At 66.1% G+C, this 114586-nt stretch carries 109 protein-coding genes (2 of these 109 only partly in view); 62 read left to right on the forward strand and 47 right to left on the reverse strand.

Annotation, left to right across the window (positions count from 1 at the left end; genetic code table 11):
* Positions 1-1056, forward strand: partial view of a hypothetical protein gene (locus DX912_RS09385; RefSeq protein WP_115842240.1) — the 3' portion only. The gene continues 240 nt to the left of window position 1, outside the view; only the last 1056 of its 1296 coding nucleotides appear in the window; its start codon lies off the left edge, out of view; its stop codon occupies positions 1054-1056.
* A 25-nt stretch (positions 1057-1081) separates the two neighbouring features.
* Positions 1082-2002 (forward strand): hypothetical protein, encoded by a 921-nt coding sequence (locus DX912_RS09390; RefSeq protein WP_115842241.1) that lies wholly within the window; start codon positions 1082-1084, stop codon positions 2000-2002.
* Between the two features lie 12 nt (positions 2003-2014).
* Here DX912_RS09390 and DX912_RS09395 read toward each other — a convergent pair whose 3' ends face one another.
* From DX912_RS09395 to DX912_RS09405, 3 genes are all read right to left on the reverse strand, one after another.
* Complete coding sequence (locus DX912_RS09395) at positions 2015-4456, reverse strand: protein kinase domain-containing protein (protein WP_147298611.1); 2442 nt, start codon at positions 4454-4456, stop codon at positions 2015-2017.
* Between the two features lie 1656 nt (positions 4457-6112).
* Positions 6113-7357, reverse strand: a complete 1245-nt coding sequence (locus DX912_RS09400) for an alginate export family protein (protein WP_115842243.1) — start codon at positions 7355-7357, stop codon at positions 6113-6115.
* 79 nt (positions 7358-7436) lie between these two features.
* A complete protein-coding gene (locus DX912_RS09405; protein ID WP_115842357.1) occupies positions 7437-7877 on the reverse strand; it encodes a CopD family copper resistance protein in 441 nt (146 codons plus the stop codon).
* A 237-nt stretch (positions 7878-8114) separates the two neighbouring features.
* Between DX912_RS09405 and hemN the strand changes: the two genes are divergently transcribed.
* The 11 genes from hemN (at position 8115) to DX912_RS09455 (ending at position 19741) form a co-directional block, all read left to right on the forward strand.
* A complete protein-coding gene (gene hemN / locus DX912_RS09410; protein ID WP_115842244.1) occupies positions 8115-9512 on the forward strand; it encodes an oxygen-independent coproporphyrinogen III oxidase in 1398 nt (465 codons plus the stop codon).
* A gap of 19 nt (positions 9513-9531) precedes the next feature.
* A complete protein-coding gene (locus DX912_RS09415; protein ID WP_115842245.1) occupies positions 9532-10287 on the forward strand; it encodes a helix-turn-helix domain-containing protein in 756 nt (251 codons plus the stop codon).
* A 233-nt stretch (positions 10288-10520) separates the two neighbouring features.
* Complete coding sequence (locus DX912_RS09420) at positions 10521-12794, forward strand: nitric-oxide reductase large subunit (RefSeq protein ID WP_115842246.1); 2274 nt, start codon at positions 10521-10523, stop codon at positions 12792-12794.
* A 315-nt stretch (positions 12795-13109) separates the two neighbouring features.
* Positions 13110-14339, forward strand: coding sequence for an NnrS family protein (locus tag DX912_RS09425; RefSeq protein WP_115842247.1), 1230 nt, complete (start codon positions 13110-13112; stop codon positions 14337-14339).
* 10 nt (positions 14340-14349) lie between these two features.
* Entirely contained in the window at positions 14350-14745 is a 396-nt protein-coding gene (locus tag DX912_RS09430) for a SirB2 family protein (RefSeq protein ID WP_115842248.1), read from the forward strand.
* 9 nt (positions 14746-14754) lie between these two features.
* On the forward strand, positions 14755-14886 hold the full coding sequence (locus tag DX912_RS18700) for a hypothetical protein (RefSeq protein ID WP_267896511.1): 132 nt from the start codon (positions 14755-14757) through the stop codon (positions 14884-14886).
* A 3-nt stretch (positions 14887-14889) separates the two neighbouring features.
* Positions 14890-15147, forward strand: a complete 258-nt coding sequence (locus DX912_RS09435) for a DUF2249 domain-containing protein (RefSeq protein ID WP_115842249.1) — start codon at positions 14890-14892, stop codon at positions 15145-15147.
* On the forward strand, positions 15144-16403 hold the full coding sequence (locus tag DX912_RS09440) for a hypothetical protein (RefSeq protein WP_147298612.1): 1260 nt from the start codon (positions 15144-15146) through the stop codon (positions 16401-16403). The genes DX912_RS09435 and DX912_RS09440 overlap by 4 nt, the downstream gene beginning before the upstream one ends.
* A 67-nt stretch (positions 16404-16470) precedes the next feature.
* Positions 16471-17292 (forward strand): ubiquinone anaerobic biosynthesis accessory factor UbiT, encoded by an 822-nt coding sequence (gene ubiT / locus DX912_RS09445; RefSeq protein ID WP_115842251.1) that lies wholly within the window; start codon positions 16471-16473, stop codon positions 17290-17292.
* On the forward strand, positions 17289-18311 hold the full coding sequence (gene nadA, locus DX912_RS09450; protein WP_484502524.1) for a quinolinate synthase NadA: 1023 nt from the start codon (positions 17289-17291) through the stop codon (positions 18309-18311). The genes ubiT and nadA overlap by 4 nt, the downstream gene beginning before the upstream one ends.
* The gene (locus DX912_RS09455; protein ID WP_115842253.1) at positions 18308-19741 is read left to right on the forward strand and encodes an L-aspartate oxidase; all 1434 of its coding nucleotides are present in this window, start codon (positions 18308-18310) and stop codon (positions 19739-19741) included. Before nadA ends, DX912_RS09455 begins: the two co-directional genes overlap by 4 nt.
* 6 nt (positions 19742-19747) lie before the next feature.
* Here the strand turns inward: DX912_RS09455 and DX912_RS09460 are convergent, their stop codons facing one another.
* The 5 genes from DX912_RS09460 to DX912_RS09480 all read right to left on the reverse strand — a co-directional run bounded on the left by DX912_RS09460 (position 19748) and on the right by DX912_RS09480 (position 25644).
* Positions 19748-20629, reverse strand: coding sequence for a U32 family peptidase (locus DX912_RS09460; protein ID WP_115842254.1), 882 nt, complete (start codon positions 20627-20629; stop codon positions 19748-19750).
* A 12-nt stretch (positions 20630-20641) separates the two neighbouring features.
* The gene (gene ubiU, locus DX912_RS09465; RefSeq protein ID WP_115842255.1) at positions 20642-21640 is read right to left on the reverse strand and encodes a ubiquinone anaerobic biosynthesis protein UbiU; all 999 of its coding nucleotides are present in this window, start codon (positions 21638-21640) and stop codon (positions 20642-20644) included.
* A gap of 35 nt (positions 21641-21675) precedes the next feature.
* Positions 21676-23187 carry a UbiD family decarboxylase gene (locus DX912_RS09470; RefSeq protein ID WP_115842256.1) on the reverse strand — a complete coding sequence of 504 codons (1512 nt, stop codon included), beginning with the start codon at positions 23185-23187 and terminating at the stop codon, positions 21676-21678.
* 16 nt (positions 23188-23203) lie between these two features.
* Positions 23204-23467, reverse strand: a complete 264-nt coding sequence (locus DX912_RS09475; protein WP_115842257.1) for a hypothetical protein — start codon at positions 23465-23467, stop codon at positions 23204-23206.
* 92 nt (positions 23468-23559) lie between these two features.
* Positions 23560-25644 (reverse strand): TonB-dependent copper receptor, encoded by a 2085-nt coding sequence (locus tag DX912_RS09480; protein WP_115842258.1) that lies wholly within the window; start codon positions 25642-25644, stop codon positions 23560-23562.
* 227 nt (positions 25645-25871) lie between these two features.
* Here DX912_RS09480 and nirK point away from each other — a divergent pair, with 227 nt between their 5' ends.
* The 5 genes from nirK to DX912_RS09505 all read left to right on the forward strand — a co-directional run bounded on the left by nirK (position 25872) and on the right by DX912_RS09505 (position 29160).
* Positions 25872-26939: a copper-containing nitrite reductase gene (gene nirK, locus DX912_RS09485; RefSeq protein ID WP_115842259.1), complete on the forward strand. Its 1068-nt coding sequence runs from the start codon at positions 25872-25874 to the stop codon at positions 26937-26939.
* Positions 26940-26976: 37 nt separating this feature from the next.
* Positions 26977-27765, forward strand: a complete 789-nt coding sequence (locus tag DX912_RS09490) for a formylglycine-generating enzyme family protein (protein ID WP_115842260.1) — start codon at positions 26977-26979, stop codon at positions 27763-27765.
* Entirely contained in the window at positions 27762-28361 is a 600-nt protein-coding gene (locus DX912_RS09495) for an SCO family protein (protein WP_115842261.1), read from the forward strand. Before DX912_RS09490 ends, DX912_RS09495 begins: the two co-directional genes overlap by 4 nt.
* Before the next feature lie 43 nt (positions 28362-28404).
* Complete coding sequence (gene azu, locus DX912_RS09500) at positions 28405-28863, forward strand: azurin (protein ID WP_115842262.1); 459 nt, start codon at positions 28405-28407, stop codon at positions 28861-28863.
* A gap of 63 nt (positions 28864-28926) precedes the next feature.
* Positions 28927-29160, forward strand: a complete 234-nt coding sequence (locus DX912_RS09505; protein ID WP_115842263.1) for a hypothetical protein — start codon at positions 28927-28929, stop codon at positions 29158-29160.
* A gap of 499 nt (positions 29161-29659) precedes the next feature.
* Here the strand turns inward: DX912_RS09505 and DX912_RS09515 are convergent, their stop codons facing one another.
* Positions 29660-30031 (reverse strand): response regulator, encoded by a 372-nt coding sequence (locus tag DX912_RS09515; protein WP_181902779.1) that lies wholly within the window; start codon positions 30029-30031, stop codon positions 29660-29662.
* Positions 30032-31769: 1738 nt separating this feature from the next.
* Entirely contained in the window at positions 31770-32444 is a 675-nt protein-coding gene (locus DX912_RS09520) for an alternative oxidase (protein ID WP_115842358.1), read from the reverse strand.
* Between the two features lie 948 nt (positions 32445-33392).
* Between DX912_RS09520 and DX912_RS09525 the strand changes: the two genes are divergently transcribed.
* The 5 genes from DX912_RS09525 (at position 33393) to DX912_RS09545 (ending at position 38017) form a co-directional block, all read left to right on the forward strand.
* Positions 33393-35711, forward strand: coding sequence for a nitric-oxide reductase large subunit (locus DX912_RS09525; protein ID WP_115842359.1), 2319 nt, complete (start codon positions 33393-33395; stop codon positions 35709-35711).
* Positions 35712-35865: 154 nt separating this feature from the next.
* Positions 35866-36636 (forward strand): helix-turn-helix domain-containing protein, encoded by a 771-nt coding sequence (locus DX912_RS09530; RefSeq protein ID WP_115842266.1) that lies wholly within the window; start codon positions 35866-35868, stop codon positions 36634-36636.
* 267 nt (positions 36637-36903) lie between these two features.
* Positions 36904-36978 (forward strand): PAS domain S-box protein, encoded by a 75-nt coding sequence (locus DX912_RS18790; RefSeq protein ID WP_220340789.1) that lies wholly within the window; start codon positions 36904-36906, stop codon positions 36976-36978.
* Positions 36963-37244 (forward strand): diguanylate cyclase family protein, encoded by a 282-nt coding sequence (locus DX912_RS09540; RefSeq protein WP_115842267.1) that lies wholly within the window; start codon positions 36963-36965, stop codon positions 37242-37244. The genes DX912_RS18790 and DX912_RS09540 overlap by 16 nt, the downstream gene beginning before the upstream one ends.
* A 296-nt stretch (positions 37245-37540) precedes the next feature.
* Positions 37541-38017, forward strand: coding sequence for a hypothetical protein (locus tag DX912_RS09545; protein WP_147298613.1), 477 nt, complete (start codon positions 37541-37543; stop codon positions 38015-38017).
* 76 nt (positions 38018-38093) lie between these two features.
* Here DX912_RS09545 and DX912_RS09550 read toward each other — a convergent pair whose 3' ends face one another.
* The gene (locus DX912_RS09550) at positions 38094-38777 is read right to left on the reverse strand and encodes a hypothetical protein (RefSeq protein WP_147298614.1); all 684 of its coding nucleotides are present in this window, start codon (positions 38775-38777) and stop codon (positions 38094-38096) included.
* A gap of 418 nt (positions 38778-39195) precedes the next feature.
* Between DX912_RS09550 and DX912_RS09555 the strand changes: the two genes are divergently transcribed.
* Complete coding sequence (locus tag DX912_RS09555; RefSeq protein ID WP_147298615.1) at positions 39196-39678, forward strand: hypothetical protein; 483 nt, start codon at positions 39196-39198, stop codon at positions 39676-39678.
* Positions 39679-39913: 235 nt separating this feature from the next.
* Here DX912_RS09555 and DX912_RS09560 read toward each other — a convergent pair whose 3' ends face one another.
* The 3 genes from DX912_RS09560 to DX912_RS09570 form a co-directional block, all read right to left on the reverse strand.
* Positions 39914-40369, reverse strand: a complete 456-nt coding sequence (locus tag DX912_RS09560; protein WP_115842271.1) for a carboxymuconolactone decarboxylase family protein — start codon at positions 40367-40369, stop codon at positions 39914-39916.
* 203 nt (positions 40370-40572) lie between these two features.
* Positions 40573-41133, reverse strand: coding sequence for a dihydrofolate reductase family protein (locus DX912_RS09565; RefSeq protein ID WP_115842272.1), 561 nt, complete (start codon positions 41131-41133; stop codon positions 40573-40575).
* A 116-nt stretch (positions 41134-41249) separates the two neighbouring features.
* Positions 41250-41927: a class I SAM-dependent methyltransferase gene (locus tag DX912_RS09570; protein ID WP_115842273.1), complete on the reverse strand. Its 678-nt coding sequence runs from the start codon at positions 41925-41927 to the stop codon at positions 41250-41252.
* A gap of 52 nt (positions 41928-41979) precedes the next feature.
* On the opposite strand from DX912_RS09570, the gene DX912_RS09575 reads away from it, so the two are divergent.
* The 6 genes from DX912_RS09575 to DX912_RS09600 all read left to right on the forward strand — a co-directional run bounded on the left by DX912_RS09575 (position 41980) and on the right by DX912_RS09600 (position 56200).
* Positions 41980-42405 (forward strand): Rrf2 family transcriptional regulator, encoded by a 426-nt coding sequence (locus DX912_RS09575; RefSeq protein ID WP_115842274.1) that lies wholly within the window; start codon positions 41980-41982, stop codon positions 42403-42405.
* A gap of 10 nt (positions 42406-42415) precedes the next feature.
* A complete protein-coding gene (locus DX912_RS09580) occupies positions 42416-43306 on the forward strand; it encodes an NAD(P)/FAD-dependent oxidoreductase (protein WP_115842275.1) in 891 nt (296 codons plus the stop codon).
* A gap of 585 nt (positions 43307-43891) precedes the next feature.
* The gene (locus DX912_RS09585; RefSeq protein ID WP_115842276.1) at positions 43892-46054 is read left to right on the forward strand and encodes a type I secretion system permease/ATPase; all 2163 of its coding nucleotides are present in this window, start codon (positions 43892-43894) and stop codon (positions 46052-46054) included.
* Positions 46051-47472, forward strand: coding sequence for an HlyD family type I secretion periplasmic adaptor subunit (locus DX912_RS09590; RefSeq protein ID WP_115842277.1), 1422 nt, complete (start codon positions 46051-46053; stop codon positions 47470-47472). The genes DX912_RS09585 and DX912_RS09590 overlap by 4 nt, the downstream gene beginning before the upstream one ends.
* A gap of 16 nt (positions 47473-47488) precedes the next feature.
* Positions 47489-47953, forward strand: coding sequence for a hypothetical protein (locus tag DX912_RS09595; protein ID WP_147298616.1), 465 nt, complete (start codon positions 47489-47491; stop codon positions 47951-47953).
* Between the two features lie 81 nt (positions 47954-48034).
* Positions 48035-56200 carry a calcium-binding protein gene (locus DX912_RS09600; RefSeq protein ID WP_181902780.1) on the forward strand — a complete coding sequence of 2722 codons (8166 nt, stop codon included), beginning with the start codon at positions 48035-48037 and terminating at the stop codon, positions 56198-56200.
* Between the two features lie 338 nt (positions 56201-56538).
* Here the strand turns inward: DX912_RS09600 and DX912_RS09605 are convergent, their stop codons facing one another.
* Positions 56539-57312: a hypothetical protein gene (locus DX912_RS09605; protein ID WP_115842280.1), complete on the reverse strand. Its 774-nt coding sequence runs from the start codon at positions 57310-57312 to the stop codon at positions 56539-56541.
* A gap of 1092 nt (positions 57313-58404) precedes the next feature.
* Between DX912_RS09605 and DX912_RS09610 the strand changes: the two genes are divergently transcribed.
* Complete coding sequence (locus DX912_RS09610) at positions 58405-58662, forward strand: DUF3653 domain-containing protein (protein WP_115842281.1); 258 nt, start codon at positions 58405-58407, stop codon at positions 58660-58662.
* 30 nt (positions 58663-58692) lie between these two features.
* Here the strand turns inward: DX912_RS09610 and DX912_RS09615 are convergent, their stop codons facing one another.
* From DX912_RS09615 to DX912_RS09660, 10 genes are all read right to left on the reverse strand, one after another.
* A complete protein-coding gene (locus tag DX912_RS09615; RefSeq protein WP_181902781.1) occupies positions 58693-60339 on the reverse strand; it encodes an ATP-dependent nuclease in 1647 nt (548 codons plus the stop codon).
* Positions 60340-60857: 518 nt separating this feature from the next.
* Positions 60858-62033, reverse strand: a complete 1176-nt coding sequence (locus DX912_RS09620) for a zonular occludens toxin domain-containing protein (RefSeq protein WP_115842283.1) — start codon at positions 62031-62033, stop codon at positions 60858-60860.
* Positions 62030-62362, reverse strand: a complete 333-nt coding sequence (locus tag DX912_RS09625; protein WP_115842284.1) for a DUF2523 family protein — start codon at positions 62360-62362, stop codon at positions 62030-62032. The genes DX912_RS09620 and DX912_RS09625 overlap by 4 nt, the downstream gene beginning before the upstream one ends.
* 3 nt (positions 62363-62365) lie before the next feature.
* The gene (locus DX912_RS18165) at positions 62366-63868 is read right to left on the reverse strand and encodes a hypothetical protein (RefSeq protein ID WP_147298617.1); all 1503 of its coding nucleotides are present in this window, start codon (positions 63866-63868) and stop codon (positions 62366-62368) included.
* Positions 63869-63997: 129 nt separating this feature from the next.
* Positions 63998-64258 (reverse strand): hypothetical protein, encoded by a 261-nt coding sequence (locus tag DX912_RS09640; protein WP_115842287.1) that lies wholly within the window; start codon positions 64256-64258, stop codon positions 63998-64000.
* Between the two features lie 31 nt (positions 64259-64289).
* Positions 64290-64493 carry a hypothetical protein gene (locus DX912_RS09645; protein WP_115842288.1) on the reverse strand — a complete coding sequence of 68 codons (204 nt, stop codon included), beginning with the start codon at positions 64491-64493 and terminating at the stop codon, positions 64290-64292.
* Between the two features lie 5 nt (positions 64494-64498).
* Positions 64499-64777 carry a hypothetical protein gene (locus DX912_RS09650; RefSeq protein WP_115842289.1) on the reverse strand — a complete coding sequence of 93 codons (279 nt, stop codon included), beginning with the start codon at positions 64775-64777 and terminating at the stop codon, positions 64499-64501.
* Positions 64778-64779: 2 nt separating this feature from the next.
* A complete protein-coding gene (locus DX912_RS18605) occupies positions 64780-65376 on the reverse strand; it encodes a replication initiation factor domain-containing protein (RefSeq protein WP_233433545.1) in 597 nt (198 codons plus the stop codon).
* A complete protein-coding gene (locus DX912_RS18610) occupies positions 65289-65813 on the reverse strand; it encodes a hypothetical protein (protein WP_233433546.1) in 525 nt (174 codons plus the stop codon). Before DX912_RS18610 ends, DX912_RS18605 begins: the two co-directional genes overlap by 88 nt.
* Entirely contained in the window at positions 65810-65992 is a 183-nt protein-coding gene (locus DX912_RS09660; protein WP_115842290.1) for a hypothetical protein, read from the reverse strand. Before DX912_RS09660 ends, DX912_RS18610 begins: the two co-directional genes overlap by 4 nt.
* Positions 65993-66028: 36 nt before the next feature.
* Between DX912_RS09660 and DX912_RS18170 the strand changes: the two genes are divergently transcribed.
* Positions 66029-66301: a hypothetical protein gene (locus tag DX912_RS18170; RefSeq protein WP_147298618.1), complete on the forward strand. Its 273-nt coding sequence runs from the start codon at positions 66029-66031 to the stop codon at positions 66299-66301.
* A gap of 3 nt (positions 66302-66304) precedes the next feature.
* Here DX912_RS18170 and DX912_RS09665 read toward each other — a convergent pair whose 3' ends face one another.
* Complete coding sequence (locus tag DX912_RS09665) at positions 66305-66841, reverse strand: hypothetical protein (protein WP_115842291.1); 537 nt, start codon at positions 66839-66841, stop codon at positions 66305-66307.
* 144 nt (positions 66842-66985) lie between these two features.
* Here DX912_RS09665 and DX912_RS09670 point away from each other — a divergent pair, with 144 nt between their 5' ends.
* Complete coding sequence (locus DX912_RS09670; RefSeq protein WP_115842292.1) at positions 66986-67330, forward strand: DUF3693 domain-containing protein; 345 nt, start codon at positions 66986-66988, stop codon at positions 67328-67330.
* Positions 67331-67520: 190 nt separating this feature from the next.
* Positions 67521-67739: a helix-turn-helix domain-containing protein gene (locus DX912_RS09675; protein ID WP_115842293.1), complete on the forward strand. Its 219-nt coding sequence runs from the start codon at positions 67521-67523 to the stop codon at positions 67737-67739.
* Positions 67740-67764: 25 nt separating this feature from the next.
* Here DX912_RS09675 and DX912_RS09680 read toward each other — a convergent pair whose 3' ends face one another.
* The 4 genes from DX912_RS09680 to DX912_RS09695 form a co-directional block, all read right to left on the reverse strand.
* The gene (locus DX912_RS09680) at positions 67765-70917 is read right to left on the reverse strand and encodes a sensor histidine kinase (protein WP_115842294.1); all 3153 of its coding nucleotides are present in this window, start codon (positions 70915-70917) and stop codon (positions 67765-67767) included.
* Between the two features lie 204 nt (positions 70918-71121).
* Complete coding sequence (locus DX912_RS09685) at positions 71122-72927, reverse strand: DUF885 domain-containing protein (RefSeq protein ID WP_115842295.1); 1806 nt, start codon at positions 72925-72927, stop codon at positions 71122-71124.
* 97 nt (positions 72928-73024) lie between these two features.
* Positions 73025-74743 carry an esterase/lipase family protein gene (locus tag DX912_RS09690; RefSeq protein ID WP_181902782.1) on the reverse strand — a complete coding sequence of 573 codons (1719 nt, stop codon included), beginning with the start codon at positions 74741-74743 and terminating at the stop codon, positions 73025-73027.
* Between the two features lie 129 nt (positions 74744-74872).
* A complete protein-coding gene (locus DX912_RS09695) occupies positions 74873-75265 on the reverse strand; it encodes a RidA family protein (RefSeq protein WP_115842297.1) in 393 nt (130 codons plus the stop codon).
* Between the two features lie 170 nt (positions 75266-75435).
* On the opposite strand from DX912_RS09695, the gene DX912_RS09700 reads away from it, so the two are divergent.
* On the forward strand, positions 75436-76350 hold the full coding sequence (locus tag DX912_RS09700) for a LysR family transcriptional regulator (protein ID WP_220340790.1): 915 nt from the start codon (positions 75436-75438) through the stop codon (positions 76348-76350).
* Between the two features lie 189 nt (positions 76351-76539).
* Complete coding sequence (locus DX912_RS09705) at positions 76540-77112, forward strand: zinc-binding dehydrogenase (protein WP_233433547.1); 573 nt, start codon at positions 76540-76542, stop codon at positions 77110-77112.
* On the opposite strand, the gene DX912_RS09710 is transcribed toward DX912_RS09705, so the two are convergent.
* Positions 77109-78380 carry an amidohydrolase family protein gene (locus DX912_RS09710; protein ID WP_233433548.1) on the reverse strand — a complete coding sequence of 424 codons (1272 nt, stop codon included), beginning with the start codon at positions 78378-78380 and terminating at the stop codon, positions 77109-77111. The genes DX912_RS09705 and DX912_RS09710 overlap by 4 nt on opposite strands.
* 268 nt (positions 78381-78648) lie before the next feature.
* Between DX912_RS09710 and paoA the strand changes: the two genes are divergently transcribed.
* From paoA to paoC, 3 genes are read left to right on the forward strand one after another with little or no spacing between them, the layout of a single operon-like run.
* A complete protein-coding gene (gene paoA / locus DX912_RS09715; protein WP_425477926.1) occupies positions 78649-79275 on the forward strand; it encodes an aldehyde dehydrogenase iron-sulfur subunit PaoA in 627 nt (208 codons plus the stop codon).
* Positions 79272-80228, forward strand: a complete 957-nt coding sequence (locus tag DX912_RS09720) for an FAD binding domain-containing protein (RefSeq protein WP_115842301.1) — start codon at positions 79272-79274, stop codon at positions 80226-80228. Before paoA ends, DX912_RS09720 begins: the two co-directional genes overlap by 4 nt.
* Entirely contained in the window at positions 80225-82423 is a 2199-nt protein-coding gene (gene paoC, locus DX912_RS09725; RefSeq protein ID WP_115842302.1) for an aldehyde oxidoreductase molybdenum-binding subunit PaoC, read from the forward strand. Before DX912_RS09720 ends, paoC begins: the two co-directional genes overlap by 4 nt.
* A gap of 31 nt (positions 82424-82454) precedes the next feature.
* Here paoC and DX912_RS09730 read toward each other — a convergent pair whose 3' ends face one another.
* The 4 genes from DX912_RS09730 to dmeF form a co-directional block, all read right to left on the reverse strand.
* Entirely contained in the window at positions 82455-82766 is a 312-nt protein-coding gene (locus DX912_RS09730) for a hypothetical protein (RefSeq protein WP_115842303.1), read from the reverse strand.
* A gap of 59 nt (positions 82767-82825) precedes the next feature.
* Positions 82826-83431 (reverse strand): TetR/AcrR family transcriptional regulator, encoded by a 606-nt coding sequence (locus DX912_RS09735; RefSeq protein WP_233433549.1) that lies wholly within the window; start codon positions 83429-83431, stop codon positions 82826-82828.
* Complete coding sequence (locus tag DX912_RS09740) at positions 83431-83925, reverse strand: hypothetical protein (RefSeq protein ID WP_115842304.1); 495 nt, start codon at positions 83923-83925, stop codon at positions 83431-83433. The genes DX912_RS09735 and DX912_RS09740 overlap by 1 nt, the downstream gene beginning before the upstream one ends.
* An 83-nt stretch (positions 83926-84008) precedes the next feature.
* Positions 84009-84977: a CDF family Co(II)/Ni(II) efflux transporter DmeF gene (dmeF, locus tag DX912_RS09745; protein ID WP_115842305.1), complete on the reverse strand. Its 969-nt coding sequence runs from the start codon at positions 84975-84977 to the stop codon at positions 84009-84011.
* Positions 84978-85028: 51 nt separating this feature from the next.
* Between dmeF and DX912_RS09750 the strand changes: the two genes are divergently transcribed.
* Positions 85029-85301 carry a metal/formaldehyde-sensitive transcriptional repressor gene (locus DX912_RS09750; RefSeq protein ID WP_115842306.1) on the forward strand — a complete coding sequence of 91 codons (273 nt, stop codon included), beginning with the start codon at positions 85029-85031 and terminating at the stop codon, positions 85299-85301.
* Positions 85302-85634: 333 nt separating this feature from the next.
* Positions 85635-86846 carry a S1 family peptidase gene (locus DX912_RS09755; RefSeq protein ID WP_181902783.1) on the forward strand — a complete coding sequence of 404 codons (1212 nt, stop codon included), beginning with the start codon at positions 85635-85637 and terminating at the stop codon, positions 86844-86846.
* Between the two features lie 76 nt (positions 86847-86922).
* On the opposite strand, the gene DX912_RS09760 is transcribed toward DX912_RS09755, so the two are convergent.
* From DX912_RS09760 to DX912_RS09775, 4 genes are all read right to left on the reverse strand, one after another.
* The gene (locus tag DX912_RS09760) at positions 86923-87930 is read right to left on the reverse strand and encodes a bestrophin family protein (RefSeq protein ID WP_115842308.1); all 1008 of its coding nucleotides are present in this window, start codon (positions 87928-87930) and stop codon (positions 86923-86925) included.
* A 36-nt stretch (positions 87931-87966) separates the two neighbouring features.
* Positions 87967-88737, reverse strand: a complete 771-nt coding sequence (locus DX912_RS09765; RefSeq protein ID WP_115842309.1) for an SDR family oxidoreductase — start codon at positions 88735-88737, stop codon at positions 87967-87969.
* A 142-nt stretch (positions 88738-88879) separates the two neighbouring features.
* Positions 88880-89923, reverse strand: a complete 1044-nt coding sequence (locus DX912_RS09770) for a LysR family transcriptional regulator (protein ID WP_115842310.1) — start codon at positions 89921-89923, stop codon at positions 88880-88882.
* Positions 89920-90261 carry a sigma factor-like helix-turn-helix DNA-binding protein gene (locus DX912_RS09775; RefSeq protein WP_147298620.1) on the reverse strand — a complete coding sequence of 114 codons (342 nt, stop codon included), beginning with the start codon at positions 90259-90261 and terminating at the stop codon, positions 89920-89922. Before DX912_RS09775 ends, DX912_RS09770 begins: the two co-directional genes overlap by 4 nt.
* A gap of 79 nt (positions 90262-90340) precedes the next feature.
* Here DX912_RS09775 and DX912_RS09780 point away from each other — a divergent pair, with 79 nt between their 5' ends.
* From DX912_RS09780 to DX912_RS09810, 7 genes are all read left to right on the forward strand, one after another.
* A complete protein-coding gene (locus DX912_RS09780; RefSeq protein WP_115842312.1) occupies positions 90341-90751 on the forward strand; it encodes a cupin domain-containing protein in 411 nt (136 codons plus the stop codon).
* Positions 90752-90822: 71 nt separating this feature from the next.
* Positions 90823-91719: an RNA polymerase sigma-70 factor gene (locus tag DX912_RS09785; protein ID WP_115842313.1), complete on the forward strand. Its 897-nt coding sequence runs from the start codon at positions 90823-90825 to the stop codon at positions 91717-91719.
* Positions 91720-91827: 108 nt separating this feature from the next.
* Positions 91828-92649: an alpha/beta fold hydrolase gene (locus DX912_RS09790; RefSeq protein ID WP_115842314.1), complete on the forward strand. Its 822-nt coding sequence runs from the start codon at positions 91828-91830 to the stop codon at positions 92647-92649.
* Between the two features lie 154 nt (positions 92650-92803).
* Entirely contained in the window at positions 92804-93010 is a 207-nt protein-coding gene (locus tag DX912_RS09795; RefSeq protein ID WP_115842315.1) for a hypothetical protein, read from the forward strand.
* 94 nt (positions 93011-93104) lie between these two features.
* Positions 93105-93872, forward strand: coding sequence for a molybdate ABC transporter substrate-binding protein (gene modA / locus DX912_RS09800; protein WP_115842316.1), 768 nt, complete (start codon positions 93105-93107; stop codon positions 93870-93872).
* Between the two features lie 2 nt (positions 93873-93874).
* Positions 93875-94591: a molybdate ABC transporter permease subunit gene (modB, locus tag DX912_RS09805; protein ID WP_115842317.1), complete on the forward strand. Its 717-nt coding sequence runs from the start codon at positions 93875-93877 to the stop codon at positions 94589-94591.
* Positions 94578-95228, forward strand: coding sequence for an ATP-binding cassette domain-containing protein (locus DX912_RS09810; protein ID WP_115842362.1), 651 nt, complete (start codon positions 94578-94580; stop codon positions 95226-95228). The genes modB and DX912_RS09810 overlap by 14 nt, the downstream gene beginning before the upstream one ends.
* Here DX912_RS09810 and DX912_RS09815 read toward each other — a convergent pair.
* On the reverse strand, positions 95218-96009 hold the full coding sequence (locus DX912_RS09815) for a TOBE domain-containing protein (RefSeq protein ID WP_115842318.1): 792 nt from the start codon (positions 96007-96009) through the stop codon (positions 95218-95220). The two genes, DX912_RS09810 and DX912_RS09815, sit on opposite strands and share 11 nt — an antisense overlap.
* Positions 96010-96091: 82 nt before the next feature.
* Between DX912_RS09815 and DX912_RS09820 the strand changes: the two genes are divergently transcribed.
* The 6 genes from DX912_RS09820 (at position 96092) to DX912_RS09845 (ending at position 100894) form a co-directional block, all read left to right on the forward strand.
* Entirely contained in the window at positions 96092-96721 is a 630-nt protein-coding gene (locus DX912_RS09820) for a Rossmann-fold NAD(P)-binding domain-containing protein (protein ID WP_115842319.1), read from the forward strand.
* Between the two features lie 65 nt (positions 96722-96786).
* Positions 96787-97461, forward strand: coding sequence for a type 1 glutamine amidotransferase domain-containing protein (locus DX912_RS09825; protein WP_115842320.1), 675 nt, complete (start codon positions 96787-96789; stop codon positions 97459-97461).
* Positions 97462-97729: 268 nt separating this feature from the next.
* Positions 97730-98149, forward strand: coding sequence for an organic hydroperoxide resistance protein (locus DX912_RS09830; RefSeq protein ID WP_115842321.1), 420 nt, complete (start codon positions 97730-97732; stop codon positions 98147-98149).
* 80 nt (positions 98150-98229) lie between these two features.
* Complete coding sequence (locus DX912_RS09835) at positions 98230-98766, forward strand: thioredoxin family protein (protein WP_115842322.1); 537 nt, start codon at positions 98230-98232, stop codon at positions 98764-98766.
* A gap of 56 nt (positions 98767-98822) precedes the next feature.
* Positions 98823-99563, forward strand: a complete 741-nt coding sequence (locus DX912_RS09840; protein WP_115842323.1) for a response regulator — start codon at positions 98823-98825, stop codon at positions 99561-99563.
* A gap of 23 nt (positions 99564-99586) precedes the next feature.
* The gene (locus DX912_RS09845) at positions 99587-100894 is read left to right on the forward strand and encodes a sensor histidine kinase (RefSeq protein ID WP_233433550.1); all 1308 of its coding nucleotides are present in this window, start codon (positions 99587-99589) and stop codon (positions 100892-100894) included.
* 12 nt (positions 100895-100906) lie between these two features.
* On the opposite strand, the gene DX912_RS09850 is transcribed toward DX912_RS09845, so the two are convergent.
* Complete coding sequence (locus DX912_RS09850) at positions 100907-102151, reverse strand: MFS transporter (RefSeq protein ID WP_115842325.1); 1245 nt, start codon at positions 102149-102151, stop codon at positions 100907-100909.
* A 380-nt stretch (positions 102152-102531) separates the two neighbouring features.
* On the opposite strand from DX912_RS09850, the gene DX912_RS09855 reads away from it, so the two are divergent.
* Complete coding sequence (locus DX912_RS09855) at positions 102532-104802, forward strand: methyl-accepting chemotaxis protein (RefSeq protein WP_115842326.1); 2271 nt, start codon at positions 102532-102534, stop codon at positions 104800-104802.
* Positions 104803-104916: 114 nt separating this feature from the next.
* A complete protein-coding gene (locus DX912_RS09860; RefSeq protein WP_115842327.1) occupies positions 104917-105999 on the forward strand; it encodes an OprO/OprP family phosphate-selective porin in 1083 nt (360 codons plus the stop codon).
* A 2-nt stretch (positions 106000-106001) separates the two neighbouring features.
* Here DX912_RS09860 and DX912_RS09865 read toward each other — a convergent pair whose 3' ends face one another.
* From DX912_RS09865 to DX912_RS09875, 3 genes are all read right to left on the reverse strand, one after another.
* Complete coding sequence (locus tag DX912_RS09865; RefSeq protein ID WP_115842328.1) at positions 106002-106391, reverse strand: DUF4124 domain-containing protein; 390 nt, start codon at positions 106389-106391, stop codon at positions 106002-106004.
* A 124-nt stretch (positions 106392-106515) separates the two neighbouring features.
* A complete protein-coding gene (locus DX912_RS09870; RefSeq protein ID WP_115842329.1) occupies positions 106516-106836 on the reverse strand; it encodes a hypothetical protein in 321 nt (106 codons plus the stop codon).
* Position 106837: 1 nt separating this feature from the next.
* The gene (locus DX912_RS09875; protein ID WP_115842330.1) at positions 106838-107365 is read right to left on the reverse strand and encodes a phage baseplate assembly protein V; all 528 of its coding nucleotides are present in this window, start codon (positions 107363-107365) and stop codon (positions 106838-106840) included.
* A 137-nt stretch (positions 107366-107502) separates the two neighbouring features.
* On the opposite strand from DX912_RS09875, the gene DX912_RS09880 reads away from it, so the two are divergent.
* The 4 genes from DX912_RS09880 (at position 107503) to DX912_RS09895 (ending at position 109544) form a co-directional block, all read left to right on the forward strand.
* Positions 107503-107904 carry an ArsR/SmtB family transcription factor gene (locus DX912_RS09880; RefSeq protein WP_115842331.1) on the forward strand — a complete coding sequence of 134 codons (402 nt, stop codon included), beginning with the start codon at positions 107503-107505 and terminating at the stop codon, positions 107902-107904.
* Positions 107901-108362 (forward strand): SRPBCC family protein, encoded by a 462-nt coding sequence (locus DX912_RS09885; protein WP_115842332.1) that lies wholly within the window; start codon positions 107901-107903, stop codon positions 108360-108362. Before DX912_RS09880 ends, DX912_RS09885 begins: the two co-directional genes overlap by 4 nt.
* Complete coding sequence (locus DX912_RS09890) at positions 108359-108895, forward strand: SRPBCC family protein (RefSeq protein ID WP_115842333.1); 537 nt, start codon at positions 108359-108361, stop codon at positions 108893-108895. The genes DX912_RS09885 and DX912_RS09890 overlap by 4 nt, the downstream gene beginning before the upstream one ends.
* A 196-nt stretch (positions 108896-109091) precedes the next feature.
* Positions 109092-109544 (forward strand): FKBP-type peptidyl-prolyl cis-trans isomerase, encoded by a 453-nt coding sequence (locus DX912_RS09895; protein WP_115842334.1) that lies wholly within the window; start codon positions 109092-109094, stop codon positions 109542-109544.
* 10 nt (positions 109545-109554) lie between these two features.
* Here the strand turns inward: DX912_RS09895 and DX912_RS09900 are convergent, their stop codons facing one another.
* Both DX912_RS09900 and DX912_RS18390 read right to left on the reverse strand, forming a co-directional pair.
* On the reverse strand, positions 109555-110544 hold the full coding sequence (locus DX912_RS09900; protein WP_115842335.1) for an LLM class flavin-dependent oxidoreductase: 990 nt from the start codon (positions 110542-110544) through the stop codon (positions 109555-109557).
* 120 nt (positions 110545-110664) lie between these two features.
* Positions 110665-111153, reverse strand: a complete 489-nt coding sequence (locus tag DX912_RS18390) for a hypothetical protein (RefSeq protein ID WP_181902786.1) — start codon at positions 111151-111153, stop codon at positions 110665-110667.
* A 137-nt stretch (positions 111154-111290) separates the two neighbouring features.
* Here DX912_RS18390 and chrA point away from each other — a divergent pair, with 137 nt between their 5' ends.
* Positions 111291-112451, forward strand: a complete 1161-nt coding sequence (gene chrA, locus DX912_RS09910; RefSeq protein ID WP_233433552.1) for a chromate efflux transporter — start codon at positions 111291-111293, stop codon at positions 112449-112451.
* Between the two features lie 55 nt (positions 112452-112506).
* On the opposite strand, the gene DX912_RS09915 is transcribed toward chrA, so the two are convergent.
* A complete protein-coding gene (locus tag DX912_RS09915; protein ID WP_115842337.1) occupies positions 112507-114111 on the reverse strand; it encodes a serine hydrolase in 1605 nt (534 codons plus the stop codon).
* A gap of 146 nt (positions 114112-114257) precedes the next feature.
* Between DX912_RS09915 and DX912_RS09920 the strand changes: the two genes are divergently transcribed.
* Positions 114258-114586, forward strand: partial view of a TIGR03862 family flavoprotein gene (locus DX912_RS09920; protein ID WP_115842338.1) — the 5' end (the start) only. The gene runs 919 nt beyond the window's last position; 329 of the gene's 1248 nt are visible here — the first part of the coding sequence; it begins with the start codon at positions 114258-114260; the stop codon falls past the right edge of the window.

The following is a 114586-nucleotide window of genomic DNA, read 5'->3' on the forward strand; positions in this document are numbered from 1 at the left end:
CTGGAACGCATCGAGCTTATCTACGCCAACTCCGATTCGGCGAAGAAGGCGCGTTCGCTCTGGTCCGCCGAAGGTAGCAAGGATTTCAAGGGCGAGCCGTACGAGCGCGCGATGACGTACTACTACCGCGGCCTGTTGTTCATGGCGGGCGGCGATTACGAAAACGCGCGTGCGAGTTTCCGTTCGGCCGAATACCAGGACACGATCTCCGGCCACGAAACCTACGCCGGCGACTTCGGCATGATGTCGCTGCTGTCGGGCTGGTCGTCGACCTGCGCTGGCGATGCGGGCCTGGCCGCCGATTTCTACCAGCGTGCGGCCACGCAGAAGCCCGAGGGCCTCAAGGCGCCGGAAAAGGGCCTCACGACGCTGGTGCTGGTGGAGTCGGGCACCTCGCCGGTGAAGACCGCCACGGGTTCCTACGGCGAGGCGATGCAGCTGAAGGCCGGCGACAACCCCTTCGTGTCCGCACACGCCGGCACGCAGGAACTGCCGTTGCTCGGCGACCTCGGCTGGCAGGCGTCCACGCTCGGTGGCCGTCAGGTGGACGCGATCCTCGACGGCAAGGCGAGTTTCCGCAAAGGCACCGAAGCCGTGGCCGGCATCGGCATCCAGGGCGCGACGATGGCCGTCAGCCTCAACGACGGCGGCGGCGCGGCCGGCGCGCTGGCGGTGGTCGGCATCGCCGCGGTGCTGGTCAGTTCGGCGAGCAAGCCCAAGGCCGATATCCGCTACTGGGACAACCTTCCCGACCGCATCTACGGCACGTTCGTGAAGGGCGGCGCGAAGACGGCGTTGTCCATCGCCGAGCAGACCGCCGACGGCGAGCGTTATCCCATCGCCGCGCCGGTGATCGACCGCACCGCCGGCGCGTGCCGCCTGGTGTTGTACCGCGCCCGCGAACCGGGCGCACTTCGCGTGCAGGCGGTGAGCAACCTGTCGGCGGGCGAACGCAAGTCGCTGCAGAAGCGCAACGAAACGCGCGACGTGGCATTCCGCAACGAAATGGAACGTCGCTTCGTGTCGAACGACGAAGCCCTGGCTGGAGGTGAGTGACGTGGTGCGAATCCTGAAAACCTGCATGGCGCTTGCGCTGTCGAGCGCGCTGTATACGAACCTCGCCCACGCGCAGGACGCCGCGTCCGCCGATCCGGCGGTGTGGGGGCCGTACGCGACGCTGGTCGGCCGCACATTCGCCGGGCAGGACGTGAGCGGATGGCCGAACTACGCCTCCAAGTCGCGCAGCATCCAGTGGGAAGAACCCGGCAAGGTGATGGTCGAGACGGGCACCGACCCGCGCGGTAGCGAGATCCCGAAGATGCGCATCCTGCCGGGCAAGCGCCCCGGCGAACTGCTGTTCGACGTCGCGCGTGCGCCGAACGCGACGGCCCGCGTCGTCGATGCGAAGACGCTCGTGTTCGACCAGATGATGGGCTACGAGACCACCGTCAGCCTGTCCGACAATGGTTACGACATGAAGGTCACCAAGCGCGGCGAACTGCAGGCGTCGGCGACCTATCGCGACACGGCGTCGGAGGCCTACGCGGCGCACGCGGCGCAGCAGGTGGAAAAGGAAGCCGCCGACAAGGTCGCCGCCCGCAACGCGCTGCGTGCGGCCGGCGTGCCGGCGACGCCGGCGGCCGATGCACCGGCCGATCGCGTGTTCGCCTACCAGGAGCCGGTGCGCGGTCCGTGGGGCACGTTGCAGGTCACGCGCGGCAAGGCATGGGAAGCCGGCGCGTGCTTCGCCGCCGTCTACATCAACGGGCGCTGGGCCGCCCGCCTGGAAGACGCGGAAACCGCGCGCTTCAAGGTGCCGGCCGGCAAGGTGGAAGTGGCCGTGGCCGCCGACCCGCAGGGGCGGGGCACGTGCCGCTTCGGCCAATCCACGCAGGAAGTGCACGAGACGGTGCTCGCCAAGGGCGAAACCGTGCACGTGTATTTCGCCTACAACGGCGGCGCGAAGTTCAGCGAAGCGGTGCAGGCGCCCGTCGCGCCCTGAGGCGCCGCGGGTTCACGCCTCGGGGCGAGGGTCGCGTGCGGCGTTGGCGTCGCACGCGGCGGCTTCATCCGGCGTGCCGCGTGCCGCCGCGCACATCGCGTCGTCGAGCACGTCGCGCGCTTCCATCGTGAAGTGGCTGTCCTTGCCCAGCTGGCGCAGATAGGCCGCATGCGCGAATTGCAGCAGCGGTATCGCGTAGGCGGGCTTCGAACGGGCCAGGTGCAACTTCGCCAGGCCCATCTGCACTTCCAGCGTGTGCGGGTTGTCTGCACCCAGCGCCGCCACCGAGCCACGATGCGCCGCACCGAGCGTCCGCGCCGCCTCGTCCAGCCGGCCGAGGGCGAGCAGGTTCATGCCGTGCAGATAATCCACGCGCAGCCGGGTAGGGCTGCCGTGGTCGTTCGATTCGGCGAAGCTGGCGTCCACCATCGCGAACTGCTCCTCGGCCTGCCGGATACGCCCGGCACGGCTGTGCAGCACCGCGAGGTTGGTGCGTGCCTGGATCAGCGCGGTGTGGTCGCTCGCATCGAACGCCAGCTGCGATTCGACCACGCCCTCGCACGCCGGCAACCCCGCGTCGTACTGCGCACGCCGGATGTACCAGTAGCAGCCGGCGCGTCGCGACATCAGCGTGGTTTCGACATCGTCCAGTTCGAGCTTGCGGCGCAATGCGTCGGTGTCGTCGATCAGCGCCCTGGCTTCCGTGAAGCGCGAGTCGTCGGTGAGATCGGTCGCCAGGCGGTAGCGCGCCTGCTGGGTGCGCGCATCCTCGGACCCGAGATGGCGTTCGAACAAGGCAAGCGCGCGACGCTCCTGCTCGATCGCCTGCGGGATCTGCATGGCTTCGCCGTACACCTCGCCGATGGTCATGCGCACCGTCGCTTCGACGATGGGCTGGTCACGCAGCCGCTCGTCGATGTGCACGACGGCGCGGTCGAGCGCCTCGCGGATCGTCGGCTCGCTTTTGCCGTTGGCCGCATAGGGCGACGCGGCACCGAGCACGTCCTGGTTGAAGAAGCGGTTCACCGCATCGGCGACGGCTGCGTTCTCGCGCGCGACGCGTCCGGCTTCGAGCGCCTTCATGTAGAAGATCGATCCGGCGCCCAGGCCCACGACCAGCGCGGCCGCGGTCGCGACCAGCCAGGGACGTCGTGCGCGCTGGCGATCCATCGCGCGTTGCAGCCGCGCGTGCTGGACGCGTGCGTCGCGCTCGGCGACGAACTGCAGACGACGCTCTTCAAGATGACGCAGGCTGCGCGCCAGGCCACGTGCGGGCAGCAATCGCCGCAACGGATTGGCGGCCGCGGCGAGGGCGATGTCCTCGCACAGCAGTTCGTCGTCGATGTCGGCTTCCCAACCGGGCGCGGGCGACCGGCGCATGTCGCCGACGATCAGCTGGTACACCAGTACGCCGAGCGCGAACACGTCGCTGCGCTGGGTCGGCATCTCGCCGGCGATCACTTCCGGCGCGAGATAGAGCAGGCTTCCCGCGCGCTCGGACATCTGGTCCGCGGCGATGCTCATCGTGATGCCCAGTTCGATGAGGCGCGGCGCATGCATGGCCTCGCCGACGCCGAGGTCGGCGAGCACGATCCGCCACTGGCCGGCGGCGTCGCGAACGGGATAGAGGTTTTCCGGCTTCAGGTCCTTGTGGATCACGCCGATCTCGTGCAGCCCCGCCACGGCATCGCACAGCTGCGCGCAGAGCGCGACACGTTGCGCGCGCGACAGCGATGGCAGGCCATCGGGCCGCGTGGCCCATTCGCCCAGATGGCTGTTGGCGAAGTAGGGCAGTTCGAGGAAAAACGGCGGCTGGCTGAGGTTCCATCCGAGCACGCGCGCCACGTCGGCAAGGTCCGCGTGCACCGCGCCGATGTAGCGCGCCAGCGCGATCTCGCGCTTGAGCCCGCGCAGGCCGCCTTCGTTCGTGGCGATCTTGACGACGCGTTCCTCGCCCTCGTCCGAGCGAGCGAGGAACGTCGCGCCGGCGCTGCCTTCGCCCAGTCGGCGTACCAGTCGCCAGCCGGGACGCTCCGGCATCGCATCGCCTTCCTGCAGCTCCGGGCCGGCATGCGATCGAACGACGGTGCGATCGTCCGCCACGGGCTGGAAACTCACCGGCGAGGCGAGCCGGTAACCGTAACCGTGCACGGCGCGAATGGCCGAGCCCTGCGGACCGAGCGCCTGGCGCAGGCGGCCGATGGCCTTGGCGAGCGAGTTCTCGGACACGACCCGTCCGGGCCAGCCGGCTTCGAGCAGTTCCTCCTTCGTCACCACTTCGCCGGCGTGGCGAAGCAGCGCGAGCAGCACGTCGTAGCCGCTGCGGTCGAGTTCGACCTCGGCGCCGGCGAGCTTCAACGCAGCCAGCTGTTCGTCCAGCACGGCATCGCCGAACCGCCACACGCCCGGCAACGCCCCCGCAGGCGGCGTCGCCGAAGATTCCTGATGTCCCACGTGTTTCCCCCTGATGCGCGGGAAGGATCGCGCAGCGGGTGCGGGCAGCACAAGCAAGATGCGACGCTATCGGCTGAACACGGCAGGGCACGGATTCCCCGTGCGCGGGCGTCGGCCGGAAAATCACGCCAAGCGTTCAATGCGTACGGCGGGTCTCGACCCGACATTATTCAATGGACTGGCCAACTTCTATCGTAGGGGTAGATAGTTAGCTCGGTCTTCTAAGCATGTACTTGAAGCTCGTTGGAGGTCTCGTCGGGAATCTCGGCGTGTCCAGTGGACTCGCTCCTTGGTGAGATTGCATCGGCATACGATGTTGGAACGGTGCGGCCCCGACAGAGGCATCTAAATGTCGAGCGCGACAGGTCCAGTTCCCGTGGCGTCGTATGCGATTGGTACGAAGGTCCTGCACAGAGGGAGGTCGCTTCGTATCTCGGCGATCCTCGGTTTCGACTATGTCGAGTTGGCAGACGAAAACACCGACGAGCGGACCTGCGCCCCTCTTTCTGAGGTCACATCTGCGTCCACGGTTGCATTCGAGAACCTCGCCTCTGCTAGCGACCAGCAGATTGGCGTGGCGCTCTTGCGGTTCCCCGATTTGGAGCCGTTCATCTGGTCACCGTGTAGAGCGGCCGATGTAGAAAAACTCCGCCTCGAACAGCCGGTTCGAAACGCAATCTTTCACGCGGAAAGTTGTGCGTGGTTGTCTCCCAGTGGGCCGAGCCCGTATCGCGACGCGCTCAAGTACGATCGTTTTGAGGACAGGTATGTTTGGGAGGATCTTCTCTCATTTCTTTGTCGGTCTTGGGAGCGCGGCCCGGCACCGTCGCTAGCCTGCTTGGGTTTGCCCATAACCCGCCTGACCGAATTCTTTGGCGCTGCTGATAAGCCATTGTTGGAGGCGCCGCCCACCTTTGCGTACTTTCGCAGCATAGCGTCTGCGAAGGAGCGACGTGCATGTGCGTTAGTCGCGTTGGACGCAATATGCCCGGAATACGCCCAAGCGCACTTGGGCGCATTTTGTTGTTACGGTTGGTCACGGGTTATTCGACGCATGCCAGAGGCTGCATACGAATGGATTAGCCGTCGCTCGCGGACTTGGCCAGGAAAGTGGGAGAAGACGGTGGCGAAGTGGAATAGGATTCGACAATCCGGCTAAGAAGCGCTCACCTGGCAATTAATCGCCCGCTAAGGCGATTTGCGGTCGTTACGTGGCCCGACAGCTTGGTTAGTTTCGTGCCTCTATAAAGTATAGGTTCCGGCAGCGATGATCAGCGGGAAGGTTAGGTCACGATTAGGGCGGGTTATCGGGGGTGGGTCGGGCATCCGCCACGGCCCGGCTAACTCCGCGGGTGACTTGTAGACGGCGGCCGATGTCAGGCCCGGTTAAGCGGTGCGCAGTGGTGTCCGCCTTCGACCCGAAGCGGACGGACTGCCCATGGAGGGGGAGGAACGGAAGGCTTGCGTGGAGCCTGCTAGTCCTCAAGCGTCTGCTCCATCCGTACAGGCGACAGCGAAGTCATCGCGCAAGCTCATCCTGATGCGGATGGTGGTCTGCGCGTCCGAGCTCGATGTCACCAATTGAAAAGAACGCCTCCATGGTGGTTGCCGCAGAGCATTCGACGTGCAGGCAGGAAGGCGCGGGCGCCGCCCATATCAATAGGTGTACTGAAGCTGCAGCCAGGCCTTGTAGGTGTCGACCGTGCGGGTGGCATCGTCCGAGCGGTAGCGCGCGAGCTTGGCCAGCGCGGTCAGTCGCGGCGACCGCGGCAGCCGATACTGGTACGACAGATCGAATTCGCGTCCGAAGTCCACACCGCCCCGGTCGGCGGTGAACTCGTGGTACCAGGCCTGCAGCTGGCCGCCCCAGAGCGGCGTGGTCGCGCCGGTGTAGCGATCCTGGATGCCGTCCGCCGCGGTCGTCAGGAACTGGTCCGCCCAACCCTGGAAGGCATGCTTCGTCCCGAGCGGCGTCTGGAACGCGCGGTTTCCATCGCCTGTGCCGCGTCCCGCGCCGAGCTTTTCGTACCCGGCACGCAGCTGCACCTTGTCGATCGCGTAGCCAAGTTCGGCGAGCACGTAGCGGCTGTCGAGGGCCCACGGGTTGCCGGCCGCATCCGTCTGCCGCGCGAGTTCCAGTGCGTAGCTCCACGCATCCATCGCGCCGCTTGCGCGCACGCCGGTGGTGATGTTCGACAGCGTGCCCAGCGGCGCGTCGGCGGTCACCGCCATGTTGTCCAGTTCAAGCCGGTACTGGTAGGCGGTGAGGACGAGTGCGGTCGAGAGCTTTGCCTGCAGGTTGAGGAGGTGGCTGCGCCCTTCGTATTCGGCAGGATTGGTCGCGTTCGCGCGATCGTTGTCGGGACCGAATACGCTTTGGACCTGGTCGACGTAGCTGTACCAGAGCGCGATCCTCTCCGTCGGCTTGAACTGCACCGACGCGGCGTCGAAGGTCTGCTCGTTCTGGCGCCAGCCGACGCCGCCGATGAAACGCTGGTTGTCGAGGTTGATGCGCTGGCGGCCGAGGATCACCGCGACGTTGTCGTGGTCGTAGCGGATCAGCGCCTGGTTGAACGCGGTGCCGTCTGGATCGGCGACTGCCGCGTAGGCGGTCTGCCCGTTGCGGGTGCTGTTGAAGCGTTCGGCGCCGAGGCGGCTGACGTTGTCGAGCTCGACCAGTCCCGACCAGCCCGCAACGCGCGCCGTCCGATAGCCAATGCGCGTGCGCAGCGTCTGCGCCTCGGCATTTTCCAGCGCGTTGTCCGGATCGACGTGCTCGAAGCGGTAGCGCGCGTCGAAGATGAACCTGTCGCCGGTGTCGGGTTCGGCGGCGTGTGCCGATGCGACCAGCAGCCCGAATACGAGCGGAGTCAGGACGAAGCGGTGAACGTGTTGCGACATGACGATGGCTCATTGGAAGAATGCGTGGCACGCGCGGACAGGCGCCGCATCGGCGCGCTGCGCGGGAGGGAAGGACGGATCACCAGGCGACGTGGAAGAGCGCCTTCGCCATCAGGACGATCGCGACGACGTGCACGAACACGCTCAGGTGCAGGCGGCGCGACGTGCGTCCGCGCAGGCGCCCGTGGCGCCGCAGCCGCATCGCGAACCCGAAGTGCGCGAACACGCTGATCGCCAGCACGATCTTGAGGCAGAGCAGGACGCCGAACGCGGATTGCAGCGGATGCACGAGCAAAGCGCGGTATTGCCACGCCAGCGCGACGCCGGCGGCGTACAGCAGCGCGAGCACCCACGGCATCAGCCGACGCGCGCGGTCGCCGATGGCGAGTTCGACTTCGCCCATTGCGGTCGGCGACACGTTCCGCCGTACCGAGGGCAGCATCAGGACTTCGAAGAACACCGTGCCGACGAAGACGAAGGCGCACAGCAGGTGGACGACCAGGATCACGTAGTACGGCATGGCAGCGCGCTTCCCCGTTGCGATCGCGATGCGCCCGGCGGGCCCGTCCGCGATGGCCGCCAGCATCCGCGCGCCCTGTTCAGCCGGACATGATCCAGGTCAAGCCGGATGCGAACTCCGGGTTTTGACCGCGCGGTGGCGCGCGTTTCACGGCCCCACGGACGGCCGGCCGCAATGCGACGCGTTCCCCTTGACCGAAATCAAGGCGCGGTGTTCCGGCGTGGATACGCTGCATCCATGGCCACTTCGTCCGTCCTCTTCGATCCGCAGCTGCTGGCCCGCTACGACCGCCCGGGGCCGCGCTACACCTCGTACCCGACCGCGCCACAGTTCCGCGCGGACTTCGGCCCGACGCTGTTGCGCGAGGCGGCCGCGCTCACCAACGGCGATCCCATCCCGCGCCCGCTGTCGCTGTACGTGCACGTGCCGTTCTGCACCAGCCCGTGCTTCTACTGCGGCTGTAACCGCATCATCACGCGCGACAAGGCGCGCGGCGGTGCGTACCTGACGCGCCTGTATCGCGAGATCGGCATGATGTCCGGCCTGTTCGACCGCGATCGCCAGGTGGTGCAGCTGCATTTCGGCGGCGGCACGCCCAATTTCCTCAGTGCCGAGCAGATCGCCGAGGTCGTCGACGTCATCGGCAACCATTTCGCGTACGCCGACTCGAAGACGCGCGAGTTGTCGATCGAACTCGATCCGCGCTTCGTCAGCCCCGACGACATCCGCACGCTGGCGCAGGCGGGATTCAACCGCGCGAGCTTGGGCGTGCAGGATTTCGACCCCGTCGTGCAGAAGGCGGTGAACCGGATCCAGAGCGTCGAGGAGACAATCGCCATCATCGATTCGTGCCGCACGCATGGCTTCGCCTCGGTGAACGTCGACCTGATCTACGGGTTGCCGCTGCAGACGCTGGACGGCTTCGATCGCACGCTGGAGATCGCGCTGCAGGCGCGGCCGGACCGCTTCGCCATCTACTCCTACGCGCACCTGCCCAAACTCTTCCGGCCGCAACAGCAGATCCGCGCCGAGGACCTGCCGTCGCCAGAGGTAAAACTGCAATTGCTGCAACGGGCGATCGAGCGCCTGGGTGCCGCCGGCTACGTCTACATCGGCATGGATCACTTCGCGCTGCCGGAAGACGACCTGGCGCGCGCCCAATCGCGCGGCGACCTGCATCGCAATTTCATGGGCTACACGACGTGCGCCGACAGCGATCTGATCGGCCTGGGCGTGAGCGCGATCAGCCACATCGGCCCGACGTTCAGCCAGAACCCGCGCGATCTGCCGAGCTGGGAACGCGCCATCGACGAAGGCCGGCTGCCGGTGTGGCGCGGCATGAACATGGACGACGACGACCTGGTGCGGGCCGACGTGATCCAGCAGTTGATGTGCCTTGGCGAGATCGACGTAGCACAGACCGAGCGTCGGCACATGATGGACTTCCGCGACTATTTCGCACACTCTTGGCCGCAGTTGGAATCGCTGGAACGGGATGGGCTGGTGGAACTGTCTTCACGCGCCATACGGGCCACGCCCCGGGGACGCCTGCTGTTGCGGGTGCTGGCGGCGTGCTTCGACCGTTATCTGGTTCCGCAGGACGGAACCGTGACGCAGTTTTCCAGGACCGTGTGACGTCGCGATCGGGCAGGGCATGAGTTCCGGGATCGTTTTTCCACGCACCGATTCATCGATCATCGCCGACGACGGCGACTCGCTGACCTTCTGTTCCACCTGTGCGTTCTCGCAGGCCTGCCTGTCCGAAGGCATGGACAAGAGCGCGCTGATGGACCTGCACGTGCTGGTCGAGCACGTCGGCCCGCTGCACGCGGGCGAACACGTGTTCCGCGAAGGCGACGCGTTCGGCGCGATCGCCGCGGTGCGCGCGGGCACGGTGAAGACCTACATGCTCGATTCCGACGGGCGCGAGCAGGTGCTCGGGTTCCATCTGCCGGGCGAGGTGATCGGGTTGAACGCCGTGCACGACGACCGCTATCCGTGCAACGCGGTGGCGCTCGACACGGTGATGCTGTGCCGGTTCTCGTTCCCGCGCATTGCGATGCTCGCCACGCGGCTGCCGAACCTGCAGCGTCACCTGTTCCGGCTGATGAGCCGCGACATCGGCGTGGCGTCTTTGTTCGCCGGCGATCATTCCGCCGACGAGCGCATGGCGGCATTCCTGATTGGCTTCTCGCGCCGCCTCGCGCAGCGCGGGTTCTCGCCCAGGCGCTTCCAACTCACGATGTCGCGCACCGACATCGCCAACTACCTGCGCCAGGCCCCGGAAACCGTGAGCCGCGTGCTGCGCCGGTTCGAGCGCGACGGCCTCGTGTCGATCAAGCAGCGCGACGTCGAGATCCTCGACATGGCGCGGCTCGAGGCGATCGCGCTGACCGTGCTGCGGCACTGACGGCTCCCTGCCGTTGTAGCTTGGGTAAGTGAATCGCACCGGGGGGCCGTCAAGGTTTCCAGTCGATGCGGCGTGGCCCCGGGGTACGGCCTCCGGCTCGCCCGGGCTACAAGAGCGCCCGTCCCGCTCCGATCTCCGCCGACTGCAAAACATTCGCATTGCACTTGACCTGCGTCATGTCGTGCGCAGGCATCGCGGGCCGAACATGCCTTCGTTTTCAACGGAGTGCTGACATGAATTCGACCCGAAAGTTGTGGGTGGGGCTGGCGACCCTGCTCATCGCTTCGTTCGCCGTCCTGCTATGGGTCGGCAGCGAAATCCACCGACAGTCGCCACCGATGCCCGAGCGGGTGCTCGGGCCGCGTGACGAGTTGATCTTCACCCGCGGCGACATCGAAACCGGCCGCCAGGTGTGGCAGTCGATCGGTGGCCAGCAGCTGGGCTCCATCTGGGGCCATGGGGGCTACGTCGCGCCGGACTGGAGCGCCGACTGGCTGCATCGCGAAGCCGAGGCCGTCATGGACGTCTGGGCGAAGCGCGAGGCGGGCGTCGACAGCTACAAGAAGCTGCCGGCCGACGTGCGCGCTTCGTACCAGGCGCGCGTGCAGGCGTTGATGCGGCCCAATACGTACGAGGAAGGCAGCGGTACGATCCGCCTGGATGCCGACCGCGTCGCCGCGATCGCGAACGTGGCGCAGCACTACACCAGCCTGTTCGGCAACGATCCGGCGACCGCGGAACTGCGTGAAGCCTATGCGATGCGCAACGACACGGTTCCCCAAGCCGAGCATCGCCGCAAGCTGACCGCGTTCTACTGGTGGACCTCGTGGGCGGCGGTGACGCAGCGCCCGGGTTCGGACATCACCTACACGGCGAACTGGCCGGCGGACGAGCTGGTCGGCAACAAGCCCACCACCGGCGCGTTCGTGTGGACGGTGTTCAGCGTACTGTTCCTGATCGCAGGCATTGCGCTGCTGGGCTGGCACTACGCGGTGAACCACGGCGAGGAGATCGCGCCGAGCCTGCCCAAGACCGACCCGCTTGCGTCGATCAAGGTCACGCCGTCGATGAAGGCCACCGCCAAGTACTTTTGGGTAGTGATCGCGCTGTTCCTCACGCAGATCCTGCTGGGCGCGATCACCGCGCACTACCAGGTCGAAGGCCAGCAGGCCTACGGCTTTGCGCTCGCCGACGTGCTGCCGTACGCACTCACGCGCACCTGGCACACGCAGCTGGCGGTGTTGTGGATCGCCACCGCGTGGCTCGGCATGGGCCTGTACATCGGGCCGGCGATTTCGGGCCATGAGCCGAAATTCCAGCGCCTGGGCGTCAACCTGCTGTGGGTGTGCCTGCTGGTCATCGTGGTCGGCGCATTCGCCGGACAGTGGCTCGCCGTGATGCAGAAGCTCGGCCTGGAACGCAATTTCTGGTTCGGCCACCAGGGCTGGGAATACGTCGACCTGGGCCGTTTCTGGCAGTGGTTCCTCTTCATCGGCCTCGGCCTGTGGCTGACGCTGGTAGGCCGCTCGCTGTGGCCGGCGATCCGCAATGGCGGCGAGTCGCGTTCGATCGTGGTGCTGCTGTTCCTGTCCACCGTCGCCATCGGCCTGTTCTACGCGGCCGGCCTGATGTGGGGCGAGCACACCTCGCTGTCAATGGTCGAGTACTGGCGCTGGTGGGTCGTGCACCTGTGGGTGGAAGGCTTCTTCGAGGTCTTCGCGGTCGCGGTGATGTCCTTCCTGTTCACGCGCCTGGGCCTGCTGCAGGTGAAGACGGCGACCATCGCGGTGCTGTTCGCGACCATCGTCTTCATGGCCGGTGGCGTGCTCGGCACGCTGCACCATCTGTACTTCACCGGCACGCCGACGGCGGTCATCGCGCTGGGTGCGAGCTTCTCCGCGCTGGAAGTGGTGCCGCTGGCGTACGTCGGCTTCGAGGCCTACCACAGCTACAAGATGGGCAAGGCGACGCCGTGGATGCAGCGTTACCGCTGGCCGATCATGTTCTTCATCGCGGTGGCGTTCTGGAACCTGGTGGGCGCCGGCCTGTTCGGTTTCCTGATCAACCCGCCGCTGTCGCTGTACTACATGCAGGGCCTGAACCTCACCGCGACGCACGGCCACACCGCGCTGTTCGGCGTGTACGGCATGCTCGGCATCGGCCTGATGCTGTTCTGCCTGCGCGGCTTGAAACCCGAGGTCGAGTGGAACGAAAAGGTGCTGCGCACCAGCTTCTGGGCCCTGAACATCGGCCTGAGCGGCATGGCCGCCTTCACGCTGCTCCCGCTGGGCATCCTGCAGCTCAACGCCGCGCTGAAGCACGGCTACTGGTACGCGCGCTCCGCGGAGTTCATGCAGCAGCCGATTGTCGACCTGCTGGTGTGGATGCGCGTTCCGGCGGACACGATCTTCAGCGTCGGCGCCCTCGCGCTGGCCTGGTTCGTCTTCCGCCTCTGGGTGGCGCCGCGGCGAGTGGCGGCTACTGCGGCGGAGCCGGTCCGGGCCTGACCCGCGAAGGGTTTCATCGCTTCCGCCCGGCCGGGTTCGGCCGGGCTTTTTTTTATGGGACCTCTCCCGCCGGGGGAGTTGGGGTGAGGGGCAACGGAGGGATAGCGCCGACCTGCCGTTGCATCGCCAAACCGCGCTGTTGCTTTTCGCGCGCCCAGGAGCAGGTGGCTTTCCAGCTTTCGCTGGAATGGCAACGAGGCTCGGAACACGTGACAGCCCGGATCCCGGCCTTCGCCGGGACGACGGTTCCTCCGATGATGCATCCGCCTGATCTGCGTCAAGGCGGAGACGGATCGCCACGCCGACACTCCCCCCATGCTCCAGAAAACCGCCGACATCTCGCTGTCTCCCCGCCGGCTCGCGCATGCGCCGCACCGGCTGATGTTTTTCATTGGCGCGGGCAACGTACTGCTGGCGATGCTCTGGTGGGCGCTGTGGCTGGTGTCCGCGCGATGGCCCGGTGCCTTCGCCATGACGCCGCCGCCGGTTCCGGCCGGCTGGCTGCACGCGTTCGTGATGCAGTACCTGGTGCTGCCGAGTTTCATCTTCGGCTTCCTGCTCACCACGTTTCCGCGCTGGATGGGGCTGCCGGACCTGTCGCGATGGCATTACCTGCCCGTTGGGGCGGGGTTGATGGGCGGGCAACTGGCGATCCTCGTCGGCGCGTGCGGGTGGGAGGTCGGCTTCTTCGTCGGGCTGTTGATGGCCGCGGCGGGCTGGACCGCCGGCGTGGCGATCCTGGGTACGCAACTCACGAGGGAAAAGGGCACGACGTGGCATGCGCGGTCGTGCTTCGCCGCGCTGCTGCTGGGCTGCATCGGGCTGCTGTCGTTCGTCGCGTTCGTGCTCGGCGCCTCGCCAATGTGGGCGATGGCGAGCATCAAGCTTGGCACCGTCGGCCTGTTGCTGCCGGTGTACGTGACCGTCGCGCACCGGATGTTCCCGTTCTTCGCCGGCAACGCGGTGCCGGGCTACAAGCCGTGGCGCCCGATGGGGTGGTTGGCGATCGTATGGGCGCTGCTGCTGGCGCACCTCGCGCTGGAACTCACGCACGCGTACGCGTGGCTGTGGCTCGCTGACGTCCCGCTGCTGGGCGCGAGCGCCTTCGCGCTGTGGCGCTGGTGGCCGCGCGGCCGCATGCCGGGGCTGCTGGCGGTGCTGTTCATCGGCACCGCATGGCTGCCGATCACCTTCGCGCTGTACTCGGCGCAGAGCGTGCTGTACGCAACGACGGGCGTGTTCCAGCTCGGGCGCGCGCCGGCGCATGCGCTGTTCATCGGCTTCTTCGGCAGCCTGCTGGTGGCGATGGTCACGCGCGTGACGCAGGGACACTCGGGCCGGCCGCTGGTGATGCCGCCGGTGGCGTGGTTCGCCTTCGTCGCGGTACAGGGGGTGGCGACGATGCGCGTCGTCGCCGAACTCGCGCCCGACGCCTACGCCTGGCACGTCGCGGCGGCGATCGGCTGGCTCGTGGCCTTCGTGCCGTGGGTTGCGCGGCTGGGCCGCATCTACCTAGCGCCGCGCGCCGACGGCAAGCCGGGTTGAGGACGTTCCGATGATCGAGTTCTATCCGCAGATCAAGCTGGTGCACATCGCGGCGATCGCGTGCAGCGGCGCGCTGTTCTTCCTGCGCGGCTCCTCCGCGCTGGCGGGCATGCGCTGGCCGATGGCCGCGCCAGTGCGCTACCTCAGCTACACCATCGACACCGTGCTGCTCACCGCCGCGATGATGCTGCTGACCATCCTGCCGGGCGCGTTGTTCGCCAACGGCTGGCTGCTGGTGAAGGTGGCGTTGGTGGTCGCCTACGTCGTGCTCGGCATCCTCGCGATGCGGTCGCGGCGCTCCGGTATGCGCATCGCGATGTTCGTCCTGGCGTTGCTGACGTACGCGCAGATCTATGCGATCGCGCGTGCGCACCATCCGCTGGGCGCGCTGTATTTGTGGACATGAGGAACCGCCATGGGCAACACGCTCGAACATTTCGATCCGGCGTCCGAGGGGTTCGCACTGGTCGCCGAATCGCTGGAAGCCGCCGGCGTATCGCTTGAGCCGGCCGCGCACTTCGACACCGACGACACATTGCCGGATTGATGCATGCGCGAAGCGACCGCCACGCTCGACCTGCGCCACCTGGCGCCGCCGGAACCGATGGAACGCATCCTCGCGGCCGTCGAGACGCTGGCGCCCGGCGACTGCCTCGACGCGCTGACGCCGCTGTATCCATCGCCATTGCTGGCGATCCTGCAGGCGGACGGTTTCGACACGCAGGTCGTGGCGATCGATGACGGTTTCCGCGTGCGCATCGCCCACGCGGCGTGCGACGAACAGGGCAGGGGTTGCGGCGGCACGTGAGCGGACTGGCCATCTCCGAGGCCCCGCCCGCGAACGTGCCGCTGCGTTTCCTGATCGCCTCCGTCCTGTGGGGCATCGTCGCCGGAGGCTGGATCGCGTGGCATGGCGACACGGCCCTGGCGTCGCGCTGGACGCCCGCGACGATCGCGCTCGTGCATCTGCTGGTGCTCGGCGTGATCGGCAACGCGATGCTCGGCGCGCTCACGCAATTCCTGCCGGTCGCGGCACGGAGCCGCCTTAGCTGGGCGCCCGCGGTGCCCGTGCTGCATGGGGGTTTCAACGTGGGCTTGGCGGTGTTCGCCTTCGCCATGACGACGATGGCGACCTCGCTGTTGCCGCTGGCAGCCGCGCTGCTCGGCGTTCCGCTGGTCGGGTTTGCCGGGATGGCGTGCCTTGCGTTGTGGCGCGGCGCAGGTGCGCGCTGGCTGCGCGGCGGCATCGGCATGTCGATGTGCGCGCTTGCGGTCACGGCGATGCTTGGCGTGGTCGCGCTGCTCACGCTTGCCGGGCGCTTGCCGTACGATCTCGCCGCACTCGTCGATGTGCACGCGTCGGTCGGCACCGTCGGCGCGGTCCTCGTGCTGATCGCGGCGATAGGCGCGGTCACGCTGCCGATGTTGCAGGGCACGCGCAGCCCGGCGCCATGGTGGTTGCCGGCGTGGGCGTGCGCGGTCGCACTCGGCCTGATCGCCGGTGCGTGGCAGCGCGCCCGCGGCGGTGGTGACGTGCTCATCGGGACCATCACGATCACGACCGGCGCGTTCGCCGGCGCATCGCTGTGGTTGCAGGCGCGGACGCGGCTGCGGCGCAATCCGACGCTCGCGAGGTTCTGGACGCTCGGCATGTCGGCGCTGCTCGTTGCGGCCGCCTGCCTGACCTTGCCGCTTCCTCCGGACATCGATCGCGCGATGCTCGTCGGGACGCTCGTGCTGGCGATCGGGTTCCCGGCCGTCGTCGTCGGCATGATGCTGGAGATCGTCGGCTTCCTCGCCTGGATCCACCTGCGCGGCGTGGTGCCGCGCGGACGCCAGGTTCCCGGCGTCGGCAGGTTGATGCCCGAGGGCGACAAGCGCGTCGTGTGCGCTGCACACGTGGTGTCGGCCGTGGCCGTGCTGCTGGCGATGACGCTGCATGAGGGGCACGCCGCCGCCGGATTCGCGTACGCATCGGCATGGTTCGCCACGGCGATGGCGCTGGTTCGTTGCGGACTCCGCGTGCGACGCGAGCGAAAGACGCCGGGAAGCGCACCGGCTTGACCTGCGTCAATGGCGCGGGACGCGTGCGTCCCTAGCATCTGCCGTCGATCACACGGGAAGGGGCCACATGATTCGCATCGCCTCGGCGCCGCACGTGGCGCGCTTCGCGCTGCACGGCGCACGCATCGGCATCGACCGCGTCGACGACGCGATGATCGTGCTCCTCGCCGCGCGCCGGCGGCTTGTGGCCGCGGTGGCGCCGGCCAAACGCGCGCTCCACGTCCCGGTTCGCGACATCGTGCGCGAAGCGCAGGTGCACGAACGCGCGCGTCGGCTCGCCGGCCGGCTCAATCTTCCGCCCGCGTCAGCGGATCACCTGATGCAAACGCTCGTCGGCGACGCCTGCCAGCAGCAGGCCAATGAGGGCGCGACGACAGAACCCGAACGCGCGCCGCGTTCGCCGCTGCGGCTCCTGCCGCCGCCGCGTTACTGGCGACTGCCGCTGTCGCTGGTGCCGGCGTCCGTGCGCGACGCGATCGCCGTACGCGTGCTGTCCAGGGCCGTGGCCGATTCGCTCGATGCCGACGATCTCTCCGTCGTCGCGCATCGGCGACTCGGCATCGAGGTGACCGACCTGCATCTGCGCTGGGTCCTGGAACTGCGCGACGGCCGCCTGCATCGCGCGGGCGAGCCCGCCGAAGCCGTCGTACACGGCACCGCGACCGACCTGCTGCTGCTCAGCAGCCGGCAGGAAGACGCGGACACGCTGTTCTTCCAGCGCCGGTTGAAGCTCACCGGCGACGTGGAGCTCGGGCTGACCGTGCGCAACCTGCTCGACCGCCTGCCGTGGGACACGCTGCCGCTCGCGGTCCGCATCCCGCTGAATCGCATCGCGCGCACGCTTCGCGACGCCCGTGCGGCGCACCACGCGACAGGAGCCGCATCGTGAACGCGTCCGACGCGATGCCGTACTGGCATCCCGACCTCGAAACGCGCCATGCGGCGCTGGTCGAAACCCTCACGCCGCTGATGCCGTGCATCGAGGTGACGACGCACCTGCCGTGGGTGGATGCGATCGCGCGCCTGAAGAAATCGCGCGGCGCGGTGATCATGGCGCACAGCTACCAGTCGCCGGAAATCTTCCATGGCGTGGCCGACGTCACCGGCGATTCGCTGGCTCTCGCGCAGGCCGCGGCGACTTGCGACGCCGACACCATCGTGCTGTGCGGCGTCCATTTCATGGCCGAAACGGCGAAAATCCTCGCGCCGCATCGCACGGTGCTGATTCCCGACCAAGAAGCCGGCTGCTCGCTCGCGGCGTCGATCACCGCTGACGACGTGCGTGCGCTGCGTGCGCGGCATCCGGGCGCGCCGGTGGTCACCTACGTCAACACGTCCGCCGCCGTGAAGGCCGAATCCGACGCGTGCTGCACCTCGGCCAACGCCGTGCAGGTGGTGCGCGCGATGGGCGCGGACAAGGTGATCTTCCTGCCGGACCGCTTCCTCGGCGCGCACGTCGCCTCGCAGGTGGACGACGTCGAGCTGGTGCTGTGGGATGGCCGCTGCGAGGTGCACGAGACCTTCACCGTGCAGCAGGCGCGGCACGCGCGCGAACGCTTCGACGCGGCGCTCGTCGCGCATCCCGAGTGCCCGCCGGACGTGCAGGCGGAAGCCGATTTCGTCGGTTCCACCACGGCGATGGGTGCATGGCTGGAGAAGGCTCGGCCGCAGCGCGTGGCGCTGATCACCGAGTGCTCGATGGCCGACAACCTGCGCGTGCGCTTTCCCGACGTCGAGTTCATCAAGCCGTGCAATCTGTGCCCGCACATGAAGCGCATCACGCTGCCGAACATCCACGCGTGCCTGAAGGAACTGCGGCACGAGGTGACGGTGCCGCCCGACGTGGCCGCCCGTGCGCGCCGGGCGCTGCAACGCATGCTCGACATCGGCCGGGCGGAGCGCGTGTGACGCGGCCCGCGTCGCCGCCCGTCGTCGTGGTCGGCGCTGGCGTCGCGGGCCTGAGCGTCGCGCTGTCGGCGGCGCCGCGCGAGGTGATCCTGCTCGACCCCGGCGAGGCGGGCAGCAGCCGGCTCGCGCAGGGCGGCATCGCGGCCGCGCTGGCGGCCGGCGACAGCGTGCGTGCGCACGTCGCCGACACCTTGCAGGCCGGCGCATTCCACAACGACGAAGCCCTCGCGTGGTCCGTCCTCGGTGCCGCGCCGGATGCCGTCGCGTGGCTGCAGATCATGGGGGTGGCGTTCGATCGCGACGATCGCGGGCTGCAGCTCGGGCGCGAGGGCGGGCACGGCGCGCACCGCATTGTCCATGCCGGCGGCGATCGCACCGGCGAGCGCGTCGTCGCCGCACTGCAGGGCCGCGCCGTGCGCGCCGGGCACGTGGAATGGCGCACCGGCGTGCAGGTCGACGGGCTGCTGCTGCGTGGGCGCAACGTCGCCGGCGTGCAGGTACGCAGCGCCGATGGGCGCGTGGAGACGATCGAAGCGGGCGCGGTCGTGCTAGCGACTGGCGGGCTGGGCGCGCTGTTCCAGCGCACTACGAATACCGGCACGACCAGCGGTTCCGGCCTGGCGCTCGCGATGGCGGCCGGCGCGCGCACGCGCGACCTGGAATTCGTGCAGTTCCATCCCACCGCGTTCGACGGCGTTGGCGATGGCGACGGGGCGCGGCTGCCGCTGATCACCGAAGCGCTGCGCGGCGCCGGCGCGAGGTTGATCGATCACCGCAGTCGTTCGCTGATGCGCGGGCACCATCCTCTTGGCGACCTGGCACCGCGCGACGTGGTGTCGCGCCGCGTGTGGGATGCGCGCCGCGACGGGCCGGTGTGGGTCGATGCGACGGGGCTTCGCAGCGGCTGGGAACGGGCGTTTCCGACCGTCGTCGAGACCTGCCGCGCGCGGGGCGTGGACCCGTACACGCAGCCGATCCCGATCACCGCCGCCGCGCATTTCCACATGGGCGGCATCGCGACCGATCCACTCGGGCGCACATCGCTGCCGAATCTCCATGCCGTCGGCGAAGTAACCTGCAACGGGCTGCACGGCGCGAACCGGCTCGCGAGCAATTCGCTGCTGGAGGCGGTCGTGTGCGGGCGGTGGCTCGGCGCGCACTTGCGGCTGGCGCCGAGCCGCACGTCGCGCGATGCGTTCCGCGCCGTGGCACTGGGCGACGGCCTGGAAGCGGGCGCGCTCGCCGCATTGCGACGCCGCCTCTGGGACGCCGCGGGCCCGGTGCGCACGCGCGCGGCGTTGTCCGCCGCCGTGCGCGAGATGAAGGCGATGGCGGCGTCGGGCTGGCAGGCGCGCGTGGCGCACGCGGTGCTGCAGGCCGCGCTGCTGCGGCCGGCGAGCCTTGGCGCGCACTGGCGCGCGGACGCCTGAGGCGGGTCAGGCGCGCGCGGCCACGCCGCTCATTCCCGGTTCGCCATGCCAGTAGCCATTACGCTGCCCGATCGGCGCGACCGGCGTTTGCGCAGCGAGCGCTTCGACGAAATGTTCGATCACCGCCTGCATGCCGTCGGCCTGCGGATACAGCCGCAGCAGGTCCACGCGCAGATCGCGCAAGGCGGGCAGTTCCGGGCTGAGGTCGGTGACTTCCTCGCCCTGCACCTGGATGCCGTTGATGCGCAGGAACGGCCGGCCTTCGCGCGTGGACAGTGGCAGGCCGTCCGGATGTTCGATGCAGCGGAAGCCGCACTGGTCCTTGCCCACGTCCAGCGCACGCGCGGTGAAGCAGCGCGCCGAGTACGACAGCGGCAGGCGGCCCCACGCGACGACCTCCACCTGCGGCCGCGCCACGCCCTCGGCATCGAGCGCGCACAGCAGTTCGTCGATGAGCACGCGCCCCTGTTCGACGCCGGGCACCCAGCGGCGCAGGCCGTCGCGCATCAGCATCGCCAGCGCCGCGTGGTTGTAGACGTTGAGGCTGGGCCCGGCGACGAAGGGCACGCCGCGTTCGCGGCACAGCTGCACGGCGGACAGGTCGTTCGCTTCGATCCAGAAACGGCCGTGATCGACCAGTCGTTGCAGCGCGCCGAGTTCCGACTCGGCCTCGATCAACGCCAGCGACGACAGCACGACCTGGCGATCGGCCGCGGCGAGTTCCTCCGCGAGCGCGATCCAGTCGCGTGTGCGCAGCTCGCGCCGCTTGCTGCAGACGGTTTCGCCCAGGTAGATCGTGTGCAGCGGCCAGTGCGCGGCTTCGCGATAGAAGGCTAGCGTGCGTTTGCGCGGCCAGAAATACTGCAGCGGGCCCAAGGTCAGTTGCATGTCGATCGCACCTCAGTGCCACGCGCGGTGGTAGGGGCCAAGCGTGGTCTGGTGACCTTCGGCGTGGGAGGACAACGTGGATTGCCACTGCGCCTGTGGCCTCCAGTCGGCCGGCGCGTTGCGGTGGCGATCCAGCGCCGCGCGCCAGGTGCGCGTGACGGCGTCGACGTACGCCGCGCCGCGCTGGCGGCCTTCGATCTTCAGCGCCGCGACGCCGGCCTGCGCGAGGCGCGGGATGAGTTGGAGCGTGTTGAGGCTGGTGGGTTCTTCCAGCGCGTGGAAGACCTCGCCGCCGACGCCATAGCGCCCCTTGCAGACGGTCGGGTACGCGGCCGGTTCCTCCGGTTCGAAGCGGTCGATCAGCACGTCGTTGAGCCGCACGCTGCGCGTGCCGCCGGCGTGGTCTTCCCATCGCACGAACTTCGCCGGTGAACACACGCCGTGGCGGTTCGGCGAGGCACCGGTGACGTAGCTGGACAGCTGGCAGCGGCCTTCGACCATGATGCACAGGCTGCCGAACGCGAACACTTCCAGCGGGACCGGCGCGGTTTGGCAGAGGCGTTCGACCTGCTGTACGGACAGCACGCGCGGCAGCACCGCGCGCGCGATGCCGAAGCGTTCGTACGCATAGCGCAGCGCCGGCGCGGTCGTCGCCGAGCCCTGCACCGACAGGTGCCGGGGCAGCGCAGGATGGTTGCGGCATGCGTAGTCGAGCACCGCCATTTCGGCGGCGATGATCGCGTCCACGCCCAGCTCCGCCGCGGTGTCCACCGCGCGATGCCAGTGCGACAGGTGTGCGCTGTCGGGATAGGTGTTCAGGGCGACGTAGACGCTGCGCCCGCGTGCCCGCGCATACGCGGTGCCCTGGCGGATTTCCGCGTCGCTGAAGTTCAGGCCGGGAAATGCGCGGGCGTTGGTCTGGTCGCGGAAGCCGAGATAGACCGCATCGGCGCCGGCATCGATGGCCGCGCGCAACGCCGGCAGGTTGCCGGCGGGGCAGACGAGTTGCATGGGAACTCCAGTAGCGGAAAGAGGGAAGCGGCGCGTCACGACAGCGCCGCATCGCCTCCGTAATCGCCCTCGTCGCTGCGTGCGCGGCCGATCCGCTCCCAGATCGCATCGACGCGGCGCTCCACGCGCGGATCCAGCGTGATCGGCCGGCCCCATTCGCGATCGCTTTCGCCGGCCCACTTGCGCGTGGCGTCCAGCCCGAGTTTGGAACCCAGGCCCGAGCTCGGGCTGGCGAAATCCAGGTAGTCGATCGGCGTGTTCTCGATGAGCACGCTGTCGCGCGCCGGGTCCACGCGCGTGGAGATCGCCCAGATCACCGCGCCCCAGTCGCGCACGTCGATGTCCTCGTCGGTCACGATCACGAACTTGGTGTACGTGAACTGGCGCAGGTACGACCACACGCCGAGCATCACGCGCCGCGCGTGGCCCGCGTACCGCTTGCGGATGCTGACCACCGCGACGCGGTACGAGCAGGCTTCCGGCGGCAGGTAGAAGTCGACGATCTCCGGGAACACGCGCCGCAGGATCGGCACGAAGATATCGTTCAGCGCCATCGACAGCACCGAGGGTTCGTCGAACGGCGCGCGCCCCATGTAGCTGCCGTGATAGATCGCGTTGCGCCGCAGCCGCATGCGTTCCACCGTCAGCACGGGGAACGGCGCCTGCACATTGTAGTAGCCGGTGTGGTCGCCGAAGGGGCCTTCCAGCGCGGTATCGCCGGGGTGGATGAAGCCTTCCAGCAGGATTTCCGCACCGGCGGGCGCGTCCAGCCCGGTCAGATCGCTGTGCCACAGGCGCGTGCGTGCGCCGCGCAGCAGGCCGGCGAATTCGTATTCGGAAAGCGTGTCCGGCACCGGTGCGACCGCGGCGAGCATCGTCGCGGGGTCGGCGCCGATCGCCACCAGCACCGGGAAGGGGCGATCCGGATGCATTGCCTGCCAGCTCGCATGATCCTGCGCGCCGCCGCGGTGCGCGAGCCAGCGCATGATCACGCGGTTGCGCGCGATCGGCTGCTGCCGGTAGATCGCCACGTTCTGCCGCGCCTGCCGCGTGCCGCGCGTGATCACCAGGCCGAATGTGATCAGGCGATCCACGTCCTCCGGCCAGCAGCGCTGGATGGGCAGGCGCCGCAGGTCGATGTCGGCGCCTTCGAGCACCTCTTCGTTGAAAGGAGCATCGTGCTCGCGTTTCGGCGCGACGTGCGCCAGCTGCGCCAGTTCCGGCCACGTGGCGAGCGCGCCGCGCAGGCTCGACGGCCAGCGCGGTTCCTTGATCGCCGCGAGCAGTTCGCCGAGTTCGCGCAGCGACGCGACCGGACGGTCGCCCATCGCCAGTTCGATGCGCGAGCGGTGCCCGAACAGGTTGCCCAGCAGCGCATGCGTCGAGCCGGTGGCGTTGTGCATCAGCAGCGCCGGACCGTGCGCGCGCAGGGCACGCAGGCTCAGCGCGGTGCTTTCCAGTTCCGGGTCGATGGGCGCATCGATCTCGAGCAGTTGCCCGCGTGCGCGCAGGCGTTCCAGGAACTGGCGCAGGTCGTGGAAGCTCATCGGCGTGCCGCGGCGATCAGCCGCAACCGCAGCCGCCGCAGCAACCGCCGCTGGAATGCGGATCGTCGCGATCGTCCAGCGACGCGCGCCTTGGCGCCGCATCCACGCCCAGGCCGCCGAGGATCGCGATGACTTCCAGCTCGTCCAGGATGGTCGATACGCTCAGTTGCCCGCCGTCGTCCCCGATGCGGACTTCGGCATCGGGGTCGAATTCGCGCAGTGCGCGGGTGAGTTGCCCTTCGCGCTCGGTGAGCGGTTGCGGGTTGTGCACGGCGATCATCGTCGGGGTTCTCTGCAGGTCGGGTTCTCAGGCTAGGGCCCGACCTGCGTGCCTGCCCTTGACCGAAGTCAAGGGCGATGCACTTGACGCGCTCAGAACTTGTAGTTGAGCTTCACCCACGCGCTGCGGCCGGGCTCGTTGATGCGCACCGGATCGGCGGGGTAGCCGAAGGCGCTGTTGCCGGCGAGGTTGAGGTGCTCGGCGTAGGTGCGGTCGAACACGTTGTCGATGCCGGCGGCGAGCTGCAGCGTCTGCGTGAAGCGGTAGCCGCCGTTGAGCGAGAACACCGCGAAGCCCGGCGTCGGCGCGAGGTCCTGGCCGACGACGTTGCCGTAACCGGGGCTCATGCGATCCTGCGAGGCCGCCACGCGGAGCAGGGCGCCGACCGACCAGCGCTTGTTGTCGTAGGCCGCGTTGAGGCGTGCTTCCAGCGGCGGCGTCTGCGGCATCGCGCCGACGTGGTCGACCTCGCCCCACGCGTAGGCGAGGCTGCCGCCGAGCTTCCATGCACCGGTCGGGCGGAACTCGACGCCGACTTCGCCGCCGTGCGTGCGCGCATCGACGTTGGTGGCGCGCGTGGTCGCGCCCATCATCCCTTCGGAATATTCGAACAGGATGTAGTCCTGGATGCGTCCGGCGTACAGCGACGCCCACGCGTCCCAGCGGCCCTCGCGGTAGTGCATGCCGATGTCCAGCTGCGTGGTGCGCTCGGGTTCGATGCCGGCGAAGGCGTTGACCGAACCGGCCGGCCCCAGCGTCGGGGAGAACAGCTCCCAGTAGTCGGGCATGCGCTGGACGTGGCCGAGGCCGAGGTGCCACATCGCCGCCGAACCTTCCGGCTGGATTTCCCAGCGCACTAGGCCCGAGGGCAACGTCTCGCGGCGCGTCGTGCCCTGCGTCGGATTCGGCCGCGGCATCATGCTGCCGATCGTGGCGCGTTCGTCCTGCACGGACGCGCGATCGATGCGAAGCCCGCCGACGAGCCGCTGCCGCGGCGCGAGGTTCCAGCCCAGTTCGGCGAACACGCCGACGTTGTCCGAACGCGCGTCGGTCGTCCACGGCTGCGCGAGGTACGCATCGCGGCCCGTCGCGTTGCGCTTGCGATGGCGGTTGTCGCGCGCGTCCAGGCCGGCGTCGAGGTTCCATCCGTCGGTGCTCCACGCGAACGCGAGGCGCCCGCCCTGCGTGCGTTGCGCGACGTTGCTCGCCATCGGCATCGGCATGCTGCTGCCGGCGTCGGGCTCGCGCAGCGTGTAGTTGTCCATGACGTGGTCGACGTCGTTGTAGTACAGCCGCGCTTCGACCTTGTCGAAGGCGCCGTCGAAATTGCGGCGTTCCGCGCGCAGGCCGTAACTGGTGCGTTCGAACTGCGAGCCGTCCATGCCGCGGCCCGCGTAGCGCGCCTCGCCGTCGCCGCGGCCGGCGCTTGCTTCGACCAGCGAATCGGCATCGGGCGTCCAGCCGAAGGCGACGTCGGCGTTCCACTTCTTCCACGCCGACGGCACGACGTTGCCGTCACCGTCGTCGTAGTCGTCGGACTGCGAGCGGTTCGCGGTGACGCGCGCATACGCGCTGGCGTTGCCGAACGCGGTATCGACCACCTGGTCGTCGCGTCCGAAGCTGCCGAAGGTAGCACTCGCGTTGAGCTGCATGCCGGGCGCATCGAAGAAGGGGATGTCGCGTTCGAACCGCACCGTGCCGGCCGAGGCGCCCGGGCCCCACAGCACGGTCTGCGGCCCCTTGACGACTTCCAGGCGGTCGTAGGTTTCCGGCGACACGTACGACAACGAGTTGTCCATGCGCGCCGGGCACGCGCCCTGCATGTGGCCGCCGTCGGTCATCAGGTTCAGGCGCGAACCGAACATGCCGCGAAGCACGGGGTCGCCATTGGTGCCGCCGCTGCGGATCAGCGAGAACCCCGGCACCGTCTTGAGGTAGTCGGCGCCGTCGCTCGCGGGCACCGGCTGGCGCGGCAGCTTGGTGTCGGTGACGAAGGTCATCGCGAGCGTGGGCGTCACGTCGGTCACGACCAGCGTGTCGAGCGTGACCACGCCGTCGTGGTGCGCCGCGCCGTCGGCCGCCGCGCAGGTGCCCGCGATCAGCAGCGACAGGGCGACGCACAGCGGACGTGCGGCGGGGATGCGATCGCGAGGGCGGAACGCGGGAAGGCGGATCATGGGAGTCACCGGGATCGTTTCGGGGAATTCGCCGGCGACCCGCGCCGGGTCGCCTGTTGCAGCGAAGTCTCCGCGCGCGGCAAGGCTCCGAAAATGATCCGGATCAAATGGCGCGAAAGCCGATGAACAGGGACAGGTGCGGCTTGACTTACATCAAGGCGACCGTGCGGTGGCGTAGCGCAATGTGCACGCAACGGCCGAAAGGCCATTCGCAAGGCAAGCAACCCATGATTCGTGCAACGCAAAAGGGGAAGGTGCTGCTGCATTACGCACTGGTATGCGCGCTCGGCATCGGCGCACCGACGGCGCTGGCCGCCAACCACAACGACGCCCCGCAGCTCGACACCATCCAGGCCGTGCTGACCGCACCGCCGCTGGTGCCGCCGCCGACCAACCGCAACAAGCCGGCGAAGGTCGTCGTGGACCTGGAAGTCATCGAGAAGGACATGCGCTTGGCCGATGGCGTGACCTACAACTTCTGGACCTTCGGCGGCAGCGTGCCGGGTAGCTTCATCCGCGTACGCCAGGGCGACACGGTGGAGTTCACGCTCAAGAACGCGCACGACTCGCACATGCCGCACAACATCGACCTGCATGCGGTGAGCGGGCAGGGCGGCGGCGCCGAGGCGACGTTCACGCTGCCGGGCCACAAGACGAAGTTCACCTTCAAGGCGCTCAATCCCGGCCTGTACGTCTACCACTGCGCCATGCCGCCGGTGGGCATGCACATCGCCAACGGCATGTACGGCCTGATCCTGGTCGAGCCGCCGGAGGGCCTGCCGAAGGTGGACAAGGAGTTCTACGTGATGCAGGGCGACTTCTACACCGAAGGCAAGCACGGCGATCCGGGCCTGCAGCCCTTCAGCCTGGAAAAGGCCATCGACGAGCATCCGACCTACGTGGTGTTCAACGGTTCGGAAGGCGCGCTGACCGGCGACAACGCGTTGACGGCGAAGGCGGGCGAGACCATCCGCATGTACGTCGGCAACGGTGGCCCGAACCTGGTGTCCAGCTTCCACGTGATCGGCGAGATCTTCGACAAGGTCTACACCGAGGGCGGTTCGAAGTACCAGGAGAACGTGCAGACCACGCTCGTGCCCGCCGGCGGTTCGGTGATCGTCGAGTTCAAGGCCGACGTGCCGGGCAACTTCGTGCTGGTGGACCACAGCATCTTCCGCACGTTCCACAAGGGCACGCTGGGCATCCTCAAGGTGGACGGCGAGAAGAACCCGTCGATCTACAGCGGCCAGCAGTCCGAAGCCGAATACGCGGCGCCGGCGAAGGCCGGTCACTGAGGCCGGACGCGGTCCGGTCGGGAGGAGGGCAGTCGCCATGTTCGCCACGTCCATCATCGCGGCTGCCCTGCTCGAAGGCGCGCTGCTGGCGGCTCCCGCGCCAGCAGCGCCAGCGGCGGAGCCCGTCGCGTTCGTCGCGATTCCCGCCGGCGAGATCCGCTCCACCGTTCGCTACGAAGGCGACGACGGAGCGCGGCGGATTGCGACATTCGAACTCTCGGCGCGTGCGGTCACGGTGCGCGAGTTCGAACGGTTCGTGCAGGCGCACCCGCAGTGGAAGCGCGGCAACGCGCCGACGCTGCTCGCCGATTCGGCATACCTCGCGAACTGGGTCGATGCCGACCGCGCCGGCGATGGCGTCGACGCGAACGCCCCCGTCACGCACGTCAGTTGGTTCGCCGCCGATGCGTATTGCAAGTCGATCCACGCGCGACTTCCCGACTGGAGCGAGTGGGAGTACGTGGCCGCCGCCGACGACGCCCGACGCGATGCACGCAGCGATTCCGCCTGGCGCGCACGCACCTTCGACGACGGCACGCCGCGGGCGATGGACGCACGCCCTGGCGCCATCGCCAACGCCTACGGCGTGCACGGCGTGCACGGCGCGGCGTGGGAGTGGGTCGGCGACTACGCGACGTTGCTGGGCGATGCCGACAAGCGCGGCTCGGACGACGGCGATCGCCTGCAGTTCTGCGGTGCCACCGGCCTGTCGTTCGCCAATCGCGACGACTACGCCATCCTCAAGCGCGTCGCGCTGCTGTCGGCGATGGAACCGCGCAGCACGCTCGGCAACTTGGGCTTCCGTTGTGCACGGAGTTCACCATGAAACGACTGATCAAACCGCTCCACGTCGTCGTGCTGGCGCTCGCCATGAGCCTGCCCGCGATGGCGAACGACGCGCCGCTTCCCGGCGACTCGGTCTACCAGGTCCAGGCGCATGCCGTGGACCAGCAGGGACGTCCGCTCGAATGGAACGCCCTGCGCGGAAGACCGACGATCGTGTCGATGTTCTACGCCAACTGCCACCTGATGTGCCCGCTGATCATCGCCAGCGGCAAGGCGCTGCAGACGCGGCTGGAACCGACGCAACGCGACGCGCTCCACTTCGCCGTCATCAGCATCGACCCGGCGCGCGACACGCCCGCGGCGTTGCAGGAGGTGGCGCAGGCGCACCGCCTCGACGCCGACCACTGGCGCCTGCTGCGTCCCGACGACGCCGACGTCCGCACGCTCGCCGCGGCGCTGAACATCCGCTATCGCGCGCAGCCCGACGGCACCTTCAACCACACCAGCGTCCTGATCCTGCTCGACCGCGACGGCCGCATCGTCGCGCGCAGCGAGGTGACCGGCCTGCAACCCGATGCGCGGTTCGTCGCGACGGTGCGCAAGCACCTGTCCGGCGCGACGGCGGCCGCGCGTTGAACCTTCACGTTTTTCCAACCACACGTTCCACTCAGGAGTCACCATGAAGATCGTCACCCGTTCGCTCCTCATCGCCGGCCTGCTCGGCGCCGCCGGCTTCGCCCAGGCCGCCGGAAACTGCACCGTCTCGCTCAAGGGCGACGACGCGATGAAGTTCGACTTGAAGGAAGCCACAGTGTCCGCCGCGTGCCCGACCATCACCGTCGAGCTGACGCACACCGGGAAGATGCCGGCCGCCGCGATGGGCCACAACGTCGTCATCGCCGCGACCAAGGACATGGACGCGGTGGCGCGCGACGGCATCAAGGCGGGCGTCGCCGGCAACTACGTCAACAAGGCCGATGCGCGCGTGATCGCCGCCACCACGCTGGTCGGCGGCGGACAGAAGACCAAGGTCACCTTCCCCGGCAAGAAGCTCACCGCCGGCGGCGATTACACCTTCTTCTGCAGCTTCCCGGGGCATTCGATGCTCATGAAGGGCAAGCTGGTCGTCACCAAGTAATGCGTCCCTGGGGCCGCCTGCACGCCGGGCGGCCCCTTTCTTCATGCAACGCAGGAGTACCGCATGGAATTCAACGTGACCGTCGACCTTGGCCATGCCGATCTGCAGCGGATCGATGAAGCCCTCCGCGACGTGGACCCGGCCGCGCTGGTCGACACCGATGGCGACGCGCTGCGCGTGGCAGGCGCCTTCGACATCGTGACCTTGCTGACCACACTGCGCGGCGCGGGGTGCGAGCTGACCGCGCACGACATCCAGCGCCTACCGTCGGTGTGCTGCGGCGGCTGCAGCGGGTAGACGCGGCCTCGCGGCGCGCATTCACCGGTTCGGCGCTGCATGTCGGTTTTAGCGTGGTGCAGGTGGCGGCGCAGTGCAGCGACTCCGCGCGGCGTCCGCTGTCGAGGCGTGCCGCCGACTCGAGCTAGCTCGTCGAAGAAGGGCGAAGGGAGTCAGTGTCGCGATGGACGAGCCGCGCCGCGAGGCTAGTAGGCGGTTCGCCGACGTGCTGCCGACGGCGAGTGGTGCAACGCTTATGAGGAGGGGTGATGCGGAAGATCAGAGTGGGGATAAGGCGCCGTTATCGGGGGTAGGGTGGGAGCTTCCGGCCGTGACGCCAGCTCACGACCTCCTCCTGCACTTGTAAACGGTGACGTACCTGTTGGCAGCAAAGTCTAGACGGTGTGAGTCGAGCGCTTCTGGCCGATCGCGGCCATCGAGAGCGGAGAATGGCGGCCAGCAGGGCTAATGTCCGCTTTCGACTCCAACAGGACATATCGAACTACGGCCCTTTCGCGAATCAGTTTAGGTCGTCAGTCTCGCGCCGGTCAGCGTCCTCTAGTCCCCCGCAGAAGCTAGCGACGATAGCGTCGAAACGATAGGGCTTCTGGAAGACGGGAACCCCAGGTGGCGCTTCCAAATCATCGGCGTCCAAGCCAGTGGTCAGAGCAACCTGGATCTTCGGGTATTGCCACCCGATTCGGCGCGCGAGTTCGAGTCCCTGACTGCCCTGCCACACAGTCGCGTCGATCAGGACGCAATCGAAGTGGACGTGGGAAACAAATTCCAACGCGGAGTTTGCATCTGGAGCCGTCCAGACGATTACGTCATACCCCGCGAATAACTTTCGCGCGTTCTCAGCAAGAAAGTGGTCCAGCTCGACCAACAACATGTGGCAAGGGTTGCTCATGGGTACGTCGATTATTGCAGTTGCCGCACGCTGCTGTTCAGATGTCAAAGAAATGTCGGAACAACCTTCCGAACGTGTCAGCCCGCATCTGTGTGAAGCCCGTCATCGCTTCACATACCCCTTGCGAGGTCTTCATTACCTTTGAACGAAACCACACAGGGAGTGGGACAGTGAAATCGACAGTGAAATTCCTGCCGCCAGGCTGGGAGCTCGAAGCGCTACCTCCGAATAAGGAGCGTCGCGAGTGCGGCTTGAGGCTGGTAGGTCCGGATGGAAGATTCGTCACCTTTACGCACAAGCCTTTCCAGTTCGCGTGCGAACTAACGCGCGAGTTCGAGGCCAATCTGCGTGCCTTGCAGCGTTCGGAAGATCAGAGCGATGAATTTGCCGCGCGGCCAGATTCTACGGGCGCACGCGCTAGCTCGCTGGACGCGCACTCGAATTGGCTTTGACGAACAACGTGAGAGAAGTCGCCATGAACCAATCACTCCAAACACTTCCCCCTGACTGGAAGATCGAAGTGCACGGGCCTGCATGTGGATGGCCGACCTGCACGATCATCATCACGAGCCCCACCGGATTACAAATGCGATTCACTCATCAGCCGGATGAGCGAGCTCGAGTTCTCACTGAGCAGTTGCAAGACGCAATGGGATATCGGAGCGACTTCGCTTAAGCGAGTGTCGGCGCCGCCTTGCCGGATAGGCGGCTATAACCGGCAGCAACGCAACAATTTCTGCTGCTGGTTGCTTCAAACTCGGCGGGTTTCATAGGTGCAATTATCCCCTTGAGACCAACTCTCTCGCGCAAAGAGATGTACGCGGGACCGGCTGAGCCTCTCGGCATGAGTGCTCGCGTTCCAGCCGATCTGCAAATGCGGCTCCACTTCGTTCCAGTCAAGCTGTGGAAGCTGTTCGCGAGCTTTACGGCTGAGCTGCGTCGCAAACTCGCGCTCCCCTTCCGACGAGGTTGACATGGCGAGACTCATCAGTCGGGAAGGTTGACTCTATCTCGCTGCCGAGCCCGCTTGTCGGATGACGGTTGAGCTTTCACGATGGGCGCGGTCCATGGTCGGAGCATCCAAACGCTCAGAGAATGAACATTGGATCCGCTACTTAGGGATTTCCGCTTCTGGCCGATAGCAGAGGTCGGCCGGGTCGGGGCGCGCGATGATGCTAGTGTCCGCTCTCGACCCGAATCAGACCGCGGTTCCCGGGAAGTCGATTCTTCTCCTGCTGCAGCCCTCACCGCACCGCTGGCGCGGAAAGGGCGCCTTGCAACGCCTGCTCCGTCAAGACGGGTTCGCGACAGCGGAACCAACTTCTCCTTGCGATATCACCGACTTGAATCCAACCAATATCTGCAGCGAATCCGCTGGCGTACCAACAGCAGGCCAGTCGGGGTTCTGCAGACCACCAGTGGTCTTTGAGATACCAGACTCGGCCCCGTCGACCGAGCGCCTCCAGGTAGTAACGCTGCATCGCAGCCAATCGAACGGTGTTCACGGTGAACCTCCGAACTGCTGAGGTCGAAAACACGCTTTTCCGACGAGACTGCGCGCAGCTGCCCATCGGCTCTGACGTTCCAAAGCCACGCAACGGCGCCCCAGGCGAGTGTCGGCGGTGCTTTCAACTCGCCCCCGAGCCTGCGCTCAACCCTCAAAAACATTGAAAGGCCAAGGGCCAGCCGTGCCGACCCTGTACCTGTAACGTGTCTAGCTTCATGCGGTGGGCATGTGCGCCGCAAACGAGGGTGAAAGCTCGTCCGCGAAACGATGATTCACGTCGCGGTGACCAGCCTCATCCGCGCGAACTGCCACGACCACCTCCCGAAGCCGCGCGTCGGCCGGCAGCTTCCAGTAGTCCTTTGCGATCTGCGGCGCAGCCACGTTTTCTACTCTGCCCGAGTCGATCTCCGCCAGATACTGCGTGTAACTGATCACCGCCTGCTCTTCGAAGTAGCCCACAAGGCGATGCGCGGTGCGCGCCGACAGCAGATACAGCGCCAGAAAGAAGGCAAAGAATGCGGCTTGCGCTACGAGTACGAGGGCGCGCTCCACCAAATTCGGCTTTGCAATTTCGATGAACGTCATCAGATGCATGCGCTCATTCTCGGCCTCCTCCATGAGCGCACGGATCCAGCCAAGATCATGCTTCATCCAACGCAGGCAACGGAGGTGTATCAACGCCGCGCCAACTAGGCCTGGCACCGCGGCGACCGTCTCCAGCACGATCGCGCGGTTACCGTAACGTTTGGCAAAGAACGTATCGGCGAAGAAGCGCAAAGACCTGGTGATGCCGTAGGCGACCCGATCCGACAGATCGACCAGCCCATGGTGGGTGTCAAGGGCTACGTGTTCCGGAGTCTCGATGTATGGGGTAATCAGGGTGTTCATAAGGACTCTCCACGGCACTTTGGGAAGGTCAAGGCCGATGGAGGTACTTTGAGGAAAGCCCGTTCTCTGTTCCTTGACCAGGATCAACTGAGAAAGGCGATTCAGCGATCGTTGGCAGAGAGCGCTCTGCTCGTGTTCGGCAGCGCGCATTAGGCGCCACGCATTCAGCAGCGAAGTCGGTTCGGGTTGGCCAGCCGGATGCCACCTCGCATTCGTCAGAAATGCGTCAGAAAACGTTGGGTCGCGATGGTTCTGCGATGGGGTTCGCAGAACCGTTGAAGATGACTGCGTTCACGTCGCGAGGGCACCGCGCCCATTAACGTAACATGCAAGGCTCTAGCCGGCTTGAAGATGAACCATTCTGTCACCTCCCTGCCGCCCGGATGGCAACTCGAAATCCACCGGCCTTCGCGGGGCCGTCGAGAGTGTGAGCTACGCTTGACGAGCCCGCGAGGACAGAGATCAAGCTTGCGCACAGGCCATTTCGGTTCGCGTGCGAGAACCCTCGGAACTTCGAGGCAGCCTTGCTCGCAGCGGACGCACGTCTAGATCAGCGCGATGAGGTTTCGGTCAAGTGTACGAACGGAATTCGCTCTAGCGTGGATTTCCCTGCTGCGAGCGCACCCGTCGCCTGCAGAGCGCGTGGGGTTATGGCGGCTTTCTCGCTTAGTGCTTCGGTTGGTGTGCGGTGAGCATTCACCATGGGTTTGATCCCGCGCGCCAGCCTACCGCTGCTTACCGAACTTACCTTCCTCAGCGACGCGTGTCGCCGTCGTGGGCACGCGAGTGAAGGGTGTGGAGCGTGCCTTGCTAGCTTCCTGCGCATGGATGGTCTCTGGACTGCGAAGCCTAGGCAGCACGGATCGGCTATTGCCCCGACACTTGACATGGGTTTAACCCTTTCGCATACCACGTGGGAAAGGATACTGCGACTCAGTGGAGGTCATCATGGATAGTACCCGCAAGCTGTGGTTCGGATTAGGGGCGCTACTTGTCGCCTCGTTCGCTGTCCTTCTATGGGCGGGCACCGAGATATTCAGGGCGGCGCCACCAGTGCCGGAGCGTGTGGTGTCGGAACAAGGCGACGTGCTGTATACCCGAGCCGACATCGAAAAAGGACGTCAGGTTTGGCAGTCCATTGGCGGCATGCAGCTGGGCTCCATTTGGGGACATGGCGGGTACGTCGCGCCGGACTGGAGCGCTGACTGGCTCCACCGCGAGGCGATTGCGGTCCTGGACGGTTGGTCTCGGGCCCATGGTGCCGAATCTTTCCGGAAACTCCCCAGTGAGCAGCAAGGCATGCTGCGTGCGCGCTTGGAAACCATTGTTCGGCGCAATACCTACAACCCCGAATCGGGAACGATCACCGTCTCCGCAGAGCGCGCGGCTGCAATGCAGTCGGTCGCATCGCACTACGTTAGTCTGTTCGGCAATGGCGCGGACACCGCAACGTTGCGGGAAGCCTATGCCATGAGGAACGATACGGTGCCGGACGCGAGCCATCGGCAAGCGCTGACAGCGTTCTTCTGGTGGACGGCGTGGGCGGCCGGTACGGAGCGCCCTGGAGTTACCGGCGAGACGCTGGCTCCGGAGCAGGAAGGGGTGGTGCCGCAACGGGTCACCTACACCAATAACTGGCCAAGCGAGCCACTCATCGGCAATCGCCCCCCGCCGTCCCTTTGGGTGTGGTCGGCGTTCAGCGTGCTGTTCCTTATCGCAGGCATCGCGCTGCTGGGCTGGCACCACGCCCGTACGCATGAAGAAGCACCCGCGTCTTTCCCTGCGACGGATCCGCTTGCGAACATGCGCATCACGCCGTCGATGCGCGCGACCGCCAAGTATTTCTGGGTAGTACTTGCGCTGTTCCTGGTGCAAATAGTGCTTGGTGCGATCACCGCCCACTACCAAGTTGAGGGGCAGAATGCGTACGGCTATGCGCTGGCCGACGTGTTGCCATATTCCATCACTCGCACCTGGCACACGCAGCTGGCCGTCCTCTGGATCGCCGTGGCGTGGCTCGCGACCGGTCTGTACATCGCTCCGGCTTTGTCTGGCCATGAACCCAAGTTCCAACGCTTCGGTGTCAACTTCCTGTTCGTCAGCCTGCTGGTCATTGTGGTGGGCTCCTTTGCCGGCCAGTGGCTGGCCGTCATGCAGAAGCTAGGGCTCGAAAACAACTTCTGGTTCGGGCATCAGGGCTGGGAGTACGCCGACATGGGCCGCTTCTGGCAGTGGTACTTGTTCATCGGCTTGCTGCTTTGGCTGACCCTTGTCGGCCGTGCGCTGTGGCCCGTCTTGCGCGGGCCGAAGACCGAGACCCGAACGGTGGTCGGGCTTCTATTTCTGTCCACTGTTTGCATCGGTCTCTTCTTCGCATCGGCGCTGATGTGGGGCGAACACACTCATATTTCGGAAGTTGAGTACTGGCGTTGGTGGCTGGTCCACTTGTGGGTCGAGGGGTTCTTCGAGGTATTTGCTGCCGCGGTCATGGCGCTGATTTTTGTGCGTCTCGGGTTGGTTCGCGCAAGCTCCGCCTCAACAGCCGTGCTCTTCGCCACTGTCATCTTTATGGCAGGCGGTGTCTTGGGGACGCTACATCACCTCTACTTCGTCGGCACGCCCACGGCAGTAGTGGCGTTGGGGGCAAGCTTCAGTGCACTGGAAGTGGTGCCACTGGCTTACATTGGGTTCGAGGCCTATCACACCTACCGGATGGGCAAGGCGACCCCCTGGATGGCCCGCTATCGCTGGCCGATACTGTTCTTCGTCGCAGTTTCGTTCTGGAATCTGGTTGGCGCTGGGCTCTTCGGGTTCCTCATCAATCCGCCGCTCTCGCTGTACTACATGCAGGGCCTGAACCTTACGCCTCTCCATGGGCACACTGCGTTGTTCGGCGTGTACGGCATGCTTGGAATCGCGTTGGTCCTGTTCTGCATGCGCGGTCTGCGGGGCCAGGTTCAGTGGGACACGCGGGCGCTCAAGACGGCATTCTGGTGCCTGAACATCGGATTGGCGCTGATGGCGGTTCTGACACTATTACCGCTTGGAACCCTCCAGCTGCTGGCGGCCATCGAGCATGGCTACTATTACGCGCGCTCTGCCGAGTTCATGCAGAAGCCGATAGTGGACATGCTGGTGTGGATGCGTGTGCCGGGCGACGTGATCTTCAGCGTAGGCGCGGTCGCACTGGCGTGGTTCGTGTTCAGGCTCTGGGTTGCGGCTCGACCCGTGCGGGCCATTGATGGTCTGCCGGAGGGCGAGTCGTAGGAGCTCCGCCGCGCCGGACGCGTGCAGCGTGCCGGCGCGGAATTCAACTGGTGGCGTAACTCCATAAGAGAAGCGCCCCAATTCTCTACTCATACTCGATGCTCATATTGGAGGCGGTTGCTCTACTGGCATCACGACCGACCAAAGGCCCCTAATGAGTGATCCACAAGTAATCGACCTCGAAGCACTCCGGCGTCGATGTAGCCAATGCTCGTTACAACAGCTCTGCCTGCCAGCAGGCGTATCAGCGCAGGACCTCGATCAGCTCGACTCCATGGTTCGCCGGCGCAAGACCGTAGGAGCTGCGGAACGCCTCTTCCGCGCCGGTGACAACTTCGCCGCTGTCTACGTCGCGCGCGAAGGTGCATTCAAAACCGTATGCATAAGCTCGGAGGGCGAGGAGCAAATTGTCGGGTTTCATATACCCGGGGAGATCATTGGCCTCGATGCAATGGGTGAAGGTCGGCACCGCTGCGAGGCGATCGCACTAACAAAGGCGAACGTGTGTGAAGTTCCGTTCGCTCAGTTGACAGAGATTGCCGCGCGGGTTCCGGGACTGCAGCGCCAGCTACTGCGTGTGATCGGCAAGGACATCAATCGCGCTCACGAGCACACTTCCAACTTAGCGGCTCGCCGAGGCGCGCATGAGCGGCTGGCGCTGTTCCTGCATGGGCTTTTGCAACGATATCGTCTCGTCAACGGCAAGGCATCAAGCACGTTCAAACTGCCGATGAGCCGGGAGGATATCGCCCGCTACCTGGGCATGGCTAACGAGACGGTTAGTCGAGCTTTTGCCCGTCTTCAGACGGACCGGGTGATCGTTATAGCGGGACGCCGAGTGGATGTTCTGGATGAGGATCTACTGACCCAAGCCGCGCATCCCGTTGATGAGATCGATCGGGCCACACCTCGCACCGCTAGTTGAAACGTCGTGGTACACGTTCCCCGGGGCCAGTGCCGTCTGATCAAACCAAGTCAAAATGCTGTGTCTGGGACTGCCATGCCCGAGTTCCTGACGATGGGGTGACTTCGTCTCTTCGCGCCACTTGTGCACTCGTCTGCCACACTGCGGCCCAAATATCTCGTCCGAACAACATCGTAGCGCCATGCTGTCCGTCGATCATCCTGACCATTTGAAGTCTCTCATCGAGGATGCCTATTCGGAGTTGTAGAGGCGGATGCTGCCGGGCGGATGCTCTATGTCAATCCAGCTTGGTGCTCCATGCTGGGCTACACACGGGATGAGTTGCTGTGCAGGACGTCCTAGAGATCGCGCATCCAGAATCGATTGGCCCAACGCAGCAACTGATTTCGACCCTGCACGCGCAGGCGCCGTCCGGCACGCTCGAAAAGCTCTACGTGCGCGGCGACGGCACCGTGTTGCATGCCCGGAGTAGCGTGAGCGCACGCTTCGACGACTCGGGACAACTGGAATCGGTCACCGCCTTCATTGTGAATGAGTCCGGGCAGGTGTCAGCGCTGCAGAAGGCGGAACAGGCAGAAGATCGGCTTAAGGATGCGCTGAGTATCTGACGAATGATCGCTTGGGAGTGGGACATTCGATCTCAGACGCTCGTTTCGTCCTCAGCCCCGTCCGAGTTCTTGGGCGCGGATATACGCCGACCGGAAGACTTCCTGAAGGTAGTGCGAGCGCGTCGCGCAAGCAATGAGTCAGGATGCACGCGAGATCGCCGTGTTTCAGTGAGTCTCGCGGGCAGCCGCCTGTTTGGGGATGACCGCTCATGCCGAGAATGCCGGTGGGGCAGAGATTAGGCCTGTTTATCGGGGGTAGGGGAGGAGCGAGAGGGCTCTGTCAAACCTCGAGCTCAGTGCACCGCGCCGACGATGTTAATGTCCGCTTTCGACCCAAAGCCGACATGAGGGGAAGGCGAATGCGGGTAAAAGGATTTGTGATCCTGCTGGCGGCTTGTCTGCCGATGATCGGCACGGCAGCCACGATTGAAAAGCCGATCTACGGGAAGTTCGGCGGGATCCCGCTCGACGAAAGCCCAATCATTTCCCACATGCTGTTCGGCACGCTGCCAGACGGCAGTCCGACACCTGCCAGGATCGACGAGCACACGGTTCGCGTCGTTCTGTCGAATGTTCTGGGGACTGGCCTGTTCGGCGTGGAGGATGTTGATTGCAGCAAGGGGACGAAGCTGACCGTTGGCATTGGAGAGTGGGGAAACATCGGGCCCTCTCCGGTGGTGGAGAAACCATTCAAGCTGCGGAAGATGCACCCGAAAGCCGTTGAAACGTATCGCGAAGCTTGCTCGGTAGCGGGCGTCTCGCCCGACTGGTGATGATGGGAGCCCGCTGATTTCGGCCGTGCTAATGCCCGCTTTCGCCCGAAGCGAACGTGATCAACTCACAGCTGGCTCACCGAGGCATGCGCGCCTTCATCTTTTGCAGCATGTCTACCCGGTTTTCCTCATCCGATACGGCCCATTGCTGCTGCGGGATCGTGATGTCCCCCCGCTCACGCGACCGGCCTTCCTTGGCGGCCAGACCGCTCCGGATCGCCTGCATCCCGTGCAGGGCCATCCAACGTCGATCGTAGGCGGGCGGGTTGGCGCGGTCCCAATTCACGGCGCGATTCATCTGTGTCCACACGACGTCCATATGCTGGGGCGCATAGTCTGAGAAGCCCTTGTTGAATGCCTGCACCAGCTCCAGCAGACCAGTCTTTGCTGTTTCATCCAGCAGGATGGAACTGTCGTTAACCGCGCGAACCCGTGCAAGGACATACCAGTAGGTAGCTTCTTCCGGCTGGTCGTCCGCGTAGAGAGCCTTGGAGATCTCGAAGAGAACCGGGGGGGCATAGTGGTTGGGACGCGCGATGGCCTGTTGCAGGGCCTTGTCGCGAACGCCTTCATCCGAGGACCTTAACAGTTGCAGCATGCCCTTCGTGGCCTGCGTGTTGATCTCCGCGAACTCGTCCTGCGATTCCACATACACGATCTTTCCAAGCGGTTGTCGCGATGGAGGCTCCTCCCCATACGCGTTGATGCTTATTGCCAGCAGCAGCGCGATTCCGACGACACAACCTCGATCCATTCCCATGCCCCGTCCCTGCCGTGTGTTCCCGCGGATCAGGCCGCATGCCGGGCAAAATTTCAAGTGGTCGAGAGGAAGGAGGCCGCGTCGCATGAGCTTTCAGAATGACAGCAGAATCCGCTTCTGGCCGTTAGCGGACATTGGGCCGGGCAAGCCCTCCTCGGCGGTGCTAATGTCCGCTTCCGACTTATATGGGCCACTCAAGGCATCCGCGAATGTCAGACATGCCTTTCCTCACGCCTCACTTCTGGCTGCTTCTAGTTCTCTATCCCGGCGTGGCCGGGGCACTCTACTTCCATATCAAACTGAAGAGGCTTGCGTTCGCTGCGAGACTTGGGGAGCTGTTAGCAGCGTTTACCGGCGAGCATGTCGGGAGCCGAGGCTTCTGATCTGCCTGTACGGCCCAACGCTGGTGCACGTCGACTTGAAGTTCGTGAAGTCTTCGGACTTGACACGTCTCGTCGAACGCCCAGCGGTGCTTTTCGCACGCGATTCGGGGCAGCTCGAATCGATCCTCGAAGCGGCAGCCATCGAGTGGCCCAACGCGCCGCCCGAGTGGTTCGAGCAAAGAGCGTGGATCTGGCTGCACTACGGAGCGGCAAAGCTGGCGCGCGGCGAAGTGTTCGAGGCGCTGGGAATGCTGGCGTTTTTTCGGGATCAGGTGCTTGGACCGATGCTGCATCGTCGGGCAGGGCGCCCGCAACGTGGCGTTCGCAGGATCGAGATGCTCGGCGGGTCCGCCATGGGGCGGCTCGCAGGAACCATCGCAACCTTCGATGCAGAATCCGTGCGTGCTGCATTTCTCAAAGCAATCGACATGTACCTTGATCTGCGCGCGGATGAGCCACCGCCTCAGCCGGTTGCGACCATGCCTGCAGCCATTCGGAACTACCTAGCGAAAACGTGATCGTTTCTGCTACGAAAGGCTGGGCCACTTGAGGTGGCCCAGCTTCTTCGGTCTCACTTCTTAGCGGACATGTCGTGAGGTGGGCGCTATAGCGCGGGGTATTCGTGTGCTTCAGATCGAGGCGTAGGCACGCCGATCAACCGGCGAATCACCGCTGCTGGTCGATAGCGGACATTCATAGGCGGAGCGCCGACAGACCAGCGCAAGAATCCAGCCAGACGCCGCGGAGATCGCGCTATGCGTGTGCCTTGGCGCGGGGCTTCAGTCGGAAGCTGATCCCCAAGCGGTTGATCGCATTCATCGCCGCAACAGTCAGCGTCAGATCCACGAAGTCCTTTTCGGAGAACGCCGCTGCGGCCGCAGCGTACGCCGCGTCAGAGGCGTGCGTCTCGCTTACGCGCGTGACTTCTTCGGCCCACGCCAAGGCTGCCCGCTCCTGCTCCGAGAACAGGTACTCAGCCTCGTGCCAGACTGGAACAAGGACGACGGTGTCCACCGACATCCCTTCCTTGATGAGATCGCGAGTATGGATGTCGATGCAATGGGCACACCCGTTCAGCTGGGAGACCCGCAAGAACACCAAGTGAATCAATTTGGCCGGCAGGGCTGTGCCCGTCGTGACGAAGTGGTGGAGGGCCCCGATTGCCTTGGCACCCTCGGGGGAAACCGTAAACCAATTAGCGCGTTTCATTGTCGAAGTCCGTGTTGAGGAGGTGCTGAGCTGCCGTTTGACAGCCCAACAATCCTGTGGACGCCTAAGCGTCGCAGTTCGTGACAGGCTGGCAGATCAGCGGTGCGCGAGCAGACTTCGGGTCTTGGTTGTCCGTGGAACTTCATGAATCGGCGGCGCCCAGAGTGCCTCCGCCGGGTCATCTGGCGGTGCCTCAGATGGGGCTAGTGGATATCCTTCAGAACGCTGTACGTCAGCTCTGCAAACCCGGTACCAACCTGCGTTGCCGAGATCAGGGCTAGGCCGGGGCTGAGGAGTCGTCGCGGGAACAACGGTTTCCCGGATCCGAGGGTCGCCGAGCCGATTTGTACGGTGATCTCGTCCAGCAATCCGGCGTCATGAAATTGCGCGGCGAGGCCACCGCCGCCCATAACCCACACATTCTTGCCGTTGGCAGCCGCGAGCATTTGAGTATGAACCACGCGCACGTCGCCATTGGCGAACGTCACGTTGGCACCTTCAATCGTGGGCAGGGTGCGGCTGGTGAAGACCCAGGTCGGTTGGGTGTATGGCCATGCCGATCCAGTCGCTTCGGAGACGCTGCCTGCATTGCGCAGGATCCATTCGTAAGTCGATGATCCCATCGCGATCGCACCGACGCCCTGGATGAAAGACGGATAGCTGGTCTCGTTGATGTCGCCTAGCGGAAACAACCATTCCAGTGAATCGTCTTCAGTGGCAAGAAAACCATCGAGGCTCGACGACGTGTAGTACTGCGTTTTCAAAGCAGCGTCCTCCTTGGGAAAGGATGTGGAACCTAGGAGCCTGTCGTCTCACGGCATGAGACCCAGGTCCGCCTCTGGCCATAGCGGACCAGCCCCTTGGACGTGCCCTTCAACGGCTATGTTTCCCGGCGAGCGACCCAGCCCCGAAAGGTGAACGCTGCGTAGAACAGTTCGGGCGGCGTGAAACCTGCACGCTCCAGCAGCGATTCCTCCTGCGCCGGTGAAAGCAGGGGTAGCCGCCTGCCGATCCCTTCCGCGGCGCGCCGCGCGTCGGCATACGCGACGCCGGAGGCTGCCGCGAACGAAGCATAGCGGCCCAGCCAGCGCGTTCTTTCCTCGGGCTCCTGCGCAATGCTGTGGTGCGCCACGACGAGTGGAGCACCTGGCTTGAGCCGCTCGCGAAGTTGCCGCAATGCATGAAGGCGTTCCTCGAGGGTGAGAAAGTGCAGGGTAAGCAGGCAGGTTGCGCCGTCGAAGGGGCCTGCAGGCGCGGCATCGATCTCCCCGTGTATGAATTCCACGCGTGACGCGAGTGGGCCAAGCGTGTTCTCCGCCAGTGCCAGCATCGGCGCGTATGGGTCCACGCCCACGAATCGCCATCCCGGCCGCGCGTTCGCAAAGGCCCTCAATTCGAGCCCGCCACCGGCGCCGAGCACCAGGATGCGGCCGTCGTCCGGAGCGTGTTCGGCAAGCAGCAGGTGGGCCATCCGATGCAGGGCATGCAAACCGGGAACCTGCCGCACCGGGCCCTGCGCGTAACGCGCGACGGCGGTGGCGTCGTGGAAGGAAGACATGAGCGGATCTCGCGAGTTGACCGTCCGCCCATTATGTAACACCATTTGTTACATGAAACGCGACAGCCGGCTATCAGCCGTTCTCCACGCATTGCTGCACATGAACGAACACGGCGCGCCGATGACCTCCGAAGCCCTGGCGCAATGCCTCGGGACGAACCCGGTTGTCGTCAGACGCACCATGGGCCTGCTGCGCGAGGCGGGCCTGGTCGCCGCCGAGCGCGGGCATTCCGGCGGCTGGCGCATCGTGGCCGACCTGTCTTCCGTCAGCCTGCGCCAGTTGCACGAAGCGCTGGGCGAGCCTGCCCTGTTCGCCATCGGCAATCGCAACGAGCATCCCCAATGCCGCGTCGAACAGGCGGTCAACGCCGCGCTCGACGATGCCTTCGAACAGGCCGAATCACTGCTGCTGCAGAAGTTCGAGTCCATCTCGCTTGCCGACCTGGCCGCCGGCTTCGCGCGCAGGCGCAAGTGCTGAGGAACGCTGTATGAAGTACGACGTCATCGTCATCGGCGGGAGTTACTCGGGCATGGCGGCGGCGCTGCAGTTGTTACGCGCCCGACGAAGCGTGCTGATCGTCGATGCAGGCAGGCGGCGCAACCGCGCGGCGGCGCATTCGCACGGATTCCTTGCGCAGGACGGTGCCGACCCGGCCGACATCGCCCGCGTGGCGAGGAAGCAGCTGGAGGCGTATGCGACGTTGAGCTGGCGCGACGGCGAGGCGGTGAGCGCGACGGGCGAGAAGGACGCTTTCGAAGTAGTGCTGGACGATCGCAGCCAGCATTACGCGCGACGGCTCCTATTGGCCACGGGCGTCTCGGACACGCTTCCCAACATCCCCGGGTTACAAGACCGGTGGGGACGCAGCGTGTTCCATTGCCCTTACTGCCACGGATACGAACTGCAACTCGGGCAGATCGGCGTCATCGCCACCGGACCGATGTCGATCCACCAGGCGCAGATGCTGCCGGAATGGGGCAGGGTGACCTTCTTCCTCAATGGCGCGCTGGAACTGGATGCGGCCGCCGCGAAGGACTTGGCTGGCCGCGGCGTTTGCGTCGAGGCCACCTCGATCGCGAGCATAGAAGGTCACGCCGATGTCGTGCTGGCGGACGGCCGACAACTTCCGTTTGCAGGCTTGTTCACTGCGCCGCGAAACGCGCCGTCCTCGCTGATTGCCCAAGTTGTCGGCTGTGATCTGATTGAAACGCCATTCGGAACGCAGATCGGCACGATCGACTCGAAGGAAACCAGCGTCCGTGGCGTATACGCGTGCGGCGATGCGGCGCGATCCCCGCACTCGGTATCGCTTGCCGTCGGCGACGGCGCATGGGCCGGCGCGCAGCTGCATCGATCGCTGATCCTGCCAGCGCTGTGAAGCGAGACGTTCCGCGACCTACCTAGTCGGGAAGCGGTCGATGCTAATGTCCGCTTTCGACCCAAAGCGGTCATGTCCGAGCGCGCCATTCTGCTCATGGGAGTCAGATGAAGAGCAGACCACTGCGAATCCTTTTTGGAGCAGGAGCATTCGGCATGATTGGGCTCTTCTGCGGAGTCTTTCTGTCGTTGGTGCTGATGGGACCCGACGCGGTTAAAGGCGGGTGGCACGTTGGCTATTGGGTTGGCTTTGCGATCGGCTTGCCGATTTCCATTCGGTACATGAAGTAGGCTGCTGACGTCCGCTTTTGGCCGATAGCGGTCATCCAGCGGGGGCGGGGGATTAGGAAGCTTTATCACGGGTAGAAGAGGGGACCTGCGGTTGTTATCGGCAACCGATCGCTGGGACCGGCCTTTCCGACGTGCCCCATTGCCTCGGTCCCATGGAAACTGTGCGTCTTGCCCCAGTTGCTAGCTCGACACACGCGATTTGCATTGCAGGGCTCCACATAGACTTGACAGCCGCAGGGCGAGTTGCGGATGCTCGCCGCTCGGGGAAGGACTCGGTCCACAAGGATTGCGGACAATGGCACAGTGCAGTGCGGTGCTTTCCATTCTGGAAGGCGCTCCAGAGTGCGTCGCAGTTGATCAGGGCTTGCAAGGACTCGTGCTCCTTGCGCAATTCCATGGAGTAGCGGCCGATGCCGCGCAATTGGCGCACGAGTTCGGCCGCAATGGCGAGCAGTTCGACGAAACCACACTCCTGCTTGCGGCGAAGAAGCTTGGGTTGAAAGCCAAGGTTAGCGCGCAGCCGGCGTCTCGGATCGCGATGGCGAGCCTGCCGGCACTCGCCCTATTGCCCGACGGCGATGCGTTCATCGTCGCCAAGGTCAACGGCGAACAGGTGCTGATCCACGACCTCGCCGAGAAACGGCCGCGGACGATTTCGGCCGACGAGTTTCAGGCGCGGTATGGTGGCCGCCTGCTTCAAATCGCGTCGCGCGCTTCCGTGCTCGGCAATCTGGCCAAATTCGATTTCAGCTGGTTCATTCCGGCGGTGGTGAAGTACCGCAAGCTGCTGCTCGAAGTCTTCATCGTGTCCTTCTTCATACAGCTGTTCGCGCTCGTGACGCCGCTGTTCTACCAGGTGGTGATGGACAAGGTACTCGTGCACCGGGGGCTGACGACGCTGGATGTCATCGCGATCGGCCTGGTGTCGATGGCCATCTTCGAAGTGGTGCTGACCGGCCTGCGTACGTACGTTTTTTCGCACACGACCAGCAGGATCGACGTGGAGCTGGGGGCGCGCCTGTTTCGCCACGTGCTGGCGTTGCCGCTGGCGTACTTCGAATCCCGCCGCGTCGGCGACACCATCGCTCGCGTGCGGGAGCTGGAGAACATCCGCAGCTTCCTCACTGGGCAGGCGCTGACCTCGGTGCTCGACCTGTTCTTCACCGTCGTCTTCCTCGCGGTGATGTTCTACTACAGCGGTTGGTTGACGTTGATCGTCGTGCTGTCGCTGCCAGCGTACGCGCTGATCTCCGCCGCCATCACGCCCGTACTGCGCAAGCGGCTCAACGAGAAGTTCGCGCGCGGCGCAGACAACCAATCGTTCCTCGTCGAGACGGTCAGCGGCATCGGTACCGTCAAGGCGATGGCGGTCGATCCCCGCGTCACGCGCACCTGGGACAACCAGCTGGCCGGCTACGTCAACGCCGGATTCGGTGTCACGCGCGTGGCCACGCTGGGCCAGCAGAGCGTGCAGTTGGTGCAGAAGCTGGTGAGCGTGGCGATCCTGTTCTGGGGCGCCAAGCTCGTCATCGAAGGCAAGCTCTCCGTCGGTCAGCTGATCGCCTTCAACATGCTGGCCGGACAGGTCGCGGCGCCGATCATCCGCCTCGCGCAGCTGTGGCAGGACTTCCAGCAGGTCGGCATTTCGGTCGAACGCCTGGGCGACATCCTCAACACCCGTACCGAAGTTCCCGGCAGCCGCATGGCGCTCCCGGCGATCGAGGGGCGGGTAACGTTCGAGCGCGTGTCGTTCCGCTATCGGCCCGATGCGCCGGAGGTGCTGACGGGCATCGACCTCGACATCAAGCCCGGTGAAGTGATCGGCATCGTCGGTCGCTCGGGTTCGGGCAAGAGCACGCTGACCAAGCTGGTGCAGCGGTTGTATACGCCCGAGCGCGGGCGCGTGCTGGTCGACGGACAGGACCTGGCGTTGGCCGATCCCGCCTGGCTGCGTCGCCAGCTGGGCGTCGTGCTGCAGGAGAACTTCCTGTTCAACCGCAGCGTGCGCGAGAACATCGCACTCAGCGATCCCGGCATGCCACTGGAGCGCGTGATCCATGCCGCGCAACTGGCGGGGGCGCATGACTTCATCACCGAACTTCCGGAAGGCTACGACACCAAAGTCGGTGAGCACGGCACCGGCCTGTCGGGTGGACAGCGTCAGCGCATCGCCATCGCGCGCGCGCTCATCACCGATCCGCGCATCCTGATCTTCGACGAGGCGACCAGTGCGCTCGACTACGAGTCGGAGCATGCGGTGATGCGCAACATGCGGTCGATCTGCAAGGGACGCACGGTGCTCATCATCGCGCACCGGCTTTCGACCGTGCGCCACGCCAATCGCATCGTCGTGGTGGAGAAGGGGCGGATCGTCGAAAGCGGCAGCCATGCCGAACTGGTCGATCGACCCGACGGCCATTACGCGCACCTGCACCGGCTGCAGTCGGGGGAAGCATGAAGCACGTCCTGCACGGCCTTCGGGATTTCGCGGCGCGGTACGTCGATATATTCCGTTCCGCATGGAAGATCCGCGCCCAGCTCGATCCGCCGCAACGCACGGCCGATGAACGTGCGTTCCTTCCTGCACACCTGGAGCTGACCGAAGCGCCGGTGTCTCCGACAGCACGCTGGACCATGCGGATTATCGTGGCGTTCTTCTGCGTCGCGTTGCTGTGGGCCTGCATCGGGAAGCTGGACATCGTCGCCGTGGCACCGGGCAAGACCGTCGTCGATTCGCGCACGAAGGTCGTGCAGCCGGCGGAAACCGGCGTGGTCCACCGCATCCTCGTGCGTGATGGACAGGCGGTGAAGCAGGGACAGCTGCTGATCGAACTGGATGCGACGGCCACTGGGGCCGAGCGTGCACAGGCGAGCGAAGCGCTGGTGAACGCGCGCCTGGCGGTGTTGCGCCTGGACGCGCTCGCTACGTCGCTGCAACGCAATGCGGCGCCGGCCCTGACCGCCGCTGCGGATCTCCCGCCTGACCGAATGAACGCCGAGAAGGCGCTCGCGCGCAGCCAGTACGAGACCTACCAGGCCAAACGTCAGGCACTCGAGGCCAACATCGCCCAGCGACACGCCGAACTGCGCACGACCGGGGCGACCATCGCGCCGCTGGACGAATCGGCGCGCATCTCGAAGGAACGTGCGCAGGACTACGGCAAACTGGTCGAAGGCAAGTACGTCGGCCGCCACGAGTACCTGTTGCGCGAGCAGGAGCGCATCGCCGCCGAGCGCGACCTCGCCACCCAGCGCAACCGCGTGCAGGAGATCCGGTCGGCGTTGAGCGCGGCCGAAGAAGAGTTGCGCGTGCTCGTCACCGACACGCGCCAGCAGACGCTGGACCAGCTGCGGCAGGCGACCGAGCAGGTCGCGCAGCTCACGCCGGAAGTCGCCAAGACGGGGCAGCGCGACAGGCTGATGGCCTTGCGTGCACCCGTCGACGGCACCGTGCAGCAACTTGCCGTGCATACCGTCGGTGGAGTGGTGACGCCGGCACAGCCATTGATGGTGGTGGTGCCGAGCGAGGAAGCACTGGAGGTCGAAGCGACGATCCTCAACAAGGACATCGGCTTCGTGCGTGCCGGACAGCCGGTCACTGTGAAGGTCGAAAGCTTCCCGTACACGCGTTACGGCTATCTGAAAGGAATCGTCGCAAGCGTGTCCCACGATGCGGCGCAGGACGAGCAGTTGGGCCTGGTGTTCCCTGCACGAGTCCGGCTCTCCGGCGCGAGCCTCAACATCGACGGCGTGGAGGTAGGGTTGACGCCCGGCATGGCGTTGAGTGTCGAGATCAAAACGGGGAAGCGGCGCGTGATCGACTACCTGCTCAGTCCATTGCGGCAACACGGAACCGAAGCATTGAGGGAACGCTGAAATGCGTGGACGGAAGATGATTCAGGGACGTTCGAGGCTGTTCGTCGTCGGCGGCGTGGCATGCGTAATCCTGCTTGCTGTCGCGGCCCGGCCCGTGGCCAACTTCGCAGGCGTGTGCGTTCCGCAGATGCGCAGGCTGGACAGGGACGAGCAGTTGCAGCACGTGTATGAGTACTTGAAGGCACGCAATCTTCAGACAGCGCGTGGCGTGGACGGCCAGATCGTCGAGAAGGTCAACAACGGTTTTGGTTACGCGTCCTATGCGGACTTCGCGCGCGCCAACCCCGAGTGCTGCACGTTCTCTCTGAAGGGGCCGGCTAACCTGGAGATCGCGCCCATGAGGCGATTGACCGGCGCACGCCGCTCCTTCGTGCGCGTCGAGTATCGAGCGAACTGGGACGGGTCGAACCTCTCCAGCCAGATGAAAACACGCCATCTGCTCATCTCGAACTGCGGCGAGGTGGACGAGATCACCCCATAGCCTCGCTTCGATTCGATGCAAATGAAAGGAAACGGCGGATCCCTGACGGATCCTGCGCAACCCTTACCCAAGGAGTGGACCATGACCGTATACACCTCCTCGACGCTGACTGCGGCCGAGATCACCCGCCTGTACCTGTTCGGCCAGTCGGAGGTTCCCGCTGACCTGACGAGTGACAATGTGATCGGCATGTCGCACAGCAACGCGGCCACGCCGATCGTCGTTGACGCCCAGGATTATATGGTCAACGGTGCGGGACGCTACGCGCTCGCGTCGCTGTTTCCGATGGTGCAGAAATTCTTCGAGCTCGGCAGCACGATGCTCGCGCCTGGTGTTTACACAAAGGACGACATCAACGCGTTGCTGTTCAACGGCAACGGTCAATACACCATCGTCCAGAAGCAGTGGGCGTATGACCCGGACAGTGCCGACTACGCCACGCGCGTGCACGTGTGGAACACGACGCAGTACATGCTGGATGAAGGCGTGCGCTTCGTCGTCGGCGAGGATGGCAAGCTGTCGATTCACAACATGGCGGTCAGGCCAGCGCAGTTCGAAGGCCGGGACCACGCGGTGGACAACTTCGATTTCAACTCCCGCGATGGCCTGGCGGGTCTTGCCGGTCCCTACACCGGCAACATCATGGACCCGTCCAAGATAGGTACGCGGGTTGAGATCCAGTTCACCGACAACGTGATGATTTCTGACACGGTCTACGACTACGCCGACTTCATGGCCGACAAGGCGAACGAGGTGGAGCCGTTACCGTTCTGGCCTCCCTCATTGCTCGGGAAGATGCAGGCGCTCTACGACGACGTTTTCGCCACTGGCGCGGACAGATTCCTGGATGAGAACGGGCGCCCGATCCTGTACGGCACGAATGGAGCGGACTCCCTGAACTCCTTCACCACCGCGTATGGGAATTTCGTCGCGAGCCACCGGCACTACTCTTCGTACCTGGCCAACGGCGTGGTGCTGGTGGGCGGCGATGGCAACGACGAGATCCGCGCAGATGACAGCCAGAGCGGCCCGGATGCTCTGTATGGCGGCAGCGGGAACGATCGCCTGTTCGGCAGCTTCGGCAAGGATGAGTTGTACGGAGGAAAGGACGACGACGTGTACCGGATCGGCGATGCGGAGGATCGCGTCATCGAGTATGCGGGCGAGGGCACTGACACGGTGGAAACCTGGGTCGACTTCGTACTCCCCGACCATGTCGAAAACCTGCGCCTTTACGAAGACCCTGACATCTTGACCACGATTGGCAGCGACCTGAATGGTACGGGCAACGCGCTGGACAACAAGATCTGGGGCAATTCCTTCGACAATGTGCTGCGCGGCGAGGGCGGGAAGGATTACATCGAAGGCGGCGACGGCAACGATACGATCGCCGGCGGGACCAGCGACGACCAGATTTTTGGTGGCGAGGACGACGATGTCATCGACGGTGGCGATGACAACGACGAACTCTATGGTCAGGACGACAACGACGAACTCAAGGGCGGCAGCGGACGCGACTATCTCGACGGCGGCGATGGCAGCGACAAGCTGTTCGGGGGTAGCGGGTACGATTTCTACCGTGCGGACGAGAGCGATACGATCGACGACGAAGACGGGGCTGGCCGCGTCCACATGGACGGCCTGGGCACGCTGACGGGCGGCAAGCGCAAGGAGTCCGACCCGCAGAACGAATACCGCAACGGAAGCACGCTGTATGTGCTCGACGGCACCACGCTGACCATCAACGGCGGGTTGACCATCAACAACTTCAGCAATGGCGAGCTGGGCATCTTCCTTGAAACGGAAGAGGACGAGGAGGAGGAAGAGGACGAGGAAGGCCCCGACACCGGTCCGGCTGAGCGCCGCACCTCGCCGATCGTGATCGACCTCGATGGCGACGGCGTCGAGACGACGGGCATGGCGCGCGATCGCTACTTCGATCACGACGCGAACGGAATGCGCGAGCGCACCGCATGGGCCTCGCCCGACGATGGGTTCCTCGTGCGCGACCTCAACGGCAACGGACGCATCGACGACGGCCGCGAGATGTTCGGCAACCAGACGCGGCTGGGCAATGGCGCACTCGCCGCGAACGGCTTCGAGGCCTTGCGCGAACTGGATGGCAACCAGGACGGTGTGATCGATGCCACTGACGCAGCGTTCGCCAGCTTGCGCATCTGGCGCGACGCCAACAGCAACGGACGCACCGATTTGGGCGAACTGCTGACGATGGAGCAGGCCGGCCTGGCGGCCCTGCGCACGTCGTGGCAGAACTCCAGCCATGTCGATGCGAACGGACAGGCGCACGCGCAGGTGGGCACGGCCGTGCGATCGGACGGGACCGTGGCGGCAGCGGCAGACGTGTGGTTCCAGGTGGATACGACGCACCGGATCAACGATCAGGTCGCCGGAAGCGCGTGGTTGGCGCTGGCGGACCTTCCGGACGCCAAGGCGTTCGGCAATCTGCCGGACCTGCGCCAGGCCATGGCCGCCGATCCCGAACTCAAGGCGATGGTCGAGACCTTCGTGTCGGCAACGGATCCAGCCGTGCGCGAGAACATGCTGGAAGGCCTCATTTTCCAGTGGGCCGGAGTCGCCGACGTCGATCCGAACAGCCGCGATCCGCGCATGGTGTACGGGCACGTGATGGACGCGCGACAGCTGATCGTGCTCGAACAGCTCGTGGGGCGTGGGTACGAAGGGACCTGGTGCTGGGGCGAGCGCGACCCGAATCCGCACGGCAATGCAGCGCCGTTGCTGATCGCGGAGTTCAAGAAGTTCCAGAACTACGTGCGCGCCCAGCTGCTCGCACAGACCGATGCGGCGAGCTACGGCTTCATCCGCGGCGGCTTCGGCTCCGGTTACGCGTCGGTCGTCGTGGACTGGGCGCAATTCCACGAGCAGGTCGAATCGATGCGTGCCAGCGGCGACATCGCGGCGCTGTCCGAGATCGTCAGCGTGGTGCGGGGACTGGGCACGTATTCCCCGTCCTTCCGCGGCAAGGCCGACCGGGCGTTCTCCGACCTGCAGGCGGAATACCCTGATCTCGCGCCGGTGTTCAACACGCCGTCGCTGATCGGTACGCAAGGACGCGACACGTTGTTCGGCGGATCGCAGGGCGAGGTGATCGTCGGCGACAAGGGCGACGACACCATCTTCGGTGGCGGCGGCAACGACAACTACTACTACCGCGTCGGCGACGGCAAGGACCGCGTTTACGACAGCAGCGGCGTGGACCAGCTGGTGTTCATGGACGGCATCGTCGCGGGCGATGTGTCCATCACGCGCGATCTCACCTCGCTCTTCGTGGCTGTGAATGCGGGAGGGTCCATCGGCGAAATCCGCATCGACAACGTGTTCGACGAGAACGGCCACCTGCGCGAAGGCGTGATCGAGCAGATCAAGTTCCAGGACGGCACGACGTGGGCCTGGCAGGACATCCTGTCGCACATCGCGATGCCGGTGACGCCGGGCGACGACACTCTCTACGGCAACACCGGTGCCGACGTGCTGTCTGCGCAGGCGGGCAACGATCGCCTGCTCGGACTGGACGGGGACGACGCACTGTCTGGCGAGGCCGGCGACGACACGCTGGTGGGCGGAAACGGCAACGACATTCTCGATGGCGGCGCCGGCAACGACATGCTCAACGGCGGCGCAGGCAATGACACGTACGTTTTCGCCAGCGGCTTCGGCAACGACGTCATCGAGAATTACGACGACACCGCGCAGCGCATGGACGTGGTGCAGTTCGCGGCGGGCATCTCCGCCTCGAACGTGATGGTCTCGCGTTCTATCGACGACCTCGTGCTGACGCTGTCCAGCGGCGACACGCTACGCGTGCGCTACCACTACAGTGGCGAAGGCAGCAGCCGCTACGGTCTCAACGAAGTGCGCTTCGCCGATGGCACCGTGTGGGATGCCCAGGCGCTGAGGGCCAAGGCATTGGGGGGCACGGCGGGCGACGACAGCCTCACCGGGTACTCGACCGATGACGTGCTGCAGGGACTCGACGGCAACGACTACCTGCGCGGAAACGGGGGCAACGACCAGCTGTCCGGCGACGCGGGCGACGACTTCCTATTCGGCGATGGGGGCACGGACCAGCTCGCGGGCGGAGCCGGCGACGACCGGCTGAGTGGCGGCGAGGGCGATGACTTGCTCGAGGGCGGACTCGGCCAGGACCGACTCGAAGGCGGGTACGGTGCGGACGTGCTCTCCGGCGGCGAAGGCGACGACGAGCTGTATGGCGAGGGCGGAGACGACCAGCTGCGCGGCGGCTTGGGCAACGACACCCTCGAAGGCGGCCACGGCGACGATCGCTACTACTTCGCGCGCGGCGACGGCAAGGACACGATCCACGACGCGGGCGGGCAGACGACCATCTACGTCTCGGACCTGTCGCTGCAGCAGGTGTACTTCCGCCGCGAGGAAACGTCGCTGGTCATTCGCTTCGGCGACAGCACTGACGACGAGATCCGGCTGCGCCATTTCTTCGGCATCGATGGACTCGCGCTCGGCGGCCTGCGCATCGATCCGGGGAATGGTCAGCCCTGGGACATCAGCGCGGCGGATCTCGATGCGCAGGTACTACTGGCCACGACGTTTGACGACGTCATCCAGGGGAACGCGCACGATAACCTCGTGCAGGGCCTGGGGGGCAACGACACGCTGCACGGGTATGGCGGTGCCGACCAGCTCGATGGCGGCGACGGCAACGACGTCCTCGTGGGCGGCAACGGCGACGACACGCTGACGGGCGGCATCGGCGACGACGTGCTCGACGGCGGCGAGGGGAACGACCAGATGACCGGCGGCGACGGCATCGACAGCCTGTCGGGCGGCGCGGGCAACGACGTGCTCGATGGCGGTTTCGGCGGCGACGTACTCGACGGCGGCACCGGGGTCGACACGCTGTCCGGGGGCGCCGGCAACGATCGCCTGCTGGGCAGCGACGGCGACGACGAACTGCTCGCAGCGGACGGCAACGACGAACTGGACGGTGGGACTGGCACGGACCGCATGACCGGTGGCACGGGCGACGACGTCTACACGGTGGACGATATCGGCGATGTCGTGACCGAAGCGCAGGGCGAAGGCGACGACCGCATCCGCAGCTCGGTAAGCCTCACCATTGCCGCGCATGTCGAGACGCTGGAACTGGTCGGCGCGGGCGACGTATCCGCCACTGGCGATGCCGGCGACAACCAGCTGATCGGCAACGTCGGCAACAACGTGCTCACTGGCCTGCAGGGCGACGACTACCTGGAGGGCCGCGACGGCGACGATCATCTCGTTGGAGGCGAGGGCAACGACGTTCTCGACGGCGGCTACGGCACCGACACGCTGGAAGGCGGGAGTGGAAACGACCAGTACCGCGTGGACAGCGTCGCCGATACGATCGTCGAGAATGCGGGTGAAGGCGACGATACCGTGCTGGCGAGCGGCAGCTACCAGCTGTCCGCCAATTTGGAAAGCCTGCTGCTCATGGAGCAGACCAGCGCGTACGACGGCTTCGGCAACGATCAGGACAACAGCATCATCGGCAACAGCTACGGCAACCGCATCGACGGCCGCGGCGGAGAGGACGTCATGCAGGGCCACGAAGGCGACGACATCTACGTCGTGGACAACGTCGGCGACGAGGTCGTGGAATTCCACGGTCAGGGCCACGACAGCGTCGAGGCGTCGATCGATTACGTGCTCGGCGACACGCTGGAGAACCTGACCCTGACTGGCACGGCCGATCTCGATGGCACCGGCAACGCGCAGGACAACATGTTGATCGGCAACGACGGCAACAACCGCCTCGACGGCGGCCTGGGCGGGGACCTGATGCTCGGCGGCAACGGCAACGACGTATTCGTCAACGACTCCGGCGATGACTGGATCGTGGAAGTCGAAGACGAAGGAACCGACACGGTCGAACGCCGCTACGAGACCAACCTGATCCTGTCGGACAACGTCGAGAACCTGGTGCTTGTGCAGGGCGTCACGACCGGCAACGGCAATGACCTGGACAACACCATCATCGGCAACTCCGGCGCGAACACGCTCGGCGGCTGGGCCGGCGACGACGTGCTGCACGGCCTGGACGGCGAGGATTCGCTGTTCGGCGGATCGGGCGCCGATCTGCTTTATGGCGGCAACGACCGCGATTACCTCGATGGAGGCGAGGGAGTGGATCGTCTGGAAGGCGGCGCGGGCAACGACGTGTACGTCACCGACGACGCGAACGACGTCGTGGTGGAAGCCGCCGACGGCGGTACCGACCAGGTGCAGACCACCGCCACGTATGCGCTCTCGGGAAACATCGAGAACCTGTTCTTGATGGGGGATGGCGCGATCGACGGCACCGGCAATGGGCTCGACAACTACATCGCGGGTAACGATGCGGCGAACGTGATTCACGGCCTCGGTGGGTCCGACACCATTGTTGGCGCCGGGGGGAACGACACGTTGATCGGCGGCGCCGGCGACGACAAGTACGTGGTCAACGCGTCTTCTGGAACCGACATCGTCGACAACACCGGCGGCGGCTTCGACGGGGTGTTCTTCACCGACGGCATAGTTCGCGAGCGCCTGTCGTTCGCGCGCGACGGCAACGACCTGCTGATCAGTGTCGACAATGCAGCCACGCCGGCGGTGCGCGTGGTCAACCACTTCCTCGGCGGCGATGCGGCGATCGACTACGTGCAGCCCGACGGCGGCTTCTACCTCACCACGGCACAGATCAACCAGATCGTCGCCGGTGGCGGCACCGGGTTCGACCAGGTCATCGAGGGCACGGCAGCCGGCGAGCAACTGGTGGGCGGAAGCGGCAAGGACCTGATCAAGGGCTTGGCCGGTGCCGACCAGCTGTTCGGCATGGGCGGGAACGACACCCTGCAGGGTGGGGACGGGGACGACTACCTGTCCGGCGGCAACGGCGGTGGCACAGGCTCGGCGGACGATCGCCTGGAAGGCGGCATCGGCAATGACACCCTGGCCGGCGAAGACGGCAACGACACGCTGCTCGGCGGCGCGGGCGACGACGACTACGTCTACGGCTACGGCGGTGGGCAGGACATCATCGACAACACCGGCGGCGGCTACGACGGCGTGTTCTTCAATAACGGTATCACCGCCGCCCAGCTGGCCTTCACGCGCAGCGGCGACGACCTGGTCATCACCGTCGGCGGCAACGCCAGCAACACCATGACTGTCACCAACCACTTCCTGGGCGGGGATTCGGCGATCGACTACGTCCAGCCCGCCAGCGGCGCGATGCTCGATACGGCGGCGATCAACGCACTAGTGGGCGGCGGCAGCAATCCGCCGGGCGGTGGCAACGACGGAGACTATCCGTCCGTGGTCACTGGAACAGCCGCCGGTGAGCAGTTGCTGGGCACCAACGACCGTGATCTGATCAAGGGACTGGGCGGCAACGACACGGTGTTCGGATTCAACGGTGACGACAAGCTCGACGGCGGCGATGGCGACGACTACCTGTCCGGCGGCAACGGTTCGCACAACGGATCGGGCAACGACATCATCCTCGGCGGCGCCGGTGCGGACCAGCTTGTTGGTGAGGACGGCAACGACCAGATGTTCGGCGGCACCGGCAACGATAAGTACATCTACGGCGGTGGCGCGGACACAATCGACAACACCGGCGGCGGCACCGACTGGCTGCATTTCAACAGCAGCGCCTTCAACGTCGCGCGCAACCGCATCACCTTCCACCGTGATGCCGACGACCTGATCGTGCGGGTCGACGGCGATGCCGCCAAGCAGGTCCGCGTGCTCAAGCACTTCCTCGGGGGTGAGTACGCGATCGCGTACGTGCAGCCGGGCAGCGGCAACGCGATTCCGGCATCGCAGTTCGGCGGATTGCTGACTCCGCTGTCGTCCACCGCACCGGTTGCGCAACTCGATAGCGAAACGCCGCTGGCGGTCACAGCCAGCACCGCCGTTGAAGCACTCGATGCAAAGGCGACATCCGCAGCACGGTCTGATCTGGACTGGGAACGCGCTATGGAATCGTTCGACGCGCGCGCAACAGTGCCTGCAGCAGCAAACGATGCGGCCCCGCCGAGCCGTGAGTTGCAGACGCTGGTAGAGGCGATGAGCAGCTTCGGCGGATCGTCGGAAGTTTTGGCCGGCAGCAACATGTCTACAGGGCGCTTTGAAGATCATCTCTGGAGCGGCGGCCCGCACCAGCACCACCGCAACGACGGGGCGCGCTTGCGTTACATGGAGCCCTAAGCGGCCCCCATCGGAAGGCTCGGATCGCCGAGCCTTCCCTTGCTTTCGTTCAAGCGACTCGGACTGGAAAAGAACCCAGTCGCGCATGAGGCGCACAGTCCAACGCTCGTCGTGGCTTCTGCCGATGCGCGTGTTTCTCAAGGGGCGCAGCAACTCGCCTCAAGTCCGTCGCAGGGTAGGCACGTGGCCTAGGAACTCGGCACTCAGCATTACCGCCAAGCGAACGGATGCGCGGATAGGGCATGTTTATCGGGGGTGGGGAAGGTTGCCTCAGACTTGAGAAGTTCCTTTAGTACGACGTTCAACCTCGTCCGCCAGTGTCAATCAAAGCTGTCGATTCAGCTTGAATTTTTTTTGGCACTTGACCCGGTGGCTTCGCTGCTACCTTTATATCCACCTTCGATCACCTTCAACGGCACCTCGCCGATCGCCAATGCCTTTTCGATGGTGAGTTCGCTGCCACGGTCGGCGAGCAGCGAGCGCAGACGGGTGAATTCGCCGCACCAGATGGTTTCGATGTCGCGTTCGCGGGCGCGGTCGCGGGTGTCAGTCAGCGAGACTGCGCGTACCTGCAAACGGCCGCTCTCGGCACGGCCGCCGACTTCGACGCCGTAGCCCGGCGTCGCGGCCTTCCGCAGCACCACGCTGCCGGCCTCGGCCCAGGCGGTCTCCATGCCTTCGCGCACTTCGTAGCCGAGGCTGGCCAGTCCTTCGAGGACGGCACGGCGGCGGGCGACGGCGGCGCGGCGATGCAGTTGCTGCGCGATCGCGTCGGTGCATTGCTGCGCGAGGGCCCCCACTTGCGCCATGTCGGCTTCCGGCGTGGCCAAGCAGGCCGCGACCTGCGCGCGCAGCTCGGTGCTCGACGCACCGATCAGCGTTTCCAGCTCGACCGCGAGAGTGCGAAGCGCCACGATGCGCTCGCGGCGTGCCTGCCACGCCGCGTCGGCGGCGGCGAGGTCGACGACCAAGCTGTCGAGCAGCATGTGGCGCCGCGGGTCGGCCGGATCGCGTTCGATCACGTCGAGCCGGCGCAGGAACGGTTCCGCGCTGGCGTCGCCATGCAGGGTCTGCAGCCGGGCGATGGTGGTGCTATGCGATCGAGTTGCCAAGCCAGCCGGCGCTCCTTTTGCAGCTGCTAGAGCATCTGCGATCGGAGCGAGGAACATCCGCCGCACGGGCCAGTTTGATCTCGCTGTGGGATCGGTTGGCTCAGGCTGAAATTCACGCATATCTCGCGCATCTGATGCGAAAGAATGCACTTGATCCTGCGGGTTCCGAGTTGGTGATGCGGGCTCTTGCCAATGAATGGGCGATGCACCCGTTGGGCCGCAAGCGCTACTTGGTCTGGAGAGCAGTGCGGGGCGGCGCTGCCGCGCTGCTGCAATCAGGCTTTGATCAAGCGGCTGCCCTTCAGACTTTAACGGACGAGTTGCGCCGGAGCTGTCGTTGGTTGCTCCTGCAGGAACAGGCCCGCCCGCTGGGCCCCACTGAACGCTGCTTTCTCCCTGAACTGGGCTGGCGGACCCCTATGCTCGTGCGAGTGCTGCAGGAGCACGTGCTAGCAGCCCCCAGCGACTACTGGACTCAGAGGCTGCCGCCATGCACTTGAGGCAGCTAGGTCCGCGATTCCGACGGGCCTTCGGCAGTCGATCATTATTGGTTTATGGTCGTGGCGGATCCCGGAGCACGCACTTAGAAGTCTGGGAAATAAGTGACAACTAGGGGCTCAGAATTCGTTCCGAAGACCACATAAGCGTGGGGCTGGCCCTCATCGACCGTTTTCCTCGATGTCGAAGATTCCGGACGTCTGCATTGTCAACGCTGCACCCAAAAGTTCTGCGTAGTGCGCACTCAACTTACCGAATCACTGCCTCGGTTCGCGGATGCCCAATTTCTCTGCCTCGAAGTAGCGAACTTTCTACGGAGGCGCGATGCAATATTCTGCGTAGGACACGTATCGGTCGCTATGTGCGAAAGGTGGATCGGATCAGACCGCGAGAACGCCTTGGAAGCCTCGTAGTTGCGGCTAAATGCCGCAGGAAGGCCTGCGCTGTATTTCGCATAATGCATATTATGTCAACCGGCCGACGGAGCCTGCGTGGGGCACTTTCTGACGCTTTGGCGCGGCTTTTTCCTACGTCAGTCTGCCCCAGCCCGGCCGATATCTCGGGCAAACGCCTCATTCCCCCGGGAGCGCTTGCATGAACCTGGACTTCGAAGACGAATGGTACGGATGGCGGCTGCGAGGCCGCCATCTCGTTTCTGACGACGGCCAACGAATGACGATCGAACGCCTGCGCGGGCTGATGTGGCGCGACAAGATGGAACTCCGGCTCAAGGGCTTCGCGAGTCGTCGCGCAGCCGAGCAAGCCCGCCAGACAGCTTCACGACGGCAGCTTGTCAAGGTAGTCGTCGTCCAGCTGGCAGACGTGCGTCACCGCGGTATGGCCGCATCCTGACGATCTGAATGAGCGGCCAAGTTTGAGCGCTTAGTCGAATCCCTTCCTCGCGGGATCGCGGACCCAATTGGCGACTTGGCGCATGAATTCCCATACATCGTCCTTACCCGGCCTGACATACCCCTCAGCCGCTGGGTCGGAGCCAAGGCGTTCCAGCATCGCTAGTGCCCATGCTGCCTTCCGCCCAGACACGCCATGATGTTTGAGCCAATCCTCCACTTCTCCTTGGCGGACCACAAATACTCCCACCCGTGCCATGGAGTCGAAAAGGTCGTTTGCGGCGTCCGCGTCTTGAGGGCTAAGAAGCGATACCCCTCCGTCGCGCTTCATGTCTTTCCCCTCAAAAAGGGAGAAGATGCTGCCCCGCATCCTGTGCATCGCTTCGTGGGTTGCCTTTGGGACGTTTGAGGCGTTCAACCATGCCGACCAGACCGTCCCGCCCTCTTTCAGAACATCAATATCTACAATTCCTACTGTGGGGACACCAAATCGCCTTAATGGCCCAATTATCTCTGTTTGCGTCTGCTTGTTTTGCGCATTGACGAAAAGGAGAGACGGAAGACTGGGGTCGTCCTGGCTGAGTCGGTGGTAGATCTCTGCGTAAAACGCCCTGTCATTGTCTGATTCAGTGACAACCACGCCATCGTGAAATAGTCCTGAGACAACGTTCGCGCTGCGCATCAGTGGACGCTGCAGAAATGCTGCGAGCTCCTCGGAATTGACGACACGAGCTTTCGATTTACCGTTCGCATACGCCATGCGCACGACACGAACGTTCTGGCTCACCTGCAAGCAGCCCATTAAGAAGTCAGGACTATGTGTCGCGGCGAACAAGGATCGCTCACTCTTTGCCGTCAGTGATGCAAGCTGTTTGCCAAGCTTGCGAGCTAATGGAGGATGGAGGAAAGCCTCTGGCTCGTCTACTAAGAACGTGTGAAATTCGCCCGACATTACGGCTGTGATTATGCCGGTGTACGCTTGGACCCCGTCGCTCGCATCTTTGATGTATTGCGCCTTTGCAAAATAATCTCGCGCCGCTTTTGCGAGCGATTGTTCGTCAACTGGTGGGGTATCAGCCAGTCGGATCCTCAAGGTGCCCCCAAAGGTTGGGTCGAGCACGAAGTATTTGCCAAATGCTTCGAGCAGTGCATGCTGAACATTCTTTCTGATGGCGTCGTTGCCGAACAGCAAGCTGAGCGCGTTCGTCGGCGCTGAAAGCAGGTCACCCATTTGCTGATCATTGCTCAGCGCAAACCGCGATCGCCCATCTAGCCTTAAGGCACCCCAGCGAAGAATATTGTGGGTAAACCAGCCCTTCTCACGCTCCCTCGCTAACCGCTGAACAGTGTTTCTATCCACGACAACCTGCACGTGGCCGAGGCTCGGCTGGTATGAACCTATCGCGACGTGCCCCGATGCTAGGTTGTTCGGCTGTACTACAAGGGCAGCGAGCCGATCTAGTAGAGCATCGATCTCCCCTTCAGACGGCCATGCAAGGTCATATCCGCTAAGCAGCTGGAGACTAGCGGGCAACTCCTGATTCTCAAACAACGCATGCAGCTCACGAAGAGCTAAGCTCTTGCCGGAATTATTCGGGCCGACAAAAATAGTGATGCCACGTGCATCTAGTGTGATAGGGTCGTGCTCAGTGAACTTAAGCGTTACGGAACGCAGCACTTTCTTCGCTCCTTCATCGGAGATGACCAGGGTTCTGCAACTACTTGCATGATTCACGGACGCTGGCATCGAGCTGCTGCAACAGCTCGTAGGTACGGCTCATCCCGGCGGTTGCGAGCGTGCTCTCGCGAGAGGCTTTAGCTGCTTCGCAGGCAGAGGGGTTCCGAGCTCCATCCGAACGAATGCGGTGTCCCGAAGCTCCGTTCTGCGAAGTGCCCGCCAGGTGAGATAGGTAGCGAGAATCTGCTTGGCCCTGCTTACGCGCGTAATAGCGGCGCCAGAGCTCGTCATTGGAGGGGGGCGGCTCAGGCTTGGCGTCCCACGTCTTCGCTTGCTGGTAGCCGGCGGGGCAAGGCCCGCTGTAGAAGCCTACTGCCCCACCCTTGCCTACGCATTTATTGACGACCTGCGCCGAAGCGCTGCCGCACATCAGTGCGGCCAGCAGCAGCATTCCCTGTCGCATCGCTCCATCCATCCCCCTCAGGACTGAGACGAGCGTAGCAAAACTGGACCGGGGGTCAACGAGGTGCGGATTCGGCCCTGACGGCTCCGATATCGCCGTAACCGCTCACCTGTGGGGCGCTGAGGGTTGCACCGGGCAAGGCGTTATCCGTAGGGGGCGTGCCCCCTACACCCCCGCGCGAGATCTCCTGCTGCATCAACTGCCGGCGCTGGGTCGCTTCGTCGAGGCGCCGTCGGTCGCCCTGCACTTCGTCCAGAAACGGCTCGTACTGGCCGTCGAGCGCGATCATGCGGCAGCGGTTCTGCTCAATGACGTGGCGCGTGCCCTGCTCGCTCAGGCACGTGCAGCCGTCGTGCCCGTCGTGGCCAGACGCCATACAGAAGACGCGCGGCGCCTGCATGGGAACGTTGAGCTTGTCGTAGGCCGGCGCGGTCCACGGCTGGCCCGGAATGCGCGGCGTCAGCCACGCCACGTAGTCACTTTCTCGGGAGGGCGCTGGGGGCGACGGAATGTCCGTCGCGGCCACCGTCGCTGGCGCTCCGTTTGCCGCTCCGTCCTTGGTGGCGACCATCGCGGCGGAGCTCGACCTTCCTGCGAGCGAATCTTCCACCGCGCCGAACTGATGCCAGGCACCGTAAGCCGTTGCCGGCAGACCAATCGCGAGCGCGATGTAGTACCACGGGATCTTCTTTTCCACGGTGTCCATGACCGTGGACTCGTAGAGGCCCATGGGGCGCTTTGGCAGCTTGACGCGCTTCAGAATGAGCGGGCTCGCCTTCTCTGGGTTCCGCTCGAAACGGTCGAAGATCCGCAGGTGCGCGAACGGCAGGCCGAAGCGGCGGCGCACGTGGATATGCCGCTCGATCAGGTCGTGGACGAATTCGTCCACCTGCTTGGCCGGCGACTGGGACACGAAGATGAAGTCCAAGCCGCGGTGCCTGTGCTTGGCGAGCTCGCGCACGTGGTCCGGCACCTTGGAGCCCGGCGGGCGCTTGGGCAGCATTTCCGACTCGTACGCTTCGTCAATGAAGCAAACCGCGCCGTCCGGCAGGAAATTCATCCAGTCGCGAAATTGCTCGGGCGTGATCGGCAGACAGCGGGCGGTTTCGTGTTTGAACCCGCGTACGTTGCCGACGAACACCAATCGGCCTTCGTCGCGGAACTTCAACGCGTGATCGATCGCGTGCAGCGTCTTTCCGTGACCCGGCTGGCCCGTGTACCAGTAGATCATCGCGACGCTCCCGGCAGCTGATCGGCGACGCCCTTGGGCACGATGAAGACCTTGCTCGCAAGGCGAATCGACAGCGCGCTGATGACCATGGTCATGAACACGTCGAGGCCGATGGCGCCCGCGAACTGCATCACGACCGGCGGCATGGCGGCCGCGTGCTGCGCGAGCGCGCCTTTGATATCGGGCAGGAAAGCCGACATGGAAATCATGGTCAGGCCGAACACGCCCAGCAGCTTGGCAACGAGCAAACCGATGCCGTCGCGGAACGAGGCGAATACGAAGCGACCGACAGCGGTCGCCATATCGGCGATGAAACTCAGCGGGTTCATAGGTCACTCCATGAGCAGGCGGACGGAGATGAAGAAGCCCATCAGCAGCAGAATGCCGCGACACATCGTCACGAACGGGCACCACCAAGAGGCGTTGGACAAATCGACTTGCGTGAAGCTGAGATCGACAACGCCCATCTGCGGGCAGCTGCCGGCACCACCGAGGAAACCGCTGGAATCGAGGTTGTCGAGGCTGAAGGTCTTGGCGACGAAACCCGGTTCGTCGTCGCCCTCGCCCGGCGCCGGTTCCTCGGTGCCGTTGGTCTCGGTCCAGTCGGGACGCTTGTTGCCGTTGGTGTCGTCGCCGCAGATCTGAGCGCGCATGGCGCGCAGCTGCTGCGCGTTGGCGTTCGTGCCTTCGACGGTGAATGCCTGGGCACAGTCGCCGATATCGCCCGTCACCTTTGCCGCGTTGCCAGCTTCGACCGCGCAGCGAGTCGCCCATGCCTGCGTGGCAACCATCGCCAGAACCGGGTCGCCGGAAATGACCGGAGCAGCTTCGCAGTTCTCGCCACCCGACGCAGAACCATCCCCATCGCCGTCCCCTTCTTTGCCACTGCCATCGCCTGTGCCGCTTTCGCCGGCATTACTGCTTCCGGCGTTGGTTCCGTGCTCCGTCTGATAGTTCTGCGTTACCGTCGTAATGGTCGTGTTGTTGTTGGTCGTAGTGCTCTGAATCGGAGGCCCGCTCGGCTGCAAGTTGTCACCACTGGGCAACTGCAAGTTCGGCGCTATCGGGTTGGTACCGGCGTCCCGCTTCTGCTTCACCGGACCGTCGTCCTTCTCGCCGGTTTCGCCGGGCCGCCAGCAAATCTGGCGCCCGTTGCTGGCGCTCATGCAGTGCTGGCCATCGGGCTTAATGCAGACCTCTCCATTCGGCGTGCACTGCTGCGGCTTGTCTTGTATGGGCGGAGCATCGCCGACGGCACAGGCTTGCCCGGTGGGCTTGGCACCCGTCAGTACGCATGCGCTTCCTGAGGAAGTTGTAACGCACGCATTACCGGGCGCGCTGAACTTACAACCATCGACGCACGCGACCGGTGACGCGCCTCCCGTGAAAGTTGGGCCGAGCGCCGGTTTCGCCTTGCACGCGTCGCTGCTGAAGCACGTCTGCGTGTTGGCGTCCCACGTCGAGCCGGCGGGGCAAGCGTCCCCGGTGAATGCCCAGCCGGTTGCAGTCTTCGTACCGCTGGCAGCGAACGTGCTGCCGCAGTTGCTGGAGTTGCTGGAGTTGATGATCGTTCCGGTCACGGTGAAGTTCTTCGCGGCCACGTTCAACGTGCACGCGTTCTTCTGGACACGCGCGAACCAGCCACCCGAAGTCGGATCGACCGTCAATGCAGTGACGCTATTGCACGCGGCCTGCGCGGCCCCGCGCGACGGATAAGTCGTGTTCGGGTTCGCATTGCTGACGGAACCCATCCACGTAGGAAGACCGCAGTAGGTCTGCGCATTCGCGGCCAGCGGCGCGAGCAGCAGGAGAAATAACACGATGAGCGCGCGCATCAGATGGCCTCGTACGCGAGCCAGACAGCGCCGAGAACGGCGACGATGACGAAGTACCCCATTACCCCCTCCTTGAGAGAGAAGGGCCGCGCGTGGCGGCCCTCCCTCCCCTGCTCTGCACGGTGTCGATCAGCGGGCCTTCTTGACGTAGGCCCACAGCAGCAGGACGCCGACGATGGCAGCGAGGATCACGAGGATGCCGCTCACCTTGTCCTTGGCGTTGGTCACCTCGGCGGTGATCGCGGCGCCCACGTCCGATGCCTGGGCGAAGGCGGCGGCCGAGTAGAACGACGCGGTGAGCAGCGCGGCGGCGCCGGCGATCTTGTTGCGCAGGCTGCGGGCCTTGTCGCGGGCACGCAGGGCGAGGGACTGAGCGTTATTGCGGTTCATGGTTTTCTCCTGAGGGTTTTGGTTGATGCCACTACGACTGCGCGGCGCGCCTGTAGAGGCGGAAGCACAGCCCGACGGTCCAGCACAGGACGATGGCGAGCGCCACCTGTGTGCCTTCGGCAAGTGAGAGCGGCGGCAGCACTTGCTCGGGTTTCTGCACCCAAATGGGCACCGTGCAGGTGCCGTCGAGCGCGATGTGCTCGGCGGCGCAGGCTTGGACCAGCACGGTGCCCATGAGGGTTAGCCGGCCTTCGCGAGCGAGGGCTTGGCTTCGATGCGGGTGAGCTTCGGCTTGCGCGCGAGCTTGAAGTCGCCGAAGTCGCCAACGCTGACGTTGGCTTCCAGATCCAACTCGTACTCACCGACCGGGTACGGCGGTTCCTTGCCGAGGTCGAGGCGCACGCGGTTGCGGAAGAACGCGTTCTCGGCGGTGGCTTGCTGCGTGCGGATGGTTCCGGAGCGGTCGCCCTTGCTCCACTGCTTTTCATCGACGTGCGTGTTCGTGATGGTGATCTTCATGGCTATGCGGCCTCTTGGGATGGGATGGTTTGAAGTTGGGCGCGTACGAGCGCCGGGAGGTCGCCGACCACGTTTTTCATTCGTCCCGGGCGACCATCGCGGACGACGTGTTCCATGAGGAATTCCACGGCGTCATCGCCGAGGGCATCCATGACGAGATTCAGCGCGGTGCCGGCCTGATTGCGCAGGAAGCGCACCATGGCCTTCGCGCTGGCGTTGACCATCTGTTCCTTGGTCAACAGGCGTTCGGCTTCGCCGACGACATATGCGGCGAGCATCGGATAGGAACCGGCGAAGTACTTGCCGGGGTTGCGCAACACGTCGTTGGGCAAGTCGATGCGCTTGGCATACAGGCGCAATTCGCAGCGCGTGTGCCCGCTTTCGGGATCGCCTAGCTGTTTGCCCTTCTCGTAGATGTTCAGTTGCTTGTGGCCGCGCTGGCCCACGTAGAAGGAACAACCCTTGTTGCTGCCGCAGTCATCGACGTACTGCGCTTGCGGGGGACGGCCGTTCATGACGAACTCGCCTCGGTCGTAGAGATCGCGAAAGGTCTGGAGATTGAAGGTCTCGCCCGTGAGGTCATCGATCGCGATGTCCACGTGGCTGATGCGTGCGTCGAGGTCGTCGAGCACATTTGCGACTTGCGGCCAGCTGCGCACGTGCTGGCACCCTTGGCCCGACAGGCTGATACAGACCTTGCCGTCGTCGTCGAGGCCGATCTTTCCGCAGACTGATGCGGTCTCATCACCATCGTTGCGGAGCGCGGGTAGAAGTTGAAAACGCGGTCTTGGATCGGGCCGACGACGATGGCGCTGCCGGTGCCGAACACGTAACGCACCAGATCACCGAGCGGCATCTTGCGGGTGAGCTTTTTCGCCTTCTCGCTGTCGATGACGACGACGCAGAAGTCGATGATCGGGGCCGTGAGGGTGGACTTTTGGCCCGTGTTACTGCTCGGGCCAACTGCCCGGTTGCTCGCCTGCACTGGTGAAAAGCCCATCGGGGCCGGTGTGGCGATGACCATTTCGAGGCTCATGCGGTCACCGCCTGACGGAGCAGGTCGGCGTCGAGCAGTTCGGCGACGGCGGCATGGTGGATTTCGAGCCAGAACCCGACGTCGAGCGCGCCGGGGAACAGGTCAGGCTGGCGGATCTGCTGGTCGCAGATGTCGAGCGCGAGGCGTGCGCCGCGCTCGCTGTCGGTGGGGCGGCTCATGCGATGATCTCCGACAACCCAACGCAAGGAAGAACGATGGCAAAGCCGCCCAAGGTCGCCGGGATGACGACGACGGAACTGCAAATCGCCCGATCCATCCAAGGTGTGTGCAACGTGATCGCGATCATCGTGATGAGCCTTCCCGAAGAGCAGCGATCCGCGATAGTTCAGCGCCTACAACGGCTGATGCAGAGTCAAGGCCTTGCTGACTTTCAGCAGGTCGCGCCTGGTCATGTGCTGGACCTGCTCGAAGGGCTTGGCGCAGCAGCGCAAGCGCCTTCCCCTGCTCGGAGCGAAACCACGAACTGAGGTTCATGCCCTACCCTCGCGCTCAAGGAAGGCGGCTTCGCGGCGTTCAGTTTCGTCCGTCGCCCTGACGTCACATGACAAACCGGTAATGTCGGGGAGCCCTCCGACGCTCAGCGGAAGCACGGACGGATCACATTCCCGGGGGGTCGCCTTGAAAACGGACGAATTTGGACTTGCTGAAACTGTGGCGGCACTCTCCGCCGTCATGGGCATCGCGATTGCCTCTGCACCAGCGGCGCAGAAAGCGCAGTTCGTCTCGCGCCTCAGGTCTCTCATCGCAAACTCGGAGCCCGACACCATCCGCTGGCGGGTGTACAGGCACGTGTTACGAGACGTGCTGGGCGGAATGGGCGTACCGCCCGAGCGATTCTGATACGCGTTGAGAAACACCGTTTCGCGCACCGCCTGGGCGGCTCGCGTGTGCGGACCGAGCAACAGCGCGAACGTCGCGCCGAATCCAATGAGCGCGCCGATGGCGGCGCCGACTGCGAGGACCAACAGCGGGTCCGTGGTCCAGAGCAGAATCTTGTATGCGTCCATGTCCCCTCCCCTACGAGGGCCGGGGAGACCGGCGTCAGGGGGGACGCCGGGGGCCTCTCCCCGGCGGGCGGCCCTATGTCACATGTCATGTGACACGGGCGTATGTATATTGGTCTGTGACATCCCTGTCAACAGGCCCGTGACATGACCTCTACCATCAAGCTTCTCGACCAGTGGAAAGCCGCCAAGGGCATTACCTCGGATAACGCTGCGGCGTTGGCTCTTGAGGTGTCACGGCAAGCGGCATCGCGCTGGCGCAATGGGCTCGCGCAGGCAGAGCCGCACACCATCGCGCGCATGGCACGCGACATCGGTCAGGAGGCTGGGCCGTGGATGGCGCTGGTCGAAGCGGAACGGGCGAAGTCGGCTGAGGATCGGAAGGCGTGGATCGCTCTCGCGCGCCAACTCGGGGCGGCGGCGGCCATCGCCTGCTTCGCCGTAATGCCCCTTCTTTCGCAGGCTGCTTCGTCAGCAATGCATATTATGTAAACGAAGCCGTGGCGTTACCGCCGGCCCGCTCTCGAGCGACACCCATAAATCAGACTGCGCGCTGTTAGCCAGATTGGAAGGTCATTGAGCAGACTGTAAGGACACCCACTACAAGGACTTCGTCGCCGCCATACGTGGAGTGCATGCGGGTGCTGAACACATAGCGCCTGCGATTACCCGGGAACTCTCCATGCGGGTACCGCCCGACTTGTTGTCACCGCGGGAAATGGACGTGCTTCGCGAGGTGGCGACCGGCAGCGCCAACAAGCAGGTGGCGAGCCGGCTCGGGGTCTCGGACCAGACCGTCAAGGTGCACATGAAGAGCGTCCTCGCGAAACTCGGCGCCAGCAGCCGGCTCCAGGCCGTCATGACGGCACTGCAGCGCGGCATCCTCGATCGGGAACGTTAAGCCCCACCCCGCATGCGTGGTCACGTCATCCGATGTCCCCGCGACGTCCGGCAGCTTTGTACGCGATCGAGCCCGGCACCGTAAGCAGCACTTCGGTTCCGCCCTCCTGCAACCGGTTTATCGCAAGCCAGCCGCGCAACTTCCTTGCGCGCTCGCGCATGCCGAAGAGTCCGAAGTGCCCTTCTTTTCCCTTTCCGGCGATCCCGGCGTCGATACCCACTCCATCATCGGCAAAGCGCAGGCTGAAGTTCGTGCCATAACCGATATCGATCTGGATCCGGCTGGCGTTCGCGTGACGCCAGATGTTGAAGATCGCTTCACTCGCGATCTGGGTGACCTCATCCAGGATCAGCGGGTGAAGCACGCGCACCATGCCGGTAGTCGTCACCACGACCTCGACGGCGGGATCGAACGCCTGGCGTCGTGCGATGTCGGCAACGATCTCCTCGGCGGCGCAGTTCTGCAGCGAACGCAGGTCGCGGACGCGCTCACGCCCTTCGGCGATGACTTTGCCGGCAAGCTCGATAGCTTCCTCCAGCGCCGGCCTGGCAGGCGTTTCCGCCGGCAGGTCGTTCACCGCGAGCTGGAAGCGAAGCGTGAGCGCCTGTACCGACTGGAGCAGCGTGTCGTGAAGCTCGCGTGCGATACGTTCCCGCTCCTCGATGCGCTCGGCCATGCGAATGCGGATGCGGTTTGCGACCGCGCGAAAGCGCATCGAATAGGCCAACCACGCCAGCGCAGCGACCGCAATGGCACACAGCAACTTGAACAATCCGCTCTGGAAGAATGTGGGCGGGATATCGACATCCAGCGCCGCACCGTCCATGTTCCATACGTCGTCTTCGTTGGCCGCGATGACGCGGAAGCGATAGTGCCCGGGTCCCAGATTGTTGTAGACGGCCTCCCTGCGTACGCCCACGTCGAGCCAATCCGCATCCACGCCTTCCAGTCGGTAGCGGAAGCGGGTCGCCTCTGGCTTGCTCAGGCTTGCAGCCGTATAGGTCACCGTGAGGGACGTTGTTCCGCTGGGTAGTTCCAGTGAATCCGTCGTGGGGTAAGTGACGCCTCCCGGTGTGGCGGAAAGCAACGCGACGGGCGGCGGCAAACGGTTTCGCTCGCGCCCGCCCGGGTCGAGGAAGGCGACGCCCGTATTGCTGATGATCCAGGTTCTACCGTCGGCACCGCTTACCAGGGTCGGCGTGTGCCAGCCCTGCTGCGCTACGCCCGGCAGTCCGTCTCCCCTGTCGTAAAGATCGTACGACGGGGCATAGGCAGTGTCGGAAAAGGCCTTCGCCAGCTCCTGCGCGTTTATCAGGACAAGACCGAGCAGGCCGTTGAAGAGGAAACCGCCGTCGGCGGTGCGGCTTATTCCCGAGATGCCGAAGAACGGAGCCACCCGTTCCGAAGTCACGGTGCGGAAGCGCTCCTTGTCGAAACGCGCCACGCCGAATTCTCCGCCAACCCACAACGTGCCGTCGTGTACGGCGATGATGCCTATGCGGCCGACGTCAAGGCCATCGGGCACCGAGAACACCCGCATGCCGGTTGCATCGTGACGGGAAACGCGGCTTCCGGGGAATCCGAACCAGACGGCGCCGGTGGCATCGGATGTCGCAACCACGGGAGTCGGCAATCCCCCCAGATCGACCTTGCTGCTCCAGGTTCCGTCCTTCAGTCGAAAGACGCCGGATCGTTCGAACGCCACCCAGAGCGTTCCGGATCCATCTTCTGCAAGCGCGCGAATGTTCTCGTCGCGCACCCCCGCGGGCGGGGAAAACCGCGTTGGTCGGCCTGCGCTTACGCGATGCACAAAGCCGCCATTGCCATACAGCAGCGAACCATCCCGGGCCCGCAGCAGCAATGTGCTTGCCGGATGCAGTCGCTCGAACCGGCGCGCGATGTCGCCATGCAACGCCCGGTAAAGCCATACCCCGTCCGTGAGCCAGGTCGCGTCCTTCATGGCCGCGATGCTGTAACCGAACGCAGTGGTAGCAGGCACGGACGTGTCCGGCACGATCTCGGACGCACGGAACCGGTTGAGTCCCGCATTCGTGCCCACCCAGATGTTGCCCTCGCGATCGCGCAGGATGGGAATGCTCCGTTCGGCCGTGAGGCCATCCGCGCGACGGAATACATCCGTGAGGTCCGACGGCAACACACTGCGGGGCGCGCGCGCCACTTTGCGCGGATCGAAACGGAAGATGCCGCCATTGCGGCGGTCGGTCGCCCATATGACGCCCTGCCGGTCGATCGCGAAACCCGGCACCGACAGGACGTTGCCGGGCGTCGCGGCCTGCAGCGTCCATGGGCTTCGACGTTCCCCCGCGAGGTAGTCCGCGAGGGGACGCAGGCCGTGGAGCCCCTCGGCGATCCAGATCCGACCGTCGGGGGTCTGGGTGAAGGTGGCATGTTCCGTCACCAGGCCGGTGGGTTCGAAGCGTCGCGCGCCGTGCCTCAGGAAATAGACGCTGCCCGCTGTGCTGACCCACACGGTGCCATCGCTCGCAACGAACAGATCGACGACCATGTCGGCGGGAATGCCCCAGTCCGTTCCCAGCCTCTGCCATCGACCGTCCTTGAACCGGGCCAGGCCGCCATGCGAGGCGGCCCACAGGGTGTCATCCCGCCCCTGAAGTATGCGCACCACCATGCCAGGCCAGATGCCGTCCTTCTCCAGATACGTCGTGAGGTGCCCGCTTCGCAGCCGCGAAATGCCGCCGTCCGAGTAGCCGATCCAGACCTCGTTCGACCCCAGTACCTTTATGGCCGTGATGTCGACCGAAGCGAGCCGCTCGCCCGAAGCCGGGTGAAACGGCTCGAACTGCATACCGTCGAACCGATACAGGCCGGACCCCGTCCCCAGCCAAAGGAAACCATCCGCTCCCTGGTCCAGGGCCCAGATTTCGGCCGGCGCACCGTCACGGGCCGTCCAGATCGTATGGTGGAACTGGCGGATGGTCCGGTCGCGGTCCTGCGCATGCACCGCTCCAGACATCGCGGCCAGGACGATCGCCGAACAGACGGTGAGGACCAGGCCGAGGCGCATCGTGGCCCCTGCCACGAGGAGCGCCACCGAATCGAAGGCGCGACGACGCGTGGCTGCCTCGCCGCCATCCCTGCGCAACGTACGATCAGCCGGGACCCGCCTGAAAGGTCCGAACCGGAAGACTTCGTTCATGTCCGCCCCACGGGAGCCTGCAGTGCAGGCGGGCCGAGAATCGCGAAGTGTGCGTACCGCTATAAGTAGCCCAAGCCCTATCAGGATGGAAGTGCGTCGGCGACGTTACAGGCCGATCGCGCCGCAACCGGGCCGCGATCGATACGGCGCCTTGCCGCCACGCCCCCACGCGCGAAGCCCGCACGTGACGGCAGGTAGCCTGCTCTACTCCTTTCGCACCGCGGGGATGAATCGTTCGCGTACCGCCTTGCCGAGCAGGTCGGGCGGCAGCAGGCCCTGATCGAGCAGGAAGTTGTTGAACGCCAACCGGTCGAACTTCTCGCCCAGCGCCATTTCCGTTTCCATGCGCAGCTCCAGGATGCGGCTGTAGCCGTAGAAGTACGCGCCCGCCTGGCCGGGTGCGTTGAACGTGTAGCGGTCCAGCTCCTGTTTGACCATCGCCTCCGACAGGCCGACCTTCTCGCGCAGGATGCGACCGGCTGCATCGCGGTCGATCTGGCCCAGGTTGATCATCGGATCCAGGATCGCGCGCGCGGCACGCATGAGGCGGAACTGCAGCGCGACCAGCTGCCCGTCCAGCGGCTCGTAGGGCACCATTTCCGCTTCGGCGTACAACGCCCAGCCTTCCACGTTCACCGAATTGAACGCGAACATCGTGCGCGCCAGCGACACGCCGCGCTCGATCATCGCGGTGAACTGCAGCTCGTGGCCTGGACGGCCTTCGTGCGCCGACAGTGTCCATCGCGCCGCATCGAAGTTAAAATCGTCGTACGCCAGCGTTTTGCCGTCCGCCGTCGCGAGTGATACCGGCACGACGAACTGCCCCTGCTGGCCCGTGTTTCCGACCAGTGGCGCGGGCAGGAGGTGCGGCGCCGACACCACCGCCGACTCGGCCTCCGTCCCCAGTCGCATGATCATCGGCCGGTTGGGCACATCGACCACGCGTTCGTCGCGGATGATCGGATCGATCGCGTCGATCACCGTGCGGTAACGCGCCACGAGCTGGTCGTTGCCGATCGCGTTCTTCTTGAGCGCGCGAACGACGGCCACGTAGTCGTGCGCATCGGCCAACTCTAGCCCGTGCTCTTTCGCGACCAGAGGCGCCAGCTGCGCCATCGCCGCGCGGGTTTCCATGAACTCCACCTGCGCACGGTGCACCAGCAGCTGGGGTTCGATGTCGATGCCGATCTGGCGTAGCTGGTTGGCGTACAGCGCTGGCGGCAGTTGCGTGTCGGTGCGCGCCTGCGGGAGCACCGTCGTGCGGCCCCATTGCGCGTAGTCCTTCAACTGCGTTTCCATCGCGGCCAACGCGGCGTCCGCGTCGGTCACCTGGTATTTCGCGAACAGATCGCGGATGCCGGCGATGTAGGTGTCGACATTCCCCAGCGCCTGCTCGACTTCCAGTTTCGTCGGGCGCAGCAGCGTCGGATCGCCAGCGCGCTGCGCATAGCGGGCCTTGGCCAGCTCGGTCAGCGGTACGGTTTCCTGTCCCTGGCCGACATAGTTCTTCAGGCGTTGCAACGCCAACGCGCGGCGCTCGGGCGGCGTCTGGTCGGACAGCAGCGTGCGCACTCCGTTGAACACGATCTGCGGCGCGTCGCGCCACGGCAACATCAAACGTTCGTTGAGTTCGCTGGTCGCGATGGCCTCGTCGGCGGCGCGGATCATGATCTCCAGGTCCTGGCGCACGTCCGGGTCGCGTTCGACGGAGAGTTTGGACTTCAGTTCATCGCGCGATCTCGCGGTAGCGGCGCGGAAGCGCGCGGCGAACTCCGGCTTGAGATCGGTGACGAGCCCGTCGTAGCCCGGCACGCCCATGAACGACATGTCCTCCGGCGCGAACGGCGCCTGCGCGTCGAGCAGGATCCGCGCGTACTGGTTGCTTCTTTCCACCCACTTCGGCGACGCGGGCGTTGCGGCGGACGTCGTGGTGGCCGACGCGGCATGCGCCTGCGAGGCGTTTAGCAGTGCCAGCGAAAATGCGATTGCGAGGGTCAACGTTCGGGTCATCGTCCATGTGCCGGTGAGGTCATGAAGCGAGGATGCGAGAGACGTCCTTTTGCCGGCCAGCGCCGAAGGTCATACGGACTTCCTGCGCCCGCCTGCCCTACTCCCGCGAAAACGACGGAGTCGCGCACGCCGCCGTGCTTGATGGCAGATCGCCCGGCCAGCCCGGACCACACGCAACGTCTTCGTGCAGGATCCGGGAAATCTCGGCGAGCGCCTCGGGGCTTTCTTCCAGGTCGTGGCCGTAACGCACCACCAGCGTCGACTGCGCGCCGTCGAGCAGCGTGCTCGCGACAGGCACTACGCCATCGGATTCGAAGTCGTAACGTGGCAACGCACCGGCGATCGTGTGGTACGCGATCCCTTCCCTCGGCATCAGGCGCTCGCCCGCGGCGCGCACCGGTTGCGCGCTCTGCAACGTCGAGATGCTGTTGACCCAGCCGCGCAGGTATCGATCCAGCAGTTCGGGCTGGACCGCCTCGGGGTTGGCCTGCGCGACGCGCCGCAGCGACTGGATTTCAGGCGCGCGCCGACCGACGAGTACCCGGGCCACGCGGCCGAACCAGCGCGTCGCCGTGGGACTTCCGCGATGGGGCGCCGCGAGGAAGATCGCCCGGCCGACGCCGGGATACGCCTTGAAGTGGAAAGTCGCATCCACGATCGCCAGATCGGACTGCGCGGCGTGCATCCGGCCTGCGTCGGTCACGAAAGCCGCGTTCCAGAGCACGTCGCCGCTGTCCGAGCAGAGCATGCGCGCGACCACGCCACCGAGGCTGTGGCCGACCAGCACCATGTTCGACCGCGCGAAATCGTCGCCCTCCGGATCCAGCGCTTTCCAGGCCGCGTCGAGGTACCCCTGCACGCGCAGCCGGTTCACGAGCAGCGGCGCGTTCGTCTGGTAGACGACATGCCACACCTGGTAGCGCGAACGCAGCGCCGCGTCGCCCCATATCTCGTTCGACAGCCCCGCCCACATCAGCGGGCTGCTGCCCAGCCCGTGGATCATGACAAGCGGTTTCTTGTCCGGATCGTAATCCTCGAGCAGGAAGACGCCCGCGCGCCGTCCGACTTCACGCCCGCCGAACAGGCCCCAGACCCCGAGACGATGCAACTTCGAGGTTTGCGCACCGCGCGCCCACGCGGCGGAGGTGTCGCTGGCGAGTAAATAGTGCGACGCGCCGATCGTCACCTGCGGCGTTCGTAGCGGATCGGAAAGGACCAGGACCGGGCGGCGGTGCGCATCCGTCTCGACCCACGCGGTCGCTCCCCGGAACACGCCTTCCGGCGGCAGCAGCGAGCACTCAGGGGCGTCCTCGCAGCGCTTTCCGAGGAGCGCCAGCGGCACCCCGAAGCCGTCCGTGCTGAAGCGCTTTCCGCGATACAACTCCATCGACACTTCGCGCGCCAGCGTCACGTCGAGCGGCGGCACCAGGTACCGCGAGAGCTGGCGAAACTCGACGCTCAGCTCCGTGCCCGCCACTCGCAGCGGCCCTTTGCTCCACGACCGGTTCTGCGTGAGGGCGTAGCCCAGGAAGTCGTCGGTGCATCGTGTTGCGAGGTTGGCCATGTCGTTCGACGACGCCGCCCCGCCCTTCAAGGCGTCGTACGCGTGTGCGGCGCAGAGCAACCACGCTCGTCCGGCGGCTGCCGGCGTGGACGCGCGTCGGGCGGAATTCGCCCATGCGCGCGCGGCGTCCTCGTGAGCTTCCACCGTCGCCGGCTGAAGCTGCGGGGAGCAGCACTCGACATGAGGGCGCGACTCTCCGGGCGACCGGCACGCCACGGGCGCAAGTGCGAGTACGACGATGGCAAGCCGCATCAACGCACTGCGCGAGCGTGGACACATGGTGGTTTCGCCTCGCCGGACCAGCGTCGGAGTTGGTTCAGAGCCGCGCGAGGAGTCTATCGGAGCGGAGGCACGGATGGGCTGCGCTGCGCCCACGTCGCATCAGGCCGGAATGCGCGCGATGACCTTGATCTCGAAGTCGAAGCCGGCGAGCCAGTTGACGCCGACCGCCGTCCAGTTGGGATAAGGCGCCTTCGGAAACACGTCGTTCTTCACGGCAAGCACCGTATCGAACTGGCGCTGCGGATCGGTGTGGAAGCTCGTCACGTCGACGATGTCATCGAGCCCGCATCCGGCGGCCTTCAGGGTCGCCTCGAGATTGGCGAATGCCAGCCGGACCTGCGCTTCGAAGTCCGGCTCGGGCGAGCCGTCGTCGCGGCTTCCTACCTGTCCGGAGACGAACAGCAGGTCGCCCGACCTGATCGCCGCGGAATACGCATGTTTCGTGTACAGCTCGTGCCGACCTTCGGGGAAAACAGCGTCGCGGGGTGTCATGGGGATTCTCCTGGGCCCTGTTCGTGGGTGGACGACGCAGCGTCGTCCGGCGTGCCGACCACTCTAGGTACCGGCCGTTTCCCGATAAACACGCCGATTGCGCGATCACTGTTTGTAGAATCCAAACAATCCCGGCCCGTTGGAGACCCGCATTGGACCGTATCGACGCAATGCAGGCGTTCGTTCGCGTGGTCGAGACCGGCAGCTTCACCCGGGCCGCGGAAACGCTGCAGGCCAGCAAGACGCGCGTGACGCAGCTGGTGCAGCAGCTGGAAGCGCACCTGCGCGTGAAGCTGCTCCATCGCACGACGCGCAAGGTCAACGTCACCGCCGACGGCGCGGCGTACTACGAGCGCGTCGTGCGGCTGCTCGCGGACCTGGACGATGCCGAGACCAGCCTGTCGGCGGCTTCGCATGCGCCGCGCGGTCGTCTGCGCGTGGACGTGCCCGCGCCGCTGGCGAGCCACATCGTGGTGCCCGCCCTGCCCGCCTTCCATGCGCGGTTTCCCGATCTGCAACTCGACCTCGGCGCGAGCGACCGCAAGGTGGACCTGATCGACGAAAACGTCGACTGCGTCGTGCGCGGCGGCGAGATCACCGAGCCCTCGCTCCGGGCAAGACACGTGGCCGACCTGCTCCTGGGCGTTTACGCCGCGCCCGCCTACCTCGCGCGCGCAGGCACGCCGGTGCATCCGCGGGAGCTCGAGGACGGCCTCCATCGCGTCATCGGATATCGCAGCTCCCGCACCGGCGCGCCGCTGGCGCACGCGATCCGGCGCGGCGACGAGACGCTGCAGGTGCGAGGACGTCACGACCTGTCGGTGGATGACGGAAACGCCTACCTCGCGGCGGGAATCGCCGGCCTTGGCGTGCTGTGGCTTCCGCAGTACATGGCGCGCGCACCGCTCCAACGCGGCGAGCTGGTTGCGTTGTTCGAAGACTGGCAACTCGATCCGATGCCGCTGTACGTCGCCTTTCCGCCCAGCCGCCACGTGAGCCGGAAGCTGCGCATCTTCATCGACTGGATCGTCGAACTCATGGCGGCGCATGCGCCTGCGATACAGGCGCCTGGCGAACGCGGTTGACCGTCACGCCATCTCCGCGCGCATCGTCGTTCCGGCGAAGGCTGGAATGCACCGACCTTCAACTTTGCGTTTGCCTTCGAGGCTGAAACAACAGCGCAGCGCTGTATCGCCCACAGTTGGACCGCGTTACCGCTTTGTTGCGCGTCATTCCGACACCCTCTCCCGTTGGAAGAGGGCCGGAACGTCGTCGTGGCCGCGGCAACGGGCGCGGTCGGTTCCGTCGTCGGCCAACTGGCGAAGCTCAAGGGCGCGCGCGTGGTCGGCATCGCCGGTGGTGCGGACAAGTGCCGGCATGCAGTCGAGGTACTGGGCTTCGACGCCTGCCTGGACCATCGCGAACCCGATCTGAAATCGCGCCTGGCCGCCGCATGCCCCGACGGCACCGACGTGTACTTCGAGAACGTCGGCGGCGAGGTGCTCGACGCGGTACTGCCGCTATTGAACCTCCACGCACGCATTCCGGTGTGCGGGTTCATCGCGCACTACAACCAGCCACGCGGCGGCGAGGCGTGTGTCGACAAGCGCACGCAACTGCTCGGCGTCATCCTCGCCAGGCGCGTGCGCATGCAGGGCTTCATCATCCTCGACCATTACGCGACGCGGTTCGCCGACTTCCGTCGCGACATGGCGCAGTGGATCGACGAAGGCCGCATCGTGCTGATCGAGGACATCGTCGACGGCCTCGAACAGGCGCCCGACGCGTTCATCGGGCTGCTGCAGGGCCGCAACTTCGGCAAGCTCGTCGTGCGCGTATCGGACTAGCGTTGCGGTGGCGCGGTGGCGGCGTCGTAGATCACGCGTCCGTCGCGCACCGTCATGCGCACGTCCGCAAAGGCGTCCGTGCTGGCTTGCGGGTCGCTGCGAAGCACGACGAGATCGCCGGCCAAGCCTTCCGCCACGCGACCGCGCTGCGCCCCCTGCCCGAAGCGCTGCGCGGGCGCGGTGGTGAGGCTCACCAGGATCTGGCGCCAGTCCAGACCCGCCGCGCTCATCAGCCGATACTCCAGGTGCGTGTCGTAGACCTCGATGTAGCCGGCGTCGGTGCCGAACAGGATCTGCCCGCCGCCGCGCGACATCGCACCCGTCTGCTGCGTCACCGCGCCGATGAAACGTTGCACCACGGCCTCCGGCGCGCCTTCGCGGCGAAGCTCGGAATCGAAGAGCGTCAGCGTGGGCACCAAGGCCACGTTCGCGGCCTTCAGGCGCGCGACCAGCGCCGGCGACCACTCGCCCGCGTCCGGCGCCGTATGCGCCAGCACGTCGACGCCGCTGTCGACCGCCACATTCAGCCCGGCCTGGTCGGTGGGATGCGCGAACGCGGGTTTTCCATGCGCGTGCGCCTCTTCGACGATGGCATGCGCGATCTCCTTCGACATCGGCAGCACGCCCTGCGGCGGGCCGACGATCGCGCCGGTGAACAGCTTCACGCCATCCGCGCCGGCCTCGATCTGCGCGGCCGCGCGCGAACGTGCCTGCTCCACGGTCGCCACCTCGCCGCTGGGCGATTTCGTCTGCGCCCACAGCTCGCGCACGTAGATCGGCGTACCGCGTTCGGGGAAGAACGGCATGTCGACGGTGAGCAGCTGCGGGCCGACCACGTCGCCACGCTCGACGCGCTGGCGCAGGGCGCGCACGTCGCCGGGCAGCGATGCGATATCGAACAGCGTGGTGAAGCCCCATCGCGTGAAGCGGTCGCGCAAGGCGCCCGTTAGCGCCTCGGCGGGCTGGTCATCGGGACGGTGGAACGGCGGCGCGATCAGGTGGACGTGGCTGTTCCAGAAGCCCGCCGTCACGCTGGCGCCGCGGCCGTCGACGACCTGCGTTCCGCGAGGAACCTTGACGCCCTTGCGCGGGCCGACCGCTATGATGCGACCGTCACGGATCAACACCGTCGCATCGTCGATCGGTGCCGCGTCCGGTGCGGGATATACGCGCGCACCGACGACGGCCAGGTCCTGCGCGGCGGCGGGCATCGCGAAGGACAACAACAGGGCGCCGGCGGCGCACAGCTTCGGAGCGATCTTCGACATCGTGGTTCCCCCGTGGATTGCCTGATGGTGCCCGAGGCGCCGCCGACGGTACACCGCCAGAAGTCAGGAGCGCCGCGAAACGGCTCGCCTTGCCGCATGCACGCACTGGCGCTGGAGCGCATGCGATCACGCAACCATGCCGGCTCGCGTGGTAACAATCGGGTTTCGCGACGTCCCCTAGCCATTCCTCTCCCGGGAACCCTAGCCAATGGACAAGGAATCTCCGCTCGACCCGCGCGGCCTCGACATCAATCCGCTCGAAACACGGGTGAGCCGGCGAAAGGTGCTGATCGCGGGCACCGTCACGGCTGCGTCGGGTGCGCTGCCCGCCATGGCGACGCTGGCGAACGAAGCGACCGCCCGCGCGGAGGCCAGGCCAGTGGTGATGTCCAAGGTGACGTTCGAAGTGAACGGCCAGTCGCGCTCGCTCGAACTAGATACGCGCACGACGCTGCTGGACGCGCTGCGCGAGCACTTGCGCCTCACGGGCACGAAGAAAGGTTGCGACCACGGCCAGTGCGGCGCGTGCACGGTCATCGTCGACGGACGCCGCATCAATTCGTGCCTCACGCTGGCGGTGATGAATGAAGGCGCCAAGATCACCACGATCGAAGGCCTCGGCACGCCGCAGAACCTGCACCCCATGCAGGCCGCGTTCGTGAAGCACGACGGCTACCAGTGCGGTTACTGCACGCCCGGGCAGATCTGCTCGGCCGTGGCGATGCTGGACGAAGTGAAGGCCGGCATCCCCAGCCACGTGACCGGCGACCTCACCGCACGGACGCGCCTGAGCGTGGACGAGGCGCGCGAGCGCATGAGCGGCAACATCTGCCGCTGCGGCGCGTACTCCAACATCATGGACGCCATTGGCGACGTCGCGGGAGGGCTGGCATGAAGGCCTTCTCGTACGAACGTGCCCGCACGCCGGCGGAAGCCGCCGCGGCGGTCGCACGACAGTCCGGCGCGAAGTTCATCGCCGGCGGCACCAACCTGCTCGACCTGATGAAGCTCGACATCGAAACGCCGACGCATCTGGCCGACGTGAACGGCGTGGGGCTGGATGAGATCGCGAAGGCCGATGGCGGCGGGCTGCGCATCGGCGCGCTCGTGCGCAACACGGACTTGGCCGCAGACAGGACCGTGCGGCGCGACTACCCCGTGCTGTCGCGAGCGCTGCTGTCGGGTGCGTCGGGGCAGCTTCGCAACCGCGCGACCACCGCCGGCAACCTGCTGCAGCGCACGCGCTGCCCCTACTTCTACGACACCGACCAGGCATGCAACAAACGCCTGCCCGGCAGCGGATGTTCCGCGCTCGGCGGCTTCTCGCGCCACAACGCGATCGTCGGCGTGAGCGACGCCTGCATCGCGACGCATCCCAGCGACATGGCAGTGGCAATGCGCGTGCTCGATGCGGTGGTCGAAACCGTCGACCCGCAGGGCCAGACGCGCGCGATCCCCATCGCCGACCTGCATCGCCTGCCCGGCGATACGCCGCATATCGAACACACCTTGAAACCCGGCGAGATGATCACCGCGGTCACGCTGCCCAAACCCGTCGGCGGGACGCAGATCTACCGCAAGGTACGCGATCGTGCGTCGTATGCCTTCGCGCTCGTGTCGGTGGCGGCCATCGTGCAGCGCGACGGCACCGGGCGCGTGGCGATGGGCGGCGTCGCGCACAAGCCGTGGCGTGTCGAGGCCGCCGACGCCGCGATGCCACAAGGGGCTCGTGCGGTTGCCTCGGCATTGCTCGACGGCGCACGCACCACGCACGACAACGCGTTCAAGAAGCCGCTCGCCGAACGCACCATCGCCGCCGTTCTGGTCGAGGCCGGGAGGACCGCATGAAGTTTGACACGCCCGCCACCACCAATCCCATCGACCAGGGCAAGGTCGTCGGCAAGGCGACCGATCGCATCGAAGGCCCGCTGAAGACCACCGGCACCGCGCCCTACGCCTACGAACGCCACGACGTCGTGCCGAACCAGGCGTACGGCTACGTGATCGGCGCCGGCATCGCAAAGGGGCGCATTGCGCTTCTGGACGACAGCGCCGCGCGCAAGGCGCCGGGCGTGCTCGCCGTCGTGACCGCGAAGAATGCCGGCACGCTCGGCCTCGGCAGGTTCAACACGGCGAAACTGCTCGGCGGGCCGGAGATCCAGCACTACCACCAGGCCATCGCCGTCGTCGTCGCCGAAACCTTCGAGCAGGCGCGGGCCGCCGCGCAGCTCATCCGCGTCGACTACCAGCGCACGAAAGGCGCGTACGACCTGGAGAAGGCCAAGCCCGACGCCATCGCGCCGAAGAACGAGAAGCCCGACAGCGGTGCGGGCGATTTCGAAACGGCCTTCAGGAACGCGCCGGTGCAGTTCGACGCGACCTACACGACGCCAGACGAATCGCACGCGATGATGGAACCGCACGCGTCCATCGCGGCGTGGAATGGCGACAAGCTCACCGTGTGGACGTCGAACCAGATGATCGACTGGGGCGTCGGCGACCTCGCGAAAACGCTCGGCATCCCGAAAGAAAACGTGCGCCTCATCTCGCCCTACATCGGCGGCGGTTTCGGCGGAAAGCTCTTCCTTCGCGCCGACGCACTGATGGCGGCGCTCGGCGCCCGCGCGGCGAAGCGGCCGGTGAAGGTCGCGCTGCAGCGCCCCCTGATGATCAACAACACCACGCATCGCCCCGCCACGATCCAGCGCGTGCGCCTGGGCGCGACGAAGGACGGCAAGCTCACCGCGATCGGCCACGAGAGCTGGAACGGCGACCTGCCCGGTGGCGGGCTTGAAGTGGCGACGCAGCAGACGCGCCTGCTCTACGCCGGCGAGAACCGCATGACGCGCATGCGCCTGGCGACGCTCGACCTGCCCGAGGGCAACGCGATGCGCGCGCCCGGCGAAGCGCCGGGCATGATGGTGCTGGAAGTGGCAATGGACGAGATGGCGGAAAAACTGGGCATGGACCCGGTGGAATTCCGCATCCTCAACGACACGCAGGTCGATCCGGAAAACCCGTCACGGCCGTTCTCCAAGCGCCAGTTCGTGCAATGCCTGCGCACCGGCGCCGAGCGTTTCGGCTGGAGCAAGCGCGCGACCAAACCCGGCAGCGTGCGCGAAGGACGCTGGCTGGTCGGCATGGGCGTGGCGAGCGCGTTCCGCAACAACCTGGTGACCAAGTCGGCGGCGCGCGTGCGGCTGGATGGACGCGGCATCGTCACCGTCGAAACCGACATGACCGACATCGGCACCGGTTCGTACACGATCATCGCGCAGACCGCCGCGGAGATGATGGGCGTTCCGCTCGACAACGTCGTGGTGAAACTGGGCGATTCGACGTTCCCCGTTTCGTGCGGCTCGGGCGGCCAGTGGGGCGGCAACAACTCCACCGCCGGCGTGTTCGCCGCGTGTTCGAAACTGCGCGAGGACGTCGCGAAGAAACTCGGCATCGATCCCGCGACGGCGACGTTCGTCGATGGGCGCGTCGAATCGGGCGATCGTCGCCTCGCGCTCGCCGATGCCGCGAAGGACGGCGAACTGGTCGCGGAGGACCGCATCGAATACGGCGACCTCGACAAGCGCTACCAGCAATCCACCTTCGGCGCGCATTTCTGCGAAGTCGCCGTGCATGCCGACACCGGCGAGATCCGCGTGCGTCGCATGCTGGCCGTGTGCGCGGCCGGCCGCATCCTCAACCCGAAGGCCGCGCGCAGCCAGGTGATCGGTGCGATGACCATGGGCGTGGGTGCCGCGCTGATGGAGGAACTCGCCATCGACCAGCGCCTGGGCTTCTTCGTCAACCACGACCTCGCCAGCTACGAGGTGCCGGTGCATGCCGACATCCCGCACCAGGACGTGATCTTCCTCGACGAAACCGATCCGATGTCATCGCCGATGAAAGCCAAGGGCGTGGGCGAACTGGGCATCTGCGGCGTCGGCGCGGCGGTGGCGAACGCGATCCACAACGCGACGGGATTCCGCGTGCGCAAATACCCGATCACGCTGGACAAGCTGCTCGATCACCTGCCGGAGATCGCCTGACTTGGAACTTCCGTTCGGCGAGCGAACGCCGCTAGGGAAGTTTGAACTTGCGCGTCGTGCGCAGCGGCCACAGCGAGGTGAACTTCGCGCCGCCGACGAGTCGATAGGCGCTCGACACGCCGTTCTCGATGCCCATGCGCTCCAGCACGTCGCGCGCCTTGCGGAACGACTGCCGCGGATCGGCCGTCAGCATGAACAGGTTGATCTCGTCGCGACTGACGTCGTAACCCTCGAGTTCGACCTTGTCGCCAAGCGCCTGCTTCAGCTCGGCCTCGATGGTCGCAAGGAAGTCCTCGTTCGCCAGCGACTTGCGCCAGAACTTGATGATCAGCTGATAGTCCATGAGGCGATTGTAAGTGCATTGGGGTGACGGGCTCGCGTGCTTCGAGCGCGCACGCCGCGTCAGGACGCCTTCAATCGGTCGGTTGCCGTCCTCGCGATCGTCCAGAAAAGCGAGGCATCCCCCGCCGCACGCGCAGCCAGCATGGCGCCGTGGATCGAGGCGACGAAGGTCACTGCTTCCGACGCCGGACTGTCGCGCAATTCGATGACGCCCTTCGAAGTGCCCTCTTCCAGCGTGCTCGCGATCCACGCGTGCAGTTCGTCGAAGTGCCCCTTCACCTCCTCGGCGACTTCTGGCGGGACCGAAGGCAGTTCCGCTGCCAGCAACGCGCAGATGCAGATCGGCGGGCTCGCCTTCTCGATGCACTCGGCCCAGAAGCGGCTGTAGGCCACCAGTCGATCCAGCGCATCGGGGACCGCATCGTCCAGCGCCTGCAGGCCGGCGCGCGTGGCATTCCGATGCACGACGACGGTGGCTTTGACCAGGTCGGCCTTGCTCGGGAAGTGGTGATGGATGCTGGCCTTGCGCACTTCGACCAGCTCGGCGATATCCGCGTAGCTGAAGCCGTTGTAGCCACCCGCCGCGATCAGCTCGTTCGCACGCTGGATGATTTCCTGCGCTTTCGGGGAGTACTGCATCGACGTCTCCGGGTCGGGCTGCGACATCAGGCAACTGACGGATTCAAGGCCGGTTGTTGCTTCGAGATCGAGCGCAACTGCAGCGGAACGCCGACCAGCAGCAACAGCAGCAGCACGCCCTGCGCACCGAGCAGCAGCGGATCCTTCATGTCGGTCACCAGCGGGTGGCCGGCGGGCAGTCGCCGCAGGCTCTCGCTGACGGTCGGCACCATCAGCAGGAAGACGCTGAGGCTGAGCGCCGCCGTTTCGACGTAATGCGCGGCGCGCGGCCGGCCCGGCCACTTCGAGAGGCCATAGCCCACCAGCAGCGCGACAAGCGTGACCGTGGCGACGATCGCGCTCACGGGTTGGTGCGCGATCGGATAGACCGTGAGCACGCCGAGCAGCATGAACCAGAAGTACGCCCGCCCCGCGCCGGTCGCCGGGGCGATGCGGCCGTGCTTGAACAGCATGTACGCGGCGAGCGGGATGGCCGGGAGGCTGCCTAGCGTGTGCAGCCAGCCGAGGGGAGAAATGGTCATGGGTCGCTCCTGTAAGTGCAGGAACTCTACCTACCAGTTGGTAGGCTGGCAAGCCCCCGCCACACACAAGGGCTTCGCTGAACCTACCGGGTGGCGTGCCGCACCTCGATCGTCACGTGCACGATCTCTTCGTGGACGGACAGCGCCTGGTGGAAGACGTCCGGTTCGACCGGCGCATCGGTGACGACCTCCGCCGTGCAGGCGTACTTTCCGCGTCCGACCTGCCAGACATGCAGATCGCTGATCCGCGCGCGTACCTCGCCCTCCTCGATCGCTTCGCGGATCTCCTCCACGACCGGCGCGTCCATCTGAGCATCGAGCAGGATGCGCCCGCTGTCGCGGACCAGGCCCCAGGCCCAGACCGCCACCAGCGCCGCACCGACGAGGCCCATCACCGGATCGAGCCACGCCGCGCCGAACATCATGCCGCCCAGCAGCGCGACGATCGCGAGCACGGACGTCGCCGCATCGGCGATCACGTGCAGGTAGGCGGAGCGCTGGTTCAGATCGTGATGGTGGTGATGTCCGTGATGATGGTCGTGGTGATGATGGTCATGGCCGTGGTGATGGTCATGGTGGTCGTGCCCGTGCGGATGATGGTCGCGCAGCCACCACGCGCACAGCAGGTTGACCGCGAGGCCGACCACCGCGATGGCGATGGCCTGCTCGTAATGGATCGCGCTCGGATTGAACAGGCGTTCGACCGACTGGAACGCCATCAGCGCCGCCACGCCCATCAGCGCGATGGCGCTGGTGTAGCCGCCGAGGATCTCGATCTTCCAGGTGCCGAAGGCGAATCGCCGATCGCCCGCGTAGCGTCGCGCGCATGCGTAAGCGAACGCCGACAGACCCAGCGCCAGCGCGTGCGAGCTCATGTGCCAGCCGTCGGCGAGCACGGCCATCGAGTTGAACCACCAGCCGCCGGTGATCTCGATGACCATCATCGCGAGCGTGAGCCACATCGCGCGGCGGGTGTTGCGCTCGGCGAGCGGGTTGCCCTGGTCGAAGGCGTGGCTGTGGCGCCGGCTGTCGGCGATGGCATCGAGATTCATGCGTGCGGGATGCTGGACTGGATACCCCCATAGGGTATAGCCTCGCGTCCCATGGCGCACGTCAATCGCGACAAGAAGAAGCTGCTGACACGCGTGCGGCGCGTCGCAGGCCAGGTGGCGGCGCTCGAGCATGCGCTCGAAGCCGATGCCGACTGCGCGGACGTGCTCATCCAGATCGCGGCCGCCAAGGGCGCGATCCACGGGCTGATGATGGAAGTGCTGTCCGGCCACCTCGCCGAACACGTCGTGGCCGAAGCGTCGCCGACGAAGCGTGCGCGCGAAGCGCAGGCGATCGTAGAGCTGCTGAAGGGCTACGCGAAGTAGTTCGCGGCAACCAACCCGGTGGCAAGGAACGCCCATTCACACGGGTAGCCGAAGCAGCCTCATCCATCGCAAATGCGCCGCCGGCGCGGTCTCCACGCGCGGCCTTGCTTCACGAGCTTCCGACAGTTCTCCGACAGCAAGAGCCTGCGATCGCGTAGCGCATCACAGAAATCGGCGTGCAATCGTCCCGCGATCGGAGCCTGCGGCGAACTTCACACGCTGCTAGCAAAGCCGACAGCAGCATCCGTCGTCCGGGCCGTTCGACTGCACCCAGACCACGCCGTAATCGCGAAAAGCCCGGCGATCCGACCTTCCACTTCCGGGGTAATGCCGATGCGCAAGTTCGCTTCCTGGGCCCGTCGCGGCCTGATTCTGCTTTCGCCGATTCCGCTGTTCGCCGCGATGACGGCGCACGCTGCCGATCCGTCCGACACGCTGCACGCCTCGGTGCGCGCGGCGATGGAGCGCGACCTCAATCTCACCTCGAACCAGCTCTCGCAGTACCTGCGCATCGAACGTCTTGCGAACGTGCAGGAGAAACAACTGGCGAAGGCGCAGGGTCGCGCGTTCGCGGGAAGCTGGATCGAGCGCAAGGCCAACGGCGAATTCCATGTCGTGGTGGCGACGACGTCCCTGCGCGCTGCGAAGGGAACGGCCGATGTCGAAGTCCGCAACGCCCGCCACAGTCTGGTGCAACTGGAAACCGCCAAGGGACAACTCGACGGTCTGCTCGCTCGCGCGGGCAAGGTGCCGGCGGGCGTGTACGGCTGGTACGTCGACCTGCCGCGCAACAGCCTCGTGGTGAGCGTGGGCAAGGGTCGGGAACAGGCCGGCATCGATTTCGTCGCCGCCAGCGGCGCCGACGTGCAGACCGTGCGCATCGAAACCGCCGAGGAACAACCGAGCCTGCGCGTCGCGCTCGAAGGCGGCCTGGGTTACCTGCGCAATCCGGGCGACGGTTACCTCTACGCCTGCTCGATCGGATTCCCCGTCACCCAGGGCGGCTACGTCACGGCCGGCCACTGCGGCGACGCGGGCGAGCCGGTGTACTTCGAGCCGTCGCAGTGGACGCTCGGGCCGAAGATCGGATCGTTCGTCGCTTCCAGCTTCCCCGCGGCAGGACAGACCGGTAACGACTTCGCCTGGGTGAAGGTCGATTCGGGCCACACGCTGGCGCCGACGGTCGATGGATACGGCAACGGCGACGTCACCGTTCGCGGCAGCACCGAAGCGGCGGTCGGCGCGGCGATCTGCCGTTCGGGTCGGACGACCGGATGGCGCTGCGGCACGATCGAGGCGAAGAACCAGACGGTGAGCTACAGCACCGGCGAGACGATCCTCAACCTCACGCGCACCACGGCCTGCTCCGAAGGCGGCGATTCCGGTGGCTCGTTCATCACCGGCGCGGGCCAGGCGCAAGGCGTCCTTTCGGGCGGCAGCGGCAGTTGCAAGGGCAAGACGCCGAACAACCGCACGCGCAGCTTCTACCAGCCCGTGCTGCCGATCCTGCAGAACTACAACCTGACGCTGCTCACCGGCACCTGATCGGCCGTTCCGTATCGCGTGACAGCAAACGCCCCGGCCTGCCGGGGCGTTTGTTCGTGCGGTCGACGAGTCCGCCTCACATCGCGATGTCGCCCGTCGCGAGCGTTTCGGCCGGCACGCCCTGCTCGCCCAGCAGTTCGCGCAGGTCGATCTCCACTTCCTGGCTGATGCGGCTGATCGGCACGTCGTTGGCGCCGCCTTCGAACGGGTTCTCCGTGCTCTCGCCGACCAGGTCGAGCGCGCAGTACATCCACGAAATCAACAGGCTCAGCGGGATGACGAGCCACACCATGCCGCCCTTCGCCCAGCCGTCGACCGCCGCGTTGAGGCGTTCGAACTCGCCGATCATGCCGAACGGCAGCAGCACGCACATGATCCGCACGAACAGCGTGTTGATGAACGCGTGCTGCCGCGGATACGGGAAATCCTTGATGCGTTCGCTCTTCCCCTGTAGGTCCTGGAAATCGCGAATGAGCTTCTGCAGGTCGGAGAAACCGTTCATCGTGAGCTTGCCGTCGCCAAGCAGTTCCTTCGTCGCCCGGCTTTGAAGCCCCAGCACCTGCAGGGCGCGATTGCGCGATTCCAGCACCTGCGCCGCCTCGCCCGGCGGCAGGTACTTCACCAGTTCGTTCGCCAGCGTCTGCTCGCGTTCGGGGATGCGGTAAAGGCGGAGGTATTCGACGTTGTTCGCCTTCCGCGCGTTCTCCCACACGCGCGGCTGGCGCATCTCGAAGCGCAGTGCGGCCAGCCACGCGAGGTGGCGATACACCAGGCTGCGCGCAGCATCGTTGTTTGCGCAGAGATCGCGCGCGGTCGCGCCCAGCACGCGGCTGCTGCTGGCGATCGACGACCAGACCTGCTGCGCCTCCTGCATGCGGTTGTAGGTCTGCACGTTCTTGAAGCCCGACGACAGTGCCACGGTCGTGCCCAGCAGGAACACGACGCCCCACGGAATCGCGAGCCAGTGCCAGCCCGCCAGCTGGTACAGCAGGACGGGCACCGCGCTCACCACGATCAGCACGTAGATCGTGCGACGCGTCCAGCCGATGAATTCGGGCAGCCTGTAGGACTTTCCGGTGTGCATGGCGCTTGCTCCTCGACGCTGGATGCGTGAGCGGCTTCAGCCGCGGGCGGCAGGACGTGCGACGTCAGAACGCTGCAGCCACTGCGCGAATCCGAGTTCGCCGTGCCACGCTTCACCGTCGGGAACGAGCGTGTCGTCCTGCAGCTCCACGCCGAAGTACAGCGCGTGCGGATCGCCGACAACTTTGCGCTCGTCCTTCGTGCTGTCGAGGAAGCGCTGCGCGAGTTCGGACAGGCGCACGCGCTCGGGCCCGGCGATCTCGGTCACGCCGTTCACCGGCGCGCCGAGCGCATGCCGCGTCACCGCATCGGCGACGTCGTCGGATGCGATGGGCTGCACGTTGGCGGTGGGCAGTCGCACGACGCCGTCCTGCTCGCCGGACTTCACGATGCCCGGCAGGAACTCGAAGAACTGCGTGGAATGGATGATGGTGTACGGAATGCCCGATTCGCGGATCAGCCGTTCCTGCTCGGCCTTGCCGACGAAGTAGCCGCTGCCGGACAGCTTCTGCGTGCCGACGACCGACAGCGCGATGTGGTGGCCGACGCCCGCCTTCGCTTCCGCGGCGAGCAGGTTCTGTCCGGCGGTCTGGAAGAATTTCAGCGCCGATTCGCGATCGAACGCCGGCGAGTTCGCAAGATCGACCACGACCTGCGCGCCGGCCAGTGCGGCGTCGAGGCCTTCACCGCTGAGCACGTCGATGCCGTTGGCCGGTGCGCCGACGACGACCTCATGGCCGGCCTTGCGCAGGCGCTCGACGACCTTGCTGCCGATAAGCCCGGTTCCACCGATGACGACGACTTTCATGACGACCTCCGCTACCGGGTGAGCCGACGCGCACGAACACTGCGTCGGCGATGGTGGATGAACTTCGATGCTAGGAATCGCGTCGCCACGGCGGTAGACCTTCAGGCGGACGCAGGTTGTTGCCCTGCACGCATCAATCGCATCAGGCCGCGACTGCGCGCGATGCCTGCGTCGATTCCCAGTGCGCCATCACGTCCAGATCCAGCGCCCGCACCTGCGCGGTGATGTAGTCGATGAACGCGCGGATGCGCTTGGGTTGCTGGCGTCGGCTCAGGTAGCACAGGTAATGGCCGCGATCGTCCGGGGCGAACGCATCCAGGCACGTCACCAGCGCGCCGTCGCATATCGCATCGCGCACCTGGTAGGCAGGCAGCTGCGCGATGCCCTGCCCGTCCAGCGCGGCCTGCATCGCGAGGTCCGCATCGTTGAACACCAGCGTGGACGATGGCCGCAGGCTCAGCGGCTTTCCGTCCACACGGAAATCCCACGATTGCAGCCGCCCGTTCGCCAGGCGCTGGTTGATGCACGGGTGCGCGTCCAGCTCGGCGGCGATCTGCGGCAAACCGTTGCGCCGCGCGTAATCGGGCGAAGCGCATACCAGCAGCTGCATCGGAATCAGCTGTTTCGCGATCACCTGGCTGTCTTCCAGCGCGCCGTCGCGGAACGCGATGTCGATGCGGTCGCCGGCGAGATCCAGGACTCGATCTTCGAGCAGGAGTTCGATCGACACGGCAGGAAATTGCGCGCGAAAGCCCGCCAGCAGCGGCGCGATGACCTTGCGCCCGAAGGCGTGCGTCGCGCTGATGCGGAGCTCGCCACGCGGCGGGCCTTCGCGCAGATCGCGCATCTCCTCCAGCGCCTGCAGGATGCGTTCGACGCCCGGGCGGCAACCTTCGTAGAACAACTCGCCCTCGCGCGTGAGCGAGGTCGAACGCGTGGTGCGCAGGAACAGTCGCGCGCCGAGCTGGCTTTCGAGCTTCTGCACGCTGCGGCTCACCGCCGAGCGGCCGATGCCGAGGCGATCGGCGGCACGCGCGAAGCTGCCTTCGCTGGCGACGGCGATGAAGGCGACCACGCCGGCGTAACTGGCCGCGAAGCTGGCGGTCAGCGCATCGCTGACGTCGGTTCGCGCGATCGCCTTGACCGCGTGCGAATCGGGTTCGGGTGCGAGGCGGGCGATATTCATGACGGTCTCGTGGGAGAAGCCAGGCGCCGTGCGTGTTCGTGCGCGCAGCGGCGCGCCATCGCCAGCTGCTCGCGGCATGCCGCAGGCGGCTGGCCGAGGACGTTCGAGACATCCTCGAGGGTGGCGCCGAACACGTCGTGCAGCATGAAGGCGGCGCGGGCGGTGGGAGGCAAGGCATCCAGCACGGAAAGGAATTCCGCCCACACGCGTTCGGCCGGCGTCGGCAGGCGCTTGTCGAAAGGCAGGGGGAAATCCGCGTCCATGCCCTGTAGACGTTGCAGGGCGCCTGCGTGTGACGAGGCCGTTCCGTCGCGCCATTGGTGCACCGCGCGCAACACGGTGCGTCCGCGGCCATGGCTACCCCCGACCTCCCCGACTGCCTAGCCTGACCTCGTTCCCCCACACCGGTCCTTCGCCATGCGCTTGTTGCCGCTCGCCTTCGCGCTGTCGTCCTTCGCAATCGTCGGCACGAGTCTTGCCGCCGAACCCGCCACCGCACCGGAACCCGTCGTCACGCCCGTGATGACCAGGGCGCTGGAGGATTACCCCGGCAAGGAAGTCACGATCCTCGAGGTCGCGTACCCGCCCGGTGGCGCCGATCCGATCCACCGCCACGACGCGCACGGCTTCGTGTACGTGCTCGAAGGCAGCATCGTCATGGGCGTGAAGGGCGGACCGGAAGTCACGCTGAAGCCCGGCGAAGCCTTCCACGAAGGCCCGCGCGACCTTCACACCGTCGGCCGCAACGCAAGCAAGACCGAGCCGGCGAAGTTCGTCGTCTTCCTGCTCAAGGACGTGGGCAAGCCGCCGGTCCTTCCGCCGAAGTGACCGGGCCGCGCTGTCATCCCGGCGCCGATGCGCTGTGCCACACTCGGGGTTCCGATCCGTTCGAGCGCGCGATGGACGACGCCACCGCCACCTTCGGTCGCCTGCAACCGCGCCTGCTCGGCGTGGCATACCGGATGCTCGGATCGATGGCCGAAGCCGAGGACGTGGTGCAGGACGTGTGGCTGCGCTGGCACGACACGGACACCGGTCGCGTCGACAACGCCGAAGCCTGGCTGGTCGCGTCCACCACGCGGCGTGCGATCGACAAGCTTCGGCTTGCGCGCACGCATCGCGAACATTACGTCGGCATCTGGCTGCCCGAACCGGTGCTCACCGATTTCGACGGCGCATCGCCCACGCCGGAACAGGTGGAGGAAGCGGCGAGCGACCTGTCGATCGCCTTCCTTACGGTGCTCGAACGCCTGGCGCCCGACGCGCGCGCGGCCTTCCTGCTGCATGAAGTGTTCGACGCCGATTACGCGCAGATCGCGGAAGTCGTCGGCAAATCCGAGGCGGCGTGCCGTCAGATCGTGCATCGCGCGAAGGCGCAACTGCGCGACGAACGCCCGCGATACCACGTACCTGACGACGTGCATCGCCGGCTGATGCAGCGCTTCCTCGACGCGGTCGCCAGCGGCGATTTCAGCGGCATGAAGGCGTTGATGGCCGAGTCCGCGGTGCTGGTCGGCGACGGCGGCGGCGTGGTCACGAGTTTCCCGAAGCCCATGGTCGGTGGCGATCGCATCGCCGCGCTGCTCTACGCCGCGCGACTGCGCTTCAAGGAAGGCCTGCGCCACGAACTGGCGCTGGTCAACGGCCGCATGGGACTGCTGCGCTACATACAGGGCGAACTGGAATCGGTGATGTCGTTCGAAACGGACGGCGAGCGCATCGTCAACGTCTTCGTGCAGCGCAATCCCGAAAAACTGCGACTGGTTTCGGCGCATCACGTGTTGCGATTGCAGTAAACCGGTCACCTCATTTCTGGCGGCGGCAAGTCCGGCGCGCACCGCGGAATCCATGTTGCTGCTGCTCCGCCCGATGCTCCACCCCTCCCCCACCCGAGGACCACCGACATGAGCTACATCACCACGCAGGACGGCACCCAGATCTTCTACAAGGACTGGGGAACCGGTCAGCCCATCGTCTTCCACCACGGCTGGCCGCTGTGTGGCGACGACTGGGACACGCAGATGCAGTTCTTCCTGGCGGAGGGCTATCGCGTGGTCGCGCACGACCGCCGCGGTCACGGGCGTTCGACGCAGACCGCCACCGGCAACGAGATGGACACCTACGCCGCCGACGTCGCGGCGCTCGCGAAGGAACTCGACCTGCGCGACGCGATCCACATCGGCCATTCCACCGGCGGCGGCGAAGCGACACGCTACGTCGCCCGGCACGGCAAGGGCCGCGTTGCGAAGCTGGTCCTGATCGGCGCGGTGCCGCCGGTGATGGTGAAGTCGGCAAGTAATCCCGGCGGCCTGGACAAATCCGTGTTCGATGGCATCCGCGCAAGCGTCATGGCCGATCGCGCCGGCTGCTACTGGGACTTCCCGGTGCCGTTCTACAGCTATAACCGCGATGGCGCGAAGCTGTCGGAAGCCGTCCGCCAGAACTGGTGGCGCCAGGGCATGATGGGCGGCGCGAAGCCGCAGTACGACTGCATCGCCGCGTTCTCCGAAACCGACTTCACCGAAGACCTCAAGAGCATCGAGGTGCCCACGCTGGTGATGCACGGCGACGACGACCAGATCGTGCCGATCGACGATTCGGCGCGCCTGTCGGCCAAGTTGCTGCGCAACGCGACGCTGAAGGTGTATCCGGGTTTTCCGCATGGCATGTGCACGACGCACGCGGACACGATCAACCCGGATCTGCTGGCCTTCATTCGCAGCTGATCCACGCTTGATCGGGCCAACGGTGCGCCGGCGTTCGCGTCGGCGCACCTCGCAAACATTCCAACGCGGGAAAGGCTGCGCCGTTCAGGCATTCAGCCACGTCGTAACAAAAGTGGCGTAGGGTCGTACATCCCCGTCGAACCGGGAGTGCGCCATGCACGAGCTGCCCGTCACCGATAGCCAGCGGTCGTTCCTCGAGGATCTCGGACGCACCGCACGCGCCCATCTGTCGCACCTGGACTGGGATGAAGTCGAGCCGCACCTGCGGCTGGGCTGGTACTCCAGCGTGCTGTCCAACGATCTGGACTGGGGCCACGTGGAGGCGATCGCGCACGAGAGCTGGGCGCGGGATCCGTTCTGAGCGGATAGGGTTCTGACCGGACAAGGCTCCGAGGAGGCACCTTCGCGGCGGATGCGCTATATAGCGCCCTATATCCCGCCCGCCGGAGCCCCCGATGTCCGACTGGATCCGCCGCGCCGCGCTGTGCGCGCTGGCGCTCGCCCTCGCCTTCCCCGCGCTCGCCGAACAGCCCGTCCGCGTATTCGCCGCCGCCAGCCTGACCAACGCGCTCAACGAAATCGCCACCGAGTGGGAGAAGGCCGGCCACGCGAAGCCGAGCCTCGCCTTCGCGGCGTCTTCGGCGCTCGCGAAGCAGATCGAGGCCGGCGCGCCCGCCGATGTCTTCGCCTCGGCCGATGCCACGTGGATGGATTACCTCGACCAGCGCGGCAAGCTGCAACCCGGCACCCGGGCCAACGTCGTCGGGAATTCGCTGGTCTTGATCGTGCCGCAGAGCCGGCGCTTTCCCGTCACCATGAAGCACGGCTTCGACCTGGCCGGCGCGTTCGACGGAAAGCTGTGCACCGGTGAGCCCGGTGTCGTCCCGGTCGGCATTTATGCGCGCGAGGCGCTGCAGCACCTGGGCTGGTGGAACGCGCTGCAAAGTCGCGTCGTAGGTACCGACGACGTGCGCACGGCGCTGGCCTTCGTCGAACGCGGCGAATGCCCGCTCGGCATCGTCTATGCGACCGATGCGAAGATCAGCCGGAAGGTCGAAGTCATCGCGACATTCCCCGCCGACACGCACAAGCCCATCGTCTACCCGATCGCCGCCGTGCGTGGCGCACGCCCCGAAACGGCGGCATTCCTGCAGTTCGTGAAGACGTCGAAGACGGCCGCGCGCATCTTCGCGAAGTACGGATTCACCACCGGAACGCGCTGACGATGTGGCTGTCGCCTGAAGAATGGGATGCGCTGGCGCTGTCGGCGAAGGTTGCGCTGTGCGCGACGGCCGCATGCCTGCCGTTCGGCATCGCGCTGAGCTGGCTGCTCGAACGCCGCCAGTTCCCCGGCAAGGTGTGGATCGACACGCTCGTGCAGTTGCCGATGGTGCTGCCTCCCGTGGTGCCGGGCTATCTGCTGCTGTTGCTGCTGGGCACGCAGGGGCCGCTGGGTGCATGGCTGCTTGCGACGTTCGGCATCACGATCGCCTTCACGTGGAAGGGCGCGGTGATCGCGTCGGCGGTGATGGCGTTTCCGCTGATGGTGCAGCCGATCCGGCTCGCGATCCGCCTCATCGATCCCCGTCTCGAGAAGGCCGCGGCGACGCTCGGCGCGAAGCCGTGGGACACGTTCTTCAGCGTGACGCTGCCGCTGTCGGCACCGGGCCTGATCGCCGGCTGCATCCTGTGCTTCTCTCGCAGCCTGGGCGAATTCGGCGCGACGATGGCCTTCGTCGGCAACATCCCCGGGGAAACGCGCACGTTGCCGCTGGCGATCTACAGCCTCACGCACGTGCCCGATGGGGAAGCGGCGGCGTTGCGCCTGTCGCTGCTGTCGATCGCGCTCGCCGTGGCTGCGTTGCTGGTCAGCCGCTGGATCAGCCTGCGCGCCGAACGCCGGCTGGGTTACCTCGACCGGGGGCCGCATGCTGAGCTTTGACCTCCGGTTTGCGCGCGCCGATTTCCTGCTCGACGCCGTGGCCGACGTCGGCGGTGGCGTCACCGGCGTGTACGGGCCGTCCGGCTCGGGCAAGAGCACGCTGCTCGCGTTGCTCGCCGGACTGCTCGCGCCGTCGAACGGCCGCGTGCGGCTGGGCGAACGCGTGCTGGTCGATACCGATGCACGCCGCTTCGTGCCCGCGTGGGATCGCCACGTCGGCCTGGTGTTCCAGGACGGCCAGCTGTTCCCGCACCTGACCGTTCGACAGAACCTGCTTTTCGGCCACGCGCGCATTCCCGCCGCGATGCGCCGCTTCGACCTGTCCGGCGTGGCGGAACTGCTGGAAATCACGTCGCTGCTCGATCGCCGCCCGACGCTGCTGTCCGGCGGCGAACGCCAGCGCGTGGCGCTCGGCCGAGCCCTGCTCTATTCGCCGCAGTTGCTGCTGCTCGACGAACCGCTGTCCTCGCTGGACGACCGCCTCAAGCAGCAGATCCTGCCGTTCCTCAAACGCATCAAGGACGAAACGCGCCTGCCGATGCTCTACGTCACCCATGCGCACAGCGAGTTGGATTACCTCGCCGATCGCGTGCTCGGCATGGAACGCGGCCGATTGCAGCCGGCGGTCACGGAGTGACGGCGAGGATCACGCTCGACGCCTTGAACAGCGCGGTCGCCGGTTTTCCTTCGGAGAGCGCGAGGCGTTCGGCCGATGCATTGGTGACGATGGCGGCGATCGAATTGCCGCCATCCACGTCGATCACCACTTCCGTATTCACCGCGCCGCGGTCGATGCGGACGACGGTGCCCGCCAGCTGGTTGCGCGTGGAGAGTTTCACGCCCTCCAGATCCGTGCCGACGATGACGCTGGACGCCTTCACCAGCGCGATTGCCTTCGTGCCGATCGCCAGCCCCATGCTCGCCGTGCTCTCGTGCGTGACGATGGCGACGATGCGTCCGCCGCCGCCCAGTTCGAGTTCCACTTCATCGTTCACGGCGCCACGCGTGATGCGCGCGATGCGGCCGGCCAGATGGTTGCGGGCGCTGGTGAGCATGGCGAACCTCCCGATGATGTCCAGATCGCGTCCGGCGTGCGCGATGCGCTCGTTGAGCATCTCAACGAAGCGCGCGTTCTGCGCTTCGACTTCGCGCCACGTTGCGACGAGGCGTTCGCCGTCAGGCGTCAGTCGCGTCCCGCCACCGCCCTTGCCGCCGACGACGCGTTCGACGAGTGGCGCATCGGCAAGGTTGTTCATCGCGTCCACCGCGTCCCACGCGGCCTTGTAACTCAGGCCGACACTGCGCGCGGCGGCGGCGATCGACGCCTCGCTGCCGATGGCCGTCAACAACTCCATCCAGCGGCGGCTGCCGAAGGTGCCGTGCGTGGCTTCGACGGTGAGCGAGCTCTGGATGCGCATTCGACGTTTCGCCTGGCCGGACCGGCGCACTGTAGCGCAACGGCTGGTTACACTCGCCGGGTCGCGGACGATGGGAGCTCGCATGAAGCTGATGATCGCAGGCTCCACCGGTCTGGTCGGTCGCTACGCGCTGCATATCGCGCTGGCGCATCCCGGCATCGAACAGGTCGTGGCGCCCGTTCGCAGGCCGGCGGAACCGCACCCGAAGCTCCTCGCGCCCGTCGTCGATTTCGACGAGCTGCCGCAGGATGCGCCCTGGTGGAACGTCGACGCGGTCGTCTGCGCGCTCGGCACCACCATCAAGGTCGCGGGCTCGCAGGACGCCTTCCGCCGCGTCGATCACGATTACCCGCTCGCGGTCGCACGCCTTGCGCACGCGCATGGCGCATCGACCTTCGTGCTGAATTCGGCGATGGGCGCAGATGCCGGATCGTCCATCTTCTACAGCCGCGTGAAGGGCGAAGTGGAACGCGACCTCGCCGCGCTGGGCTTCGCCTCGCTGACCTTCGTTCGACCGGGCCTGATCGGCGGCGAACGCGAGGAGTTCCGCGCGGGCGAACGCGTCGCGACCGTCGTCCTGCGCGCGTTGCATCCGCTGCTGCCGCGCCGCTGGCGCATCAATCCTGCCGAACGCATCGCGCAGACCATGATCGACGCCGCGGTGCGCGCGACGCCGGGACGGCACGTGATCGCGTCCGACGCGCTGACCTGACGCATCACCGCGGCCTAACCCGTTGCGGGCGAAGCTGTCGCTCCCCCATTGGCGACGACACCGCAATGAAGATCCTGATGGTGCTTACCTCGCACGAACGCCTCGGCGATACCGGCGAGAAAACCGGCTTCTGGCTGGAGGAATTCGCCGCGCCGTATTACGTATTCACCGATGCCGGCGCGCAGGTGACCGTGGCCTCGCCAAAGGGCGGACAACCGCCGATCGACCCCAAGAGCGACGATCCGGCGAACCAGACGCCCGCGCAGGACCGCTTCAAGGCCGACGCGAAGACGCAGGCCGTGCTCGCCAACACGAAGCGGCTCGATTCGGTGTCCGCCGACGAGTTCGACGCGGTCTTCTACCCCGGCGGGCACGGCCCGTTGTGGGATCTCGCCGAGGATCCCGCCTCGATCCGGCTCATCGAAACGTTCTACGAGTCCGGAAAGCCGGTCGCCGCCGTCTGCCATGCGCCCGGCGTGCTGCGGCACGTGAAGAACGAAGGCGAGCCGCTGGTGAAAGGCAAGCGCGTCACCGGCTTCACCAACTCCGAGGAGGAAGCGGTGAAGCTGACGAAGGTGGTGCCGTTCCTGGTCGAGGACGAACTCAAGCGCCTGGGCGGCAAGTACGAGAAGGCCGACGACTGGCAGAGCTTCGCGATCGTGGACGGACGGCTGGTAACGGGCCAGAACCCGGCGTCGTCGGAAGCAACGGCGGAGGCGTTGCTGAAGCTGCTCCGCTGAGCGCAGGCGGCGACGAGGCCGTCGCCGACTGAGGACAACGGAACGAGGGCGGCGATTTCGCCGCCCTTTTCGTGTGGGCGCTCGCGTGGTCGGAAGGGCCGGCGGCAACGTCGGTGCGCCAGCGCTTTGTATCGCACTGTATCCAGGCCCCGGCCGGGCACGTTCGCCGACAAAAGCCCTCATCACCCGACACGTGCGCGATACCGCGCGGCCTCGGAATGGCGCCACCGGAAACCACCGGCCCACCTTCCCCCACGAGGACATCGCCATGACCCATTCCCTCCAGACCGTCGTCTACACCGCGCACACGCACGTCACCGGCGGCCGCGCCGGCACCGGCCGCTCCAGCGACGGCGCCATCGACGTCGCGCTGAGCACGCCCGGCTCGAACAAGCCCGGCACCAATCCCGAGCAGCTGTTCGGCATCGGCTGGTCGGCGTGCTTCATCGGCGCGCTCGGTTTCGCGGCGCAGGAACTGAAGGTGAAGCTGCCGGCCGACACGGCGGTCGACGCGGAGGTCAACCTCGGCAAGACGGCCGCCGGCGAATACCAGCTCGCCGTGAAGCTCGACGTCAAGCTTCCCGGTATCGACGAGGCCACGCGCCGGCAGCTGGTCGAGAAGGCGCATCAGACCTGCCCGTACTCGCGCATGACGCGCGGCGACGTGGATGTCGAGATCGTGACCTGATCGCGCAGCCGTCGCTGCAACGCTCCGCCGCCGCGCGTGCGCTTCGCCACGCCGGCGGCACATCCCTACAGGAGTCGCCCATGTTCAAGTCGATCCTTGCGACCTTCGCGCTGTCGCTGTCGCTGCTCGCCGGCTGTGCGCCGGGCGCGCAGGCCGAGCCGGCGCGCGGGACGCCCGCACCGGAGTTCACCGGCATCGCCCACTGGCTCAACGCGCCGCCGCAGACCATGGCGGGGCTCAAGGGCAAGGTCGTGCTCGTGGAGTTCTGGACCTACTCGTGCATCAACTGCATCCACGTACAGCCCTACGTGAAACAGTGGCACGACCGTTACCACGACCAGGGACTGGTGGTGATCGGCGTGCACACGCCCGAATACGACGAGGAGCGCAGCACCGCCAACGTGCGTCGCGCGATCGAGCGCTTCGGCATCGCCTACCCCGTCGCGCAGGACAACGACTACGCGACCTGGAACGCCTACGGCAACCGCTTCTGGCCGGCGATGTACCTGGTCGATCGCGACGGCCGCATCGTCCATCGCCATTACGGCGAAGGCGATTACGACGGCATGGAGCAGCGCATTCGGCAGCTGCTGGCCACCGCGCCAGCCGCGCACTGACCGCCAGCGGGCGGTGGCACAATCCGGCCATCGCCCCACTTCACCACGAGCGCCCCATGGAACACGCAGACCACATCCTCGTCGTGGACGACGATCGCGAGATCCGCCAGATGGTGGCCGACTACCTGCGCAAGAACGGCCTGCGCGCGAGCGAGGCCGCCGATGGGCGCGAGATGCGCGCCGTGCTCGACACGCACGCCATCGACCTGATCGTGATGGACGTGATGATGCCCGGCGAGGACGGCCTCACCCTCACCCGCAACCTGCGCGCGGGCAAGCATCGCGCCATCCCCGTGGTGATGCTGACCGCACGCGAGGACCAGACCGACCGCATCATCGGCCTGGAAATGGGCGCCGACGACTACGTCACCAAGCCCTTCGCCGCGCGCGAGCTGCTGGCGCGCATCAAGGCGGTGATCCGCCGCACGCGCATGCTGCCGCCGAACCTGCAGGTGACAGAAGCGGCGCAGATGCTCGCCTTCGGCCGCTGGCGCCTGGACACCACCGCGCGCCACCTGCTCGATCCGGAAGGCACGGTGGTGGCGCTCAGCGGCGCGGAATTCCGCCTGCTGCGCGTGTTCCTCGACCATCCCAACCGCGTGCTCAACCGCGACCAGCTGCTCAACCTGACGCAGGGCCGCGACGCCGAACTGTTCGACCGTTCCATCGACCTGCTCGTTAGCCGCCTGCGTCAGCGCCTGCAGGACGATGCGCGCGAGCAGAGCTACATCAAGACCGTTCGCAGCGAAGGCTATGTCTTCAGCGCGACGGTGACGATCGTGGGCGAGGACGGATGAGCACATCGACTCCTCGCGGCGTCATGCGCTGGCTGCCGCGCACGATGGCCTCGCGCCTGTACGCGCTGCTGGCCGGCGGGCTGCTGCTGGCGCACGCGCTCTCGTTCGGGCTGCTGTTCTACGAGCGCTACGAAGCCGCCTCGTCGATGCTCATGACCAACCTGGAACAGGACGTGGTTGTCGCAGTGAACCTGCTCGATCGTCTGCCCGCGAACGAACGCGCCGACTGGCTGCCGATGCTGCAACGGCGCACGTTCCGCTACTCGCTGGACGGAGCCGCATTCGACGCGGAGCCGAACGCGAAACTCGACGGCGCGACCTCGCGCGAGATGGCGGGCATGATCGAAAGCGCGCTGGGACCGCGCTGGTCGACGCAGGCGCGGCAAATTTCGCGCGATCCGGAACGTTTCCAGGTCAAGGTGCGCCTGCACGACGGCAGCGCAGTGGTCGTCGACGTGCAGCCTTCGGTGATGCCGCTGGCGAAGTGGCTTCCGTACGTGCTGGTCCTGCAGCTGATCGTGCTGCTGCTGTGCGCCTGGGCCGCGGTGCGACTGGCGACGCGACCGCTCGCACGGCTCGCGCAGGCCGCGGAAAAGGTGCGGCCCGACGGCGACGGCGAGCGCCTTCCCGACGGCGGGCCGACCGAAGTCGCGCAGGCGGTGGGCGCCTTCAACGCCATGCAGGACCGGATCGCGCGCTACATGAAGGAGCGGCTGCAGATCCTCGCGTCGATCTCGCACGACCTGCAGACGCCGATAACGCGCATGAAGCTGCGCGCCGAATCGATGGACGAGGTGCCCGAGCGAGCGAAGATGCTCGACGACCTCGACCAGATGCAGCACCTGGTGCGCGAGGGCATCGCGTACGCACGCAGCGCGCACGGCAACAACGAGGCCGCGGTGCGCGTGGACCTGAACGCGTTCATCGACAGTTTGGTGCTCGACTACCTCGACACCGGCCGGCCGGTGAGCCTGCAGGGCCGCATCGGCACGCCGGTCGTCACGCGTCCGCATGCCTTGCGACGTGTGGTCGCCAACCTCATCGACAACGCGCTCAAGTACGCCGGCTCGGCGGACGTCGAACTGGAGAGCCGCCCCGACGCGCTCGTGATCCGGGTCGGCGATCGTGGTCCGGGCATTCCGGAATCGGAACTGGCGCGCGTGATGGAGCCGTTCTATCGCCTCGAAGCCTCGCGCAACCGCGATACCGGCGGCACCGGGCTGGGGCTGGCGATCGCGCAGCAGCTTGCGGCATCGATCGGCGCCACGCTCACGTTGCGAAACCGCGAGGGCGGCGGCCTGGCCGCCGAGGTTCGGCTGCCGCGCGCGTGAACCATGCGCGCGTCAGCCTTCCTGCGGCAGCGCCTGCAATGAGTCCGGTTCGCGCGGCTTGCGCTTCGACGGGAACCACAGCGCGATCGACGCCGCGCCGAGCCCCACCGCCATCGAGCCGACGTACATCCAGGTATAGCTGCCGTAGCGGTCGAACAGCCAGCCGCCGAGTAGCGGACCGAGCGCCATCCCCAATGCCGACAACATGCCCGCCGCGCCGAGCACCAGGCCGAGGATCTGAGGGCTGAACGCTTCGCGCGCGAGCGACGCGTACAGCGGCATCGTGCCGCCGTAGGCCATGCCGAACACGATCGCCACCGCGTAGAAGCCGTTCAACTGGCTCACGCTCAGGTACGAGACCGCGGCGATGGCCTGGATCAGCAGCCCCGCGACCAGGACCGGCTTCGCGCCGAGCCGGTCGGCCATCAGTCCGAACAGGATGCGTCCGCCCAGTCCGGCCGCGCCTTCCATGCTGTAGATCGTCACCGCAGTCGTCACCGCGAGGCCGCAACCGACGGCATAGCTCACAGTGTGGAAGATCGGCCCAGAGTGCGCGGCGCAGCAGGCGAAGTACGTCACCGCCAGCACGATGAAGGCGTGCGAGCGCAGCGCCTGCCCCGCGTTCGCGACCGTTGCGTCGGCGATGGTGCCGGGCGACGTCGGTTCCGGAATCGGCGACGCGCGCACGAACCATACGGCCGGCAATGTCAGCGCCCACGCGACAAGACCGACGATGAGCAGCGTCTGGCGCCAGTCGTAATGACTGACCAGCCACGCGACGAGTGGCGACATCGTCATCGGCGCGACACCCACACCCGCCGACACCAGCGAGATCGCGATGTTGCGTCGCTTCTCGAACGACGAGGCCGTGGCGGCGATCACCGGCGCGAAGAAGCTGGACACGGCCACGCCCATCAGCACGCCATAGGTGAGCCGGAACTGCCACAACGTCGCCGAGAGGCTCGCGAGCACGCACGCCAGGCCCAGCAGCAGCGAGCCCACCAGCACGACCTTGCGTGGGCCGATGCGGTCGCTCAGTGCGCCCCAGACGAAGCCGCCCACGCCCATGCTCAGGAATGCCAGCGTCATGGCGCTCGACAACGCCCCGCGCGACCAGCCGGTGGCGGCACTCATCGGGCCGAGCAGCACGGCGAGCGCGAAGATCACGCCCACGCCGACGCAGCCCAATACGGCACCGGATGCAACCAGCGGCCAGTTGCGGTCCGGCGGATAGGAAGGTGCGGCGATGCGGCTCATGCGGTTGATCTCCGGGGGCTCATCAAGGTGACGAACCAAGGACGCGGGATTCGACATTGCCGGCGGGCCGCGCCCGGATCCTCAAAGGCGCGCGTCGGGGCGATGCAGAAGCGAACGGCATCTCGTTCATTCATGTCGGAAGCATTCCGACATCGTTCGCACCTGCGATCACTCATCGCGAAGATGAGCGTATCGCGCGCTCGGACGCACGCGCGCTCGTCGAAATGCGCGCTTTCGCATACGTCGCAGTGGCGGTCGAGGCGCGTATACACCGCGAATGTGTCGTTCAGGTTTCCGCGCTTTAGCGAGCTGTGCCAATGCCGTTAACCAGATCGAAGCGCATCCGCGATTCGTCCGCCCTCCTCCTACGAGCCGTTGCCATGAGTGGATTCAAGAACCTTTCCATCGCCAGAAAGTTGGCGGTGGCCTTTACCGCCTTGATCGCGCTTGCCGCGCTGCTGGGCGGTTACGCAATGCTGCAGTTGCAGGCACGCAACGCGCAGATCGCCGAAATCAACTCGAACTGGGTGCCGTCGGTGCGCTACCTGCTGGGTATGCGCGGACAGTTGGGCGAATACCGGACGTACGAGATCTCGCAGTTCCAGTTCAAGGACGACCCGGCGGAACTGGCCGACTACGCGAAGCGGATGGACAAGCTCCGGGGCGAGATGAACGACTCGTTGTCTTCGTACGAGAAGCTGATCGAAGGTGACGAAGAGCAGGCCCGCTACGAGGCGTTGACCGCAGGCATGGCGGGCTATTTCGCCGCGCACGAGAAGCTGATGGCAGCGGTGGCAGCCAATGATTTCGTCGAAGCCGGCCGGGTCTCCAACGAAGAATCGCGCCCGATGCGCCGCAAGCTCTTCGAGGCGCTGATGGAGTTGACGGACTTCAACGTCAAGGGACTGAACGCGATGGTCGCGCAGTCCGACGCCGCCTACCGGAGAACGCAGCTGCAGCTCACCGTGGGCATCGGTCTTCTCGTCGTGCTGGGTGCCGTGTTCGGGTTCTTCCTTGCCCGCGCCATCTCCCGCCCGCTGCAACGTGCCACAGGCGTCGCGCAGAGCATCGCCGCCGGCCGCATCGACGAACGCATCGTGGTGGACAGCACGGACGAAGCCGGCCAGCTGTTGCGCAGCATGAGCCAGATGCAGTCGACGCTGCAGCGCTTCGCTCAGGCCCAGGGCGAGATCGCGCGCCGCCATGACGAAGGCGACATCGACTTCCGCATCGACAACCGCGAGCTTCCGGGCGCGTACGGCCAGATGGCCGGTGAGATCAATGCGCTGGTGGACTCGCACATCCAGCTCAACGCCCGTGCGGTCGGAATCGTCGCGGCGTATGCGCGCGGCGACCTGTCGCAGGACATGGACCGCCTGCCGGCGCAGAAGGCGCGCATCACCGATGCCGTCGACTCGGTCAAGCACGGCATGAACGCCATCAACGCCGAGATCAAGACGCTCGTGGACGCGGCCGTCGCCGGCGACTTCGGCCGCCGCGGCGACGCGAGCCGCTTCGAGTTCGTGTATCGCGACGTGGTCAACTCGCTGAACCAGCTGATGTCGACGGCCGACAACGGCCTCAACGAAGTCGGCAGCCTGTTGTCGGCCGTGGCCGATGGCGACCTCAACCGTCGCGTCGAAGTCGAACTGCCGGGCCAGTTCGGCCGCCTCGCCAACGACGCGAACCGCACGGTGGACAAGCTGTCCGACATCGTCGGCCAGATCCGCGAGGGCTCGGATGCGATCAGCTCGGCGGCCGCGGAAATCGCCGCCGGCAACAACGACCTGTCGCAGCGCACCGAATCGCAGGCCGCATCGCTGGAGGAAACCGCTTCGTCGATGGAGGAACTCACCAGCACGGTCCGCCAGAACGCCGACAACGCACGCCAGGCCAACCAGCTGGCGCAGAGCGCGGCGGAAGTCGCCGGACAGGGCGGCACGGTCGTGGGCGAAGTCGTCGAAACGATGAACGCCATCAACCAGTCGTCCAAGAAGATCGCCGACATCATCGGCGTGATCGATGGCATCGCGTTCCAGACGAACATCCTGGCGCTGAACGCTGCGGTGGAAGCCGCGCGTGCCGGCGAACAAGGCCGCGGTTTCGCGGTGGTCGCCAGCGAAGTGCGCTCGCTCGCGCAGCGCTCGGCGAATGCGGCAAAGGAGATCAAGCAGCTGATCGGCGATTCGGTGTCGAAGGTCGAGGAAGGCAGCCAGCTCGTCGACCAGGCCGGCAGGACGATGGAGGACATCGTCGTCAGCGTGCGCAAGGTGACGGACATCATCGCCGACATCAGCGCCGCCTCGCAGGAGCAGTCGGCCGGTATCGAGCAGATCAACCAGGCCATCACGCAGATGGACGAAGGCACGCAGCAGAACGCCGCGCTGGTGGAGGAAGCCTCCGCCGCGGCGCGCAGCCTGGAACAGCAGTCCGAACAGCTGGTGCAGACGGTCGCGGTGTTCCGCGTCGCGAACGGCGCGAACGCCGTCCGCACCTCGCGCCCGGCGGTCGTCGATCTGCCTGCCCCTCCGCGTGCGGCCGCACCCAAGGCGCCGGTCAAGCCAGTTGCGTCCCGACCGGTCGCCGCGCCGCGTAAGGCCGTCCGCGGTGCCGTCGCAGCCGCGACCGAGTCGGACTGGCAGGAATTCTGATCCGGCGGTCTCGCTGATGCGTTCGTAGTTCCGTGCGCGCCCGCAGACCGCGGGCGCTGCACCTCCCTTCCCTTCCGGCGCCGCGATCGCGGCGCTGCTTCCACCGGTTCCCCGATGCCGCAACTTCTCACCCGACGCCTGTCGGCCGCGCTGGCCGCCGTCGTACTCCCCTTCTGCGCCCATGCCGGCGCGGTGTCCTTCAAGCCGACCGGCGTCGTCTACTACGACGGCGTGGACGCGCATCCCGACGTCAAGCCGTTCGAGGACGTCGACAAGGTGCGCTCCGGACGCCTGGGTTTCGTCGCCAAGGCCGGCGAGCGGTGGCAGCTCAACGTCGAGCACGAGTTCACCGATCGCTCCACGCCCGACGCCTTCCTCCAGTTCACGCCCGCCAAGGGCCACGCGCTGCGCCTGGGCCAGTTCAAGCAGCCGTTCCTGATGGAAGACGCGACCAGCGCACGCCAGACGCCCTTGATGGAAGCCTCGCTGCTCGGTGCGTTCGCGCTCGGTCGCCGCATCGGGCTGGGCTACGCGTGGTCGGACGCGAACCACGCCGTCAACGCGACCGTGTTCGGCCAGCGGCTGGACGGCAAGAACGAAGGCATCGGTGCCGCGGTACGCGCCTCGCGCGCGCTGCATTTCGGCGACGACCTGCTGCACCTGGGTGTCGGCGCCTCGGTGGATTCGCCGGACAGCGAGACCGCACGTTTCTCCAGCAAGCCCGAGGCGGCGCTGGCGACGTCGAGCCTGGTGGACACGGGCACGCTCGGTGACGTCCAGCGCACGACCCGCGCGGGGCTGGAAGCGTTGTGGATCGGCGGCCCCTGGTCGGTGCAGGCCGAAGCCGCGGCCGTGCAATCGCACCGCGACGACGCGGCAGACGTACGCGGCACCGGCGGGTACGCACTCGCCAGCTGGTCGCCCACCGGGCACCGCCGCAACTACAAGGCCGGCACGGCGAGTTCGCCGACGATCGGCAAGGAAGTGGCGTGGGAGCTGGTCGTGCGCTACAGCGTCCTCGACCTCGATTCGGCGGCGGCGCAGGGCGGCGTGCAGTCCGACTGGAACTTCGGCGCTACCTGCTACCTGACGTCCTACGCGCGCCTGATGGCGAACTACGTCGTGGCCGACAGCCGGCGTCGCGGTGTCAACGACGACCCGCGCCTGTTCCTGATGCGCGTGCAGTTGCAGTTCTGACGTCATCGACATGCGTTGCGGACCTGCTCGTCCAGGCGGCTGAGCAGGTCGAAGGTCCGCTTGAGGCCGACGCGTTCGAGCGTGCGATCGCGATTGGCCTTCGCTGCCTCACAGGCCGACGGCCTCACTGCATTGCGCGCGATGTGCGCACTGCCCGTTCGCGTGAGACGTGGTTCGGACGCGTGCCGCTCCGGATTCGCTACTGACTGATACAACCGCGACGGCGGGTCCGGCGGCGCGTCCCATCGCGCCGTCTCGCGTGCGCCGTGCTCGCAGGGCGCGCTCTGGTAGCTGACCACTCCGCTTGCTGCCACGCACTTGTAGACGTTCTGCGCGGCTGCGTGCGCACACGACAGCGCGATGACACATCCAAACACCGTTCGCCAAGACATCCCTGCCCGTCCTTCGTTGACGAAGACAGGCTACGGACGCGAACAGTCGCGCTGTATCGGGAAACACGCCGTCTAGCCGGGCACGGGCACGCGATTGCCCGTCGGAGTTCGCCGTGTCGGAACGTCAGACAGCGTTGACCCGCGTCTGGCACTCGAGCACGAGCATGACCGCGCCATTGGGCACGCACATCGACGGGCTGCTATCGAGCACCAGCGCACGCCCGCCCGCGAACACGCGCGTGCTGCCCTGCAACCATTGGCCACCGGTGCAGCGCAGGGCTTCGGCAGGCGCCGGCAGGTTGCAGTGGGCGATTTCGTAAGGCGCCGCAACCGTCACCACAGGATGGCCCTGCAGCGTGACGCGCGAGTACGGCACCGTCGGCACGGCGGGGCCGCCGTGCGAGCACGTCACGCTTGCGCCGAGATGGAGGATCAGGCCGCCCACGTCACACCACCGTCAGCGCGCCGTCGTTGATCGTCACCATCGAACCGGCGAGCACGATGCTCGCGCCGCGTCCGTTGCTGATGGTGATGCCCGCTTCGTTCACTGCGATGCATGCGCCGGTATGCGAGCGCAGCAGCACGCCGCCGTCGGGGCCCGGCATGTCCGACACCGTCAGCGCGTTGCGCCCCGGCGTCTGCAGCAGCACGGCCGGTGCGACCGCCTGTCCTGCGTGGGCGAACGACGGAAGCTCCGCCGCATCCACCCAGTAGCCGCCGACCCAGATCGGCAGTTCGGCGTCGCCCTGTTCGAATTCCACCCACACCGGCGCGCCCACCGGTGGCAGCAGGAACAATCCGCTCTGGTGGCCGGCGACCGGCACGCACGGCATCGCCCAGCGTGCATCGCCATCGAACACACGAGGCACCTGCACGAGCACGCGGCCCAGTTGCAGGGGATCGATGTTGTCGACGACGACGCCGCGGAACTTCCCGTACTGGCGCTGCGGCGCGGGCTTGCTCGTGTGCGGCATCGGCCGTTTCCTGGGCGTGGGGTCCCCTGTGTTCTTTCGAACGTGAACGGCCGCGGGCGCAGGCCACGGCTTGCCGCTCGTCGGAACATTCAACCCGTTGGTTGACAATCGAACCGGCCGCGCGGATATTCAACCACATGGTTGAATCTAACTCCGATCGTCTCGACGCCGTCTTTCGCGCCCTCGCCGACCCGACGCGACGCGCCATGGTCCGCAACCTCGCGCGCCAGCCGCGCAGCGTGGGCGAACTGGCCGAACCGTTCGAGATCTCGTTGGCCGCGGCTTCCAAGCACATCAAGGTGCTCGAAGGCGCCGGCCTGGTGCAGCGCGACGTGCAGGGCCGCACGCACGTGTGCCGGCTCGATGCCCGCCCGCTGCACGCCGGCATGGAATGGATGCGTCATTACGAACAGTTCTGGAACCAGCGCCTCGACGCGCTCGAGGACCTGCTCCGCGCCGAGGATCGCGACGACGCCACGCGCAAGCCGCCGCGCAAACCTGCCGCCAAACCCGCACGATCGAACCGGAGCAAGCGATGAACCTGCCCGTCACCGTGCGCGTGAGCCGCCGCTTCGATGCCAGTTGCGAACGCGTGTTCGACGCGTGGCTCGATCCGGCGACGCTCGGCCGCTGGCTGTATGCGACGGTGGACGGACAGATGCTTCGCGTGGACGTCGATCCGCGCGTCGGCGGCGGCTACGCGATCGTCGAACGCCGTGCGAACGGCGACGCCGCGCACTACGGGCGATATCTGGAAATCGATCGTCCGCATCGGCTGGTGCTGACGCTCGCCCTAGAGCCGGACGCCGAAGGCGATCGCATCACGGTCGACATCGCGCCCGACGGCGACGGCTGCGTGCTCACCCTCACCCACGAAATGGCGGCCGAGTACGCGGAGTACGCCGACCGCACCGAACACGGCTGGACGACGATCCTCGCATCGCTCGAACGGCACCTGCACACCGCTTCCCCCCACGTGAAGGAGCACCACCCATGAACGACTTCGGCATCGTCACCGCGCCCGACACCGTGCGCATCGAACGTCTCCTGCCCGGCCCGATCGAACGCGTCTGGGCCTACCTCACCGAATCGGAAAAGCGCGGCACCTGGCTCGCGCGCGGCGACATGGACCTGCGTCCCGGCGGCGCGATGGAACTGGTCTTCCACAACAACCGCCTCACCGACAACGACGTCGCGCCGCCGGCGAAGTACGAGAAGTACGGTGGCGAACTTCGTTCGCACGGCCACGTGGTCGAGTGCGATCCGCCGCGGCTGCTGGTGTTCACCTGGGACGAGGAGGCCGGCGGCGATTCGCAGGTGCGTATGGAGCTCGCGCCGAAAGGCGACCAGGTGCAGCTGATCGTCACGCATAGCCGCCTGGCGAGCCGCGAAGGCATGGTCAGCGTGTCGGGCGGCTGGCACACGCACTTGGGCATCCTCGCCGATCGCCTGGCCGGGCGTACGCCCGAGGGCTTCTGGAAGACGCTCGCGCCGATCAATGCGGAGTACGAGAAGCGTATTCCGGCGTAAGGCCATGCGGCTGTCATCCCCGCGCAGGCGGGGATCCAACTCTGCGCGCATCACGCTCTACGGATGCGTTGATGCGCTCACGGTTGGATTCCCGCCTTCCCGGGAATGACGGAAGAAACGAAGTCGCTGGATTCCCGCCTTCGCGCGAATGACGACGAGAAAAGCGAGCAAGCGGGTGGCACGCTATGCTTCGTGCATGACCATTTTCCAGCGCATCCGCAGCGGCCTCGCCGCCTTCGCCACCCTTGCCCTTCTCGCCGCGTGCGCCGATCCCGGCCCGCCGCCGGGCGGCGTGATTCCGAAGTTCGAAATCATCGACCAGCAGGTCGGCACCGGCGCCGAAGCCAAGTCGGGCATGGACGTCACGGTCCACTACACCGGCTGGAATTACGACAAGACCAAGCCCGACGGCCGCGGCGGGAAGTTCGACAGCTCGCGCGATCGCAATGAGCCCTTCACGTTCCTGCTCGGCGCAGGTCGCGTGATCCGCGGCTGGGACGAAGGCGTCGCCGGCATGCGCGTGGGTGGCAAGCGCGTGCTGAGGATTCCCGCCGAATACGGCTACGGCCGCAAGGGTGCGGGCGGTGTCATTCCGCCCAACGGCTCGCTCGTGTTCGAGGTCGAACTGCTCGACGTGCGCGCGCACTGAGGCGCGCGCGTCACGCCAGTGCGCGGCATGCCTGCGCCGCGATCTCGAACGAGCGCACGCGCGCCGCGTGCTCGAATACATTGGCGGTGATCAGCAGTTCGTCCGGCTTGTGGCGTTCGATGAACGCCGCGATGCCTTCGCGCACCGTCTGCTCGTCGCCGACGACCGAGCATGCCAGCGCCTGCTGCACGCCGCTTTTTTCCAGCGGATTCCAGTAGGTTTCGATGTCGTCGATCGGCGCCGGGATCAGCCCCGGATGCCCGCGCCGCAGGTTGACGAACGACTGCTGCAGCGTCGTGAACAGACGCCGCGCCTCCGCATTGTCGTGCGCGCCGACGACATTGAGCGCCAGCATCGTGTGCGGCTTGTCCAGGCGCCTGGAAGGCTTGAATTCGCGCCGGTACATCGTGAGCGCGTGATCCATCGCGTCGGGCGCGAAGTGCGAGGCGAACGCGAACGGCAGGCCCAGCTGCGCGGCGAGTCGCGCCGAAAACAGGCTCGAACCGAGCAGCCACACCGGCACGTCCACGCCCGCACCGGGCACCGCGCGCACCGCCTGGCCGGGCTGTACGGGTTCGAAGTAATGCAGCAGTTCCACCACGTCCTGCGCGAACATGTCGGCCGCTTCGAAATAGCGACGCAACGCATGCGCGGTGGCGTGGTCGGTGCCCGGCGCTCGGCCGAGGCCGAGGTCGATGCGCCCCGGATACAGCGACGCGAGCGTGCCGAACTGCTCGGCTACCTGCAGCGGCGCGTGGTTCGGCAGCATGATGCCGCCGGCGCCGACGCGGATCGTGCTGGTGCCGCACGCGACGTGGCCGATCAACACCGCGGTGGCCGCGCTGGCGATGCCGGGCATGTTGTGGTGTTCGGCGAGCCAGTAGCGCTGGTAGCCGAACCGCTCGGCATGGCGCGCGAGGTCCAGCGTGTTGGCGAACGCCTGTGTGGCGTCGCTGCCCTCGGTGATCGGCGCGAGGTCGAGGACGGAAATCGGGATCATGCAGGCGCTCCTTGGCGGCGAGCCTTCGTACTGGGGGCGGACGCGCGTATTGCCAGCGGCGCGGCGTTCCATCCCTGCAGGTTCAGCATTGCACGGACGCCGGCATCGCCGCGTGAGGCCTCACCACAGGTCGAATGCGACGCCCTCGCGTTCGTTGTCCCACACGGTGCTGAAGACCCACCAGCGGCCGTGTTCGAAGCACAGCTGGATGCTGTTGGCGCCGCGCTTGATCACCGGCGTTTCCAGCGATTCGCGCGCCTCGTAGCGGCTCCACACGTGCGCGACCTGGCCGAAGCGCTCGACGCGCTGCTCGATCTCCACTTCGAAAAAGCCAGTCGCGGCAAAGTACGGCGTGACGTCGGCGATGTAGCTGTCGACGTCGAACACCACGGCGTGCGTGCTGCCGTCGGGATCGACGACCGTGCGCAGGCTGCGTGCGTCCGGATGCTGCAGGTACCGGAAGCGCGCCCAGTCGCGCGGCGCACCCGCCGGGCCGGAAATGCACTCGTAGATGGCGCGCACGATGGTCGGGATGTCCTGGGTGTCCCGCCACCATTGCGGGTTCTCGCCCGTGGCGGGCGTGCCGTGAGTCGGCGTGGCGTGGTGCATGGCCTGCTCCTCTGCTTGGACGTCCATCATGCTGGGCACGGTGTCAACGGAAGTGGAAGGGCCAGCCGGCATACTCGGCACGATTTTCTCCATGGAGCGACGCCATAGAACCCACCTCCGCCCTCGCCGTCTTCCGCGTGTTCCTGCGCCTGGGGCTGGTGTCCTTCGGTGGGCCCATCGCGCACCTGGGCTATTTCCGCGAGGAATTCGTCGTGCGCCGGCGCTGGCTGGACGACGCGCGCTACGCGCAGTTGCTGGCGATCTGCCAGTTCCTGCCGGGGCCCGCGAGCAGCCAGATGGGGTTCGCCATCGGCTTGCTGCGCGCGGGCTGGCGCGGTGCGCTGGCGGCGTTCGTCGGGTTCACCCTGCCCTCCGCGCTGCTGATGGTCGGCTTTGCGTCGATGTCGGCGCAGCTGGATCGCGGGTTCGGCGCCGCGGTCGTCCATGGGCTGAAGCTGGTCGCCGTCGCGGTGGTCGCGCACGGACTGCTCGGCATGGCGCGGCAGATGACGCCCGACGTCCGGCGCCTCGCGATCGCGGCCCTCGCTTGTGCGATCGTGATCTGGCTCGGTACGGCATGGGCGCAACTGGTGGCCATCGCGATCGGTGCGATGCTCGGCGCAGTGTTGTGCCGACGTGTCGCATCGAAGTCCTCATCGCAGGACCCGCTGCCGGTGACGTACGGGCGCGGCGTGGCGACGGCGTTGCTCATGGTGTTCGCGTGCGGACTCATTGCTGCGCTTGCATGGCCGTCGCACGGGCCGACGCTGGGTGCGATGACCGCCGCGTTCTATCGCGCCGGCGCGCTGGTGTTCGGCGGCGGCCACGTCGTGTTGCCGCTGTTGCAGGAAGCGCTGGTCGATCCGGGCTGGATCGCGCCGGAGCGTTTCCTCGCGGGCTACGGTGCGGCGCAAGCCGTGCCCGGGCCGATGTTCTCGATCGCCGCCTACCTCGGTGCGATCGCACCGACCGGATGGCCGCCGGCCGTTTCGGCGCTGGTGGCGTTGCTGGCGATCTTCGTTCCGGGCTTCCTGCTGCTGGCAGCAACGCTTCCCGTGTGGCAGCGCGTGCAGGCGATGCGCGGCGCGGCGCCGATGCTCGCCGGCGTCAACGCCGCGGTCGTTGGACTGCTTGCCGCCGCCTTCCACGATCCGGTGTGGGCACAAGGAATCGCGTCGGGGCGCGATGTCCTCGTCGTACTCGTTGCCTTCGCGCTGCTGGTTCGGCTGCGCGTGGGCGCGTTGTGGGTGGTGGCGTGGTGCGTGGCGGCTTCGGTCGCGATGTATCTGATGGGCTAGTCGGGGACTGCCCTCACCACCCCTCTCCCGCGTGCGGGAGAGGTCCTTCGTGATGTCAGGACTTCGGCTTCTCTTCCTCGACCGGTTTCAGGCGCAGGTCCTGGAAATCGAAGCTGAAGTCCGTCAACGGCGAGATCGCTTCCATCCGTCCTTCGCGTACCTTGCCGTCGGCATCCAGCGAGAACGTCACGAACGCATCGGCGTTGAGCCATCGCTCGTTCCAGCGCACCACGAACGTCTCGTGTTGCCACGGCTCCATCTTGCCGACGAGGTCCGGCGTGCGCGTGAAGCGCATCACCAGTCCGTCCTTCGCCTGTTCGACGACAATGTCGCCGTACCACGGATCGCGATACGTGCGCGCGTACGCAGACAGCGGGCGCGACGGCGGCGCGTTCGCGGCGCGCGCCTCGACGTGCTTGCGCCAGTCCTCGTCGGACTTGTCCTTCGATTTGGCGAGCGCGGCGGCGTAGGCGGCGGTCCAGTCGGTGCGGGGCGCATCGAGGAACGCATCGAGCACGCGCATCGTCACCGCGTTGAACGCGCCCCCGACCTCGGCGTTGGTCAGGACGATCACGCCCAGCTTCTGCTGCGGCACCAGCGTCACGCGCGACACCATGCCGGGCCAGCCGCCGGTGTGCGACACGAGCTTGCGGCCGCGGTAATCCGACAGCGTCCAGCCTTCGCCGTAGCCGAGGAAGTTCGGCTTCGCGGCTTCGAGTTCGGGCACTGCCGGCTTGGGGATCGGGATCGGCGTGATCACCGACCACATTTCCTGCTGGCGCTCTTCGGAGAACAACCGCTGCTGCGTGCCCTTCGCATCGGTGAACATGCCGCCGGCCAGCTGCATGTTCATCCAGCGGCTCATGTCGTGCACGCTGGAATAGATGCCACCCGCGCCCGACACGTTGTGCCACGTCATGCGCGGCGCGGGTTGCAGGTCCTTGAAATCGGCCTTCGCGTGGCCGGTGGCGACGTTGTCGCGCGGACGCAGCGCGTCGGAGTTGAAGCGCGTGCCGCGCATGCCCAGCGGCGCGAAGATGCGCTGCTGCAGGAACTGCGCGTAACTCTGCCCGCTGGCCTGTTCGATCACCAGCTGCGCCACGCCATAGAGGATGTTGTCGTAGGCGTATTGCCCGCGGAAGCTCCCGGTGAGCGGCACGTCCTTCAGGCGGCGCGCCACGTCTTCCGTCGTGTAGTCCGTTCCTGGCCAGTACAGCAGGTCGCCCGCACCCAGCCCGAGGCCGCTGCGATGCGCGAGCAGGTCGCGCACGCGCATCTCCTGCGTGACGTAGGCATCGGACATGCGGAACCACGGCAGGTGCTCGATCACGCGATCGTCCAGGCTCAGCTTGCCTTCGTCGGCGAGGATCGACAGCGACGCCGCGGTGAAGGCCTTCGTGTTGGATGCGATGGCGAACAGCGTGTTGGCGTCGACCTGCGCCGGCTTGTTCATCTCGCGCACGCCGAAACCGCGTTCGAGCACGACCTGCCCGTCCTTCACCACTGCCACCGCGATGCCCGGCACGTCGAACTGTTTGCGCACGCCTTCGACGTAGGCGTCGAAATCCTGCAATTGCGGCGGCAGCGCGGTGTCGCTGGCATGCGCGGCGCCGGCGGCGATCAGCAGCGTCAGGGCGGCGGAAACGGTGCGACGATGCATGGGCGGAGCGGCTCCTTCGGTGCGAGCGCTCGAAGATACCTGCTTTGGCCCGCCGACGAATCGCACGGAAGTTGGCCTGATGCGGCGAATGGGCGGGGAAAACGGCAGCGCAGGCATAATTGCCTGCCCGATCGACCGACCTGCGCATGTCCACTCTTCCGCAGCTCCACGCCCGCCTCGCCATCGTCGGCGGAGGCCCTGCCGGCCTGAGGGCGGCGGAAGTCGCGCGGGCGGCCGGCGTGGACGTGGACCTGTTCGAGGCCAAGGGTTCGGTCGGGCGGAAGTTCCTGATCGCCGGCAAGGGCGGACTCAACCTCACGCATGGCGAGCCGCGTCCCGCGTTCGATTCGAGATACGGCAACCGCGCGCGCGAGGTCGGCGCCTGGCTCGATGACTTCGATGGCGACGCGCTGCGCGAATGGGCGCGCGGTTTCGGCATCGAAACCTACATCGGCACCTCGGGGCGCGTGTTCCC

This window comes from Lysobacter soli, assembly GCF_003382285.1.
In the GTDB taxonomy this organism is placed as follows: domain Bacteria; phylum Pseudomonadota; class Gammaproteobacteria; order Xanthomonadales; family Xanthomonadaceae; genus Lysobacter_J; species Lysobacter_J soli.

Excerpts from the sequence above, each read along its gene's own strand:
- DX912_RS09390 (WP_115842241.1), top strand. The coding sequence starts at position 1,082 with ATGGCGCTTGCGCTGTCGAGCGCGCTGTATACGAACCTCGCCCACGCG.
- DX912_RS09400 (WP_115842243.1), bottom strand. The coding sequence starts at position 7,357 with ATGTCGCAACACGTTCACCGCTTCGTCCTGACTCCGCTCGTATTCGGG.
- DX912_RS09405 (WP_115842357.1), bottom strand. The coding sequence starts at position 7,877 with ATGCCGTACTACGTGATCCTGGTCGTCCACCTGCTGTGCGCCTTCGTC.
- hemN (WP_115842244.1), top strand. The coding sequence starts at position 8,115 with ATGGCCACTTCGTCCGTCCTCTTCGATCCGCAGCTGCTGGCCCGCTAC.
- DX912_RS09415 (WP_115842245.1), top strand. The coding sequence starts at position 9,532 with ATGAGTTCCGGGATCGTTTTTCCACGCACCGATTCATCGATCATCGCC.
- DX912_RS09420 (WP_115842246.1), top strand. The coding sequence starts at position 10,521 with ATGAATTCGACCCGAAAGTTGTGGGTGGGGCTGGCGACCCTGCTCATC.
- DX912_RS09425 (WP_115842247.1), top strand. The coding sequence starts at position 13,110 with ATGCTCCAGAAAACCGCCGACATCTCGCTGTCTCCCCGCCGGCTCGCG.
- DX912_RS09430 (WP_115842248.1), top strand. The coding sequence starts at position 14,350 with ATGATCGAGTTCTATCCGCAGATCAAGCTGGTGCACATCGCGGCGATC.
- DX912_RS18700 (WP_267896511.1), top strand. The coding sequence starts at position 14,755 with ATGGGCAACACGCTCGAACATTTCGATCCGGCGTCCGAGGGGTTCGCA.
- DX912_RS09435 (WP_115842249.1), top strand. The coding sequence starts at position 14,890 with ATGCGCGAAGCGACCGCCACGCTCGACCTGCGCCACCTGGCGCCGCCG.
- ubiT (WP_115842251.1), top strand. The coding sequence starts at position 16,471 with ATGATTCGCATCGCCTCGGCGCCGCACGTGGCGCGCTTCGCGCTGCAC.
- DX912_RS09460 (WP_115842254.1), bottom strand. The coding sequence starts at position 20,629 with ATGCAACTGACCTTGGGCCCGCTGCAGTATTTCTGGCCGCGCAAACGC.
- ubiU (WP_115842255.1), bottom strand. The coding sequence starts at position 21,640 with ATGCAACTCGTCTGCCCCGCCGGCAACCTGCCGGCGTTGCGCGCGGCC.
- DX912_RS09470 (WP_115842256.1), bottom strand. The coding sequence starts at position 23,187 with ATGAGCTTCCACGACCTGCGCCAGTTCCTGGAACGCCTGCGCGCACGC.
- DX912_RS09475 (WP_115842257.1), bottom strand. The coding sequence starts at position 23,467 with ATGATCGCCGTGCACAACCCGCAACCGCTCACCGAGCGCGAAGGGCAA.
- DX912_RS09480 (WP_115842258.1), bottom strand. The coding sequence starts at position 25,644 with ATGATCCGCCTTCCCGCGTTCCGCCCTCGCGATCGCATCCCCGCCGCA.
- nirK (WP_115842259.1), top strand. The coding sequence starts at position 25,872 with ATGATTCGTGCAACGCAAAAGGGGAAGGTGCTGCTGCATTACGCACTG.
- DX912_RS09490 (WP_115842260.1), top strand. The coding sequence starts at position 26,977 with ATGTTCGCCACGTCCATCATCGCGGCTGCCCTGCTCGAAGGCGCGCTG.
- DX912_RS09495 (WP_115842261.1), top strand. The coding sequence starts at position 27,762 with ATGAAACGACTGATCAAACCGCTCCACGTCGTCGTGCTGGCGCTCGCC.
- azu (WP_115842262.1), top strand. The coding sequence starts at position 28,405 with ATGAAGATCGTCACCCGTTCGCTCCTCATCGCCGGCCTGCTCGGCGCC.
- DX912_RS09505 (WP_115842263.1), top strand. The coding sequence starts at position 28,927 with ATGGAATTCAACGTGACCGTCGACCTTGGCCATGCCGATCTGCAGCGG.
- DX912_RS09515 (WP_181902779.1), bottom strand. The coding sequence starts at position 30,031 with ATGTTGTTGGTCGAGCTGGACCACTTTCTTGCTGAGAACGCGCGAAAG.
- DX912_RS09520 (WP_115842358.1), bottom strand. The coding sequence starts at position 32,444 with ATGAACACCCTGATTACCCCATACATCGAGACTCCGGAACACGTAGCC.
- DX912_RS09525 (WP_115842359.1), top strand. The coding sequence starts at position 33,393 with ATGGATAGTACCCGCAAGCTGTGGTTCGGATTAGGGGCGCTACTTGTC.
- DX912_RS09530 (WP_115842266.1), top strand. The coding sequence starts at position 35,866 with ATGAGTGATCCACAAGTAATCGACCTCGAAGCACTCCGGCGTCGATGT.
- DX912_RS09550 (WP_147298614.1), bottom strand. The coding sequence starts at position 38,777 with ATGGGAATGGATCGAGGTTGTGTCGTCGGAATCGCGCTGCTGCTGGCA.
- DX912_RS09560 (WP_115842271.1), bottom strand. The coding sequence starts at position 40,369 with ATGAAACGCGCTAATTGGTTTACGGTTTCCCCCGAGGGTGCCAAGGCA.
- DX912_RS09570 (WP_115842273.1), bottom strand. The coding sequence starts at position 41,927 with ATGTCTTCCTTCCACGACGCCACCGCCGTCGCGCGTTACGCGCAGGGC.
- DX912_RS09575 (WP_115842274.1), top strand. The coding sequence starts at position 41,980 with ATGAAACGCGACAGCCGGCTATCAGCCGTTCTCCACGCATTGCTGCAC.
- DX912_RS09580 (WP_115842275.1), top strand. The coding sequence starts at position 42,416 with ATGAAGTACGACGTCATCGTCATCGGCGGGAGTTACTCGGGCATGGCG.
- DX912_RS09585 (WP_115842276.1), top strand. The coding sequence starts at position 43,892 with ATGGCACAGTGCAGTGCGGTGCTTTCCATTCTGGAAGGCGCTCCAGAG.
- DX912_RS09590 (WP_115842277.1), top strand. The coding sequence starts at position 46,051 with ATGAAGCACGTCCTGCACGGCCTTCGGGATTTCGCGGCGCGGTACGTC.
- DX912_RS09595 (WP_147298616.1), top strand. The coding sequence starts at position 47,489 with ATGATTCAGGGACGTTCGAGGCTGTTCGTCGTCGGCGGCGTGGCATGC.
- DX912_RS09600 (WP_181902780.1), top strand. The coding sequence starts at position 48,035 with ATGACCGTATACACCTCCTCGACGCTGACTGCGGCCGAGATCACCCGC.
- DX912_RS09610 (WP_115842281.1), top strand. The coding sequence starts at position 58,405 with ATGAACCTGGACTTCGAAGACGAATGGTACGGATGGCGGCTGCGAGGC.
- DX912_RS09620 (WP_115842283.1), bottom strand. The coding sequence starts at position 62,033 with ATGATCTACTGGTACACGGGCCAGCCGGGTCACGGAAAGACGCTGCAC.
- DX912_RS09625 (WP_115842284.1), bottom strand. The coding sequence starts at position 62,362 with ATGAACCCGCTGAGTTTCATCGCCGATATGGCGACCGCTGTCGGTCGC.
- DX912_RS18165 (WP_147298617.1), bottom strand. The coding sequence starts at position 63,868 with ATGCGCGCGCTCATCGTGTTATTTCTCCTGCTGCTCGCGCCGCTGGCC.
- DX912_RS09640 (WP_115842287.1), bottom strand. The coding sequence starts at position 64,258 with ATGAACCGCAATAACGCTCAGTCCCTCGCCCTGCGTGCCCGCGACAAG.
- DX912_RS09645 (WP_115842288.1), bottom strand. The coding sequence starts at position 64,493 with ATGGGCACCGTGCTGGTCCAAGCCTGCGCCGCCGAGCACATCGCGCTC.
- DX912_RS09650 (WP_115842289.1), bottom strand. The coding sequence starts at position 64,777 with ATGAAGATCACCATCACGAACACGCACGTCGATGAAAAGCAGTGGAGC.
- DX912_RS18610 (WP_233433546.1), bottom strand. The coding sequence starts at position 65,813 with ATGAGCCTCGAAATGGTCATCGCCACACCGGCCCCGATGGGCTTTTCA.
- DX912_RS09660 (WP_115842290.1), bottom strand. The coding sequence starts at position 65,992 with ATGAGCCGCCCCACCGACAGCGAGCGCGGCGCACGCCTCGCGCTCGAC.
- DX912_RS18170 (WP_147298618.1), top strand. The coding sequence starts at position 66,029 with ATGGCAAAGCCGCCCAAGGTCGCCGGGATGACGACGACGGAACTGCAA.
- DX912_RS09665 (WP_115842291.1), bottom strand. The coding sequence starts at position 66,841 with ATGGACGCATACAAGATTCTGCTCTGGACCACGGACCCGCTGTTGGTC.
- DX912_RS09670 (WP_115842292.1), top strand. The coding sequence starts at position 66,986 with ATGACCTCTACCATCAAGCTTCTCGACCAGTGGAAAGCCGCCAAGGGC.
- DX912_RS09675 (WP_115842293.1), top strand. The coding sequence starts at position 67,521 with ATGCGGGTACCGCCCGACTTGTTGTCACCGCGGGAAATGGACGTGCTT.
- DX912_RS09680 (WP_115842294.1), bottom strand. The coding sequence starts at position 70,917 with ATGAACGAAGTCTTCCGGTTCGGACCTTTCAGGCGGGTCCCGGCTGAT.
- DX912_RS09685 (WP_115842295.1), bottom strand. The coding sequence starts at position 72,927 with ATGACCCGAACGTTGACCCTCGCAATCGCATTTTCGCTGGCACTGCTA.
- DX912_RS09690 (WP_181902782.1), bottom strand. The coding sequence starts at position 74,743 with ATGCGGCTTGCCATCGTCGTACTCGCACTTGCGCCCGTGGCGTGCCGG.
- DX912_RS09695 (WP_115842297.1), bottom strand. The coding sequence starts at position 75,265 with ATGACACCCCGCGACGCTGTTTTCCCCGAAGGTCGGCACGAGCTGTAC.
- DX912_RS09700 (WP_220340790.1), top strand. The coding sequence starts at position 75,436 with ATGCAGGCGTTCGTTCGCGTGGTCGAGACCGGCAGCTTCACCCGGGCC.
- DX912_RS09710 (WP_233433548.1), bottom strand. The coding sequence starts at position 78,380 with ATGTCGAAGATCGCTCCGAAGCTGTGCGCCGCCGGCGCCCTGTTGTTG.
- DX912_RS09720 (WP_115842301.1), top strand. The coding sequence starts at position 79,272 with ATGAAGGCCTTCTCGTACGAACGTGCCCGCACGCCGGCGGAAGCCGCC.
- paoC (WP_115842302.1), top strand. The coding sequence starts at position 80,225 with ATGAAGTTTGACACGCCCGCCACCACCAATCCCATCGACCAGGGCAAG.
- DX912_RS09730 (WP_115842303.1), bottom strand. The coding sequence starts at position 82,766 with ATGGACTATCAGCTGATCATCAAGTTCTGGCGCAAGTCGCTGGCGAAC.
- DX912_RS09735 (WP_233433549.1), bottom strand. The coding sequence starts at position 83,431 with ATGTCGCAGCCCGACCCGGAGACGTCGATGCAGTACTCCCCGAAAGCG.
- DX912_RS09740 (WP_115842304.1), bottom strand. The coding sequence starts at position 83,925 with ATGACCATTTCTCCCCTCGGCTGGCTGCACACGCTAGGCAGCCTCCCG.
- dmeF (WP_115842305.1), bottom strand. The coding sequence starts at position 84,977 with ATGAATCTCGATGCCATCGCCGACAGCCGGCGCCACAGCCACGCCTTC.
- DX912_RS09750 (WP_115842306.1), top strand. The coding sequence starts at position 85,029 with ATGGCGCACGTCAATCGCGACAAGAAGAAGCTGCTGACACGCGTGCGG.
- DX912_RS09755 (WP_181902783.1), top strand. The coding sequence starts at position 85,635 with ATGCGCAAGTTCGCTTCCTGGGCCCGTCGCGGCCTGATTCTGCTTTCG.
- DX912_RS09760 (WP_115842308.1), bottom strand. The coding sequence starts at position 87,930 with ATGCACACCGGAAAGTCCTACAGGCTGCCCGAATTCATCGGCTGGACG.
- DX912_RS09765 (WP_115842309.1), bottom strand. The coding sequence starts at position 88,737 with ATGAAAGTCGTCGTCATCGGTGGAACCGGGCTTATCGGCAGCAAGGTC.
- DX912_RS09770 (WP_115842310.1), bottom strand. The coding sequence starts at position 89,923 with ATGAATATCGCCCGCCTCGCACCCGAACCCGATTCGCACGCGGTCAAG.
- DX912_RS09780 (WP_115842312.1), top strand. The coding sequence starts at position 90,341 with ATGCGCTTGTTGCCGCTCGCCTTCGCGCTGTCGTCCTTCGCAATCGTC.
- DX912_RS09785 (WP_115842313.1), top strand. The coding sequence starts at position 90,823 with ATGGACGACGCCACCGCCACCTTCGGTCGCCTGCAACCGCGCCTGCTC.
- DX912_RS09790 (WP_115842314.1), top strand. The coding sequence starts at position 91,828 with ATGAGCTACATCACCACGCAGGACGGCACCCAGATCTTCTACAAGGAC.
- DX912_RS09795 (WP_115842315.1), top strand. The coding sequence starts at position 92,804 with ATGCACGAGCTGCCCGTCACCGATAGCCAGCGGTCGTTCCTCGAGGAT.
- modA (WP_115842316.1), top strand. The coding sequence starts at position 93,105 with ATGTCCGACTGGATCCGCCGCGCCGCGCTGTGCGCGCTGGCGCTCGCC.
- modB (WP_115842317.1), top strand. The coding sequence starts at position 93,875 with ATGTGGCTGTCGCCTGAAGAATGGGATGCGCTGGCGCTGTCGGCGAAG.
- DX912_RS09810 (WP_115842362.1), top strand. The coding sequence starts at position 94,578 with ATGCTGAGCTTTGACCTCCGGTTTGCGCGCGCCGATTTCCTGCTCGAC.
- DX912_RS09815 (WP_115842318.1), bottom strand. The coding sequence starts at position 96,009 with ATGCGCATCCAGAGCTCGCTCACCGTCGAAGCCACGCACGGCACCTTC.
- DX912_RS09820 (WP_115842319.1), top strand. The coding sequence starts at position 96,092 with ATGAAGCTGATGATCGCAGGCTCCACCGGTCTGGTCGGTCGCTACGCG.
- DX912_RS09825 (WP_115842320.1), top strand. The coding sequence starts at position 96,787 with ATGAAGATCCTGATGGTGCTTACCTCGCACGAACGCCTCGGCGATACC.
- DX912_RS09830 (WP_115842321.1), top strand. The coding sequence starts at position 97,730 with ATGACCCATTCCCTCCAGACCGTCGTCTACACCGCGCACACGCACGTC.
- DX912_RS09835 (WP_115842322.1), top strand. The coding sequence starts at position 98,230 with ATGTTCAAGTCGATCCTTGCGACCTTCGCGCTGTCGCTGTCGCTGCTC.
- DX912_RS09840 (WP_115842323.1), top strand. The coding sequence starts at position 98,823 with ATGGAACACGCAGACCACATCCTCGTCGTGGACGACGATCGCGAGATC.
- DX912_RS09845 (WP_233433550.1), top strand. The coding sequence starts at position 99,587 with ATGCGCTGGCTGCCGCGCACGATGGCCTCGCGCCTGTACGCGCTGCTG.
- DX912_RS09850 (WP_115842325.1), bottom strand. The coding sequence starts at position 102,151 with ATGAGCCGCATCGCCGCACCTTCCTATCCGCCGGACCGCAACTGGCCG.
- DX912_RS09855 (WP_115842326.1), top strand. The coding sequence starts at position 102,532 with ATGAGTGGATTCAAGAACCTTTCCATCGCCAGAAAGTTGGCGGTGGCC.
- DX912_RS09860 (WP_115842327.1), top strand. The coding sequence starts at position 104,917 with ATGCCGCAACTTCTCACCCGACGCCTGTCGGCCGCGCTGGCCGCCGTC.
- DX912_RS09865 (WP_115842328.1), bottom strand. The coding sequence starts at position 106,391 with ATGTCTTGGCGAACGGTGTTTGGATGTGTCATCGCGCTGTCGTGTGCG.
- DX912_RS09875 (WP_115842330.1), bottom strand. The coding sequence starts at position 107,365 with ATGCCGCACACGAGCAAGCCCGCGCCGCAGCGCCAGTACGGGAAGTTC.
- DX912_RS09880 (WP_115842331.1), top strand. The coding sequence starts at position 107,503 with ATGGTTGAATCTAACTCCGATCGTCTCGACGCCGTCTTTCGCGCCCTC.
- DX912_RS09885 (WP_115842332.1), top strand. The coding sequence starts at position 107,901 with ATGAACCTGCCCGTCACCGTGCGCGTGAGCCGCCGCTTCGATGCCAGT.
- DX912_RS09890 (WP_115842333.1), top strand. The coding sequence starts at position 108,359 with ATGAACGACTTCGGCATCGTCACCGCGCCCGACACCGTGCGCATCGAA.
- DX912_RS09895 (WP_115842334.1), top strand. The coding sequence starts at position 109,092 with ATGACCATTTTCCAGCGCATCCGCAGCGGCCTCGCCGCCTTCGCCACC.
- DX912_RS09900 (WP_115842335.1), bottom strand. The coding sequence starts at position 110,544 with ATGATCCCGATTTCCGTCCTCGACCTCGCGCCGATCACCGAGGGCAGC.
- DX912_RS18390 (WP_181902786.1), bottom strand. The coding sequence starts at position 111,153 with ATGCACCACGCCACGCCGACTCACGGCACGCCCGCCACGGGCGAGAAC.
- DX912_RS09915 (WP_115842337.1), bottom strand. The coding sequence starts at position 114,111 with ATGCATCGTCGCACCGTTTCCGCCGCCCTGACGCTGCTGATCGCCGCC.